This window comes from Micromonospora sp. NPDC049645 (assembly GCF_040675155.1).
Taxonomy (GTDB): Bacteria; Actinomycetota; Actinomycetes; order Mycobacteriales; family Micromonosporaceae; genus Micromonospora.
This window is the reverse complement of the sequence record NZ_JBFAOI010000011.1, coordinates 112,651-225,801: the sequence shown is the minus strand read 5'-3', so window position 1 is coordinate 225,801 and position 113,151 is coordinate 112,651. Positions and strand designations below refer to the sequence as shown.

107 protein-coding genes, 2 tRNA genes and 1 pseudogene (1 of these 110 only partly in view) are annotated in these 113,151 nt (G+C 71.7%); 78 read left to right on the top strand and 32 right to left on the bottom strand.

Going from position 1 to position 113,151, the window contains the following annotated elements; translation table 11 throughout:
• Window positions 1-215 precede the first annotated feature (215 nt).
• Window positions 216-2,951, top strand: a complete 2,736-nt coding sequence (gene ppdK / locus AB0J33_RS23880) for a pyruvate, phosphate dikinase (RefSeq protein ID WP_363616232.1) — start codon at window positions 216-218, stop codon at window positions 2,949-2,951.
• Between the two features lie 42 nt (window positions 2,952-2,993).
• Here the strand turns inward: ppdK and AB0J33_RS23875 are convergent, their stop codons facing one another.
• Window positions 2,994-3,494 carry a roadblock/LC7 domain-containing protein gene (locus AB0J33_RS23875; protein ID WP_363616231.1) on the bottom strand — a complete coding sequence of 167 codons (501 nt, stop codon included), beginning with the start codon at window positions 3,492-3,494 and terminating at the stop codon, window positions 2,994-2,996.
• A 252-nt stretch (window positions 3,495-3,746) separates the two neighbouring features.
• Here AB0J33_RS23875 and AB0J33_RS23870 point away from each other — a divergent pair, with 252 nt between their 5' ends.
• The 3 genes from AB0J33_RS23870 (at window position 3,747) to AB0J33_RS23860 (ending at window position 6,331) form a co-directional block, all read left to right on the top strand.
• Window positions 3,747-4,100, top strand: a complete 354-nt coding sequence (locus AB0J33_RS23870) for a VOC family protein (RefSeq protein ID WP_363616230.1) — start codon at window positions 3,747-3,749, stop codon at window positions 4,098-4,100.
• Between the two features lie 101 nt (window positions 4,101-4,201).
• Window positions 4,202-5,467, top strand: coding sequence for a deoxyguanosinetriphosphate triphosphohydrolase (locus AB0J33_RS23865; RefSeq protein WP_363616229.1), 1,266 nt, complete (start codon window positions 4,202-4,204; stop codon window positions 5,465-5,467).
• 15 nt (window positions 5,468-5,482) lie between these two features.
• Window positions 5,483-6,331, top strand: coding sequence for a siderophore-interacting protein (locus AB0J33_RS23860; protein ID WP_363616228.1), 849 nt, complete (start codon window positions 5,483-5,485; stop codon window positions 6,329-6,331).
• 7 nt (window positions 6,332-6,338) lie between these two features.
• Here the strand turns inward: AB0J33_RS23860 and AB0J33_RS23855 are convergent, their stop codons facing one another.
• On the bottom strand, window positions 6,339-7,490 hold the full coding sequence (locus AB0J33_RS23855; RefSeq protein ID WP_363616227.1) for a low temperature requirement protein A: 1,152 nt from the start codon (window positions 7,488-7,490) through the stop codon (window positions 6,339-6,341).
• Window positions 7,491-7,657: 167 nt separating this feature from the next.
• Between AB0J33_RS23855 and dnaG the strand changes: the two are divergent.
• From dnaG to AB0J33_RS23835, 4 genes and pseudogenes are all read left to right on the top strand, one after another.
• Window positions 7,658-9,560: pseudogene (dnaG, locus tag AB0J33_RS23850) on the top strand (DNA primase).
• Window positions 9,561-10,094 (top strand): hypothetical protein, encoded by a 534-nt coding sequence (locus AB0J33_RS23845; protein ID WP_363616226.1) that lies wholly within the window; start codon window positions 9,561-9,563, stop codon window positions 10,092-10,094.
• A 386-nt stretch (window positions 10,095-10,480) separates the two neighbouring features.
• On the top strand, window positions 10,481-11,413 hold the full coding sequence (locus tag AB0J33_RS23840; RefSeq protein WP_363616225.1) for an ABC transporter ATP-binding protein: 933 nt from the start codon (window positions 10,481-10,483) through the stop codon (window positions 11,411-11,413).
• Window positions 11,414-11,581: 168 nt separating this feature from the next.
• Complete coding sequence (locus AB0J33_RS23835) at window positions 11,582-12,121, top strand: hypothetical protein (RefSeq protein WP_363616224.1); 540 nt, start codon at window positions 11,582-11,584, stop codon at window positions 12,119-12,121.
• Between the two features lie 12 nt (window positions 12,122-12,133).
• Here the strand turns inward: AB0J33_RS23835 and AB0J33_RS23830 are convergent, their stop codons facing one another.
• Entirely contained in the window at window positions 12,134-12,340 is a 207-nt protein-coding gene (locus AB0J33_RS23830) for a flavin reductase (RefSeq protein WP_363616223.1), read from the bottom strand.
• 289 nt (window positions 12,341-12,629) lie between these two features.
• Here AB0J33_RS23830 and AB0J33_RS23825 point away from each other — a divergent pair, with 289 nt between their 5' ends.
• From AB0J33_RS23825 to AB0J33_RS23720, 22 genes are all read left to right on the top strand, one after another.
• Entirely contained in the window at window positions 12,630-13,418 is a 789-nt protein-coding gene (locus AB0J33_RS23825; RefSeq protein WP_363616222.1) for a helix-turn-helix transcriptional regulator, read from the top strand.
• A complete protein-coding gene (locus AB0J33_RS23820; RefSeq protein WP_363616221.1) occupies window positions 13,409-13,600 on the top strand; it encodes a DUF397 domain-containing protein in 192 nt (63 codons plus the stop codon). The genes AB0J33_RS23825 and AB0J33_RS23820 overlap by 10 nt, the downstream gene beginning before the upstream one ends.
• Before the next feature lie 422 nt (window positions 13,601-14,022).
• Window positions 14,023-14,811, top strand: coding sequence for an ABC transporter permease (locus AB0J33_RS23815; RefSeq protein WP_363616220.1), 789 nt, complete (start codon window positions 14,023-14,025; stop codon window positions 14,809-14,811).
• Between the two features lie 59 nt (window positions 14,812-14,870).
• Complete coding sequence (locus AB0J33_RS23810) at window positions 14,871-15,680, top strand: ABC transporter permease (RefSeq protein WP_363616219.1); 810 nt, start codon at window positions 14,871-14,873, stop codon at window positions 15,678-15,680.
• Window positions 15,681-15,744: 64 nt separating this feature from the next.
• A complete protein-coding gene (locus AB0J33_RS23805) occupies window positions 15,745-16,770 on the top strand; it encodes a YihY/virulence factor BrkB family protein (RefSeq protein ID WP_363616218.1) in 1,026 nt (341 codons plus the stop codon).
• 308 nt (window positions 16,771-17,078) lie between these two features.
• Entirely contained in the window at window positions 17,079-18,257 is a 1,179-nt protein-coding gene (locus AB0J33_RS23800; protein ID WP_363616217.1) for an ROK family protein, read from the top strand.
• Between the two features lie 133 nt (window positions 18,258-18,390).
• Entirely contained in the window at window positions 18,391-19,899 is a 1,509-nt protein-coding gene (locus AB0J33_RS23795; protein ID WP_363616238.1) for a sugar ABC transporter ATP-binding protein, read from the top strand.
• Complete coding sequence (locus AB0J33_RS23790) at window positions 19,896-21,023, top strand: ABC transporter permease (protein ID WP_363616216.1); 1,128 nt, start codon at window positions 19,896-19,898, stop codon at window positions 21,021-21,023. Before AB0J33_RS23795 ends, AB0J33_RS23790 begins: the two co-directional genes overlap by 4 nt.
• Window positions 21,024-21,120: 97 nt before the next feature.
• A complete protein-coding gene (locus tag AB0J33_RS23785; protein ID WP_363616215.1) occupies window positions 21,121-22,173 on the top strand; it encodes a substrate-binding domain-containing protein in 1,053 nt (350 codons plus the stop codon).
• Between the two features lie 21 nt (window positions 22,174-22,194).
• Window positions 22,195-23,403 (top strand): Gfo/Idh/MocA family oxidoreductase, encoded by a 1,209-nt coding sequence (locus AB0J33_RS23780; protein WP_363616214.1) that lies wholly within the window; start codon window positions 22,195-22,197, stop codon window positions 23,401-23,403.
• Window positions 23,404-24,049: 646 nt separating this feature from the next.
• Window positions 24,050-25,213 carry an inositol-3-phosphate synthase gene (locus AB0J33_RS23775; RefSeq protein ID WP_363616213.1) on the top strand — a complete coding sequence of 388 codons (1,164 nt, stop codon included), beginning with the start codon at window positions 24,050-24,052 and terminating at the stop codon, window positions 25,211-25,213.
• On the top strand, window positions 25,197-26,150 hold the full coding sequence (locus AB0J33_RS23770) for an SCO3242 family prenyltransferase (protein WP_363616212.1): 954 nt from the start codon (window positions 25,197-25,199) through the stop codon (window positions 26,148-26,150). The genes AB0J33_RS23775 and AB0J33_RS23770 overlap by 17 nt, the downstream gene beginning before the upstream one ends.
• Window positions 26,147-27,109 carry a sugar phosphate isomerase/epimerase family protein gene (locus AB0J33_RS23765; RefSeq protein WP_363616211.1) on the top strand — a complete coding sequence of 321 codons (963 nt, stop codon included), beginning with the start codon at window positions 26,147-26,149 and terminating at the stop codon, window positions 27,107-27,109. The genes AB0J33_RS23770 and AB0J33_RS23765 overlap by 4 nt, the downstream gene beginning before the upstream one ends.
• Before the next feature lie 52 nt (window positions 27,110-27,161).
• Window positions 27,162-27,770 (top strand): EboA domain-containing protein, encoded by a 609-nt coding sequence (locus AB0J33_RS23760; RefSeq protein ID WP_363616210.1) that lies wholly within the window; start codon window positions 27,162-27,164, stop codon window positions 27,768-27,770.
• A complete protein-coding gene (locus tag AB0J33_RS23755) occupies window positions 27,771-28,628 on the top strand; it encodes a TatD family hydrolase (RefSeq protein WP_363616209.1) in 858 nt (285 codons plus the stop codon). It begins immediately after the preceding gene.
• Entirely contained in the window at window positions 28,628-29,827 is a 1,200-nt protein-coding gene (gene eboE / locus AB0J33_RS23750; protein ID WP_363616208.1) for a metabolite traffic protein EboE, read from the top strand. Before AB0J33_RS23755 ends, eboE begins: the two co-directional genes overlap by 1 nt.
• The gene (locus tag AB0J33_RS23745) at window positions 29,824-31,242 is read left to right on the top strand and encodes a nucleotide pyrophosphatase/phosphodiesterase family protein (RefSeq protein WP_363616207.1); all 1,419 of its coding nucleotides are present in this window, start codon (window positions 29,824-29,826) and stop codon (window positions 31,240-31,242) included. The genes eboE and AB0J33_RS23745 overlap by 4 nt, the downstream gene beginning before the upstream one ends.
• Window positions 31,239-32,306: a polyprenyl synthetase family protein gene (locus tag AB0J33_RS23740; protein ID WP_363616206.1), complete on the top strand. Its 1,068-nt coding sequence runs from the start codon at window positions 31,239-31,241 to the stop codon at window positions 32,304-32,306. The genes AB0J33_RS23745 and AB0J33_RS23740 overlap by 4 nt, the downstream gene beginning before the upstream one ends.
• A 220-nt stretch (window positions 32,307-32,526) precedes the next feature.
• Window positions 32,527-35,385, top strand: coding sequence for a PQQ-dependent sugar dehydrogenase (locus AB0J33_RS23735; RefSeq protein ID WP_363616205.1), 2,859 nt, complete (start codon window positions 32,527-32,529; stop codon window positions 35,383-35,385).
• A gap of 76 nt (window positions 35,386-35,461) precedes the next feature.
• Window positions 35,462-37,573 carry a ThuA domain-containing protein gene (locus AB0J33_RS23730; protein ID WP_363616204.1) on the top strand — a complete coding sequence of 704 codons (2,112 nt, stop codon included), beginning with the start codon at window positions 35,462-35,464 and terminating at the stop codon, window positions 37,571-37,573.
• A 189-nt stretch (window positions 37,574-37,762) separates the two neighbouring features.
• The gene (locus tag AB0J33_RS23725) at window positions 37,763-38,266 is read left to right on the top strand and encodes an ATP-binding protein (RefSeq protein WP_363616203.1); all 504 of its coding nucleotides are present in this window, start codon (window positions 37,763-37,765) and stop codon (window positions 38,264-38,266) included.
• 211 nt (window positions 38,267-38,477) lie between these two features.
• Window positions 38,478-39,485, top strand: coding sequence for a sugar phosphate isomerase/epimerase family protein (locus AB0J33_RS23720; protein WP_030488695.1), 1,008 nt, complete (start codon window positions 38,478-38,480; stop codon window positions 39,483-39,485).
• A gap of 194 nt (window positions 39,486-39,679) precedes the next feature.
• Here the strand turns inward: AB0J33_RS23720 and AB0J33_RS23715 are convergent, their stop codons facing one another.
• Window positions 39,680-40,084 (bottom strand): hypothetical protein, encoded by a 405-nt coding sequence (locus tag AB0J33_RS23715; protein ID WP_363616202.1) that lies wholly within the window; start codon window positions 40,082-40,084, stop codon window positions 39,680-39,682.
• A 262-nt stretch (window positions 40,085-40,346) separates the two neighbouring features.
• Here AB0J33_RS23715 and AB0J33_RS23710 point away from each other — a divergent pair.
• Window positions 40,347-40,419: transfer RNA gene (locus AB0J33_RS23710), tRNA-Asn, on the top strand.
• A 340-nt stretch (window positions 40,420-40,759) separates the two neighbouring features.
• A complete protein-coding gene (locus tag AB0J33_RS23705; RefSeq protein ID WP_363616201.1) occupies window positions 40,760-42,877 on the top strand; it encodes an MMPL family transporter in 2,118 nt (705 codons plus the stop codon).
• 21 nt (window positions 42,878-42,898) lie between these two features.
• Here AB0J33_RS23705 and AB0J33_RS23700 read toward each other — a convergent pair whose 3' ends face one another.
• Window positions 42,899-44,059 (bottom strand): class I SAM-dependent methyltransferase, encoded by a 1,161-nt coding sequence (locus tag AB0J33_RS23700; protein ID WP_363616200.1) that lies wholly within the window; start codon window positions 44,057-44,059, stop codon window positions 42,899-42,901.
• A gap of 537 nt (window positions 44,060-44,596) precedes the next feature.
• Between AB0J33_RS23700 and lxmK the strand changes: the two genes are divergently transcribed.
• The 18 genes from lxmK to AB0J33_RS23610 all read left to right on the top strand — a co-directional run bounded on the left by lxmK (window position 44,597) and on the right by AB0J33_RS23610 (window position 62,462).
• A complete protein-coding gene (gene lxmK / locus AB0J33_RS23695; protein ID WP_363616199.1) occupies window positions 44,597-45,679 on the top strand; it encodes a class V lanthionine synthetase subunit LxmK in 1,083 nt (360 codons plus the stop codon).
• Window positions 45,676-46,635: a T3SS effector HopA1 family protein gene (locus AB0J33_RS23690; RefSeq protein WP_363616198.1), complete on the top strand. Its 960-nt coding sequence runs from the start codon at window positions 45,676-45,678 to the stop codon at window positions 46,633-46,635. Before lxmK ends, AB0J33_RS23690 begins: the two co-directional genes overlap by 4 nt.
• Before the next feature lie 102 nt (window positions 46,636-46,737).
• A complete protein-coding gene (locus tag AB0J33_RS23685; RefSeq protein WP_030330389.1) occupies window positions 46,738-46,920 on the top strand; it encodes a hypothetical protein in 183 nt (60 codons plus the stop codon).
• 71 nt (window positions 46,921-46,991) lie between these two features.
• A complete protein-coding gene (locus tag AB0J33_RS23680) occupies window positions 46,992-47,180 on the top strand; it encodes an LxmA leader domain family RiPP (RefSeq protein WP_363616197.1) in 189 nt (62 codons plus the stop codon).
• An 85-nt stretch (window positions 47,181-47,265) separates the two neighbouring features.
• Complete coding sequence (locus AB0J33_RS23675) at window positions 47,266-48,282, top strand: methyltransferase (RefSeq protein WP_363616196.1); 1,017 nt, start codon at window positions 47,266-47,268, stop codon at window positions 48,280-48,282.
• A gap of 24 nt (window positions 48,283-48,306) precedes the next feature.
• Window positions 48,307-50,076, top strand: a complete 1,770-nt coding sequence (locus AB0J33_RS23670; protein WP_363616195.1) for an ABC transporter ATP-binding protein — start codon at window positions 48,307-48,309, stop codon at window positions 50,074-50,076.
• Window positions 50,073-51,038, top strand: coding sequence for an LLM class flavin-dependent oxidoreductase (locus tag AB0J33_RS23665; protein WP_363616194.1), 966 nt, complete (start codon window positions 50,073-50,075; stop codon window positions 51,036-51,038). Before AB0J33_RS23670 ends, AB0J33_RS23665 begins: the two co-directional genes overlap by 4 nt.
• A complete protein-coding gene (locus AB0J33_RS23660) occupies window positions 51,035-51,670 on the top strand; it encodes a flavoprotein (RefSeq protein ID WP_363616193.1) in 636 nt (211 codons plus the stop codon). Before AB0J33_RS23665 ends, AB0J33_RS23660 begins: the two co-directional genes overlap by 4 nt.
• A complete protein-coding gene (locus AB0J33_RS23655; protein WP_363616192.1) occupies window positions 51,667-52,563 on the top strand; it encodes a hypothetical protein in 897 nt (298 codons plus the stop codon). Before AB0J33_RS23660 ends, AB0J33_RS23655 begins: the two co-directional genes overlap by 4 nt.
• 9 nt (window positions 52,564-52,572) lie before the next feature.
• Window positions 52,573-55,167: an insulinase family protein gene (locus AB0J33_RS23650; RefSeq protein WP_363616191.1), complete on the top strand. Its 2,595-nt coding sequence runs from the start codon at window positions 52,573-52,575 to the stop codon at window positions 55,165-55,167.
• Between the two features lie 10 nt (window positions 55,168-55,177).
• Window positions 55,178-55,654, top strand: a complete 477-nt coding sequence (locus tag AB0J33_RS23645) for a hypothetical protein (protein ID WP_363616190.1) — start codon at window positions 55,178-55,180, stop codon at window positions 55,652-55,654.
• Window positions 55,651-55,962, top strand: a complete 312-nt coding sequence (locus AB0J33_RS23640) for a transcriptional regulator (protein ID WP_363616189.1) — start codon at window positions 55,651-55,653, stop codon at window positions 55,960-55,962. The genes AB0J33_RS23645 and AB0J33_RS23640 overlap by 4 nt, the downstream gene beginning before the upstream one ends.
• Before the next feature lie 53 nt (window positions 55,963-56,015).
• Window positions 56,016-57,167 carry a nucleotide disphospho-sugar-binding domain-containing protein gene (locus AB0J33_RS23635; protein ID WP_363616188.1) on the top strand — a complete coding sequence of 384 codons (1,152 nt, stop codon included), beginning with the start codon at window positions 56,016-56,018 and terminating at the stop codon, window positions 57,165-57,167.
• Window positions 57,164-58,087 carry an ABC transporter ATP-binding protein gene (locus tag AB0J33_RS23630; protein WP_363616187.1) on the top strand — a complete coding sequence of 308 codons (924 nt, stop codon included), beginning with the start codon at window positions 57,164-57,166 and terminating at the stop codon, window positions 58,085-58,087. Before AB0J33_RS23635 ends, AB0J33_RS23630 begins: the two co-directional genes overlap by 4 nt.
• Entirely contained in the window at window positions 58,084-58,938 is an 855-nt protein-coding gene (locus AB0J33_RS23625) for an ABC transporter permease (RefSeq protein ID WP_363616186.1), read from the top strand. The genes AB0J33_RS23630 and AB0J33_RS23625 overlap by 4 nt, the downstream gene beginning before the upstream one ends.
• A 56-nt stretch (window positions 58,939-58,994) precedes the next feature.
• Entirely contained in the window at window positions 58,995-59,630 is a 636-nt protein-coding gene (locus AB0J33_RS23620) for a GPP34 family phosphoprotein (RefSeq protein ID WP_363616185.1), read from the top strand.
• A gap of 5 nt (window positions 59,631-59,635) precedes the next feature.
• A complete protein-coding gene (locus tag AB0J33_RS23615; protein WP_363616184.1) occupies window positions 59,636-60,847 on the top strand; it encodes a glycosyltransferase family 4 protein in 1,212 nt (403 codons plus the stop codon).
• A 319-nt stretch (window positions 60,848-61,166) separates the two neighbouring features.
• Window positions 61,167-62,462, top strand: coding sequence for a helix-turn-helix transcriptional regulator (locus tag AB0J33_RS23610; RefSeq protein ID WP_363616183.1), 1,296 nt, complete (start codon window positions 61,167-61,169; stop codon window positions 62,460-62,462).
• A gap of 122 nt (window positions 62,463-62,584) precedes the next feature.
• Here AB0J33_RS23610 and AB0J33_RS23605 read toward each other — a convergent pair whose 3' ends face one another.
• Window positions 62,585-62,791 carry a hypothetical protein gene (locus AB0J33_RS23605; protein WP_363616182.1) on the bottom strand — a complete coding sequence of 69 codons (207 nt, stop codon included), beginning with the start codon at window positions 62,789-62,791 and terminating at the stop codon, window positions 62,585-62,587.
• A gap of 282 nt (window positions 62,792-63,073) precedes the next feature.
• Between AB0J33_RS23605 and AB0J33_RS23600 the strand changes: the two genes are divergently transcribed.
• The 11 genes from AB0J33_RS23600 (at window position 63,074) to AB0J33_RS23550 (ending at window position 70,271) form a co-directional block, all read left to right on the top strand.
• Window positions 63,074-63,496 (top strand): hypothetical protein, encoded by a 423-nt coding sequence (locus tag AB0J33_RS23600; protein WP_363616181.1) that lies wholly within the window; start codon window positions 63,074-63,076, stop codon window positions 63,494-63,496.
• Window positions 63,497-63,884: 388 nt separating this feature from the next.
• Complete coding sequence (locus AB0J33_RS23595) at window positions 63,885-64,154, top strand: LysR family transcriptional regulator (protein WP_363616180.1); 270 nt, start codon at window positions 63,885-63,887, stop codon at window positions 64,152-64,154.
• A 179-nt stretch (window positions 64,155-64,333) separates the two neighbouring features.
• Entirely contained in the window at window positions 64,334-65,572 is a 1,239-nt protein-coding gene (locus AB0J33_RS23590; RefSeq protein ID WP_363616179.1) for an FAD-dependent oxidoreductase, read from the top strand.
• 121 nt (window positions 65,573-65,693) lie between these two features.
• Window positions 65,694-65,767: transfer RNA gene (locus AB0J33_RS23585), tRNA-Ile, on the top strand.
• A 113-nt stretch (window positions 65,768-65,880) separates the two neighbouring features.
• On the top strand, window positions 65,881-66,135 hold the full coding sequence (locus tag AB0J33_RS23580) for a hypothetical protein (protein WP_363616178.1): 255 nt from the start codon (window positions 65,881-65,883) through the stop codon (window positions 66,133-66,135).
• On the top strand, window positions 66,117-66,533 hold the full coding sequence (locus AB0J33_RS23575) for a type II toxin-antitoxin system VapC family toxin (RefSeq protein WP_363616177.1): 417 nt from the start codon (window positions 66,117-66,119) through the stop codon (window positions 66,531-66,533). The genes AB0J33_RS23580 and AB0J33_RS23575 overlap by 19 nt, the downstream gene beginning before the upstream one ends.
• Before the next feature lie 197 nt (window positions 66,534-66,730).
• The gene (locus AB0J33_RS23570) at window positions 66,731-67,183 is read left to right on the top strand and encodes a hypothetical protein (protein ID WP_363616176.1); all 453 of its coding nucleotides are present in this window, start codon (window positions 66,731-66,733) and stop codon (window positions 67,181-67,183) included.
• A gap of 787 nt (window positions 67,184-67,970) precedes the next feature.
• On the top strand, window positions 67,971-68,318 hold the full coding sequence (locus AB0J33_RS23565) for a PadR family transcriptional regulator (protein ID WP_363616175.1): 348 nt from the start codon (window positions 67,971-67,973) through the stop codon (window positions 68,316-68,318).
• Between the two features lie 2 nt (window positions 68,319-68,320).
• Complete coding sequence (locus AB0J33_RS23560; RefSeq protein WP_363616174.1) at window positions 68,321-68,701, top strand: DUF1048 domain-containing protein; 381 nt, start codon at window positions 68,321-68,323, stop codon at window positions 68,699-68,701.
• The gene (locus AB0J33_RS23555) at window positions 68,698-69,510 is read left to right on the top strand and encodes an ATP-binding cassette domain-containing protein (protein ID WP_363616173.1); all 813 of its coding nucleotides are present in this window, start codon (window positions 68,698-68,700) and stop codon (window positions 69,508-69,510) included. Before AB0J33_RS23560 ends, AB0J33_RS23555 begins: the two co-directional genes overlap by 4 nt.
• A complete protein-coding gene (locus AB0J33_RS23550) occupies window positions 69,507-70,271 on the top strand; it encodes an ABC transporter permease (RefSeq protein WP_363616172.1) in 765 nt (254 codons plus the stop codon). The genes AB0J33_RS23555 and AB0J33_RS23550 overlap by 4 nt, the downstream gene beginning before the upstream one ends.
• A 49-nt stretch (window positions 70,272-70,320) precedes the next feature.
• Here AB0J33_RS23550 and AB0J33_RS23545 read toward each other — a convergent pair whose 3' ends face one another.
• The 5 genes from AB0J33_RS23545 to AB0J33_RS23525 all read right to left on the bottom strand — a co-directional run bounded on the left by AB0J33_RS23545 (window position 70,321) and on the right by AB0J33_RS23525 (window position 74,324).
• Complete coding sequence (locus AB0J33_RS23545; RefSeq protein WP_363616171.1) at window positions 70,321-70,701, bottom strand: hypothetical protein; 381 nt, start codon at window positions 70,699-70,701, stop codon at window positions 70,321-70,323.
• Between the two features lie 380 nt (window positions 70,702-71,081).
• Window positions 71,082-71,702: a dihydrofolate reductase family protein gene (locus AB0J33_RS23540; protein ID WP_363616170.1), complete on the bottom strand. Its 621-nt coding sequence runs from the start codon at window positions 71,700-71,702 to the stop codon at window positions 71,082-71,084.
• 36 nt (window positions 71,703-71,738) lie between these two features.
• Complete coding sequence (locus AB0J33_RS23535; RefSeq protein ID WP_363616169.1) at window positions 71,739-72,323, bottom strand: hypothetical protein; 585 nt, start codon at window positions 72,321-72,323, stop codon at window positions 71,739-71,741.
• A gap of 90 nt (window positions 72,324-72,413) precedes the next feature.
• Window positions 72,414-73,385, bottom strand: a complete 972-nt coding sequence (locus AB0J33_RS23530; RefSeq protein ID WP_363616168.1) for a GlxA family transcriptional regulator — start codon at window positions 73,383-73,385, stop codon at window positions 72,414-72,416.
• A 57-nt stretch (window positions 73,386-73,442) separates the two neighbouring features.
• The gene (locus tag AB0J33_RS23525) at window positions 73,443-74,324 is read right to left on the bottom strand and encodes an AraC family transcriptional regulator (RefSeq protein WP_363616167.1); all 882 of its coding nucleotides are present in this window, start codon (window positions 74,322-74,324) and stop codon (window positions 73,443-73,445) included.
• A gap of 159 nt (window positions 74,325-74,483) precedes the next feature.
• On the opposite strand from AB0J33_RS23525, the gene AB0J33_RS23520 reads away from it, so the two are divergent.
• Window positions 74,484-75,491, top strand: coding sequence for an aldo/keto reductase (locus AB0J33_RS23520; RefSeq protein WP_363616166.1), 1,008 nt, complete (start codon window positions 74,484-74,486; stop codon window positions 75,489-75,491).
• Between the two features lie 98 nt (window positions 75,492-75,589).
• Here AB0J33_RS23520 and AB0J33_RS23515 read toward each other — a convergent pair whose 3' ends face one another.
• The 7 genes from AB0J33_RS23515 to AB0J33_RS23485 form a co-directional block, all read right to left on the bottom strand.
• The gene (locus tag AB0J33_RS23515) at window positions 75,590-76,411 is read right to left on the bottom strand and encodes an NAD(P)H-binding protein (protein WP_363616165.1); all 822 of its coding nucleotides are present in this window, start codon (window positions 76,409-76,411) and stop codon (window positions 75,590-75,592) included.
• A 157-nt stretch (window positions 76,412-76,568) separates the two neighbouring features.
• Window positions 76,569-77,756, bottom strand: coding sequence for an FAD-dependent oxidoreductase (locus AB0J33_RS23510; protein WP_363616164.1), 1,188 nt, complete (start codon window positions 77,754-77,756; stop codon window positions 76,569-76,571).
• A gap of 82 nt (window positions 77,757-77,838) precedes the next feature.
• The gene (locus AB0J33_RS23505) at window positions 77,839-78,783 is read right to left on the bottom strand and encodes an RNA polymerase sigma-70 factor (RefSeq protein ID WP_363616163.1); all 945 of its coding nucleotides are present in this window, start codon (window positions 78,781-78,783) and stop codon (window positions 77,839-77,841) included.
• 100 nt (window positions 78,784-78,883) lie between these two features.
• Window positions 78,884-80,119 carry an MFS transporter gene (locus AB0J33_RS23500; RefSeq protein WP_363616162.1) on the bottom strand — a complete coding sequence of 412 codons (1,236 nt, stop codon included), beginning with the start codon at window positions 80,117-80,119 and terminating at the stop codon, window positions 78,884-78,886.
• A 75-nt stretch (window positions 80,120-80,194) separates the two neighbouring features.
• Window positions 80,195-80,674, bottom strand: coding sequence for a hypothetical protein (locus AB0J33_RS23495; protein ID WP_363616161.1), 480 nt, complete (start codon window positions 80,672-80,674; stop codon window positions 80,195-80,197).
• Between the two features lie 9 nt (window positions 80,675-80,683).
• Window positions 80,684-81,151, bottom strand: coding sequence for a GNAT family N-acetyltransferase (locus AB0J33_RS23490; protein WP_363616160.1), 468 nt, complete (start codon window positions 81,149-81,151; stop codon window positions 80,684-80,686).
• 10 nt (window positions 81,152-81,161) lie between these two features.
• Entirely contained in the window at window positions 81,162-81,764 is a 603-nt protein-coding gene (locus AB0J33_RS23485; RefSeq protein ID WP_363616159.1) for a helix-turn-helix domain-containing protein, read from the bottom strand.
• 139 nt (window positions 81,765-81,903) lie between these two features.
• Here AB0J33_RS23485 and AB0J33_RS23480 point away from each other — a divergent pair, with 139 nt between their 5' ends.
• From AB0J33_RS23480 to AB0J33_RS23465, 4 genes are all read left to right on the top strand, one after another.
• Window positions 81,904-82,923 carry an aldo/keto reductase gene (locus AB0J33_RS23480; RefSeq protein ID WP_363616158.1) on the top strand — a complete coding sequence of 340 codons (1,020 nt, stop codon included), beginning with the start codon at window positions 81,904-81,906 and terminating at the stop codon, window positions 82,921-82,923.
• Between the two features lie 535 nt (window positions 82,924-83,458).
• A complete protein-coding gene (locus AB0J33_RS23475) occupies window positions 83,459-83,728 on the top strand; it encodes a hypothetical protein (protein ID WP_363616157.1) in 270 nt (89 codons plus the stop codon).
• A complete protein-coding gene (locus AB0J33_RS23470; RefSeq protein WP_363616156.1) occupies window positions 83,728-84,765 on the top strand; it encodes a hypothetical protein in 1,038 nt (345 codons plus the stop codon). The genes AB0J33_RS23475 and AB0J33_RS23470 overlap by 1 nt, the downstream gene beginning before the upstream one ends.
• Window positions 84,766-84,862: 97 nt before the next feature.
• Window positions 84,863-85,792: an LLM class F420-dependent oxidoreductase gene (locus tag AB0J33_RS23465; RefSeq protein WP_363616155.1), complete on the top strand. Its 930-nt coding sequence runs from the start codon at window positions 84,863-84,865 to the stop codon at window positions 85,790-85,792.
• Window positions 85,793-85,812: 20 nt separating this feature from the next.
• Here the strand turns inward: AB0J33_RS23465 and AB0J33_RS23460 are convergent, their stop codons facing one another.
• Entirely contained in the window at window positions 85,813-86,235 is a 423-nt protein-coding gene (locus AB0J33_RS23460) for a hypothetical protein (protein WP_363616154.1), read from the bottom strand.
• A gap of 101 nt (window positions 86,236-86,336) precedes the next feature.
• Between AB0J33_RS23460 and AB0J33_RS23455 the strand changes: the two genes are divergently transcribed.
• The 3 genes from AB0J33_RS23455 to AB0J33_RS23445 all read left to right on the top strand — a co-directional run bounded on the left by AB0J33_RS23455 (window position 86,337) and on the right by AB0J33_RS23445 (window position 89,428).
• Window positions 86,337-87,107, top strand: a complete 771-nt coding sequence (locus AB0J33_RS23455; protein WP_363616153.1) for a hypothetical protein — start codon at window positions 86,337-86,339, stop codon at window positions 87,105-87,107.
• Window positions 87,104-88,375, top strand: a complete 1,272-nt coding sequence (locus tag AB0J33_RS23450; RefSeq protein ID WP_363616152.1) for an FAD-binding protein — start codon at window positions 87,104-87,106, stop codon at window positions 88,373-88,375. The genes AB0J33_RS23455 and AB0J33_RS23450 overlap by 4 nt, the downstream gene beginning before the upstream one ends.
• 144 nt (window positions 88,376-88,519) lie before the next feature.
• Complete coding sequence (locus tag AB0J33_RS23445) at window positions 88,520-89,428, top strand: alpha/beta hydrolase (RefSeq protein ID WP_363616151.1); 909 nt, start codon at window positions 88,520-88,522, stop codon at window positions 89,426-89,428.
• A gap of 73 nt (window positions 89,429-89,501) precedes the next feature.
• Here AB0J33_RS23445 and AB0J33_RS23440 read toward each other — a convergent pair whose 3' ends face one another.
• The 3 genes from AB0J33_RS23440 to AB0J33_RS23430 all read right to left on the bottom strand — a co-directional run bounded on the left by AB0J33_RS23440 (window position 89,502) and on the right by AB0J33_RS23430 (window position 92,211).
• Window positions 89,502-90,641, bottom strand: coding sequence for a site-2 protease family protein (locus AB0J33_RS23440; RefSeq protein ID WP_363616150.1), 1,140 nt, complete (start codon window positions 90,639-90,641; stop codon window positions 89,502-89,504).
• A 58-nt stretch (window positions 90,642-90,699) separates the two neighbouring features.
• Window positions 90,700-91,140: a PIN domain nuclease gene (locus AB0J33_RS23435; protein ID WP_363616237.1), complete on the bottom strand. Its 441-nt coding sequence runs from the start codon at window positions 91,138-91,140 to the stop codon at window positions 90,700-90,702.
• Window positions 91,141-91,356: 216 nt separating this feature from the next.
• Window positions 91,357-92,211, bottom strand: coding sequence for an alpha/beta fold hydrolase (locus AB0J33_RS23430; RefSeq protein ID WP_363616149.1), 855 nt, complete (start codon window positions 92,209-92,211; stop codon window positions 91,357-91,359).
• Window positions 92,212-92,351: 140 nt separating this feature from the next.
• Here AB0J33_RS23430 and AB0J33_RS23425 point away from each other — a divergent pair, with 140 nt between their 5' ends.
• From AB0J33_RS23425 to AB0J33_RS23410, 4 genes are read left to right on the top strand one after another with little or no spacing between them, the layout of a single operon-like run.
• Window positions 92,352-93,251: an ABC transporter ATP-binding protein gene (locus AB0J33_RS23425; RefSeq protein ID WP_363616148.1), complete on the top strand. Its 900-nt coding sequence runs from the start codon at window positions 92,352-92,354 to the stop codon at window positions 93,249-93,251.
• A 1-nt stretch (window position 93,252) separates the two neighbouring features.
• Window positions 93,253-94,053, top strand: coding sequence for an ABC transporter permease (locus tag AB0J33_RS23420; protein WP_363616147.1), 801 nt, complete (start codon window positions 93,253-93,255; stop codon window positions 94,051-94,053).
• A gap of 27 nt (window positions 94,054-94,080) precedes the next feature.
• Window positions 94,081-95,211 carry a histidine kinase gene (locus AB0J33_RS23415; protein ID WP_363616146.1) on the top strand — a complete coding sequence of 377 codons (1,131 nt, stop codon included), beginning with the start codon at window positions 94,081-94,083 and terminating at the stop codon, window positions 95,209-95,211.
• Window positions 95,208-95,840 carry a response regulator transcription factor gene (locus tag AB0J33_RS23410; protein ID WP_363616145.1) on the top strand — a complete coding sequence of 211 codons (633 nt, stop codon included), beginning with the start codon at window positions 95,208-95,210 and terminating at the stop codon, window positions 95,838-95,840. The genes AB0J33_RS23415 and AB0J33_RS23410 overlap by 4 nt, the downstream gene beginning before the upstream one ends.
• A 23-nt stretch (window positions 95,841-95,863) precedes the next feature.
• On the opposite strand, the gene AB0J33_RS23405 is transcribed toward AB0J33_RS23410, so the two are convergent.
• Both AB0J33_RS23405 and AB0J33_RS23400 read right to left on the bottom strand, forming a co-directional pair.
• The gene (locus AB0J33_RS23405) at window positions 95,864-96,775 is read right to left on the bottom strand and encodes a L,D-transpeptidase (protein WP_363616144.1); all 912 of its coding nucleotides are present in this window, start codon (window positions 96,773-96,775) and stop codon (window positions 95,864-95,866) included.
• Between the two features lie 75 nt (window positions 96,776-96,850).
• Window positions 96,851-98,296, bottom strand: a complete 1,446-nt coding sequence (locus AB0J33_RS23400; RefSeq protein ID WP_363616143.1) for an alpha-amylase family glycosyl hydrolase — start codon at window positions 98,294-98,296, stop codon at window positions 96,851-96,853.
• A gap of 271 nt (window positions 98,297-98,567) precedes the next feature.
• Between AB0J33_RS23400 and AB0J33_RS23395 the strand changes: the two genes are divergently transcribed.
• Genes AB0J33_RS23395 through AB0J33_RS23380 form a run of 4 tightly spaced genes read left to right on the top strand, consistent with a single transcriptional unit; the run spans window position 98,568 to window position 103,233 of the window.
• Window positions 98,568-100,214, top strand: coding sequence for a hypothetical protein (locus AB0J33_RS23395; RefSeq protein WP_363616142.1), 1,647 nt, complete (start codon window positions 98,568-98,570; stop codon window positions 100,212-100,214).
• Window positions 100,214-101,677 (top strand): NADH-ubiquinone oxidoreductase-F iron-sulfur binding region domain-containing protein, encoded by a 1,464-nt coding sequence (locus AB0J33_RS23390; protein ID WP_363616141.1) that lies wholly within the window; start codon window positions 100,214-100,216, stop codon window positions 101,675-101,677. The genes AB0J33_RS23395 and AB0J33_RS23390 overlap by 1 nt, the downstream gene beginning before the upstream one ends.
• A gap of 30 nt (window positions 101,678-101,707) precedes the next feature.
• The gene (locus tag AB0J33_RS23385) at window positions 101,708-102,325 is read left to right on the top strand and encodes a thioredoxin-like domain-containing protein (RefSeq protein ID WP_363616140.1); all 618 of its coding nucleotides are present in this window, start codon (window positions 101,708-101,710) and stop codon (window positions 102,323-102,325) included.
• Window positions 102,322-103,233 carry a cytochrome c biogenesis protein CcdA gene (locus AB0J33_RS23380; RefSeq protein ID WP_363616139.1) on the top strand — a complete coding sequence of 304 codons (912 nt, stop codon included), beginning with the start codon at window positions 102,322-102,324 and terminating at the stop codon, window positions 103,231-103,233. Before AB0J33_RS23385 ends, AB0J33_RS23380 begins: the two co-directional genes overlap by 4 nt.
• A 115-nt stretch (window positions 103,234-103,348) precedes the next feature.
• On the opposite strand, the gene serS is transcribed toward AB0J33_RS23380, so the two are convergent.
• From serS to AB0J33_RS23355, 5 genes are all read right to left on the bottom strand, one after another.
• Window positions 103,349-104,632, bottom strand: coding sequence for a serine--tRNA ligase (serS, locus tag AB0J33_RS23375; protein WP_363616138.1), 1,284 nt, complete (start codon window positions 104,630-104,632; stop codon window positions 103,349-103,351).
• A gap of 96 nt (window positions 104,633-104,728) precedes the next feature.
• Window positions 104,729-105,811 carry a MerR family transcriptional regulator gene (locus AB0J33_RS23370; protein WP_363616137.1) on the bottom strand — a complete coding sequence of 361 codons (1,083 nt, stop codon included), beginning with the start codon at window positions 105,809-105,811 and terminating at the stop codon, window positions 104,729-104,731.
• Between the two features lie 25 nt (window positions 105,812-105,836).
• A complete protein-coding gene (locus AB0J33_RS23365) occupies window positions 105,837-107,018 on the bottom strand; it encodes a saccharopine dehydrogenase NADP-binding domain-containing protein (RefSeq protein ID WP_363616136.1) in 1,182 nt (393 codons plus the stop codon).
• A gap of 51 nt (window positions 107,019-107,069) precedes the next feature.
• On the bottom strand, window positions 107,070-108,218 hold the full coding sequence (locus tag AB0J33_RS23360) for an alcohol dehydrogenase catalytic domain-containing protein (RefSeq protein ID WP_363616135.1): 1,149 nt from the start codon (window positions 108,216-108,218) through the stop codon (window positions 107,070-107,072).
• On the bottom strand, window positions 108,215-108,718 hold the full coding sequence (locus AB0J33_RS23355; protein ID WP_363616134.1) for a hypothetical protein: 504 nt from the start codon (window positions 108,716-108,718) through the stop codon (window positions 108,215-108,217). Before AB0J33_RS23355 ends, AB0J33_RS23360 begins: the two co-directional genes overlap by 4 nt.
• Before the next feature lie 144 nt (window positions 108,719-108,862).
• Between AB0J33_RS23355 and AB0J33_RS23350 the strand changes: the two genes are divergently transcribed.
• Window positions 108,863-111,718, top strand: a complete 2,856-nt coding sequence (locus AB0J33_RS23350) for a LuxR C-terminal-related transcriptional regulator (protein ID WP_363616133.1) — start codon at window positions 108,863-108,865, stop codon at window positions 111,716-111,718.
• Between the two features lie 30 nt (window positions 111,719-111,748).
• On the opposite strand, the gene AB0J33_RS23345 is transcribed toward AB0J33_RS23350, so the two are convergent.
• The 3 genes from AB0J33_RS23345 to AB0J33_RS23335 all read right to left on the bottom strand — a co-directional run.
• A complete protein-coding gene (locus AB0J33_RS23345) occupies window positions 111,749-112,297 on the bottom strand; it encodes a thioredoxin domain-containing protein (protein WP_363616132.1) in 549 nt (182 codons plus the stop codon).
• The gene (locus AB0J33_RS23340) at window positions 112,294-112,791 is read right to left on the bottom strand and encodes a redoxin domain-containing protein (RefSeq protein ID WP_363616131.1); all 498 of its coding nucleotides are present in this window, start codon (window positions 112,789-112,791) and stop codon (window positions 112,294-112,296) included. Before AB0J33_RS23340 ends, AB0J33_RS23345 begins: the two co-directional genes overlap by 4 nt.
• Window positions 112,792-112,865: 74 nt before the next feature.
• On the bottom strand, window positions 112,866-113,151 hold the 3' portion of the coding sequence (locus AB0J33_RS23335) for a BON domain-containing protein (RefSeq protein WP_363616130.1). It continues 401 nt past the right edge of the window; the window shows 286 of its 687 coding nt (coding positions 402-687); the start codon falls outside the window, past its right edge; the stop codon is at window positions 112,866-112,868.

Here is a 113,151-nt window from a genome sequence, read left to right as displayed (position 1 = left end):
GTGCGCATGGAAGCGTTCCCAAAAACCGGTACGAACACGGATAGTCGTGATAGCTGTGCCAATTGTCACCGAACGGGCCCAGGTCGCTCGATGTTCGCTTAACCTTCGCCCACCGAACGGCGTCGACCCCGGGATTACCGGTGGTCCGTCCCGGGGAAGAAGAAAACTGAACCTTCGTTAAGTGTCAATCCGGCGCGTGTGTTGTGGAGGCTCTGGTGGCAGCGCAAGAGACCGTCGATCACAAGTACGTCTACGACTTCTCCGAAGGCAACAAGGATCTCAAGGACCTGCTCGGCGGCAAGGGGGCCAACCTCGCCGAGATGACCAACCTGGGCCTGCCCGTCCCGCCCGGCTTCACCATCACCACCGAGGCGTGCCAGGCGTACCTCGCGACGGGACGGGAACCGGACGGGCTGGCCGGTCAGATCGAGGCGCACCTGGAAGCGCTGGAACGCGCCATGGGCAAGAGCCTCGGCGATCCGCAGGACCCGTTGCTGGTCTCCGTCCGCTCCGGTGCCAAGTTCTCCATGCCCGGCATGATGGAGACAGTCCTCAACGTCGGTCTCAACGACCAGAGCGTGGAAGGACTCGCACGACAGGCGGGCGGCTCGGCCGGCAAGGCCGCCTCCGGCGGCGCAGACAGGTTCGCCTGGGACTCCTACCGCCGGCTCATCCAGATGTTCGGCAAGACCGTCTGCGAGGTGCCGGGCGAGGAGTTCGAGCACGCCCTCGACGAGGCCAAGAACGCCAAGGGCACCCACAACGACCTGGATCTGGACGCCGACGACCTGCGGGGGCTGGTCGACGCGTACAAGAAGATCTTCTTGAAGCACACCGGTCGGGAGTTCCCGCAGCAGCCGCGTGAACAGCTCGACCTGGCCATCCGCGCGGTCTTCGAGTCGTGGAACGCCGAACGCGCGGTGCTCTACCGCCGCCAGGAGCGCATCCCGGCCAGCCTCGGCACCGCGGTCAACGTGGTGACCATGGTCTTCGGCAACCTCGGCCCCGACTCCGGCACCGGGGTCGCGTTCACCCGTGACCCGGCCAGCGGCGCCCAGGGCATCTACGGCGACTACCTGGCCAACGCCCAGGGCGAGGACGTCGTCGCCGGCATCCGCAACACCGTGCCGCTGCAACAGTTGGAGCAGATGGACAAGTCCTCCTACGACGAGCTGCTGTCGATCATGGCCCGGCTGGAGGAGCACTACAAGGACCTCTGCGACATCGAGTTCACCATCGAACGCGGCAAGCTCTGGATGTTGCAGACCCGGGTCGGCAAGCGCACCGCCGCCGCCGCGTTCGTCATCGCCGGGCAACTCGTCGACGAGGGCCTGATCGACCTGGACGAGGCGCTGCACCGGGTCAACGGCGCGCAACTGGCCCAGCTGATGTTCCCCCGCTTCCAGCTCGACCACGACTTCCAGCCGGTCGCCAAGGGCATCGGTGCCTCGCCCGGCGCGGCGTCCGGCAAGGTGGTCTTCACCTCCGCGCGGGCCGTCGAGCTGGCCGCCGAGGGTGAGTCGGTGATCCTGGTGCGCCGGGAGACGAACCCGGACGACCTGAACGGCATGATCGCCGCGAAGGGCATCCTCACCTCGCGCGGCGGCAAGACCAGCCACGCCGCGGTGGTGGCGCGGGGGATGGGCAAGACCTGCGTCTCCGGCGCCGACGAGATCGAGGTGAACGTGCCGGCGAAGCGGTTCACCGTGGCCGGGCAGACCGTCACCGAGGGCGACGTGGTCTCCATCGACGGCACCACCGGCAAGGTCTACCTCGGCGAGGTGCCGGTGATGCCCTCCGAGGTCGTGCAGTACTTCGAGGGCAGCCTCGACCCCGAGCACATCGACAACGCGCTGGTTCGGGCCGTACACCGGATCATGACGCACGCCGACGGGAAGCGGCGGCTCGCGGTCCGCACGAACGCCGACACCGGTGCGGACGCCGCCCGAGCCCGGCGCTTCGGCGCCGAGGGCATCGGGTTGTGCCGCACCGAGCACATGTTCCTCGGCGATCGGCGGGAGCTGGTCGAGCGGCTGATCCTGGCGCGGGCCGAGGGGGAGCGGGAGGCGGCACTGGCGGCGTTGCTGCCGTTGCAGCGAGCCGACTTCGAAGCGATCTTCCGGGAGATGGACGGCCTGCCGGTCACCGTCCGGCTGATCGACCCGCCGTTGCACGAGTTCCTGCCGCCGCTGGAGCAGCTCGCCGTCAACGTGGCGGTCGCCCAGGAGCGCGGCGAGGACGTGGCCAAGGAGGAGGCGCTGCTGGCCGCCGTCCGGCGGATGCACGAGGAGAACCCGATGCTCGGGCTGCGAGGGGTACGCCTCGGCCTGGTCATCCCCGGTCTGTTCGCGATGCAGGTCCGGGCCATCGCCGAGGCGGCGGTCAGCTGCGCCCGCGACGGTGGCGTGGCGAAGCCGGAGATCATGGTGCCGCTGGTCGGGGCCGTGCAAGAGCTGGAGACGGTCCGCGCCGAAGCCGAGAAGATCATCGCCGAGGTGGTCGGGGACAGCGGGGTCGAGGTGCTGATCGGCACCATGATCGAGGTGCCCCGGGCGGCGCTGACCGCCGGGCAGATCGCCGAGGCGGCCGAGTTCTTCTCCTTCGGCACCAACGACCTGACCCAGATGGGCTGGGGCTTCTCCCGCGACGACGTCGAGGGCGCGTTCTTCTGGCGGTACCTGGAGCTGGGCATCTTCGGCATCTCGCCGTTCGAGTCGATCGACCGCGACGGCGTGGGCCGGCTGGTGCGGATCGCCGCCGAAGAGGGTCGGGCCGCCCGGCCCGGGCTGAAGCTCGGCATCTGCGGTGAGCACGGGGGTGACCCGGACTCGGTGCACTTCTTCCACGAGGTCGGCCTGGACTACGTGTCCTGCTCGCCGTTCCGGGTGCCGGTGGCGCGGCTGGAGGCCGGTCGGGCGGTCGTGGAGAGCGGTGGGTCGGACAGTCGCTGACGCACGCCGGCGGCGGTGCGGTCACCCGGCCGCCGCCGGCGCTCAGATCGGCGGACGACGCCAGGTGGGTCGGGACGAGCGGCGCAACTGCGCCGGCAGGGTCGCCATCGGGGTACGCGTGGCCAGCGGGGCGTGCGCGTCCGGAACGGCGGTCGCGCCGATGCCCCCGCCGCGAACGTCCAGCAACGAACCCGCCCGACGGGCCACGGCGCGTGCCTCCTCGTGCAACGCTCCCAGATCCTCCGGCGCCGACACGGTGACGAGGGTCAGCAGGGCGCTGCGCCCGGCCGGGTAGGTCACCACGCAGCCGGCGGTCGTGCACACCACCGACTCCCGGAACTCGCCGCGCCGGACGGTGTCGGCCACCCGGTGCCCCAGCCCGAAACTGGCCGCCGCGAGCGCGGCGAGATGGGTGGCGTCGGTGCTGGGTAAATCGCTGGAGATGAGCAGTCCGTCGGTGCCGGCCAGCACCGTGCCGGCGATGTCGGGTCGGCGCTGGCGCAGCCCGCGTAGCTCCGTTCCCATCACCGTGTCTGCGTCCACGAGCGTTACCCCCACCGGTCGGCTCTGCGTGTCAGTCGGCTGGTCACGTTCCGCGCTGGGAACGCTACCGGTGGCCACTTCCGGCCGCGAGCCCGTAACCCTCGGCGATCGGTTGACAACTGCGGGCCAATCGGTGGTTGTGTGCCCCTCATCGATGCGTCGCGGCCCGGTCGAGCGGCCGTACCGGGCGTAATCTTGGCTCGCTCGCCACACGGCCGATTGGGCACGGCGCCGAACGGGAAGGGTGACTGAATGACCAGCGTCTGGGAGAGCCTGACTGTCGACGCCCGCGATCCGGCCCGTCTGGCCCGTTGGTGGGCCGAGGCGCTCGGCTATCAGATCGTCACCGAGAAGCCGGGCGGCGTGGAGATCCGCCAGTCCCCGGACCAGCGACCCGCGCTCTTCTTCGGCCCGGTGGCCGAGGGCAAGGAGCGCAAGAATCGGCTGCACCTCGACCTGCGCCCGGCCAACCAGGAGGCCGAGGTCGAACGCCTGGTCGACATGGGCGCCCGGCACGTCGACATCGGTCAGGGCGACGTCGAGTGGACGGTGCTGGCGGACCCCGAGGGCAACGAGTTCTGCGTCCTGCGTGAGCGCGAGGAGTGAGCCGGTTTTGCGAGCCCCGCAGTCGCGAACAACAGCAGCCTTGTGAGCGCGAGGAGTGAGCCGGTTTTGCGAGCCCCGCAGTCGCGAACAGCGGCGGCTGCGTGAGGAGTGAGCCGGGGGCGGCGGACGCGCGGTTGGTCGAAGAGCCGCCCAAGGACACCGGGCACCGCCGGTCGCCGTACGAGCGCGACCGGGCCCGGGTGCTGCACTCGGCCGCGTTCCGCCGACTGGCCACCAAGACCCAGGTGCACACCGCCGGCACCGACGACTTCCTGCGTACGCGGCTGACGCACTCGCTGGAGGTGGCGCAGATCGCCCGGGAGATGGGTGCCCGGCTGGGCTGCGACCCGGACGTGGTGGACGTCGCGGGGCTGGCTCACGACCTGGGGCATCCGCCGTTCGGGCACAACGGCGAGGCGGCCCTGGACCTGCTCGCCACGCCGTGCGGTGGCTTCGAGGGCAACGCGCAGACGTTGCGGGTGTTGACCCGGCTGGAGGCGAAGGTGCTCGCCTCGGACGGCTCGTCCGCCGGGCTGAACCTGACCCGGGCGTCGCTCGACGCGATCGGCAAGTACCCCTGGCCGCGTCGGCCGGGGGAGCGCAAGTTCGGGGTGTACGCCGACGACGCAGCCGTCTTCGACTGGATCCGCGCCGGCGCGCCCGGTGACCGGCGCTGCCTGGAGGCCCAGGTGATGGACTGGGCCGACGACGTCGCGTACTCGGTGCACGACGTGGAGGACGGCATTCACGGCGGGTACGTCACCCTGCACCCGCTGCTCGGCGACGCCGACGAGCGCGCGGCGCTCTGCGCCGACGTGGCCGTCGCCTATTCCGGGGAGTCCGCGGACGACCTGGCCGAGGTGCTGGTGGATCTGCTGGCCGGCCCGCTGCTCGCCCCGCTCGTCGGGTACGACGGGAGTCATCGCGCGCAGGTCGCGTTGAAGGCCACCACCAGCGGGGTGACCGGGCTGTTCGTGGCCGCGGCGGTCGCTGCCACGGAGGAGCGTTTCGGTCCGGGCCCGCACCGTCGCTACGGCGCCGACCTGGTGGTGCCCCGACTGGTCCGGGCGCAGTGCGCCCTGCTCAAGGGCATCGCACTGCGGTACGTGATGCGTCGCAGCGGGTTCCGGGGCCGCTACGAGCGGCAGCGCACGATGCTGGCCGAGCTGGTCGCCGCGCTGGTCCGGCGCGCGCCGGAGGGGCTCGACCCGATCTTCGCGCCGCTGTGGCGGGGCGCACCGGACGACGCGGCCCGGCTGCGGGTGGTCATCGACCAGGTCGCTTCCCTCACCGACTCGGCGGCGGTGACCTGGCACACCCGGCTGGTCGGCGACGGTGCACCGCCGACCGATCACGCGTCAGCTTAGGCTAGCCTAACTGGTATGACGGAACGCTCCAGGAACGTCACCTCGGCCCGGGTGCTGCGCACCGAGCGGCCCACCCCGCATCTGATCCGGCTCGTCCTCGGTGGGGAGGAACTCACCGGCCTGCCGGTGGGCGAGTTCACCGACCACTACATCAAGGTGGTGTTCCCGCAGTCGGGTGTCGCGTACCCGCAGCCGTTGGATCTCGCCGCGATCCGGCGGGACCTGCCTCGGGAGCAGTGGCCCCGGCTGCGCGCGTACACGGTGCGGCGGTGGGACCCGCTGGCCGGGGAGTTGACCGTCGACGTGGTCCACCACGGCGACGAGGGTTTGGCCGGTCCGTGGGCCGCCGCGCTGCGCCCCGGCGATCCGGTGCACTTCGTCGGCCCCGGCGGGGCGTACGCCCCGAGCCCGGACGCGGACTGGCATCTGCTGGTCGGTGACGAGAGCGCCCTGCCGGCGATCGCCGCCGCGTGCGAGCGGCTGCCACTGGGTGCCCCGGCGCACGTCTTCGTGGAGATCGCCGACCCGGCGGACGAGCAGAAGCTGCTCAGCCCCGGTGCGATCGAGGTGACCTGGCTGCATCGCGGCGAACGCCCGGTGGGCGAGGCGCTGGTCGCGGCGGTGCGGGCGTTGGAGTTCCCGGCCGGCCGGGTGCACGCGTTCGTGCACGGCGAGGCCGCCTTCGTCCGGGACCTGCGCCGGCTGCTGCGCGGCGAGCGGGGCGTACCCCTCGATCGGCTCTCCATCTCCGGCTACTGGCGGCGTGGCATGGACGACGAGGGCTGGCGCTCCACCAAGGCCGACTGGAACCAGCAGGTGGTAGCCGAGGAGACGACCGTCCCGGAGGCTGCCGCGGCGGCCTGAGCGCCGCTCATCCCTCGAGCGTGTTCTCCTCCTGGCCGGCCCGGACGAGGCGCCGGCTGACCATGACGGCGTACCCGACGATGGCCAGGGCGAGTAGCGCCAGCATCAGCCTCGGTCGGTGCACCAGCGTGGTGACCAGGGTGATCGAGGCCACCGCGTAGGCGGCGATCGCCAACCGGGCGGCGCTCGGTCGCGCCCACAGCCAGTACAGGCCGAGCCCGCACGCCGTCCACACCACCATCGACGCGCCGAGCAGCAGCCGCAGCTCCAGCGGCAGCCGGGTCGCGTTGGCATCGACCAGCCGCACCACCTGCCCGAGCGCCCAACCGAGCAGCAGCAGCGAACCGCCGAGCGGAACGTGCAGGTAGCTGTACGCCTGTCCGCCGCGCAGCCGCCGCTGGGTCAGGCGGGTGGTGACGAAGGTGGTGTAGACCCACCAGACGGCGGCCGGGATCAGGAAGGCCAGCGCGGCGGTGAGGATCATGTGGGGCGGAGGGTGGTCCGGCACCGCGAAGAGCAGGCTGGCCAGGGCGCTACCCAGCACGATGATGGTGAACTGTCCGATCCGTTCCGGCAGGTGCCGGTTGTCCACCGGCCAGCGGTTGAGCCAGCGCAGACCGACCCAGGGGGTGGACAGTTCGATGACCATCGCGATGATCCACAGGACCGGGCGCAGCTCGGTGGGGGCGGTCAGCGACACCAGCCAGATCAGCCAGCCCGACCCGAAGCCGATCAGGTAGACCGTCGTCACCATCCGAGCCATCGGGCTGGTCGGACGGGCACGCAGGTAGAGCAGGAGCAGCACGCCCCGCACGATCAGGTACCCGATCGGCAGGAGCACGCTCTCCGGAACCTCGTCGACGCCGAGGGTCATCGCGCCCGCGCCGATCAACGCGATCAGCACCAGCACCCGGTGCAGCGCGTCGTCCGGGTCGAACCGGGTGTCGTAGTAGACCTGCCCGATCCAGGCCCACTGGATCACCACGAACAGCCCGATCACGGCCACCACGGCCGTCGGCGACGGGCTCGGTTCGTTACCCAGCCGCGCCACCACCGCCGCCAACGCGTACACGAAGATGAGGTCGAGGAACAGCTCCAGCCAGGTGGCGTGGCGGTGGCCGGCCTCGTCGGCCTGCGGGGTCAGTTCGCCTAGCCCCATCCGAGTGGCCAACCATCTCGGCAGGCGGGGGGCTCCGGTTCGTACCCTGCGCATCTGGTCATGGTCCCCGGGCGGGCCCGGCCCGCGGGCCGGAACCGCCCAGCCGACAGCGGTCGCCGCCACACCCGCGTCCCCCGGCCGGCGTGTCGTCGGTCCGGCAGGGCAGGATGTACGGCGAGGGGGTGGCGCATGGCTGGGCGGATCCGGGACGAGGACATCGCACTGGTCCGGGAACGCACCTCGATCGGGGATGTGATCTCCGAGACGGTCACCCTGAAGTCCGCCGGTGGCGGCAACCTCAAGGGGCTGTGCCCGTTCCACGACGAGAAGAGCCCGTCGTTCAACGTCTCTCCGGCCCGCAACGTCTGGTACTGCTTCGGCTGCGGGGCCGGCGGCGACGCGATCAAGTTCCTGATGGACGCCGACCACCTCAGCTTCGTGGAGTCGGTCGAGCGGCTGGCCGGCCGCGCCGGCATCCAGCTGCGCTACATCGAGGACGACAAGGGCACCCCGCGCCCCCGCCCGCAGCAGGGTCAGCGGCAGCGCCTGGTCGCCGCGCACGCCGCCGCGGTCGAGTTCTACCGGGCGCAACTCGGCACCGCCGGCGCCCGGCCGGCACGGGAGTTCCTCGCCCGACGGGGGTTCGACCGGGCCGCCGCCGAACGCTACGGCTGTGGCTTCGCGCCGGACGGGTGGGACCTGCTCACCAAGCACCTGCGCCAGCAGGGCTTCACCCACCAGGAGCTGGTCACGGCCGGGTTGTCCCGGGAGGCCCGCTCCGGCACCCTGATCGACCGGTTCCGCCGCCGGTTGCTCTGGCCGATCCGCGACCTCGCCGGTGACGTGATCGGTTTCGGCGCCCGCAAGCTCTTCGACGACGACGACGGCCCGAAGTACCTGAACACCCCCGAGACGCCGATCTACAAGAAGTCACACGTCCTCTACGGCATCGACCAGGCCAAGCGGGAGATCGCCAAGCAGGGTCGGGCGGTGATCGTCGAGGGTTACACCGACGTGATGGCCTGCCACCTCGCCGGGGTCACCACGGCGGTGGCGACCTGCGGCACCGCCTTCGCCGCGGACCACATCTCGGTCCTGCGGCGGCTGTTGTTCGACAGCGACGAGGTGGCCGGCGAGATCATCTTCACCTTCGACGGTGACGCCGCCGGGCAGAAGGCCGCGCTGCGCGCCTTCGAGGACGACCAGCGGTTCGTCGGGCGCACGTTCATCGCGGTCAGCCCGGACAACATGGACCCGTGCGATCTGCGGCTCGCCAAGGGCGACCTCGCGGTGCGTGATCTGGTCGCCCGCCGCGAGCCACTTGTCGACTTCGCGCTGCGGCACGTGATCGGCCGTTTCGACCTGGACACCGTCGACGGCCGGGTCGAGGCGATGCGGCACGCCGCGCCGCTGGTCGCGCGACTCAAGGACCGGGAAAAACGCCCCGAGTACGTCCGCAAGCTCGCCATGGACCTCGGCATGGAGATCGAGCCGGTGCAACGCGCGGTGCTCGCCGCCGCCAACACCCCACCATCGGGCAACCGCGACGCCGCCCCCGCCGCCCGGCCCACCTCGGCCCGCCCCGAGCCCGCAGTGGACAGCCCGCAGTCGATGGTCGAGCGGGAGGCGCTGAAACTCGCCCTCCAGCAGCCGGTCCTGGCCGGGCCGATGTTCGACGCGGTCGAAGCCACCGAATACCGCCACCCGGTGCACGTCGCGGTGCGTACGGCCATCACGGCGGCCGGCGGTGCCGCGTCGGCGACCGGCGGCGCGGTCTGGATCGAGTCGGTCCGCGACGCCTGCGACGACCTGGCGGCCGCCGCGCTGGTCGGTGAGTTGGCTGTCGAACCACTGCGGATCGACGGCGAAGCGGACCCGCGCTACGTGTCGATCACCATGGCCCGGGTGCAGTTCGGGTCGGTGACCGCCCGGGTCCGGGACCTCAAGTCACGCATCCAGCGGATCAACCCGGTCAACAACAAGGACGAGTACTTCGCCGCCTTCGGTGAGCTGCTCTCCCTGGAGCAGCACGCCCGAGCGCTGCGCGAGCAGGCCGCGGGAGGGCTCTAGATGGGACTGTTCAGCCGCAAACCGAAGCTGCCACCGGCCGACCGGCCGCCGCTGACCGCCGACGAGCGGGTGTTGGCGTGGGCCGCCGCCGGCAACGGCGAGGGCGACGGGGTGGTGGTCGCCACCAACCTCGGGTTGTGGCTGCCGGGTCGCGGGCACCGGCTCGGCTGGCACACCATCCTCAAGGCGGTCTGGTCCGGCCGAGAGTTGACCGTCACGCCCGCCGAGCCCGTCGTCGAACGGGACGGTTACACGATGGTCGCCGACGGCCCGGCCGAGACGTACCTGCTGCTCGACCCGGGGGAGCTGCCGCACCAGGTGCGAGCCCGGGTGACCCGCTCGGTCGCGTACACCGAGCACCAGCCGGTGCCCGGCGGCGCGGCACGGGTCGCGGCCCGGCGCGTCGCCGGGGTCGACGGTCTGACCTGGACGGTCCGACTCGACCCCGGCACCCCGGCGGACGACGAGGCCCTGCTCGCCGAGACCGACCGCCTGGTCGGCGTGGCCCGCGCCGCCACCGCCCCGCCCGACTAACCGCCCCGCCCGACTAACCGCCCCGCCCTCTCCCGCTCCCGGCCCTACCCCGGCCTGCCTCGGCCTGCCTCGCCCTGCCCCGGCCCGGCCCGCCCCGGCCCGCCCCGGCCCGGCCCGCCCCGGCCCGGCCCGCCCCGCCCCGGCCCGGCCCGCCCCGTCGATCATGGAGTTGTGGTGGGTGACAAAACATCTTGCTGGGGTGAAACCCGGCACCATAACTCCATGATCGACGGGCGAGGGAGTGGCTGGGGGCGATCTTGCACTTTTGGTGATGCCGGGTGGGTTCCGTCGTTGGTGGGGTGGGGGTGGGGGTGGGGTGGGGGGTTGGTGGCGCGGGCGGGGTATTTGCGTGGAGGGCTGTCGGACCCGGCGGTTAGGGTCGGGCGGTGACTTCGGGGCGACCAATGATTGAGGCTCGTGGGTTGGTGAAGCGGTTCGGCGACTTCACCGCCGTGGACGGCATCGATGTCGAGGTCCGCCCGGGTGAGGCGTTCGGCTTCCTCGGCCCCAACGGCGCGGGCAAGTCGTCCACCATGCGGATGGTCGGCTGCATCTCCCCGCCCAGCGGGGGTGAGCTGCGCATCCTCGACATGGATCCGGTGGCCGACGGGCCGGCGATCCGCGCGCGCCTCGGTGTGTGCCCGCAGTTGGACAATCTCGACCCGGAGCTGACCGTCCGGGAGAACCTGACCGTCTACGCGCGCTACTTCGGCATCTCCCGCCGGGCGGCCCGGGAGCGTGCCGCCGAGCTGCTCGACTTCGTCCAGCTCACCGAGCGGGCCGACAGCAAGGTCGAGCCGCTCTCCGGTGGGATGAAGCGCCGGTTGACCATCGCCCGCGCGCTGGTCAACGATCCGGAGATCGTGCTGCTCGACGAGCCGACCACCGGCCTCGACCCGCAGGCCCGGCACCTGGTGTGGGAGCGGCTGTTCCGGCTCAAGCAGCAGGGCGTCACGCTGGTGCTCACCACGCACTACATGGACGAGGCCGAGCAGCTCTGTGACCGGCTGGTGGTGATGGACGGCGGGCGGATCGTCGCGGAGGGCTCGCCCCGAGCGCTGATCGAGCAGCACTCGACCCGCGAGGTGGTCGAGCTGCGCTTCGCCGCCGAGTCGCAGGAGCCGTTCGCCGGCAAGCTCGACGGGCTGGGGGAGCGGGTCGAGGTGCTGCCCGACCGGATCCTGCTCTACGTGCCCGACGGCGACGCGGCGGTCGCCGAGGTCGCCGCGTTGGGGCTCCAGCCGGTCAACGTGCTGGTCCGCCGCAGCAGCCTGGAGGACGTCTTCCTGCACCTGACCGGCCGCACCCTGGTCGACTGACCGCCTCGGTCGCGACATTTCCGGCGGATCGTCCCGCGCTCGTCACAATCCACTCGGCTTCCTGAAAGTCGGGGTGACGCGGCGGGTCGGACAACCCGATTTCCTGAAAGCCGAGTCGATCAAGAAAGCTGGGTCGATCAAGCCGCCTTCGTACCTCAAGGGAGTTTCATGTCCGATCTGGTGACCGCCAACCGACGTCAGGCCGGGCTGACCGCTCTCTACCTGGGCATCTTCGCGATGGTTTGGTTCGGTGTGCCGGCGGCCGGGCAACCGCTGCGCGCCCTGCTCGTGGTGGGCAGCATCGTCGCGCTGCTCACCGCCGTCGCGGGCGGTGTGCTGTCGGCCCGGCTTCGGGGCGTCGGTAGTCCTCGGAACCGGGCCGCCGACCGCCCGTACCTGCTCATCGTCGTCGCCGAATTCGCCGCCGCCGGTCTGGGTGCCGCCGTGCTGATCGCCGCCGGCTGGTCCGAGTACGTCCCGGTGCTGGTCTGCCTGGTGGTCGGGCTGCACTTCTTCCCGCTCGCCCCGCTCCTGCGTGACCCGCTGCTGCGGCCGCTCGGGTTCGCCCTGTGCGCCGTGGCGGCGGCGGGGCTCGTCACCGGCCTCGCCTCGGCGGTCTCCGCCGGCCTGGTGGTTGGCGTCGGCGCGGGAGTGCTGCTGCTCGGTTACGCCGTACAGGCGCTGGTCCGCGGGTACCGACCGGCCTGACCCGATTACGGATCAACGGGCTCTGGCCCAGCTGAGGAAACGGTCGGTCAGCCCGTCGTGCCCGGCGAGGTCCCCGGCCGCCTCACAATGCAGACTGGCGAGGTAGACGAGCAGGCCGATCCGGTTCTCGCGGTACTCGCCGAGCAACGCCAGGCGGGCCGGCGAGCAGGGCCACGCGGCGCCGCAGACCCGGCAGCGCCAGGAAGGGCGGGCCGCCACATGTGGGCGGTACCGGGGCATCAGTGCCCGCCGCCGTCGCGAGTCGACCGGATGAGTCGCACGGGGGAACCTCCGTCGGGGTGGGGAGGGAGCGCCCCGGATCGGGGGTCACGGGGCGCTCCCGGCCTGGTTCCGCCCGCCGTCCGATCCCGTGAGCGGTTCCGCTGCGTGACAGTCTGCTGAAGGTCCGACTACGGTGGGAGGTTCCGCACGCCGACGACCAGGGCGTACGGCGAACGGCCCGGCACGGTACGAGGATGTACGGGGGTTGTCCGTGGAGAGTTCGTCCATGCTGGAGCACTTCGCCGAGGAGCTGCGGCTGGCTCGGGCCGCCGGTGGGATGTCCCAGGCGGCGCTGGCCGAGGCGTTGAGCTACTCCGGGGCGTTGGTCGCCAAGGTGGAGACGTCCGAGCGCCGGCCGAGTCTCGACTTCGCCCGCCGCTGTGATGCCGTGTTCAGGGCTGACGGTCGTTTCGAACGCATCCAGCGGCGGATCAGCCGCGAGGCCGTGGTGCCGTGGTTCCGCGACTGGGCCGGCATCGAGCAGGAGACCACCGCGCTGCGGTGGTTCGAGCCGCTCTACGTGCCGGGCCTGGTGCAGACCGAGGGTTACGCCCGCGCCATCCTGGCCGGCGCCGGGCTCTTCGCGGCGGACGAGGTCGAGCAGCAGGTGACCGCCCGGCTCGACCGGCAGGGCGTGCTCACCCGGGACCGGCCGCCGCTGCTCAGCCTGGTCGTCGACGAGTACGCGCTGCGCCGCCGCGTCGGCGGGCTGGAGGTGATGTGCGAGCAGTTGCGCCATCTGGTGAAGCTCGGCTCTGCCCTGCCCCGGGTCCGAATCCAGGTCGTACCCCTGTCCGCCGGTGCGTACGCTGGGCTCGATGGTCCCTTCGTGATCGCCACCGCAGCCACCGGTGAGGATGTCGTCTACCTGGACGGGCAGCGGCACGGGCAGGTGATCGACCGGTCCGAGTATGTGCGGCAGATGGTCGAGGTGTGGGAGTCGATCCGGGGTGAGGCACTATCGCAGCAGCAGTCCCTCGACCTGATCGCGGAAGTGGCGGAGACATGGAGCTGACCGGCGCCCGGTGGCGCAAGAGCACCCGCAGCAACGGCAGTGGCGGTGCCTGTGTGGAGGTTGCCGGCAATCTGCCCGGGCTGGTGGCCGTCCGTGACTCCAAGGACCCGACCGGTCCGGTGTTGGTCTTCACGCCCGAAGCCTGGCGCGCGTTCATGGAGTCCGACGCCGCCGGCCGGTAGACGGCGGCGGTGCGCCCGCCTGGCCCGCCCCGTCGATCCGCCGAGGAGCGGTATGCCTCACAGGCATAAATATGCCTCTGAGTCATACCGCCCAATGCCGCATCTGCCCCGACGAAGGTTGCCGACGGTGACCGGCTGGGTCACCCCGTCGGCCCACCGGGTCGGTGTCCGCAGCCGCAGCCGCAGCCGCAGCCGCAGCCGCAGCGCAGCCGGAGCCGGAGCCGCAGCGCAGCCGGAGCCGGAGCCGGAGCCGGCGAGCCTCGGCCCCGCGCACCGAGTCGACCCAACGAGCGGGAGCCGAGGGCGACCTCGGCGAAACCCGGGCGACACGTCGACCGGGTCGTCGTAGGGTGGCCGGCGTTCTGTCGTACCCGAAAGGTAGACAGGTCGTGGTGGCCGGCGCGGCGGGGCGGGGTGGTCTGGTGAGTGTGACGGGATCGGCGCGGTTCCCATGGGTGCCGGCGTGGGCGGTGTTCGAGCACTACCTGGTGGGTTTGCGGCGCACCTGGCGGGCCGGGGTGTTCTCCTCGTTCCTGCTGCCGGTGCTGACCGTCCTCGGCTTCGGGCTGGGTGTCGGCGCCTACATCGACCAGGGCGTCGGTGGGGTGCGTTACCTCGACTGGCTGGTCCCCGGGCTGATCGCCTCGACCGCGCTCCAGGTGACCGTCGGTGACTCCACCTGGCCGGTGTTCAGCAACTTCCAGTGGGTCAAGACCTACTTCGCGCAGGGCGCGTCGCCGCTGCGGGTGGCTGACATCGTGGCCGGGCACCTGGCCTTCGTGCTGTTCCGGGTGCTCCTCACGATCGTGGCGTTCCTGCTGGTCACCGGTGTGTTCGGGGCGTTGCGCTCGCCGTGGGCGGTGGCCACCCTGCCGGTGGTGGCGTTGCTCGGGCTGGCCGTCGCCGCACCGACCTTCGCGTACGCGGCGTCGGTGTCGAGCGACAGCTGGCTGGCCCTGCTGTTCCGGTTCGCGGTCATCCCGACGACGCTCTTCGCCGGGGTGTTCTTCCCGGTCGAGTCCCTGCCGGAGGCGCTGCGCTGGCTGGCGTACCTGACGCCGTTGTGGCACGCCGTGGACCTGTGCCGCGCGGCCACGCTCGGTGTCGCCCCGCAGTGGTCGATCGTCGGGCACCTGCTCTACCTGGGCGGCTGGGCGGTCGCCGGCTGGTTGTTGGCGCTGCGCGCGTTCCGCCGCAAGCTCGTCGTCTGAAGAGCAACTCGTCGTCTGACGAGCAACCCGTCGTCCGAACAGCAAGCAGAGAGGCTGTCGTGGTCACGCTGATCCTGCCCCGGCTGGTCGACGTCTCCGCCGCGTCCCGGCGTTCCGCGTCGGTGCTGGAGCGCAACGTCGCGGCGCTGAAGTCGGTCTACTGGCTGGTGCTGCTCTCCGGCTTCGTGGAGCCGCTGCTATACCTGCTCTCCATCGGGGTGGGCGTCGGGGCGCTGGTCGGCGACCTGCCGCTGCCCGACGGGCGGCTGGTCTCGTACGCCGCCTTCGTGGCCCCGGCGATGCTCGCCTCCTCGGCGATGACCGGTGCGCTGGCGGAGACCACGTTCAACTTCTTCGGCAAGATGAAGTACATGAAGCTGTACGACGGGGTGATCGCCACCCCGGTACGGCCGTTCGAGATCGCCGTGGGTGAGTTGGGTTGGGCGATGCTGCGGGGCAGCGCCTACTCGGCGGCGTTCCTCGCGGTGATGGTCGCACTGGATCTGACCAGCGTCGCCCGCGCGCTGACCGCCCTCCCGGCCGCGGTGCTGGTCGGGTTCGCGTTCGGGGCGCTCGGCATGGCGATCTCCACCTTCATGCGCAGTTGGCAGGATTTCGACCTGATGGGTTCCGCGCAGTTCACGCTCTTCCTCTTCTCCGGCACCTTCGTGCCGGCGCAGGCGTATCCGACAGTGCTGCACTGGCTCGTCGAGATCACCCCGCTGTACCGCTCGGTGCACCTGATCCGCGGCGTCACGCTGGGCAGCGGTGGCTGGCTCTGGCTGCTCGACGTGCTCTACCTGCTGGCGATGCTGGCGCTCGGCCTGCTGGTGGCCTCCCGTCGGATGGGCAGGTTGCTCTACAAGTAGGGGTTACTCGTGCCCGTCGGCGGGGCATGTCCGGAGGTGACACCGCCGACCAGGAGGAGGGGCGATGGCCTCCGACGAGTCTTCCGCCCAGCGGGAACGTGACCGTGATCGCGCCAATGGGCCGGTCGGGCCCGACGCCGGGCCGGACAGCCCCACCGACCTGCCCGGCAGTGGTTGGGCGGCGGCGCTGCGCCGGACGATCACCGAGTTCCAGGACGACAGCCTGACCGACTGGGCGGCGGCCCTGACCTACTACGGGGTGCTGTCGATCTTCCCTGGCGTGCTGGTGCTGATCTCTCTGCTCGGCCTGTTGGGTGAGAGCGCCACCCAGGGCGTCACGGACACCGTCAACCAGGCGGTGCCGGACGGCAGCATCCGGCAGATCATCACCGACGCGATCGGCACCGCGGATCGCAACGGTGGCCTCGCCAGCATCGCCGCGATCGTCGGTCTGGTGGCGGCGTTCTGGTCCGCCTCCGGTTACGTCGGCGCGTTCATGCGGGCCTCGAACACCATCTACGACGTGCCAGAGGGGCGGCCGATCTGGAAGACCCTGCCGATCCGCCTCGGCGTGACCGCGGTGATCGGGGTGCTGCTGCTGGCCAGCGCGGTGATCGTGGTCTTCACCGGTCGCCTCGCCGAGTCGGTCGGTGACGTGATCGGGGTCGGCTCGACGGCGGTCGCGGTGTGGGACGTCGCCAAGTGGCCGATGCTGCTGATCCTGGTCAGCCTGATGTTCGCGATCCTCTACTGGGCCTCGCCGAACGCCCGGCACGGCGGCTTCCGTTGGGTCAGCCCGGGGGGTGTGCTGGCCGTGGTGATCTGGCTGGTGATCTCCGGCCTGTTCGCCTTCTACGTGAGCAACTTCGGCTCCTACGACAAGACGTACGGGACGCTGGCCGGGGTGATCATCTTCTTGGTCTGGCTCTGGTTGAGCAACATCGCGATCCTGCTCGGCGCCGAGTTCGACGCGGAGTTGGAGCGGGGTCGCGCGATCTCGGCCGGCCACCCGGTCGACGACGAGCCCTACGTCGAGTTGCGCGACGATCGCAAGCTCCGCAAGAAGCGCAACTCCGCCGGCCGCCGCTGACGGGTCCGGCAGGGACCGTCCCGCCCGGCTCGGCCCGAAACCGCCCCCGGCTCAGCGCCAATCGCCCCGCCACCTCGGATCGGCTGGCGGGGCGATTTCGTGTCCGTCGATGGCACCGCGGGCAAGGGCGCGCGGGCAGCCGGTGATTCTTTCCTTGATCGACTAGTAGCTTTTGTTCTTTCGGACAAAAGTTGGTCTCGGAACGGTTGAAGCTCTGGACAGGCGGCGTGGAACGCTCCTACTGTGTCGGACACAACACATCGGCATTGCGTCGATGTGAACGATGCCAATTCAGAGGGGGGCTCCCGGTGCGGACGGTCGACCCCCTGCACGTGCGGCTCTTGCGGTTGCTCCGCGACGAGGGCGCCGTGTCCCGGGCCGAGCTGGGTGACCGGCTCCAGATGCCGCGTCCGCGCATGTTGGCCGAGCTGGATCGCCTGGTCGCGCTGGGTTACGTCGCCGAGGCGGGGCTCGCCGCGTCCCGGGGTGGGCGTCGCTCGACGCTGGTCGAGCTGAACCCGAAGCTCCGCTTCGCCGCCGTCGACCTCGGTGCCAGTTCGATGGACGTCGAGGTGGTCAACGGCCGCCTCGAACCGGTGGCCCACTACGCCGAGGTGGCCGACATCCGCAACGGCCCGAAGGTGACCCTGCAACGGGTCAACGAGCTGCTGCACAAGGCCCGGGTCGACGGCGCGTACGAGCGACTGGACGCGGTCGGCATCGGCGTGCCCGGCCCGGTCAGCTTCCGCGACGGCGTACCGGTCTCACCGCCGATCATGCCGGGCTGGGACCGGTACCCGGTGCGCGAGTTGCTCAGCCGGGAGCACGGCTGCCCGGCGGTGGTCGACAACGACGTCAACATCATGGCGATCGGCGAGCGGCACGGTGGGGTCGCGCACTCGGTGGACGACTTCCTCTTCGTGAAGATCGGCACCGGCATCGGGTGCGGCATCTACCTGACCGGCGAGGTCTACCGGGGCACCGACGGCTGTGCCGGCGACATCGGCCACATCCAGGTCGACTCGCACGGTCCGATGTGTTCCTGCGGCAACGTCGGCTGCCTGGAGGCGCTGTTCAGCGGCGCCGCGCTGGCCAAGGACGCCGCTGCCGCCGCCCGCAGCGGGGCGTCGCCGGCCCTGGCCGAGCGGCTGGCTCTGCGCGGTGTGGTGACCGCCCTGGACGTCGCCGAGGGCGCCGTCGAGGGCGACGTGACCTGCATCCAGTTGATCCGCGACGGCGGACGTCGGGTCGGCGGAGTGCTCGCCGGCCTGGTCAGCTTCACCAACCCGTCAATGATCGTGATCGGCGGTGGGCTGGCCCAGTTGGGGCACATCCTGCTGGCCGAGATCCGCAGTGTGGTCTACCGCCGGTCGCTGCCGCTGGCCACCGGCAACCTTCCCGTCGTCCTGTCCGAGCTGGGCGGTCGGGCCGGGGTCACCGGCGCGGCGGTGCTCGCGAGCGACGTCGCCTTCGGGGAAGCCGCATGAAACTGTTCGAGATTCCGTCGTGAGCGAGGAGGAGACTGTGGCCCTGCCCGAGGATGACCCCGCCACCGCGTCGGCCGAGGCCGTCGCCGAGGCGCCGCTGGTTGAGGCTCCCGCCGACACCGTCGCGGGCGAGGTGGTCCTGCGCCTCACCGATCTGGTCAAGACCTTCCCCGGCGTACGCGCGCTCGACGGCGTGCAACTGGAGGTCCGTGCCGGCGAGGTGCACTGCCTGCTCGGGCAGAACGGCGCCGGCAAGTCGACCCTGATCAAGGTGCTCGCCGGGGTGCACCAACCGGATTCCGGGCAGGTGGAGTGGCGCGGCGAGCCGGCCACGTTCGCCAACCCGCAGGCTGCCATGAGGGCCGGCATCGCCACGATCTACCAGGAGCTCGACCTCGTCGAGGACCTGTCGGTGGCGGAGAACGCGTTCCTCGGGCACGAGTACCGCCGCTTCGGGTTCGTCCGGCGCGGTCGGATGGCCCGGCACACCCGGCAGATCCTCGGCCGGCTCGGCCACGGCGAGATTCCGCCGGGACGGATGGTCCGGTCGCTGCCGGCGGCGGGTAAGCAGATCGTCAGCATGGCGCGGGCGCTGTCGCACGAGGCCCGACTGATCATCATGGACGAGCCGAGCGCGGTGCTGGCCCACGACGAGGTGGGCAACCTGTTCCGGATCATCCGGGAGCTGACCGCGCAGGGCATCGCCGTCATCTACATCTCGCACCGGCTCGAGGAGATCCGCGAGATCGGCGACCGGGTGACCGTACTCAAGGACGGCCGGACCACGGCGGCGAACCTGCCGGCGCGCGACACCCCGACCCGTGACCTGGTGAGCCGGATGACCGGCCGCACCATCGAGTATGTCTTCCCGGACCGGCCGACCGACGACTCCGAGGGTGCCGACCTGCTCCAGGTGCAGGGGTTGACCCGCGCGGGCGAGTTCGCCGACGTCTCGCTGAACGTGCGGGCCGGGGAGATCGTGGGCATCGCGGGGCTGGTCGGGTCCGGCCGGTCCGAGCTGCTGGAGACGATCTACGGCGCCCGCCTCGCCGAGACCGGCACGGTGCGGATGGACGGAAAGGTGCTGCGTCCCGGTGTCGGCGCGGCGGTGCGGGCCGGCATGGGAATGGCCCCGGAGGAACGCAAGAGCCAGGCGTTGCTGCTCGGGGAGCCGATCTACCGCAACGTCACGCTTGCCACCTTCGGCCGGTACGCGCGGCTCGGTTTCACCAACGCCGCGAAGGAACGCGCCGAGGCGGACCGGATCGCCGAGACCCTGGAGCTGCGGCCCCGGGACGTCGACCGGCCGGTACGCACGCTGTCCGGCGGCAACCAGCAGAAGGTGGTGGTCGGGCGGTGGCTGCTCGGTGGCACCAAGTTGCTGCTGCTCGACGAGCCGACCCGGGGCGTGGACGTGGGCGCCAGGGCCGAGCTCTACCAGGTCATCCGCGCATTGGCCGCGCAGGGCGTCGGGGTGCTGCTGGTCTCCAGCGAGGTGCCCGAGGTGCTGGGCCTGGCCGACCGGGTGCTGGTGATGCGGGAAGGGCGCGTCGTCCGCGAAGCCGCGGCCGGCGAACTCGACGAGAACACTGTGCTTGACCTCGTGATGGCGGGGTCCTTGATGGAAGGCGCACCGGCATGAGCGACGCGACTCCCACTCCTACCGCGACACCGGAGCGCCCGCAGCTTCCGGCGCAGTCGCCGCCGGTGGATCCGGCGGAGACGGCGGTGGCCAGTGACAAGGCGCAATCCACGGGCAAGCTTTCCTGGTGGCGGGGTGACGGTGGCGACGGCGCCAAACGCAACCTCGGTCTGATCGGGGTGCTGGCCGCGCTCATCGTGGTCGGCGCGGTCACCAAGCCCGACCTGTACGGCGACCCGAACTGGGTCTGGAACAACGTCCTGGCCATCCTCCAGTTGGCCTCGGTCGTCGGCGTGGTCACGGTCGGGATGACCTTCGTGATCATCGGTGGCGGCATCGACCTGTCGGTGGGCGCGATCGTCGCGCTGGCCGGGGTCTGGTGCACCACTGTCGCCACCCAGAGCTACGGCGCCGGCGGCATGATCTTCACCGCCCTGGTGGTCGGCATCTGCGTCGGCCTCGTCAACGGCGTGCTCATCTCGTACGGGCGGCTGGTCCCCTTCATCGCGACGCTCGCGATGCTGGTGGCCGCGCGCGGCCTCGCGGCATCGATCTCCAACAAGCAGACCCAGGTGTCGAGCAGCACCTTCATCAACGACATCGCGGCGCGCAAGGTGATCGGCATCCCGATCCTGGTCTACATCCTCGGCGCGGTCGTGCTGGCCGGGTGGGTCCTGCTCAACCGCACGACCTTCGGCCGGCGCACCATCGCCGTCGGTGGTAACCCGGAGGCGGCCCGGTTGGCGGGCATCAACGTCCGGCGGCACACCATGCTGCTCTACGCGCTCTCCGGTCTCTGCTGCGGCATCGCCGCCATCATGCTCACCTCGCAGGCCACCTCGGCGCAGGCGGCGATGGCCAACCTGTACGAGTTGGACGCGATCGCCGCGGCGATCATCGGTGGCACGTTGCTCAGCGGCGGTCGGGGCACGATCGTCGGCTCTCTGCTCGGCGTCATCATCTTCGCCACGATCACGAACCTCTTCGCCATCAACGGCCTCTCCATCGAGGCGCAGAACATGGTCAAGGGCGGCATCATCGTCGCCGCCGTCCTGATCCAGCAGTTCCAGTTCAAGTCCGTCACTCGGCTCCTCGCGCGGAACAGGGTCACCACCGCAACCTGACGCACCGCACCGTTGTCCTGGCGACGTCGAGACCTTCGACGGTGGCCGGGCCTCGCACACCCTCATCAAGTCAAATCCCGCTCCCAGGAGGTCGTTCATGACCCAGCACAGTCGCGACCTGTCGCGCCGCCGGTTGCTCTTCGGTGGAGCCGCAGTGGGCGCTGCCACCCTGCTCACCGCCTGCACCAGCAACGAGACCCCGGCCGCCAGCACCCAGACCAAGGCCGCCGGAAACACCGAAGGCAACAACGCCCCGGGCAAGAAGGTCGTCATCGGCTTCTCCGCCCCGGCCGCCGACCACGGTTGGATGGGCGCGATCCACGCCAACGCCAAGGCTCAGGCCGCGGCCTACTCGGACGTGGAGTTCAAGGAGGTCGACGGCGGGTCGAACTCCGAGGCCCAGCGTTCCACGCTCGGCACCCTGATCGCCCAGAAGCCGGACATCATCGTCGTGCTGCCGCACGACGGCAAGGAGGTCAACGCGGTTGCCCTCCAGGCGATGCAGGCGGGCATCCCGATCGTGAACCTCGACCGGGCCTTCCCCGACGCGCTGGCCTCGCGGCTGGTCATCAAGGGCGACAACTACGGCATGGGCGTCTCGGCCGGTCACTTCATCGGCAAGCAGCTCAAGGACAAGGGCGTCACCAACCCGGTCATCGGTGAGATCGCCGGTCTGGAGATCCCGCTGACCGTCGAGCGCAGCGCCGGCTTCGCCGCGGCCCTCGCGACGTACGGGTTCAAGGTGGGCAACCGCCGCTCCGCCGAGTTCACCTCGGACAGCGGTCAGCGTGAGGCGGCCCAGCTGCTCCAGGCGCTGCCGAAGATCGACGCGATCTGGAACCACGACGACGACCAGGGCATCGGTGTGCTCGCGGCCATCAAGCAGGCCAACCGGTCGGAGTTCTTCATGGTCGGCGGCGCGGGCTCCAAGCTCGCGATCGACGCGATCAAGGCCGACAACACCGTGCTGAAGGCCACGGTCACCTACAACCCGTCGATGGCCTCGTCGGCGGTCTCCCTCGCGCGGCTCATCGCGCAGGGTCGGGGCCTGGGCGACCTGACGGAGCTGCAGGTTCCCAAGGAAGTGACCCTGGCCTCGGAGACGATCACCAAGGAGAACGCGAGCAGCTACGACAAGCTCGGGTTCTGACATACCGGGGGGAGACCCACCTTGTCCACGACAGACAAAGAACTGCGGGTCGGCATGGTCGGCTACGCGTTCATGGGCGCCGCGCACTCGCAGGCGTGGCGCACCGTGAACCGCGTGTTCGACCTGCCGGCGCGGGCCCGGATGGCGCTGATCTGCGGCCGAGACACAGCGAAGGTGGCCGAGGCCGCCGACACGCTCGGTTGGGACGCGTACACCACGGACTGGCGTGACCTGATCAACCGGGACGACATCGACGTTGTCGACATCTGCACCCCGGGCGACAGTCACGCCGAGATCGCCCTCGCCGCGTTGGCCGCCGGCAAGCACGTCCTGTGCGAGAAGCCGTTGGCCAACTCGGTGGAGGAGGCACGGGCGATGACCGCCGCGGCGGACGTCGCCCGGGCCGCCGGTGTGCGGTCGATGTGCGGATTCAACTACCGCCGGGTCCCCGCGGTCACGATGATGCGCCAGTTGGTCGCCGACGGTCGGCTCGGGGTGATTCGACACGTCCGTGCGACGTACCTACAGGACTGGATCGTGGACCCGCAGTTCCCGCTGGTCTGGCGGTTGCAGAAGGACAGGGCGGGCTCCGGCGCGCTCGGTGACATCGGTGCGCACATCATCGACCTGACCCAGTTCGTCACGGGTCAGCGGATCAGCGGCGTCAGCGCGGTCACCGAGACCTTCGTCAAGGAGCGGCCGTTGCCGGCCGAGTCGAGCGGTCTGGCGGCCACGGTGGACGGCAGCACGGCGCCCACCGGGCTGGTCACCGTCGACGACGCCGCGGTCTTCGTGGCGCGGCTCGACGGTGGCGCCCTGGCCACGTACGAGGCGAGCCGGTTCGCCACCGGTCGTAAGAACGCGCTGCGTGTCGAGATCAACGGCTCGTTGGGCAGCGTGGTCTTCGACCTGGAGCGCCTCAACGAGCTGGAGTTCTACGACGCCACCCGACCCACCGCGGAGCAGGGCTTCAGCCGCATCCTGGTGACCGAGGGCGAGCACCCGTACATGTCGGCGTGGTGGCCCCCGGGTCACATCATCGGCTACGAGCACTCGTTCACGCACGAGATGCGCGACTTCATCGAGGCGGTCGCCACCGGTGTCGACCCGACTCCCTCGTTCGCCGACGCGTTGCAGGTCCAGCTGGTGCTGGACGCGGTGGCCCGCTCGGCGGAACTCGGCTCGTCCTGGGCCGAGGTGGAACCGACGCTGACCGCGGCGGCCGTCTGACCATCGACCATCCGCGACGGCGGTGATCGCACCGCCGTCGCCCGACCGGCTTTCCGAAGCCGACCGGCGAGGGACCAGCCACGGATTGCGCCCCGTGGCCGGGACAGAGGCCGGCAGCGGAGAGCGTGCAGCCGGGCCGTACGGCCCGGTGGCGCACGAGCAGGACGGTCGTCCGGTGCGACCGGACCGGGATTCCCCGGTCGCACCGGAGGACCGCCACCACCGGTAGACATTCCGGAGGACCTGATGACACCGCCCGCCGCCACCACCATCATCCGTACCGCATCCGCTCGCCGGTTCCCGGCGGGTCGTGGTGTGTTCGGTGCCCTGGTGGGCGCGGCGGCCTGAGACGCCCGGTCGGGGGCATGCCAACGCCCCGACCGGCGGATGCGGGGGAGGCAGGGTCGAGACGCCGACCCGACCCTGCCTACCAGCCCCGTCTGCTCGCACCCGTACCGGGAACCGGTCCGGCGTCGTCGCCGCCGACGCCGACGTCGGAAGCCGGTGCCGTTCCGGTGCGGGGCGGGCGGACGGGGCCCATCCACCCGGGATGTTTCCGAAACCGGGCCGTATCTTTCCGAAACATATTCTGATATTCCTATATTTAGCGGTACCGACGGTTCCTCGTGGACGGGGAAGGAGCACCATGCGAACAGGTGTCTGGCTGGTAGGAGCGCGCGGGTCCGTCGCGACCACCAGCATCGTCGGGGGGCTCGCGCTGCGGGCCGGCCTGGCCGGGCCGACCGGCTGCGTCACCGAGCTTCCTGACCTGCGCGGCCCAGCCCTGCCGGCCTTCGCCGACCTGGTCTTCGGCGGGCACGACGTGGCCACCACCCCGCTGTGCAAGCGCGCCGAGGCGCTGGCCGACGCCGGTGTCATCCCCTGGCGGCTGGTCGCCGCGCTCCGCGACGAGCTGGGCGTGGTCGAGCAGGAGCTGCGCCCCGCGCCGACCGGCGTCACCCAGGCGGACCGGGCCGCCGCCGTGGTCCGCGATCTCACCAGTTTCCGGGAGCGGCACGAACTGGACCGGGTGGTGGTGGTCAACGTCTCCGCCACCGAGCCGGCCCCGGAGCCGCACCCCGGGCACGCCGACCCGACCGCGCTGCGCGCCGCCCTCGACGGGCCGGACGAGGTGCTGCCGGTCAGCTCCCTGTACGCGTACGCGGCGGTGCTCGCCGGCTGCCCGTACGTCGACTTCACCCCGTCCACCGGGCTGCGGCTGCCGGCGCTCGCCGCGCTGGCCGAAGAGGCCCGACTGCCGTACGCCGGGCACGACGGCAAGACCGGGGAGACCCTGGTCAAGTCGGTGCTCGCGCCGATGTTCGCGATGCGCAACCTGGCCGTGGGCTCCTGGTCCGGGGTCAACCTGCTCGGCGGCGGCGACGGCGCCACCCTCGCCGACCCGGCGGCGAACGCCGCGAAGGTGCAGAGCAAGCAGCGGGTCCTCGGCGAGACGCTGGGCTACGTCCCGCAGGGCGGCACCCGCATCGAGTACGTCGAGGAGCTGGGCGACTTCAAGACCGCCTGGGATCTGATCACCTTCAGTGGTTTCCTCGGCACCGGCATGCGGATGGAGTTCACCTGGCACGGCTGCGACTCCGCGCTGGCCGCGCCGCTGGTGCTCGACCTGGCCCGGCTCACCGCCGCCGCGCACGCGGCCGGGCAGGTGGGGCCGCTGGCCGACCTCGGCTTCTTCTTCAAGGACCCGCTCGGCGCGCCCACCCACTCGCTGGGCGAGCAGTGGGCCCGGCTGACCGCCTTCGCCCGGCGACTACACGGCGGGGACGGTGCCCATGACAACGTTGGCTGATCTCGCCGAGCTGGTCCGGGCGCCGGCCGCGCTCTCGGTGCCCGGTGACGTGGTGGCCGGTGCGGCGGCGGCCGGCGCGTTGGGCCCGCGTACCCCCGCCCTGGCGGGCGCGTCGGTGCTGCTCTACTGGGCCGGCATGGCCGCCAACGACTGGGCCGACCGGCGCCTGGACGCGGTGGAACGGCCCGAGCGGCCGATCCCGAGCGGGCGGGTCACCCCGGCCGCCGCGGTCGGTCTCGCGGCGGGCCTCACCGCCGCCGGCGTGGGCCTGGCCGCCGCCGTGGGCGGTCGCCGCGCCGCCGCGCTCGCCGTGCCGCTGGCCGCCACCATCTGGGGGTACGACCTGATGGCCAAGAACACCGCCGCCGGTCCGGCCGTGATGGCCGCCTGCCGCGGGCTGGACGTGCTGCTCGGCGCGTCCGGCGGCCGGATGACCCGGGCGTTGCCGGCGGCGGCGACCGTCGCCGCGCACACCTGGACGGTCACCGCGTTGTCCCGCCGGGAGGTCACCGGCGCGGACGCCGCCCTGCCGAAGCGCACCCTGGCCGGCACCGCCCTGGTCGCCGCCAGCGCCGCCGTCGCCGTGCCGGGCGCCCGACGCGCAGCGGCCCGAGCGGTCGAGCGGACCGGTGTCACCGACCGGGCCGGGGCCGTCGACGGGGACGGTGGCCGCGTGAGGCGGTCGGCCGGGCTCGCGGCGGTGCTACCCGCCGTGCTTGCCGGCTGGTACGCCGCCCGGTACGGCGCGGCCCAGGCCGAGGTTGTCCGGGACCCGTCGGCCGGGCGGGTCCGCGCCGCCGTGGGCGCCGGGATCACCGGGTTGCCGGCCCTCCAGGGGGCCCTCACCGCGCGCGGCGGAGCAGGTCTGCTCGGGGTGGCCGTCGCGGCGGCGGCGCCGCTGGGTCGACGGCTGGCCCGGAAGGTCTCCCCGACATGACGGTTCCGGAGCCCCGACCGGCCGAGCCGGCCGCCGCCGACGCCACGACGCTGCGCCTCGGCTACGGCACCAACGGCTTCGCCAACCACCGTCTCGACGACGCGCTCGCCGTCATCGCCGATCTCGGCTACGTCGGGGTGGCGCTCACCCTCGACCACGATCACCTGGACCCGTTCGCGCCCGGGCTCACCCGCCGGGTCGCCGCGGTCGGTCGACGGTTGGAAGCGCTGGGCCTGGCGGTGGTCATCGAGACCGGGGCCCGCTACCTGCTCGACCCGTGGCAGAAGCACGCCCCGACGTTGTTGCACGACGACCCGACCCGGCGGGTCGAGTTCCTGCGCCGGGCCGTGCGGATCGGCGCCGACCTGGGCGCGGAGGCGGTGTCGTTCTGGGCCGGTGTGCGGCCCGAGGCGGTGTCACCGCAGTGTGCCTGGGACCGGCTGGTGGCCGGCTGCGCCACAGTGGTCGACGCGGCCGACGCGGCCGGCGTCACCCTCGGCTTCGAGCCGGAGCCGGGGATGCTGGTGCAGGACATCGCCGACTGGCGTCGGCTGTACGCCGCCCTCGGTGAGCCCGCCCGCTTCGGCCTCACCCTCGACATCGGGCACTGCCGCTGCCTGGAGCCCCGGCCGGTGCCGCAGTGCGTCGCCGAGGTGGCCGGACATTTGGTCAACGTGCAGATCGACGACATGCGTCGGGGCGTGCACGAGCACCTGGAGTTCGGCGTCGGCGAGATCGATTTTCCGCCGGTCCTGGCCGCGTTGGCGGCGGCGGGCTACCGGGGGCTGGTCGCGGTGGAGTTGCCCCGCGACTCACACGCCGCGCCCGCCGTGGCCGCCCGGTCGATCGAGTTCCTGCGTGCCGCCGCCGCGACGGCCGCCGACAACCACGCTGCCAGCACCCTTCGCTCTGCGTCCGTCGAGGCGACACCCGGGCAAGGGGTCCCGGCGCACAGGTAGGTGCAGAGCAGGGTGACGGGCGCGCCCGGAGCAGCAAGAGGGAGGAGACGGGATGACACCGGATTCACTACGGGCCGCGCTGGGAGGCGTACCCGATCCCGAATGGCTGGACACGGCGCTGCGCCGGGTCGCGGCCGAGCCCGCCGCGATCACCCGGCTCTTCCCCGCCGTCGGCCGACGGTGCGGTCGGGGCGCGCTGCCCGACGCCCCCGGCTGGACCGCCGACGACGCGGCCCGGGTGCTGCTGCTCACCAGCCTGCCCGCCGACCACGCGGCCTACGCGGAGCGCCTCTACCAGCACGGTGACGCGGCCGAACGACGCGCCGTGCTGCGCGCCCTGCCGCTGCTGCCGATCGGCGCGGCCGGGGTGCCGCTGCTGCACGACGCGATCCGCACCAACGACACCCGGTTGGTGGCCGCCGCGCTCGGCCCGTACGCGCGTCACCTCGACCCGGCCGCCTGGCGGCAGGCGGTGCTCAAGTGCGTGTTCAGCGGCGTCCCCCTCGTCGCCGTGGCCGACCTGGACACCAGGGCCGACGGTGAGCTGGCCGCGATGCTCGCCGCGCTGGCCGCCGAACGACACGCCGCCGGCCGGGAGCTGCCCGCCGACGCCACCGACCTGCTCGACCGGCTCACCGCCGCACTGCCCCGGGAGGCGTGAATGCGCATCTTCGACCCCCACATCCACATGACCTCACGCACCACCGACGACTACGAACGGATGGCCGCCGCCGGAGTGCGCGCGGTGGTCGAGCCCGCGTTCTGGCTGGGTCAGCCGCGCACCAGCGCCGCCTCGTTCACCGACTACTTCGACTCGCTGATCGGCTGGGAGCCGTTCCGGGCCGGGCAGTTCGGGGTGCGGCACTTCGCCACCATCGCGCTGAACCCCAAGGAGGCCAACGACCCGCGCTGCCGCCCGGTCCTCGACCTGCTGCGCCGCTACCTCGACAAGGACGCGGTGGTGGCGGTCGGCGAGATCGGGTACGACTCGATGACGCCCGAGGAGGACGAGGCGTTCGCGGCGCAGTTGGCCCTCGCGGTGGCGTACGAGCTGCCGGCGCTGGTGCACACCCCGCACCGGGACAAGGCGCGCGGCTGCGAGCGCACCCTCGCGGTGGTCGCCGAATCCGGCATCGACGCGGGTCGCGTGGTGGTCGACCACCTCAACGAGGTGACCGTCAAGCTGGTCCGGGACAGCGGCTGCTGGCTGGGCTTCTCCATCTACCCGGACACCAAGATGACCCCGCAGCGGATGGTGGAGCTGCTGCGGGAGTACGGCACCGAACGGATGCTGGTCAACTCGGCCGCCGACTGGGGGCGCTCCGACCCGCTGCTGACCAGGGCCACCGGCGAGGCGATGCTGCTGGCCGGGTTCAGCGACGACGACGTCGACAAGGTGCTGTGGCGAAACCCGGTGGAGTTCTACGGGCAGTCCGGGCGGCTCGACCTCAGCGACCTGGACGTCGCCGCCGCCGTGGACCCGCAGACCGGCAACTCGATCCTGCGCGGGGGCAGCTGATGCGGCTGCGACATGCCGGCGGCGACACCGTCCACCTCGGCTACTGCACGAACGTGCACCCCGCCGAGGACCTCGCCGGCATCCTCGGTCAACTGGACACCTACGCGGTGCCGGTCCGCGAGGCGCTCGGCAGCGACCTGCTCGGCCTCGGCCTGTGGCTGGCCGCCCCGGTCGCCGCCGAGCTGGCCGCCGACGCGACGCTGCGCCGCCGGTTGCGCACCGAGTTGGACGCGCGCGGGCTGGAGGTGGTCACCCTCAACGGCTTCCCGTACGCGGCGTTCCAGGCACCCGTGGTCAAGCAGGACGTGTACCACCCGGACTGGACCACCGAGCAGCGCCTGACGTACACCCTGGATTTGGCCCGGGTGCTCGCCGACCTGCTGCCCGACGACGCGGCCCGGGGCTCGATCTCCACCCTGCCGCTGGCCTGGCGGCAGCCGTGGGACGCCGACCGGGCCGACGCGGCCCGACGCCGGCTCGACCAGCTGGCCGCCGGCCTGGCCGAGGTGCAGCGGGACACCGGCCGCGAGGTGCGCGTCGCCTTCGAGCCGGAGCCCGGCTGTGTGGTGGAGAGCAGCGGCCAGGCAGCGGCACTGCTGTCCGGGATGGACACCGAACGGATGGGTGTCTGCCTCGACCTGGCCCACCTGGCGTGCGCCTGGGAGGAGCCGACCGAGGCGCTGGAACGGCTGCGTGCCGCCGGTCTGCCGGTGGTGAAGGTGCAGGTCTCCGCCGCCGTCGAGGCCGCCGACCCGGAGGGCGGGGCCGACGCGTTACGCCGCTGGGTGGAGCCGCGCTTCCTGCATCAGACCCGGGGCGCCGGTTGCGCCGGCCTGGGCGACCCGGCCGACCCGGCGTACGCGGCCGACGACCTGGACGAGGCGCTGGACCGGGCACTACCCGGCCCGTGGCGGGTGCACTACCACGTGCCCCTGCACGCCCCACCCGAGGAACCGCTCGGCTCGACCCTGCCGGTGCTGCGTGCGGCTCTGAGAGCGCTCTTCGACGGCCCGACCGCCGGCTGCGACCACCTCGACGTCGAGACGTACACCTGGGGGGTGCTGCCGGCCGCACGACGGCCCGGCACCGACGCGGAGCTGGCCGTCGGCATCGCCGCGGAACTGGCCTTCGCCCGAGATGAACTGGTCGGCCTGGGGCTGACCCCGGAGAACACCGTGACCGTGGGGGTGACGCGATGAGCCGGCGACTGGTGGTGCTCGACGTGGTGGGGCTGACGCCCCGACTACTGGCGCACATGCCTCGACTGCGGGGTGTCGCCGACGGCGGCTTCCGGGCCGAACTGGGCACCGTGCTGCCCGCGGTGACCTGCTCGGTGCAGTCCACCTTCCTCACCGGCGAGCCGCCCAGCGGGCACGGGATCGTCGGCAACGGCTGGTATTTCCGGGAGTTGGGGGAGGTGCTGCTGTGGCGGCAGCACAACGCGCTGGTCGGTGGGGAGAAGCTCTGGCAGGCGGCCCGTAAGGCCGAGCCCGACTACACCGTGGCCAACGTCTGCTGGTGGTACGCCATGGGCGCGGACGTCAACTGGACGGTCACCCCCCGCCCGGTCTACTACGCCGACGGGCGCAAGGAGCCGGACTGCTACACCGATCCGCCGGAGCTGCACGACGCGCTCACCGGGCGACTCGGCACGTTCCCGCTGTTCACCTACTGGGGGCCGACGGCCGGACTGCCGTCGTCGCGGTGGATCTGTCAGGCGGCCGAGCAGATCCTGGCCGACGTGTCGCCCGACCTGACCTTGGTCTACGTTCCGCACCTGGACTACGACCTGCAACGCTTCGGTCCCTCGTCGGCCGAGGCCGCCGCGGCGGCGGCGGAGCTGGACACGGTGCTCGGTCCGCTCCTGGACGCCGCACGGGCCCGGGACGCCACAGTGGTGGTGCTGTCGGAGTACGGCATCACCGACGTGTCCCGGCCGGTGGACGTCAACCGGCTGCTGCGCGCCGAGGGCCTGCTGCGGGTGCACACCCAGGCGGGCATGGAGTACCTCGACCCGTGGACGTCGAAGGCGTTCGCGGTCGCCGACCACCAGGTCGCGCACGTGTACGTCAAGGACCCGGCCGACGTGCCGGCGGTGGCGAAGCTCTGCGCCGGCCTGCCCGGGGTGGCCGAGGTGCTCGACGCCGACGGCAAGGCCGCACACGGGCTGGACCATCCGCGCGCCGGTGAGCTGGTGCTGGTGGCCGAGCCGGACGCCTGGTTCACCTACTACTACTGGCTGGACGACGCACGGGCGCCGGACTTCGCCCGGCTCGTGGAGATCCACCGCAAGCCGGGGTACGACCCGGCCGAGCTGTTCTTCGACCCGGCCAACCCGGGCGCCGCGAAGGCTCGTGCCGGGGTGGCGCTGGCCCGCAAGAAGCTCGGCATGCGCTACCTGATGAGCGCGGTCGGCCTGGACGCGGGCGCGCGGGCGGTACGCGGCTCACACGGACGGTTGCCGGACGACCCGGCCGACGCCCCGGTGCTGCTCTGCTCCGATCCGGCCGCGGCCCGGGACAGGATCGCGGCGACCGAGGTCAAGGCGTTGCTGCTGGAGCTGGCCGGGCTGAGCCGCGGTGGTACGGAGGACGGGTCGGGGGAGGGGGCATGACGGTCACCGTCGCGCCCACCGACGCCAGCGAGCTGCGGGCGCGCTTCGACGCCGAGCTGGCCGGGTTCCTCAGCCGACAGGGCCCGGACTGGCCGGACGGAGCGCCGCGTGGCGTGTTCACCGCGCTGCAACGGTTCGTGCTGGCCGGCGGCAAGCGGTTGCGACCGCTCTTCTGCTACTGGGGCTGGCGCGGGGCGGGGGCGGCCGACGGGACCCCGATCGTGGTGGCCGCCGCGGCGCTGGAGCTGTTCCACGCGTTCGCGCTGATCCACGACGACATCCTGGACGGCAGCGACCGCCGTCGTGGTGAGCCGTCGGTGCACCGGCTCTTCGCCGACCTGCACGCCCGCTCGTCGTGGCGCGGCGACCCCGAGGCGTACGGCCGCAACACCGCGCTGCTCTGCGGGGATCTCTGCGCCGCCTGGTCGGATCAGATGTTCCACGAGTGCGGTTTGAGCACCGATCAGGTGCACCGGGGGTACAGCGTGTTCGCGCTGATGCGGACCGAGGTGATCGCGGGGGAGTACCTGGACCTGGTCTCGGGGGTGGGGGACGGCTCGGTGGCCAGCGCGCTCACCGTGATCCGGATGAAGGCCGCCCGCTACACGGTCACCCGGCCGTTGCAGATCGGCGCGGCCCTGGCCGGCGCGGGGCCGGAGCTGATCGCCGCGCTGGGCGAGTTCGGTGACCCGCTGGGCGACGCGTTCCAGCTCCGCGACGACGTCCTGGGCGTGTTCGGCGATCCGGCGATCACCGGCAAGTCGGTCCTGGACGACCTGCGGGAGGGCAAGCCCACGGTGATGATGGCGCTGGCCCGCAGCGCCGCCGACCGGCCGCAGACGATTCGGCTGCGGGAGCTGTTCGGCAACCCGGCGTTGGACGCCGAGGGCGCGGCGGAGCTGCGCGACATCATCGAGTCGACCGGTGCTCGGGAGCGGATCGAGCAGATGATCCGGGTCCGCACCGAGGCCGCGCTCTCCGCTCTGCAGAGCGCGATGGTGGCCGACGAGGCCCGCGCGGCCCTGGTTGCGCTGGCCGGGCAGGCGATCGACCGACGCGCCTGACCGGCGACTTTCGATCAAATCGACAAAAGTTGATGCTGAACCGCCGGAAGGTATGGACACATCGACACGTGCGACTTAGTGTCGTGACCAACACGACAATGTTTCGTCGAGGTGAACCGGCGGCGCGGTAACCCATCGACCCCCACCACCACCGCTACGGCATCCGGCGCGACGGCGCGCGCCCGGCCTGGCAGTCACTCGTCAGGAAGGGACAGCACAAATGTCCATGAAGGACGCTCCCAAACATCGATCCCGACGATGGTTCTCCGCCGGATCAGCACTGCTGCTGGCGGTCGCCGCCGGCACGGTCACACTCGCCGCCAGCTCGGCCCCCGCCCAGGCGCACACGATCGTCGCCACCGACTTCCAGCAGGTCGAGCTGGCGCGCGGGGTGGCCGACATGGGTGAGCCGATGTCGCTGGCCGTGCTGCCGGACCGCTCGGTCCTGCACACCGCCCGCAACGGCACCCTGCGCCGCACCGACGCCAACGGCACCACCTCCGTGGTCGGCACGCTCGCGGTCTACAACCACGACGAGGAGGGGTTGCAGGGCGTCGGTGTCGACCCGGGCTTCGCCTCCAACCGCTACATCTACCTCTACTACGCCCCGCCGCTCTCCACCCCCAGCGGCGACGCGCCGGCCACCGGCACCGACTTCTCGGCCTGGAACGGGGTCAACCGCCTCTCCCGGTTCACCCTCAACTCCGACTTCACCATCAACCAGGCCAGCAAGGTCGACGTGCTCGACGTCCCGGCCAACCGCGGTCTGTGCTGCCACGTCGGCGGTGACATCGACTTCGACGCCGCCGGCAACCTGTACCTGTCCACCGGCGACGACACCAACCCGTTCGAGTCGTCCGGCTACTCACCGCTGGACGAGCGGACCAACCGCAACCCCGGCTACGACGCGCAGCGCAGCGCCGGCAACACCAACGACCTGCGCGGCAAGATCCTGCGGATCAAGGTGAACGCCAACGGCACGTACTCCATCCCGTCGGGCAACCTGTTCGCCCCCGGCACGGCCAAGACCCGGCCGGAGATCTACGCGATGGGGTTCCGCAACCCGTTCCGGATCAGCGTGGACAAGGCCACCGGCGTCGTCTACGTCGGCGACTACGGGCCGGACGCCGGCACCACCAGCTCGACCCGCGGGCCGTCCGGCCAGGTCGAGTTCAACCGGGTCGCCGCGCCGGGCAACTACGGCTGGCCGTACTGCACCGGCACCAACACCTCCACCGAGACGTACAACGAGTGGGACTTCGCCACCAACGCCAGCGGCGCGAAGTACAACTGCACCGGCGGGCCGACCAACAACTCGTTCCGCAACACCGGCCTGACCACCCTGCCGCCGGCCCAGCCGGCCTGGATCCGGTACGCCGGTGACGCCGGCACCCCGACCGAGTTCGGCGGCGGCTCCGAGTCGCCGATGGGTGGCCCGGTCTACCGGTACAACGCCTCGTCGACCTCCACCACCAAATTCCCGCAGTCCTTCGACGGGCAGTTCTTCGCCACCGAGTTCGGCCGAGGCTGGATCAAGCCGATCCACGTCAACTCCGACGGCTCCCGGGGCACCATCGACACCTTCCCCTGGGTCGGCAAGCAGGTGATGGACTCCGCGTTCGGCCCGGACGGCGCGTACTACGTGCTCGACTACGGCACCGGCTACTTCAACGGCGACGCCAACTCGGCGCTCTACCGCTTCGACTACGTCGGCGGCGGTAACCGGGCGCCCACCGCGAAGGCCAGCGCCAACCGCACCTCCGGTGCCGCCCCGCTCGCGGTGACCTTCTCCTCGGCCGGCTCGTCCGACCCCGAGGGCGGCACGTTGACGTACTCGTGGGCCTTCGGTGACGGGACCACCTCGACCGCCGCCAACCCGACGAAGACCTACAGCGCCAACGGCACCTACACCGCCACGCTGACGGTTCGGGACCCGCAGGGCGCCACCGGCAGCAGCAGTGTGCAGATCAGCGTCGGCAACACCGCGCCCACGGTGACCATCAACAACCCCGGCAACGGCCAACTGTTCAGCTTCGGCGACACGGTGCCGTTCAGCATCACGGTGACCGACCCCGAGGACGGCACGATCGACTGCGCGAAGGTCAAGATGACCTACGTGCTCGGGCACGACCAGCACGGGCACCAGATCACCTCACAGAACGGCTGCTCGGGCTCGATCACCATCCCGGTCGACGGTGAGCACGACGACGCGGCGAACATCTTCGCGATCTTCGACGCCGAGTACACCGACGCCGGTGGGCTGACCACGCACACCCAGCACACGCTGCCGCCGCGGCACCGGCAGGCCGAGTTCTACGGCACCTCGTCCGGGATCAACGTGTTCAGCAAGACCACGGCCGAGGGCGGCAAGACCGTCGGTGACATCAACAACGGTGACTGGATCGCGTTCCAGCCGTACCGGCTGGGCAACGTGACCTCGTTCAACGCCCGGGTCTCCTCCGGCGGCGCCGGCGGCACCCTCCAGGTCCGGGCCGGCTCGGCCACCGGCACCGTGCTCGGCTCGGCCACGGTCCCGGTGACCGGCGGCTGGGAAACGTTCACCACGGTCACCGGGACGATCAGCAGCCCGCCGACCGGCACCACGACGCTCTACCTGACCTTCGCCGGGTCGGGCACCGGGGCGCTCTACGACCTGGACGCCTTCAGCTTCGTCACCGGCACCTCGAGCGGTGGCGGGGCCGGGCCGATCAAGGGCCTCGGTGGCAAGTGCCTGGACGTGCGCAACGCCGCCACCGCCGACGGTACGCAGATCCAGATCTACACCTGCAACGGCAGCGCCGCGCAGACCTGGGCGGTCACCCCCAACTCCACGATCAAGTCGTTGGGCAAGTGCCTGGACGTCTCGGGTGGGGGCACCGCGGACGGCACCAAGATCCAGCTCTGGACCTGCAACGGGACGGCCGCGCAGAACTGGGCCGCACAGGCCGACGGCACCCTGCGCAGCCCGGCGTCCGGCAAGTGCCTGGACGTCTCCGGCAACAACTCCGCCGACAGCACGGTGGTCCACCTGTGGACCTGCGTCAGCGGTGCCGCCAACCAAAAGTGGACCCTGCCCTGAGCTGAGGAGGGGCCCCCTCGGCAGCGCCTAGTGTGGTTGCCGAGGGGCCCCTCCTAACCGCAATTAGGAGAGCGATATGCGCAGACGCCTGCGACCCGTCCTCGGTGCGGCCATGGCCGCACTCGCCGTCATCGCCTGCACCACCCCGGCCACCCCCGCCAGCGCCGCCGACGCCCCCTACGACGTGCTGGTCTTCTCCAAGACCGCCGGTTTCCGGCACGACGCGATTCCGGTCGGCATCCAGACCATCCGCGACCTGGGCGCGGCGAACAACTTCACCGTCACCGCGACCGAGGACGCCGCCGCGTTCACCACCAGCAACCTGGCCCAGTACGAGGCCGTCGTCTTCCTCAACACCACCGGCGACGTGCTCAACGCCACCCAGCAGACCGCCTTCGAGTCGTACATCGCCTCGGGACGCGGGTACGTCGGGGTGCACGCTGCGGCCGACACCGAGTACGACTGGCCGTTCTACGGCAACCTGGTGGGCGCGTGGTTCGCCTCGCACCCGGCCATCCAGCAGGCCAACATGAAGGTCGAGGACCGGGGCCACGCGGCGACCGGGCACCTGCCGCAGACCTGGACCCGCACCGACGAGTGGTACAACTACCGGACCAACCCGCGGTCGACCGCCCACGTGCTGGCCACGCTGGACGAGTCGTCGTACTCCGGCGGCGGGATGGGCGCCGACCACCCGCTGAGCTGGTGCAAGAGCTACAACGGTGGCCGGTCCTTCTACACCGGCGCGGGGCACACCCAGGCGTCGTACGCGGAGCCGGCGTTCCGGACCCACCTGCTCGGTGGCATCCGGTACGCCTCCGGTCGCAGCAAGGCCGACTGCCGGCCCGAGACCGGCTACAGCCCGCTGTTCAACGGCTCGACGACCGGCTGGTCGCAGGCCGGCCCGGGGAACTTCACCAACTCCGACGCCACCCTGACCTCGGTCGGCGGCATGGGTCTCTACTGGTACAGCGCCAAGCAGTTCACCAACTACTCGCTCAAGCTGGACTGGAAGCTGGCCGGTGACGACAACTCCGGCATCTTCATCGGGTTCCCGCCATCGAGTGACCCGTGGTCGGCGGTGGACAACGGTTACGAGATCCAGATCGATGCCACCGACGCGGTCGACCGCACCACCGGCGCGGTCTACACGTTCAAGTCCGCCGACATCGCGGCCCGCGACGCGGCGTTGAACGCGCCGGGGGAGTGGAACACGTACGAGCTGCTGGTCGAGGGTGAGCGGCTACAGATCTTCCTCAACGGAGTGAAGATCAACGACTTCACCAACACCAACCCGGTCCGATCGCTGGCCGGCCACATCGGCATCCAGAACCACGGCACCGGTGACGACGCCTTCTTCCGCAACATCCGGATCAAGGAGCTGGGCACCACGCCGCCGACCGGGAACACCACCGTCCAGGCGGAGACGTTCAGCTCGGCCAACGGTGTCTCCGCGTTCACCAAAGCGGGCGCCAACGGCGGGCAGACCATCGGCTACATCGACCCGGGCGACTGGGCCGCGTACAACGGGGTCAACCTGACCGGGGTCACCTCGTTCACCTCCCGGGTGGTCTCCGGCGGCGCGGGTGGCACCATCCAGGTACGCACCGGCTCGGCCGCCGGCCCGGTGCTCGGCTCGGTCGCGGTGCCCAACACCGGCAGCTGGACGACCTTCGCCAACGTCACCACGGCACTGTCCAACGTCCCGTCCGGCACCCAGAACCTCTACCTCACCTTCACCGGTAGCGGCACGGGGCTCTTCGACGTGGACGACTTCACCCTGGTCAAGGGGAGCGGTGGCACGAACGGGGTGGGCCCGATCAAGGGGCTGGCCGGTAAGTGCCTGGACGTGCGCAACGGCGGCACCGCCGACGGCACCCAGATCCAGATCTACACCTGCAACGGCAGCACGGCACAGACCTGGACCGTGACGCCGAACTCGACGATCAAGGCGCTCGGCAAGTGCCTGGACGTCTCCGGCAGCGGCACCGCCGACGGCACCAAGATCCAGCTCTGGACCTGCAACGGCAGTGGCGCGCAGAACTGGGCGGCCCAGTCCGACGGCACCCTGCGCAACCCGTCGTCGGGCAAGTGCCTGGACGTCTCCGGCAACAACTCCGCCGACAGCACCATCGTGCACCTCTGGACCTGCCTCAACGCGGCCAACCAGAAGTGGACGCTGCCCTAACCACCCCCCTGACGCGACGCCCCCCACCCCACCCCGCCCCCGCCCGCCCCCACTCCCGCCCCGTCGATCTTGCATTTTCTGTCGGGACTAATGCCACAAACCCGGCGTTTGGGCGACACAAAGCGCAAGATCGCGGGGATGGGGGGCGGCGGGGCGCGGCTCACAGCGGGCTGCCGTACCTTGACCTGTATGGGGCGGTTCGCGCAATGGCGTGAGATGGTGCTGGCGCGAGGCCATCAGCTGCGCGGTGCGGTGGGCCGGGCCGAGGAGCCCGAGGATCCGTCCGAGCCGACGCCCAGCCTGAACCGTCTCGACGCGCTCGTCGAGGGCTTCGCCGCCGGCCAGCCGGTGCGCTGGAGCATGGCCGGGCAACCCCGGCCGCTGCCCGGCCCGGTCGACGTGGTGGCTTACCGGATCATCGAGGAAGCGCTGGCCAACGCCTGCCGGCACGCCCCGGGCGCTCCGGTCGGGGTCCGGCTGCGCTACGACGCCGCGGGCATCACCATCGAGGTCCGCGACGAGGGCGCCGGTCCCGCGCCGTCGGGCGGCGGCACCCCGGCCACCGGTCGGGGTCTGCTCGGCGTACGCAGGCGTGCCGAACGGCTCGGCGGCACGTTCTCCGCCGGCCCACGCGCCGGTGGCGGCTTCACCGTCCGGGCTGTCCTGCCCGCGCCAGAGGAAATGGTCGGATGATCGGCCGACTGCGGGGCTTCCCCGATGGGGCACCGCGGAAATAGGCTGGGGGCGGCGACCGTGCTGGTGGCCGGTGACCCGGTGGGAGGCGCAACCCGCCGGGCCCAGGTGTGTTCCGCACCCACCGGTGACCGTCCCGGGCGCCGGCACGTCCGGTCACCCTCGCCCCGGTCCGCACATGGAATCCCCATCACATCAGGGGAGAAGGACAATGGCGCGACCCATCACGCTCTTCACCGGCCAGTGGGCCGATCTTCCGTTCGAGGAGGTCTGCCGGCTCGCCTCCGAGTGGGGCTACGACGGTCTGGAGATCGCCTGCTGGGGCGACCACTTCGAGGTCGACAAGGCGCTCGCCGACGACTCGTACGTCGAGCGCAAGCGGGAGACCCTCGCGAAGCACAACCTTGAGGTCTTCACGATCTCCAACCACCTGGTCGGTCAGGCGGTCTGCGACCACCCGATCGATGAGCGGCACCAGGACATCCTTCCCGGCCGCATCTGGGGCGACGGGGAGCCCGAGGGGGTTCGCCAGCGGGCCGCCGAGGAGATCAAGGACACCGCGCGGGCGGCGGCGAAGCTCGGGGTGAAGACGGTCGTCGGCTTCACCGGTTCGTCCATCTGGCACACCCTGGCGATGTTCCCGCCGGTGCCGCCGTCGATGATCGAGCGCGGCTACCAGGACTTCGCCGACCGGTGGAACCCGATCCTCGACGTGTTCGACGAGGTGGGGGTGCGGTTCGCGCACGAGGTGCACCCGAGTGAGATCGCGTACGACTACTGGACGACGAAGCGGACGCTGGAGGCGATCGGCAACCGGCCCGCGTTCGGACTGAACTGGGACCCGTCGCACTTCGTCTGGCAGGAGCTGGACCCGGTGAACTTCATCTTTGACTTCGCCGACCGGATCTACCACGTGGACTGCAAGGACGCGAAGGTGCGTACCGGGGATGGTCGGCGTGGCCGGCTCGCCTCGCACCTGCCCTGGGCCGACCTGCGTCGCGGGTGGGACTTCGTCTCCACCGGTCACGGCGACGTGCCGTGGGAGGACTGCTTCCGCGCGTTGAACGCGATCGGCTACACCGGCCCGATCTCGGTCGAGTGGGAGGACGCCGGGATGGACCGGCTGGTCGGCGCCCCGGAGGCGTTGCAGTTCGTCCGCCGGCTCGCCTTCGACGCGCCGAGCGCCGCCTTCGACGCGGCGTTCAGCAGCAAGGACTGACCGCGTCGCGGACAGACCCCGGGCCGGACTGACCGCATCGCGGACAGACCCCGAGCCGGACCTGACCGCGTCGCGGACAGACCCCGGGCCGGACACTGACCGCATGGCGGACAGACCCGGGCCGGACTGACCGCTTCGCGGACAGACCACGGGCCGGTCGCCCTGCGGCGACCGGCCCGTCAACGTGCGGTGGGTCAGAGCGTGCTGGCGTTCGTGCCCGAGCCGGACGGCTTGGTGCGGGGGTTGGTGGACGACGGCGACCCGGAGGTCGTGCCGACCGTGCTGGTGCCCGCCTTGGCACCCACGGTGGCGGGCGTGCCGGCGAACGCGTCGTCGGCGGCGGTCAACTCCTGCTTGCCGGTGCTGCCGTTGCCGGTGCCCAGCTTCTCGCCCAGTCTGGTCTGGCCGAGCTTGTCCTTGCCCTCGCTGTAGAGCTTGTTGGCCTGGGCCTGCGCGACCCCGGCCGCCTCCTGGACGGTCGGGTGGTCGAGCACCTTGCGGCCCCGGACCACGAGCTCTTCGTACTTTTCCCGGCCGGCACGGGCGCCCAGGACGAATCCCGCAGCCAGCCCGCCAAGAAACATGATCTTTCCGCGCATGGCGGCTCCTTCCGTACCTGACGCGCCGTCACCTCGGCGAGTTGCCCCGTCGGAAGGCGACCTGTTCGCGCCTGCGTCCTCTGTCCGCAGCTAACTACCCATCCTGCTCTCCGCTCAAGCATGCTTGTGCCGGGATGGCGATTTACCCGAATTGTCAATGCGACGGTGGGCGAGGAACCCACTGGACCGCCACCGGGGGATGTCCTGTACTCTTGTCCCGTCGCACGGCGTCGGGGAGATCCGGATGTCGGGCGGTGCACGATCCCCTGTAGCTCAATTGGCAGAGCAGCCGGCTGTTAACCGGCAGGTTATTGGTTCGAGTCCAATCGGGGGAGCTTCTCCACCCACCCACGCCCGTCAGCCCTCCCGGCCGACGGGCGTTTCCGCGTCCCCGGCCCCGCGTCCCCGCCCCCGCCCCCGCGCCCCGCTCCGCCCGCGCCCCTGCCCGCCCCACCCCGCCCGCCCCACCCCACCCCGCCCGCCGATCATGGAGTTGTGGTGCCGGGTTGCGGAGGGCTCGCACCTTTTGTGCACCACCACAACTCCATGATCGACGCCGGTGGGGTGGGGATGCCGGTTTTGGTCCGTTGCGACCTGCTCTCCCGGCAGGATGGTCGATGTCGACCGAGGCTCTGGCTGCGTCGATCGATGCGTCGGTCCTGGGGGTGAGTGCGGATGTCCGGACGAGGCGGCAAGGCCACCCTGATCGCGGTGGCGGTCGTGCTTGCCTGGTTGGTGATCGGCGGCGTGGCCGGCCCGTACGCGGGTCGACTCAGCGAGGTCGCCACCAACGACAACGCGGCCTTCCTGCCCACCGACGCCGAGGCCACCCGTGCCCAGGACCTCGCCGGTGAGTTCGTCGACCGGCAGACCATCCCGGCGCTGGTCGTCTACGAGCGACCCGCCGGGATCACCGACGCGGACCGGCAACGGGTGGCCGCCGACGCCGCCCGTTTCGCCCAGATCCCCGGCGTGGTCACCCCACTGCCGCCGCCCATCCCGAGCGAGGACGGCCAGGCGCTCCAGGTGGTCGTACCGGTGGACGACGCCGAGGGCGAGGAGATCGGCGCGGTCGTCGAGAAACTCCGCGACATCACCGGCGGTGACCGGGACGGCCTCACCGTGGACGTCTCCGGCCCGGCCGGCCTGCTCGCCGACCTGATCGAGGTCTTCGCCGCCATCGACGGACCGCTGCTGCTGGTCACCCTGGTCGTCGTGCTGATCATCCTGCTGATCGTCTACCGCAGCCCGGTCCTCTGGGTCTTTCCGCTGCTCGCCGCCGGGATGTCGTACGCCCTCGCCTCGGTCTTCGTCTACCTGCTCGCCGACGCGGACGTGGTCAAGCTCAACGGGCAGGCCCAGGGCATCCTCACCGTGCTGGTCTTCGGCGCCGGCACCGACTACGCGCTGCTGCTGATCGCCCGCTACCGGGAGGAGCTGCACCGGCACGAGCGCCCCTGGGGCGCCATGAAGACCGCCTGGAAGGGCGCGGCGCCGGCCATCATCGCCTCCGGCGGCACGGTCATCGTCAGCCTGCTCTGCCTGCTGCTGTCCAGCCTCAACTCCAACCGGGCGCTCGGCCCGGTCGCCGCCATCGGCATCGCCGCCACCCTGCTGGTGATGCTCACCTTCCTGCCCGCGCTGCTGGTGCTCGGCGGCCGGTGGGCGTTCTGGCCCCGACGGCCCCGCGCCGACCAGGCCGACCCACGGGCCGAACACGGCATCTGGAGCCGCGTGGCCGGCTTCGTAGCCCGGCACGCCCGCCCGATCTGGCTGAGTACCGCCGTCGTGCTGGCCCTGCTGACGCTCGGTCTCACCCAGCTCGGCGCCACGACCCTCGGCCAGTCCGACCTGTTCACCAAGCGCACCGACTCGGTCGACGGTCAGGAGGTGATCTCCCGGCACTACCCGGCCGGCACCGGCAGCCCGGCCACCATCTTCACCACCGAGCAGACCGCCCGGCAGGTCGCCCAGGTGGCGAAGGACGTGCCCGGCGTCGCCGACGTCCGCCCCCTCACCGCCGGACCGCAGACCGGCCCGCCCGAGGAGAACGCCGCCCCGAAGGTCGTCGACGGCCGGGTGCAGCTGGAGGCCACCCTGGCCGACCCACCCGACAGCGACGGGGCCGAGCGGACCATCCGTGAGCTGCGGGTGGCCGTACACCGGGTGCCCGACGCGGACGCGGTGGTCGGCGGCTTCACCGCGATCAACGTGGACACCTCGGACGCCGCGAAACGCGACCAGAACGTCATCATCCCGGTGGTGCTGCTGGTCATCGCGGTCATCCTGGCCCTGCTGCTGCGCGCGCTGCTCGCCCCGGTGCTGCTGATCGCCACCGTGCTGCTCAGCTTCGCGGCGACCCTCGGCCTCTGCGCGCTGCTGTTCCGGCACGTCTTCGACTTTCCCGGAGTGGACTCGTCGTTCCCGCTGTTCGCGTTCGTCTTCCTGGTCGCGCTGGGCATCGACTACAACATCTTCCTGACCAGCCGGGTCCGCGAGGAGTCGGTCAAGCGCGGCACCCGAGCCGGAGTGCTCGCCGGCCTCGCCGTCACCGGCGGCGTGATCACCTCCGCCGGCATCGTGCTCGCCGCGACCTTCTCCGCGCTCGCCGTGCTGCCGCTTGTGGTGCTCGTCGAGTTGGGCACGGCGGTCGCGATCGGGGTACTGATCGACACCATCATCGTCCGGTCGCTGCTGGTGCCGGCGCTCGCGTACGACATCGGGCCGAAGATCTGGTGGCCGGGCCGGTTGTCCCGGGCGAACGGTGAGCGGGAGGCGCGCGAGCGTGGCTGAGACCGTCCGCGCGCGCCGCGGTCAGTCCGGTACGGCGGCGCGCTGCCGCACCCCCCGCGGAATCCAGGACGGCGCTCCGCCGTCCAGATTGCGCTCCTTCTCGACGAACGCCAGGTTGTGGTAGAAGTGCACGCCCCCGATGTCCGGGTCGGTGAAGGCGGGCGCCCGCCCGATGATCTCCTCGTGGTGCAGGCCGTCGACGAGCGTCTTGAGGAACCCGAGGCTCGTCGCCGGGTCGTCGTAGGTCCCGGCCCGACCGCCGAAGGTCGGCCAGTACGACGTCTGGAGGTCCTCCATGACGTACAGGCCGCCGTCGCGCAGGACGGGGAAGAGGGACGCGAACGAGGCGAGCAGGTGGGCGCTGACGTGGCTGCCGTCGTCGATGACGATGTCCGGCCTGCCCATCACCTCCACGACCCGGGCCAGGTCGACGGGGGACGACTGGTCGCCCTGCAACACGGTGACCCGCTGGCCGGTGAGGTGCGACTTGTCGACGATGTCGAGCCCGTAGACGAGCGCCCGGGGAAAGTAGCGCCGCCACACCTCCAGCGACGCCCCGCCCCGGCGCTGGTCGCCGAACCCGCCCACCCCGATCTCCAGGATGGTCAGTGGCTGGTCGCGCAGCGGGCCGAAGTGCTGCTCGTACCGGCGGGGGTAGGTGTGGTGGCCCCACTTGTCGGAGCCGTAGCGGACGCAGAGCTCGGCCAGACCAACGTCGTACGGCCGGTCCAGCGCGTCCACGAGTCGACGGACCACGTCGTAGGCGGGCAGGGGGCGGTCGAACGCCGAGGGATCCTCCAGGTGCCCCCAGCGGACCACCCGGCTCGCGCTGGACTGCGCACCGCGGGGCCCGAACAGGCTGCGGATCACCTCGGTGAGGTCCTGGGTCAGTGACACGTCGGGCACCCCGACCGGCTCACCCTCCCGGGCGGGGAGGTGCGCCACCCCCGCCGACCCGACCTGGAGCCCGTACCGGATCGTCGCGTCGCCGTGCCGCAGCCCCACCTGGACGGCGACGTCGGGGCCCGCCGGTACGTCCGCCCGGTGCAGCAACTCGCCGACCACCGTGGCGGCGACGGCCTGCGCCCCGAGGTCGTCGATCACTGCCGTGATGCCGTCGGCGGTACCCCCGGCCGCGGAGATGAGTCTGCCGAGTCCCGCACGATCCACAGTCGTCTGCATGCGAAGATCGTAAATGTCTACCGCCCCGCTCCGGGGGTACGTGGGAGACCTCCCGAGATCGGGCCGCCGCTGGCGCCGGGCGGTCGCGCCGACCGGTAGACGCACCCTGACCAGCCATTTTGGCCATCCGGGTAGGCCGGTCCGGCTGCCTCGTCGCTGCGGTGCCGACGGATTGTCCAGTTGCGAAAGTTGGAACCCGGGAACGTCCGGTCCCGAACCCTTGCCGATCCGCTCTGAGCTGGGGTTTCGCCAGCCGACCGTCCGCCCTGGTCGTTGTGGCCAACCGGTACATCGGACAAAATGCCGCGGCCCGTAGAAACGAATTTAATACGGCCGAACATCGATGCCTTGCCGGGTCCTACCCGGTCGTGATTATCTTCAACCACACCGCTCGTCGGTGCGACAGAAAGACAGTCGGAAGGCAGGCGGATGACCGAGTCCGGCGCCTCGCCGGAATATTCAACTGAACGTTGGCTGCGCCTTGGCGTGCCCGTCCGAGAATTGTTGGAGGTGGCGACGGTGGTCACGAAACATGTGATGCCGATCGACTTGGACTCGGTCCCCGAGGTTGACGAAGTGCTGGTGGGCCTGGGTGTCGGCCCCTTCGTGCGGGACACCGTCTCTGCTCCGATCGGCCGTAACGACGCCTGGTCGGGAGTCACCGAAAGCGGTCGGGACGTTTTCGTCAAGCGCCTCACCGGGCAGGTTGAGGACACCAAGAACAGGATGCGCAGGCTGCTCGATTTCGAGGCTTACGCCGCGAAGGCCAATTTCGAGAATGTGCACTGGCCGCAATTTATCGGCAGTCATCCCGACCACCGGATCGTCGTCTTCGAACGGATCAACGACGCGGTGAACGGCGCCGCGCTGATGGTCGACGAGACCTTCAGCCTGGCGCACGCGCGGCAGGTCGGCCGGGCGATCGGCCACCTGCACGCGACCCCGCCACCGGAGGGCCTGGAACTCGACGAGTCACCGCCCGGGTTTCCGCCGGTCTCGTTCCTACAGGGCCTGCCGCTCTCGGTGTTCCTCAAGTCGAGTGCCGGCGAGATCGAGGCCTGGCGGCTGTTGCAGAACGACCCCGAGCTGATCGCCGCGGTGCAGCGCCTGCGCGACGCCGAGCGGGACGCACCCCGCGTTCCCTCGCACTGCGACCTGCGGGTGGATCAGTTCCTGGTCGCCGAGGATGGGTTGTTCCTCACCGACTGGGAGGAGTTCCGGCTGGCCGACCCGGCCCGTGACGTCGGCGCGTTCGCCGGCGAGTGGGTCTACCGGTCGGTGCTCGACCTGGTCACCAACCGGGGCGACGAGGCGTTCGTCGACACCGAGTTCACCCACGAGCTGGTCCTGCAACGTGGTGTCGAAAAGATGCGCCGACTGCTGCCCCTGGTGCACGAGTTCTGGCGGGCGTACACCGACGTCCGGCCGGACATCGACCCGGGCCTGGCGGTCCGCGCGACCGCCTTCGCCGGCTGGCACCTGCTGGACCGGCTGGTCGCCGGCGCCCTGTCCTCGTCGCGGCTGTCCGCCATCCAGCGTGCCGCCGCCGGCGTCGGCCGCGCCGCGCTGGTCAACCCCGAGAAGTTCGCCACCACCCTCGGCTTCGGAGGTGCCCGATGACGTTGCAAGCCCAACCCCTGGCCGGGGAACTGGCCCCCGCGATCCGGGACGCGGTCCGGCAGATCCGCGTCTCTCCGGACCGGACCACGGCCGTGATCGGTGGTCGCGAGGTCGTCGCCGACTACCCCCGCGAGTTGCGCCGGCTGCTCGCCGAATCGATCTACAACGTGCTGCACTCCGGCCAGCCGGACGGCAAGGTGCCGACCCGGCTGCGGGAGGACGCACTCGAGGAACGCTTCACCGCGGCCGTGCCGCACCGGCAGATCCAGGTCGGGGCGGTCGTCCGGTCCACCGTCCAGCGCGACGCCGCCGGACGCGGACGGATCCTCGTCGAACGTGAGGGCCTGCGGATCTGGGCGCCGATCGAAGCCATCACCACGACCGGGTACGCCCCGGGCGAGCCGGTGCGGTTGGCCGTACCGCCGTGGCGGGCCGCGTTGTCACCGGGCTTTTTCCTGGTCGACGGTTCCCGGCAACGGGACACCTCCCGGGGTGTCCTGCGGGTCTACCTCAACGTCCTCGACGTGGATCACGCGGTCGGGGCCTGGCGCGAGGTGCTCACCCTCCTCGAAGAACGCGAGGTGCCGTACCGGGCGAAGGTGCTTTCGGCCCGGGAGCTCTACCCGCGACGCGACGCGATCGTGGTCTACCTGGGCAGCGACTGGAAGCACGTCGCCGGCGACCTGGCCGAGCTGGCTCAGGGCCTGCGCGGCACCGGCCCCGAGACGTCGGTGTTCGTCGAGCGGATCGCCCCCGGCGTCGGCACGGCCTGGGAGCCGGTCGACGGCAAATCCGGCCGGCAGGGGTTGAGCTTCGGCCAGCACCGCGCCACCGTCCTGGCCGCCGCGCTGGTGGAGGCCGCCGACGACCTCCAGCGGGTCGACTCGCTGATCGTCTCGCGCTTCCGGGAGGCCGGCATCGACCCGACCAACCCGGCCCGCAACACCACCGTCTGAAACCGACCGAAAACGCATCGCCAAGACCTGAGCTCGCTTGCTGGGAGGGTCAACAGGGGCGTTCCCAGTTTGGAGCTCAGTGCTTCCCCGAAGGAGAGAGAAGTGAACACGGACATCACCAAGAGCGACAACATCATGGAGCTCGTGTCCAGCTACGAGACCTACCTCGAGGCGGACGACGACCTGGGTGTCTCCGCCGTCGCGGACGCCCCGGCGACCACCTGGTACTGCGCGAGCGCCGCGGTCAGCTTCCTCACCGCCGCCACCTACGAGGCGACCTGCTGACCAGCTCTTCCCCGATCCCGTCCGCGACCCCGCGGACGTCAGGTAACAGCACGCACACAGAGGAGAGGTAAGTGCAGGAGAAGGCGAACAACATCGAGGAGCTGCTGGCGGGCTACGAGACCTACAGCACCGCCGAGGAGATCGACCTCTCGGCTGTCTCGGACGCTCCCGCCACGACCCCCGGCTGCGCCATCGTCAGCGCCGGCGTCAGCTGGATGAGCGGCCAGGTGGTCTCGAAGACCATCGACGACGGCTGCTGAAACGAGTACCAGGTCCGGAGCGGCGGGCCGGAATCCCGCCGGCCCGCCGCTCGGACCTGACCGACCCCTAGCGAGGTGCACCGCGATGACCGAGATCCCGCCCTTCCAGCAACTGTTGACCATGACCGACCTTCTGGTCCCGGCCGCCGTCCGCGCGGCCGCCACGCTCGGCATCGCGGATCACATCGCGGCCGGCGCCACCACCGCTGCCGAGATCGCCCACCGCGCCGGCAGCGCCCCCGACGTGACCGGGACGCTGCTGCGCTACCTGGTCGAAATCAAGATCCTGGAGGGCGGCCCCGACGGGGAGTACGCCCTGACGCCGCTCGGCGACCCGCTGCGCTCCGACCATCCGCAGAGCGTGCGCCAGGTGCTCCGCAACGACGGCATGATCGGCAGCATCACGCTGAGCCTGCTGCGCCTCGACCACACGGTACGCACCGGCCGGCCGGGCTACGCCGCCGAGTTCGGCCGGGACTACTGGGACGCGGTGAACTCCGACCCGGCCTTCGTCGCCGAGTGGCGCGAGCAGGGCGAGGCCGCCGACCAGCTCGACAAGAAGGTGCTCCGCTGGGACGCCGGGAAGATCGTTTCCGAGTACGACTGGAGCGCCGTCGACAACTTCGTCGACGTCGGGGGTCACCTGGGCAGCCTGACCATGGCCCTGGCCCGGGCCCACCCGCACCTGCACGGCACCCTGCTCGACCTGCACAACGTGTCGGCGGAGGCCGGTCGACGCTTCGCGCGCAGCGACGTCGCGGACCGGGTGACGGCGGTGCAGGGCAGCTTCTTCGACCCGCTGCCGCCCGGCAAGGACGTGTACCTGCTCTCCGCGATCCTCGCGGACTGGTCCGACGACGAGGCGGTCCTCATCCTGAAGCGCTGCCGGGAGGCGGCCGGGGACACCGGCAGGGTGCTGGTCGCCGACATCGCCATGCCGGTCTCCGGCCCCGGCTCGGAGCTTCAGCTGCGGTCGATGATGCCGGCGCCGACGCGGACGGCCGAGGCCATCGAGCGGCTCGGCGCCGAGGCGGGCCTGCGGGTCTCCTGGCGCGGCCCCGCGACGGCGGTCCGGACCCTGATCGAGTTCACCGCTCACTAGCACAGCTGCCGAACGGAGAATCCCATGCGACACCATCCGCCGGAGGCGCGGCAACAAGCGGACCGGCCGCTGCGCATCCTGCGCGACCTGGCCACCGGGCACCCGGGCACGATGCTGCTGATCGGCCTGCTCGCCCTGGCGTCCACCGCCGGCACCCTGGCGCTGCCCTGGGCGGTCGGTCGGCTCATCGCCACGCTGGGCGATGGTGCGGTCGACCGCTGGACGGTCTGGCTGGTCGTCTTCGGGCTCGGCGCCGCGTTGGCCAACACGCTGGCCACCTTCCTGCTCTCCCGGCTGGGCCAGCGGATGATCTGCCGGCTGCGGGTTCGCACCATGGGCCACGCGCTGCGCCTGCCGCTCGCCGACGTACGGCGCGAGGGCAGCGGCAACCTGGTCACCCGGATCACCGCGGACACCTCGCGGGTCAAGAAGCTGATCGACGTCGGCCCGATCCAGCTCCCGATCGCCGGGCTCACCGCCATCGGCACGTTGGTGATCATGGGCTTCCTCGACTGGCTTCTGCTGGCCGTGACGGTGGGCGCGTTCGCGGTCGCCGGCGGCCTGATCACCCTGGTGGTGAAGCGGCTGCGGCGGAGTTACGTCGCGGTGCAGGAGTCCACCGGTTTCCTGGCCCAGCGGTTCGTCGCGGCCGTCGATGCGGTCAAGGTGATCAAGGCGTACCGGGCCGAGGAATCGGTGAGCGCGGACCTGGCCACCCACGCCGAGACCGTCGCCCGCCGCGAGATCGACGCCGCCCGGATGGAGGCCCTGATGACCCCGGTGGTCAACCTGGGCCAGCAGATCGCTCTGGTCGCGGTGATCACCGGCGGCGGCGCGCGGTTGGTCGCCGGCAGCCTGTCGCTTGCCGACTTCGTGGCGTTCCTGCTCTACCTGCTCCAGCTCACCGGCCCGTTCATGATGATCGCGGCGGGCGTCACGGCGCTGAAGATGGGCACGGTCGCCCGGGAACGGTTCACCGGCCTCTTCGAGAAGCCCCAGGAGTCGGGCGGCGAGACCGCGCAGCCGGTCACCGCCCCGGTCGGTCCGGTGCCGGCGGTGCAGTTCGACCACGTCGACTTCAGCTACGGCAGCACGCCGGTCCTGCGGGACGTCTCGTTCGAGGTGCCGGCCCGGGGACTGACCGCCATCGTCGGTCTCTCCGGAGCGGGGAAGACCACCGCGGTGGAGCTGATCCAACGCTTCGCCGACGTCACCTCGGGCAGCATCCGGGTGCAGGGCCGGGACACCCGGGACTGGCCGCTCGCCGACCTGCGCGGCCAGGTGGCCTACGTGGACCAGGCGGCGAGCACGGTGCAGGACACCGTGCGCCGCAACCTCACCCTGGGTCGTGGCGACGCGGCGTTCTCCGACGGGGAGCTGTTCGCGGTGCTGCACCGGGTCGGCCTGGCCGACGAGATCCGCCGCAAGCCGCAGGGCCTGGACACCGTCCTGGCCGGCGACGTGGATCTCTCCGGCGGTCAGCGCCAGCGGCTCGCCATCGCCCGGGCCATGCTGACCGACGCCCCACTGGTGCTCCTCGACGAACCGTCGTCGCACCTGGACAGCATCAACGAGCAGAAGCTCCGCGACCTGGTCGACGACCTGGCCGCCACCCGGGCCGTGCTGGTGGTGGCGCACCGGATCTCCACGATCCAGCACGCCGACCACGTGGTCATCCTCCAGGCCGGCGAGGTCGTCGGTCAGGGACCGCACGACGAGCTTCTGCGCAACTGCTCGAACTACACCGATCTGGTCCGTGGCCAGATGCTGGTCGGAACAGGAGCCCTGGCATGACGCACTACTCGATCATGATGCCGTTCGCGCCGCGCCGCCCCGAGCAACTGCTGCCGTTCGCCGCGCTCACCCAGTGGAGCGAGGCATCCTGCCTCTGGCAGGGGCAGGGCAACGTCGGCGACACCCACGTCAGCTTCTCGTACGCCGCGGCCAGCGGTTTCCGGGTCCCGATGGGCACCTCGGTCAACCTCATGCCGTTCCTGCACCCGTACGACGCCGCGCTGCGCGCCCAGACGCTGGCCGTGGCCACCGGGCACCGCGTGGTGGCCGGCTTCGGCCCCGGTGGCGCGTCGTTGCAGCGCGGCACGCTCGGTGCCCCGTACCGCAGCCAGCTCGGCGCGGTCCGCGAGTACGCGACGATCGTCCGGTCTCTGCTGGAGACCGGCAAGGTCAACCACAGGGGCGAGTTCTTCTCCTGCGGCATGGAGCTGGGCAGTTTCCCCCGCCCGCCCATCGAGATCGGGTTGGGCGTGCTGCGGCCCCGGATGGCGGAGCTGGCGGGTGAGGTCGCGGACGTGGCGATCACCTGGTTGACGCCGGCCTCGTACCTGCGGGACACGGTGGTTCCGGCGCTGCGCCGGGGTGCGGAGCGGGCCGGGCGGCCGATGCCGCGCCTGGTCGCGATCGTGCCGATGGCGTTGCGTGAGTCCGGCCGCGACCCGGTCGACCTCGCCCTGAACAGCAACTCCGGGCACATGCGGCTGCCGCACTACATCGACATGTTGAGCCGTTCGGGCATCGACGTGGACATGGCCGACGACCCGCGGGCCAGCGGCAAGGCCCTCGTCGAAGGTGGCGCCTTCCTCTACGGCGACCAGGAGGAGCTGACGCAGGGCATCAAGGAGTTCAGTGCCGCCGGCGCCGACGAGGTGGCGTTCAACCTGGCCGGGGTCTGCGTGACGTACGGGGCCAAGACCACCCTGCGGGAGTTGGAGACCATCCTCGGGAACGTGGCGCGATGAGCGCCGGGCCACCGCTGGAGTTCCTGGAGACGCCGGAGCTGGAGCTGAGGCGGCTGCTGCTGGTGGTCACCGGCTCGGCCGCGGCCAGCAACGTGCCGACCTGGCTGAACTGGCTCCGGGAGACCTACCCGCGGCTGGACGTGGCCGTGGTCGCCACTCCCAGCGCCCTGCGTTTCGTGACCCGGCAGGCGTTGAGCCTGCGGATCGACCACGAGGTGCTCGTCGACACCTGGGAGGACTGCGAGCGGGCCCGGCACGTCGAGCACGTCGAGTGGGCGGACGCCATGTTGGTCTACCCGGCGACGTTCCACTTCGTCGCCCGGCTCGCCCTCGGGCTCGCCGACAGCCCCGCGCTGCTGGCGATGCAGTGCACCTCCGCGCCGGTCGGCCTGTCGCCCGCGCTGCCACCGGGTGGCCTGGACAGCCCGGCGTTCCAGCGGCACTGGGCGACCCTGGCCGAGCGGCGCAACCTCGCCCTGATCCCTCCGCTGCCCGCGCGCAGCCTCACCACCGGCCGCGACGACGGCTGGGTGAGTCCGCCTCTGCCGGAGGCGTTGCGCAGGCTGGAGGCCCGCCGCCGCGAGCTGGCCGAGGTGGACGTGCCGGTCCTGACCGGGGGAGCGCCCGGATGACCGCGGCCACCCTGACCGCGCCGACCGGCCGGGACTTCGGCACCGGCCTGCTGGTCACCGCGGTACGCCCCGAGCCCGGTGGCGGGTACCGGTGGCGGCGCGCCCCCGGGCCGCTGGCGCCCGCGCCGTTCGCGCCGGCCGGCACCGGACCGCGTCGGCTCGGCGCCGCACGACCGGCCGCGACGGCGGTGCGCTGGGTCGTGGGCGAGCCGGACGACGACGGTCGGACCTATCACGTCCGGGGCGCGACCTCGGTGGCCGCCGCGCTGTTGGGCAACGGTCCCGAGCCGACGCTGGCGCCCCTGTTGCACGGGCTCGGCCAGGCGCTGCGCGAGCTGCACGAGCAACCGTTGCCGCCGGACGTCGCGGCGGGGGGAGCGCCGCGCGGGCTGGTCCGCTTCACCCGCTGGCTCGACGGGCGCTCACCGCACCCGCGCAGCGCGTACGCCGAATCCCTGCTGCGCTCCCGGCTCGGTGCCGCGGCCCTGGCCCGGGTGCGGGAGCACACCGCCCGGATCGCCGCCGCCGACGAGCGCGTCCTGTGCCACGGAGCACCCGGTCTGGGCTCGCTCATCCCGGCGGAGGGGGAGCAGGCGTGCGCCGACGCGCTCATCGGCGAGGACGTGTGCGGCGCCCCCTGGTTCTACGACCTCGGCTGGGTCCTCGGCGAGCTGGTCGAGTTGCAGTGGTACCTCGGCGGCGACCGGCCGGCGTGGCAACGGCTGACCAACGCGTTGCTCGACGGTTACGGCCGCGAACTCGACGACCGGTGGCGCGAGACGGTCGCGTTCCGGGTGCTGCTGCACGTGCACGACTACACCAGCTATGTCGGCTGGGAGCCGAAGGTCTTCGACAAATACACCGGATTCGCCCGGCACCTGCTGTCCCCCTGAGGAAAACCCATGACTGTCCCGGCTGGGCCACGACCCGCTCATCCGTTGCACCGGCGCACGCTGCCGAACGGCCTGCGCGTGGTGCTCCTGCCCGGCTGGCCGACTCCCCGCTCGGCGGTGAGCGTCCACTACGGCACCGGCTTCCGGGCCGAGTCGCCCGGTAGCGAGGGGATCGCCCACCTCGTCGAGCACCTGTTGTTCCGGGGCAGCGAGAGCCTGCCGGGCGGGCGGTTCTACGACGACCTGCATCCGCTCGGCGGCACGGCCAACGGCACCACGCACGCCGACTACACCGACTACTTCCAGGTGGTGCCGGCCGCGGCGCTGGAACAGGCGCTTTTCCGGGAGGCGGACCGGATGCGCGCGCCGCAGTTCACCGACGCCGAGTTGGCGAGCCAGCTCGTCGAGGTGGGCCGCGAGATCGAGAGCATGCGGGACAGCCGGCTGTACGGAAAACTGCCGTGGCCGGGCCTGCCCGAGGTGATGTTCCGGTCGTTCGCCAACGCCCACGACGGGTACGGCGACATCGGCAGGCTGCGGACGTTGACCGTGGACGACTGCGCCGCCTTCTTCGACGCGCACTACGTACCGGCGAACGCGGTTCTCACGATCGTGACCCCGCACCAACCGGCGGCGGTCTGGCCGCTGGTGGAGCGGCACTTCGCGAGCGTGCCCGCCCGGCCGGCGGACCCGCCGCCGTGGATCGCCGAGCCGGCGCCGCACCACGACCGTGAGGTCCGTCAGCGGGTCGCCGACGCGGAGCGGACCGCCCTGGCACTCGGCTACCGACTGCCCGACCCGCTGCGGGAGCTGCCGGACTACGTGGCGTGCATGGTGCTGGGGTGGATGACCAACCGGTGGCGGCATCCGCGTTCCGGCGTACGGGCCAGCGCCGGCTGCGGTTTCTTCGGGCCGCTGGACGCGCTGGCACCGGACGTGTTCGTGGTGACCGCCGTGCTGCCGGACGACGTGACCCCGGACGGCTTCGTCGGCGATCTGGCGGCCGAGTGGGCCCGCCTCGGCGATCCGGCGCGGGCCCGCCCCGGAGTTCGACGGGCGGTCGCCGAGCTGGCCGGGCAGCACCGCCGGCGGCATGCCCGGCTGGAGGAGCGCTGCCGGACCCTGGGCCGCTTCGAGTTGCTGTTCGGCCGGGCGGAGCTGGTCGACGACCTGCCCGGCCTGATCACGGACACTCCGGCCGAGCGGGTGTCCAGGGCCGCCGCGGCGCTGGCCGCCGCGCCGAGCGCGGTGCTCGTCGCCGGCCCGCACGGGGAGGACCACACCACCCGGAGGCCGGACCCCGCCGCGGACGGGACTTCCGACCGGCGTCCGGGCCGAGCCCGGCGCACCGCCGCGGAGCTGGGCTCCAGTGCGGTCGGACCACGGCCGATGCCCGCGCTGGGCGAGCCCGTCGCACCGGCGCTGACCGGGGCGCGGGAGATCAACCTCGCCAACGGCCTGCGGGTCGTCGCGGTTCCCGATCGCCGGGCCGAGCTGGTGGAGCTGCGGCTGCGGCTGCCGCTCGGTCCGGACGGCTGGCGTGATCCGTCGCGGGTCGCCGAGCTGCTGCGGGTTCTCGGCGCGCACACCGACGCGGCCCGGCGTGTCGCCGGCATCGGCGGTGAGTTGCAGCTGGCGCAGGACGGCCAGTGGGCGGACCTGAGCGCCTGGGCGCCGGTCGCGGTGTTGCCGGCGCTGCTCGGCGTGGTGGCCGACGTGCTGGCCCCCGGTCCGCTGCCCGAGTGGCGACCCCTGCCGCCGGCCCGGCCGACGCCGATCGCGCCCCAGCAGCGGATGGACGAGGCGCTGCGCCGACACTGGGCCGGTCGGACCGGGCGCCCACCGGCCGATCCGACCGAGCTGCGTCTGCGGGTGCTCCGTCCGCAGCACGCCACGCTGGTCCTGGTCGGCGCCGCCGACGCCGAGGTGCTTCTCGCCACGGCCGCTGACGCGCTGACCGGCTGGTCTGCCGGGCCCGGTGCCCAGCCGGTCACCTCGGACGATCCGGGGCCGCAGGTGCTGCTCCTGCGGGAGGCGGCCGGTGACACCGTCCATCTCACGCTCTCCGGCCGTGAGCCCGAGGTCGGGTCGACCGAGCCCGCCCGGTATCTGACCACCGCGCTGCTGGGCGGGCACACCACCGCCAGGCTGGCCGAGCGGTGTCGTCGCCTGGGCCACGCCGATGTCATGCTGGCGCGCCGCGACGTGCTGGCCGGGTACCGGCGGGCATCGGTACGACTGGCCGTGCCCCGGGACCGGATCGGCGAGGCGGTGGCGGGGGTCCGTGCGGAGATCGCCGCGCTGATCGCCGAGCCGCCGTCCGAGGACGAACTGGCGGTCGTGCGCCGGTACTGCTCGGCGCAGTTGCTGTCGGCCTTCGACTCGCCGGCGGGGTTGGCGGACGCGCTGCGGCACACCACGGCGGCGGGGCGCGGACTGGACTGGGTGGTGCGACGGCCGGAGCTGCTGCGTACGCCTCGACCGACGGACCTGTCCGCCGCCGCGCACGACCTCTTCGGCGCGCTGAGCCACACCGTCGTGCTGGGCGATCCGCCCGCCGACTTCTCGACGGATCGACTTGCCGTGATGGAAAGTCGAGCCTAGACTTTCCATCATGGAAACTGGAGGAACCATGAACCGGATAGGCCCGCAGGAAGCCCGCCAGGCACTGGCCCAGGTCGCCGGTGGCCGCGAGATCGTCGCCGGTCGGGCCGTCGCCCCGTGGTGGTACCACCTGGGTATCGGCCTGTCACTGCTGTGGGCGTTCGCGGCGGTCTCCATCGGCTGGGCGTGGATCCCGTACGGCGTGATCATCGGTCTGCTGGTCGGGCCGCTGCTGTTCAACCTCGCGGCCAACCACGTCACCGGCATCTCGCTGGACCGCTACCACGCGACCCCCGGCGCCCGCCGGATCAGCGTCCGTGCCGGCGCCGCGCTGCCCGTGCTGATCGTGCTCGGTCTCGCCCTCGAATGGGGCGCCGACCTGCGCGGCAGCATGGCGGTGTGCGGCGTCGTCATGCTCGTCATCACGATCGTCGCCGGCCGTCGCATCGACGCGGCGCTCGTGCGTGATCTGGGCCGGCGGGCATGAGGTCCGGCTTCGACGAGGTGATCCACCCGCTCAACCGACTACAGATCTGCGCCATGCTCAGCCGCGTCGAGTCGCTGTCGTTCGCGACCATCCGCGACGCCCTCGCGGTGAGCGACTCGGTGCTCAGCAAGCAGCTCAAAGTGTTGCAGGAAGCCGGTTACGTGACCCTGCGCAAGGAGTCATTCAATTCTCGAATCCACGCTTGGGTCGCGCTCACCCCGCTCGGTAGAACTGTCTTCACCGCGCACATGGCCGAGCTTCGCCGAGTCGCCGACAGCGTGGTGACCGACGACCGCCCCCGTCCGTAGCGACCTGATCGCGCGGCACCGGCGGCGGCCAACCTGGAAGAGGGGGAACGACCGTGGCGCCAGCCCACCCGCCGCCCGGAGCCCACATCGCCTTCATGTCCGTGCCGCTGCACGGCCACGTGAACCCCATGCTCGGCGTGGTGGCGGAACTCGTCGGCCGGGGGCACCGCGTCACCTTCGCCACCGCACCGGCCTTCGGTGCGCTGGTCGAGGAGGCGGGCGCCACCCTGGTGCCGTACACCTCGACCTTCCCGTCGCCCGGCGCGCCGGGCCGCGGTTGGCTCGCGACCGACGACGACGGTCGGCAGGCCGCCGCGGTCTTCGCCCGCGAGCGCGACGTCGCGCTGCCACAGGTCGCGGCGGCGTACGTCGGCGACCGCCCGGACCTGATCGTGTACGACACGGTCACCGCCCACGCGCCGCTGCTCGCGAGGCACTGGCGGGTGCCGGAGGTGCAGTTCTCGCCGACCCACGTCTTCTACCGGGGCAGCGAGGAGCAGATCGGCGCCCCCGTCCGGGTCGCTCCCGACGTCAAGCCGTGCGTGGTGGCGATGCCGCGATCGTTGCAGGTCAACGCCGCGCAGGTGGACGACGCGTACCTCTTCGTCGGCCCCGTGCCGTGGCGACGACGCACCGACGGCGACTGGACCGCCCCGCCGGGCCGCCCGGTGGCCCTGGTCTCGCTCGGCACCACGTACAACACCCGGCCCGGCGTCTTCGCCGAATGCGCGGCGGCGTTGGCCGGCGACGGCTGGCACGTGGTGATCGCCACCGGCGCCACCGTCGATCCGGCCACGCTGGGCGACCTGCCGGCCGGCGTCGAGGTCCACCGCTGGGTGCCGCAGGTGCGCGTGCTGGAACAGGCCGGCGTCTTCGTGACCGCCGGCGGCACCGGGAGTGTCCTCGAAGGGCTCACCCAGGGCGTACCGCTGGTGGTGGTCCCGCAGGGGGTCGAGCAGTTCGTGACCGCCGCCCGGGTCGAGGCCCTGGGCGTCGGCCGGGTCATCCCGCCCCGGGCCTTCGACGCGGCGGCCGTGCGCGACGCGGTACGGGCGGTCACCACCAGCCCCGAGGCCCGCGTACGGCTCGACGAACTGCGCGCCGAGATCGCCGCAGCCGGTGGTGCTCGCGCCGCCGCCGACCACATCGAACTGCACCTGCCCCGGGCCGGGGCGACCCCGATGGAGAAAGGACGCGCGGCATGACGACCACGGTCACCGCACCAGACCCGGTCCGGATCGCCCCGGCGGAGCCACCGCCCGTGGTGCGGGTGCGCGGGCTACAGATGAGCTACGGCGCCCAGCAGGTCCTCCGTGGCATCGACTTCACCATCACCCGTGGCCAGATCGTCGCCCTGCTCGGGCCCAACGGCGCGGGCAAGAGCACCACGATCGAGATCCTGGAGGGCTTCCGGCTCCGGTCCGCCGGGGAGGTCAGCGTGCTCGGCGTCGACCCCGCCCGTGGCGACGAGGCGTGGCGGGCCCGGCTCGGCATCGTCCTGCAGTCCTGGCGCGACCACGGCAAGTGGCGGGTCCGGGAGCTGCTCTGCCACTTCGGCTCCTTCTACCGGCCGTACGCCACCGACGGGGTGACCCGGCCGTGGGACGTCGACGAGCTACTGGCCGCCGTCGGGCTGACCGAGCAGGCCGACAAGCCGATCGCCGCGCTCTCCGGTGGGCAACGCCGCCGGCTCGACATCGCGGTCGGCATCGTCGGTCGGCCCGAGGTCCTCTTCCTGGACGAGCCCACGGTCGGCTTCGACCCACAGGCCCGGCAGGAGTTCCACGAGTTGCTCCGGACCCTGGCCGACGCCCGGATGACGATCCTGCTGACGACCCACGACCTGCACGAGGCCGAGAAACTCGCCGACCAGGTGCTCATCCTGACCGGCGGTCGGATCGCCGCCCGGGGGACCGTCGCCGAGCTGGCCCGTCAGTTCGGCGGGGAGGCCGAGGTGACCTGGACCAGCGGCGGCCGGACGCACAGCGCCCGTACCGCCGATGCCTCGACCTTCGTCCGGCAGCTGATCCAGGGTGGCGGAGAGGTCGAGGATCTGCGGGTGCACCGAACCGGTCTGGAGGAGATCTACCTGTCCATGGTGGCGGGCGAGGAGGCGAAGCGATGAACGTGACGGGCAACGCCGTACGGCAGGGATTGAGCCGTGGTGGCACCGAGCTGCGCCAGGTGCTCAGCAACGGCCAGGATCTCGGCAGCAACCTGGTGTGGCTGATCGGCCTGCTGGCACCGATCTACTTCCTGCGCGACAACATGCTCGCCGGCACCGACGTGTCGGTGGCAGCCTTCGTCCTGCCCAGCCTGCTCAGCATGTGCATCGGGTTCAACGGCCTGCTCAACCTGGCGCAGCAACTCGTCGTCGAACGCGAGGACGGGACGCTGCTGCGACTCAAGGCGCTGCCGCACGGCATGGTGTCGTACCTGATCGGCAAGGTGCTGCTGGTCGCCGGCATGGTCCTGGTCGCCTGGGTCGCGGTGCTCGGCACCGGTGCGCTGCTGGTCGACGGTCTGCACCTCGGCGAGGCCGGGCGGTGGCTCACCCTGCTCTGGCTGCTGCCGCTGGGCCTGCTGGCGATGCTGCCCCTCGGCGCGGTCTTCGGCTCGCTGATCGAGAGCCCGCGCAGCATCGGGCTGGTCATGCTGCCGGTCTTCGCCCTCGCCACCATCTCCGGCATCTTCCACCCGATCGCCGGCTTCCCGACCTGGTTGCAGGTCGTCGCGCAGGTCTTTCCCCTGTACTGGCTGGGGTTGGCGGCCCGGTCCGCGCTGCTGCCGGAGAGCGCCCTCGCCGCCGAGATCGGCGAGTCGTGGCGGCACTGGGAGACCGTGGCCGCGCTCGGCGGCTGGGCGGTGCTGGGCATGCTCGCCGCGCCGGTGGTGCTGCGCCTGATGGCCCGCCGCGAGTCGGGTTCCACGATGGCCGCCCGCCGCGACCGTGCCCTCAGCCGCCGCGCCGCCTGACCTGATCCACCCGTAGCTGTTCGATGTTCATCCGTTCCCACCCGAGGAGAGTGCTCATGTCCCGACTGGCCGAAGACCTTGTCCTGCTGCTGCTCGACGACGAGAGCGGGCGCAGCACCGTCGACCTGGGCCGCCGGTACCGCGCGGTCGGCAGTGCCGTGCTGCTCGACCTGGTGCGGGCCGGTCGCATCTCGATCCCCGCGTCGGACGACGCCCGGGAGGCGCGGGTGGTGGTCTCCGACGGCAGCCCGACCGGCGACCCCGCCCTGGACACCGCGCTGGCGAAGCTGGGGGAGAAGCCGACGAAGGTCGGCTGGGCCGCCGAGAACCTCGGTCACGACTGCTGGCAGCCGCTGCTCGAACTGCTCACCGCCGACGGCGCGATCCGGGTCGAGGAGAACCGGGTGCTCGGCCTGGTGAAGACCCGGCGCTTCCCGACCGCTGACGGTTCGCGGGAGCGGGAGATCCGGGCCGCGATCGAGGCCGCCCTCAACGGCGCCCAGCCCGACGAGGAGACCGCCGTGTTGATCACGATCCTGCACGGCATCGGCGCGGTCCCCGGTGCCCGGGACGAGGCGACCCGGGAGCGGGCCGCCGAGATCGCCCGGACCGGCTGGGCGTCCGGCCCGCTGCGGGACGCCTTCCACGGGCTGGACACGGCGCAGCTCCTGATCCTGTTCGCCGCGAGCTGACAGCCGTGTCACCCGCCGCCGACCTGGTCCTCGTCGTCGACCACCAGCTGCCGACGCCGGACCGCGACTCCGGTTCGCTGCGCCTGCAACGGGTCATCGACGAGCTGCTCGCCCTCGGGCGTCAGGTGCTGTTCTTTCCGCAGAACGCAAGGGCCGAGCGGCCGTACGCGGACCGGCTGCGCGCCGCCGGCGTCGGTGTCATCATCGACCGGCGGCAGCAGACCCGGTTCCTTGCCGACGAGGGGCACCGGATCGGCCTGGCGCTGCTCTGCCGCCCCGAGCCGGCGGTGCAGATGCTGGCGCGGGTGCGCGACGCCGCTCCGGGCTGCCTCGTCGCGTACGACACGGTCGACGTGCACTTTCGTCGACTCGATCGGCAGGCGGCGCTGGCCGCGGCGCAGGGCGGCCCGGACCGGTACGCGCTGCGGGCGCGGGCCGACAGCATGCGAGCGGTGGAGCTGCTGCTGACCCGTGAATGCGATGTGACGCTCGTGGTCTCCGACGAGGAGCGCCGACTGCTGGAGGAGTTGGTGCCCGACGCGTGGGTCGAGGTGCTGTCGAACATCCACCGGCCGCCACGCGTCAGGGTGGAGCGCGCGTCGACGCCGACAGTGCTCTTCGTCGGCAACTACCTGCACGAGCCGAACGTCGACGCGGCACGCTGGCTGTGTACCGAGATCATGCCGTTGGTCTGGGCCGAGATACCGGATGCGACGGTGGATCTGGTCGGTGACGCGGCTCCGCCCCCGGTCAGGGAACTGGCCGGTGACCGGGTCACCGTGCACGGCTGGGTGCCCGAGCTGGCACCGGTGTACCAGCGGGCCCGGGTGGCGGTCGCGCCGCTGCGCTACGGCGCCGGCGTGAAGGGCAAGGTGGGGGAGGCGATCGAGTACGGCGTCCCGGTGGTGGGCACGCCGATCGCCTTCGAGGGCATGGGCCTGGTGGCCGGCACCGATGTCCTGGGCGGGGAGACCGCCGCGGAGCTGGCCGGCCAACTGGTCCGGTTGCTCCGCGACGACGAGCTTGCCGCGCGCCTCGTCACAGCGGCCGGAGCAGGGCTGTCGGCCCGGTTCGACGCCCGGGTGGCCCGGACGGTCCTGGACCGGTTGCTGAGCCGCCCACCGGCTGGTGCCGCACCCCACCAGACGTCGAGGCAGGTCGTCGATTCGAAATCTTTAATAGCGACTTGTCGGACTGCGTCGGTTTCGGTGGGATAGAGGGAGCAGGCGAGACCCGCCCGGAGGTGCCCAGTCGGACCTGTCGGGCAGGTCGCCGGGACCAGTCATATGCCCGGAGGCATCGTTCTAGTCATCACCTCCAGGTCATGACGGGTCCCGGCCCCCGCGAGCACCTTCCCCCGGGGTTGCTCGCGGGGGCGTTCGCCGTCCCCGGACTCGTGCACCGGTATGGTCCCGACAGAATGTGGCGCGGACCATTCGGCGGACACGATAAGTCGGCGGACTCGGCGTATTCTGCTCCGTGGTCCGACACCGGGCCGCGTCAAATTGGATTAGGAAAGGCACACGAGGTAGTCGCATGGCCACGCAGATTGCGCAGCCCGACTTCGGGCGACGGTTGCGACGCCTCCGCACCGAACGCGGAATGTCCCAACGGGACCTTGCCGTCGGTGCGGTCAACCAGTCCTACATCTCGCTGCTCGAGTCCGGTACCCGGGTGCCGACCCTGGAGGTCGTCGCCCACCTGGTCGCTGTCCTCGGCGTACCGATGGCCGCCCTGATCGACGACGCCGACGCCGCCCCGGACCCCGCACCCGCCCCAGCGCCGCGACCGTCGCACGACGGCGTGCGACCGCCCCTGGAGGCCGCCCGGCTCGCGCAGGAACTGGTCACCAGCAGCGCGATCGAGCAGGGCGATCTGGTCCGCGCCGAGCAGGGTCTGACCAGCGCCTACCGTGCCGCCCGCGAGGCCGGTGCGGCGGCGGCCATGCTGAGCAACGGCCTGGCCCTGGAACGGATCCTGGAGCAGCGCAACGACCGGGCCGCCCGACACGCCCTGCTCGAGGAACTTGTCGAGGTCGCGGAGAAGACCGGCGTCCCGGAGGCGCTCGTGCGCGCCCGCATCGCGCTGATCGGCGCGGCCCGTGACGTGGGCCGCCTCGACGAGGCGTTCACCCACATCGAGCTCGCCGAGCAGGAGATCACCAGCACCGCGTTCGTGCGCGGCAGCGAGCACATTCGCCTGTACGCGGTGCACATCTCGGTGCTGAGCGACGCCGGCGGCGGGGCCGAGGTGATCCGGATCGTCGAGCGGATGATGGCGATGGCGCTGGAGCTGGACAGCCCCGCCATCACCGGTCGCGCGCACTGGGTGGCGAGTATCGCCATGGCGCGGATGGGCGAGGTCGAGCGGTCCCTGGAGCACCTGCGTTCGGCACGGGAGATGCTGGCGAACCCCACCACCTCCCTGCGGGACTGGGCGCGCTTCGCGGCGGCGGCGGTGTCCGCGCTGATGGACGCCGAAGCCGACCTGTCGGAGATCACCGCGCACATGGTCGCCGCCCGCGCGGCCATGTCCGCAGCCGATCTCGCCGCCGCACCGTCCGCGGCCGCCAGCCTGGAGGTCCGGTACGCGGTGGCCGTCGGCGAACCCGAGCGGGCTCTGGAGATCGCCAACGCGGTCGACGAGGCGGACCTGTCGGCCATCGAGCGGGTGCGTTTCGTCCTGGCGGTCGGCCGGGCCCAGCGCCGCTGCGGACGATCCGAGGAGGCCGCCGGCTCGTTGCGTCGGGCGGCCCAGCTCGCCGAGGCGGCTTCGGCGTACCGGCGGGCGGTGCAGATCTGGCGCGAGGTGGATGACGCCCCGGCGTCCTGAGGGGTCGCCGGCGAAGAAGCGGCGGGCACGTGCGGAAGCCCTCCACCACCGACGGGTGATGGAGGGCGCGAAGCCGGCCGCGGCTCCCTCGCTGCCGCGACCGGCTGATCGGGCGTCGTCGTTCACCAGGGCCAGTCGGCCGACGCCGGGGCCGCCAGCACCGGCGCGTCGGCGACCGCCACGATGCCGGTCTGGGACCTGTCGGTCGTGGTCTCGTCGGTCGGATCCGAGCCGGCGAACGCGATCGCGGCGAACGCGATCGCGGGCATCACCAGGCGGCGAACGAGGCGGGTGTCGTCAGTGGCGGCGGCTGCGGTGTGCTTCGTCATGCCTCTATGTCTAGTGGCTCGCACCGCACCGGGTGGAGTCTGGTTCGAATTTTTTGGAGCCAGGCTGATCGGAGGTGGCGCAGAGGTGCCCGCTGCCCTTAAAATCGCGCGCCGTCACGCCGGGGGTGACGGCTCTTTCAAGAGTTCGATATGGCGTTGCCTGCGCCGCCGCCCGATCGCTGAGATTGCTTCGGCGAGAGCACGGCAATGTGATCGGTAACCTGCCGCATCATTTCCGCCGGGCCGCTTCCCGAACCATCGATCGGCATTCGGAGGCAATTCATGTCCCTGTCAGGAAAAGTTCGCCGGGTGGTCACCGCGACCGTGCTGATGACTGCCGCCGCGGTCTCCGTCGCCGCGCCGGCTGTCGCCCGCCCGTCCGCCACCGCGTCGGTGCTGCCCCTGCCGTGGGAGGCGACCTATGGCGGCGCGACGGCGAGCGGCACCCAGACGGTCCAGCAGGACCCCCTCGGCGTCGGTCAGAAGCGCACGGTCAAGGGCATCATCAAGACCGGCACCGCCACCGGCTGCTTCCACGTCCAGATCCAGCACGCCGGTACGACCTGGGAGTCGCCTCTGACGTGCGCCGGTGAGAGCCCGCAGTCGTTCGTCACGACCTTCCAGACCTACCTGGTCGGACGGCCCTCCGCCACCGCCCGGCTGTGCGCGGGCACCGCGTGCGGCGCGCCGACGACGCTCTGGTGACCAGCTCCGGGGTGCGCCGCCGAGGCCCGCTGGTCGAGGTGGGGTGAGGGCGGTACCCGACGAGCCGCGACGACGAGGACCTCCGGTCCGAAGTGGGGCTTCCACTTTCGACGGAGGTCCTCGTCGTCGTTGCTCCGATGACCGATCGCCAACGCGGCCGTACCCGGATGCAGTCATCAACTATGACTGAGATTTCTCCTAGCGCATGACTTGGCCGGAGTCGCCTGAAGTTGGCTGTGTAGTTCCTGAAAGAAGGCTCTGACCGGGCGCGACGCGGCTGGGACTTCCACCGGACGGGTATTGACCGGCATGACCTAAGTCATTAACCTGATGACTGCCTGGTGATGACAAGCCAAGCGGTGTCGGTCGATATTCGGGGGGTATCACAGTGAACGAGCGCGAACTACAGGCCTTCGTCGCGGTAGCCGAGCACGGACGGATGGACATGGCAGCCCGCGCCCTGGGCTACTCGCAGCCCGCAGTCAGTTACCAGATCAAGTGCCTGGAGATGACCCTCGGCACGAAGCTGTTCGTCCGCACCTCCGCCGGCGTCACGCTGACCCGCTCCGGCGCGTTGATGCTGCCGTCCGTGCAGGCAGTCCTCACGCTCATGCGCGGCATCAAGGCCACGACCGCCGATCTGGAACTCGTCGGCTGACGTTCCTCCCGAACCCCGGGTCCTCGCAACTGCCGAGAACCCGGGGTTCGTCCGCGTTCAGGTAATGCTGGCGGCCCGTCGTAACCACCGAGGTCGGCGCGGCGGGTCCGCCTAGGATGAGGACATGAGCGCTGCGGCCGTCGGCATGCACGCCCCGGCGAGGATTCGGCGGGCGCGCGATGCCCGCTGAGGCCGACGTCGTCATCGTCGGCGGGGGCCTGGCCGGCCTCGCCGCAGCCCGCCGTCTGCACCGCGCCGGCGTGCCCTGGCGGCTGCTGGAGGCCAGTGGCCGACTCGGCGGCAGGGTCGCCACCGACGTCATCGACGGTTACCGGATAGACCGCGGCTTCCAGGTGCTCAACACCGCCTACCCCCGGCTCGGCACCGTGCTCGACATCGACAGCCTCGACCTCGGGTACTTCACCTCCGGTGTGCTCGTGCGCAAGGGCGACCACCTGCTGCGGTTGGTCAACCCGCTGCGCGAGCCGACCGGCGGGCCCGGCACCGCGCTCGCCGGGGTCGGCTCGCTGCTCGACCGGTTGCGCTTCGCCGCGCTCGCCACCGGTTGCGCCACGCTGCCCACGTCCCGGCTGCTCGCCGCGCCGGAGACCAGCACCGAGACGGCGCTACGTCGGGCCGGCCTCTCCGACGCGATCATCGAGGAGCTGCTGCGGCCGTTCCTGTCCGGCGTGTTCATCGACCGGGAGTTGGCCACCTCCAGTCGCGTGCTGGCGATGGTGCTGCGCTCCTTCGCCCGCGGCCGGATCGGCCTACCCGCCGAGGGGATGGCCGCGCTGCCCCGGGCCGTCGCCGACCCACTGCCGGACGACCTGCTCGACCTGGACACCCCGGTCGCGGAGGTCGCCCCCGGCCGGGTCCGCACCCAGGCCGGCGACCTCCGCTGCCGGGCCGTCATGGTCGCCGTCGACCCACCTGCCGCGTCCGCGCTGCTGCCGGCGCTGGCGACGGTACGCATGCACAGCTACACCACCTACTACCACAGCACTCCCGAGCCGCCGCTTACCGAACCGATCCTGCTCGTCGACGGCGACCGACGGGAACTCGTCGCCAACACGGTGGTGCTCAGCAACGCCGCCGCCACGTACGCGCCGGCCGGGCGGCACCTGATCGCCACGTCGGTGGTCGGCCCGACCGCCCCACCCGAACCGACCATCCGGGCCGAGGTGACCCGGCTGTACGGCCGTTCCACCGCCGACTGGACACACCTCACCACCGTGTCCGTCCCCGCGGCGCTCCCCGCCGCACCGCCGCCGCAGGGACGACTGCGCAAGCCCGTGGCGCTGGGGGAGGGCCTGTTCGTGGCCGGTGACCACCGGGACAGCCCATCGATCCAGGGCGCTCTCGCCAGCGGCTGGCGCGCCGCTGGCGCCGTCCTGGACGAGCTGCGCGCCGGCTGAATGCCGTACCCGAGCACGCTGTTATATTCCTGTAGCCCATCGTGCTCGTGCAGGCGTGGGCGCCGGCCGGCTCGATGCTGGCTGCTGATCGCCGAGCGGGATAAGATCCGGCGCGGTGTTCGGGGCGGTAGCTCAGCCGGTTAGAGCAGGGGACTCATAATCCCTCGGTCGCGGGTTCGAGTCCCGCCCGCCCCACGGACGTCTCTGACCTGCGATTCTTGGCTGCGCAACAGTAGTACGTCAGGCGAACAGCTGTCGAAGCCGAGTCTTTTCTGGCGAGTGAGTGATCCTGCATGCATAATGAATGCATGGTTGCTCTCCAGATTCGGGACGTGCCGGAAGAAGTACGAGACGCTCTGGCGGCGCAAGCCAAGGCGCGCGGGCAGTCACTTCAGGCGTACCTGCTGGATCTGGTGGAGACGCAGGCCCGGCGGCTGCGCAATACGGCCGCTCTCGATCGCTTTTCCGGCCGATCGGACGGTGCTCACTCCCTGCCGGGAGAGAGCGCGGCCGAGTTGAACGACCAGCGGGAGCAGCGCGGACCATGGGAAGGCGCCGCATGATCGTCGTGGACGCGTCGGTTCTGGCCGATGCCCTGGTCGATGATGGGTCGGTCGGTGACGCGGCGCGGGCGGAGCTGACCGGCGATCCGCACTGGGCTGCACCGAGCCATCTTCTGGTCGAGGCCATGTCGGTGATCAGAGGCAAGGTCCTCGGTGGGAAGCTGGGCCTTGCCCGGGCTCAGGAGGCAATCGACACCCTGCCCTCGTTGGTCATCGATGAGGTTGCCATCCCTACGCTGCTTGACCGGATGTGGCAGTTGCGGGGCAACGTCACCATGTACGACGCGGCTTACGTGGCGGCGGCGGAGTGGTTGGCCTGCCCGCTCGTGACCGGTGATGGTCGGCTCACCAAGGCCAGCGGCGTCCGTTGTGAGTTCCGACTGCTCGCGGTGTCCTGACGGGGGGACCGCCTGCAAGCGGATCACCGGCGATCGTCGCGGGGTGATACCTCCGGCCACCAGCCCTCTGTCTGGGTGGTGGCCCTAATGCCGGGTGCCTTCGGTCCGTGCCCGCAAACCCCTGAAGTGCTGCACCTGGCCCCGTCCACTGACGACTGCCCAACCAAGGCTATGACAGCGGCAGTTACCGTTCGGGTATGACTCAAACCCCTTGGTGGGGCGTGCCACTCCTGGCCGGCCTGTTCGCCATTGGCGGTGTAGTGGTATCCCAGGTTGTCACGATAGCTCTGGACCGCGTGAAGGTCAGAAGAGAAGACGCTCGGCGATGGCACGCGGAACGCCGGCAGGTTTACGTTGGTTACATCATGGCGCTTCAGCGCACGGGCCAGCAGTTTTATATTCACCGGGAGGGCAAGGAAAGAGCTGATGAATTGACCGTGGCCTTCGATGAGCTGATGTTCAAGGCGGAAGAGGTGGTTTTGATTGCGTCGGACGATGTTCGAGCGGTGGCAGGTAACTTGAGTAGCTGGTTCATTGGCGTATCGCATCTTCACGAGGAGGGTGATCTGGAGGAAGGCGAATTCGCATATTTTCACCAGCAGGTAGCGGCCTTCCGGACCGCTGTGAGGCGTGAACTTCAGATCAAGTAAGCCGAGGGCAGAGCCGGCGGTCAGGTGGGGTGTACGTTCTGACCCGAGATACTCGGTTAGTGAAAACCGAGTCTTGTCGCTCCGTCGGAACAAATTCTCTCCGCGAAAAATGCCCTACCGGTTGCTGGATGTGCACGGAGTCGGCCGTCCGGTAATCCTGGTCCTCCCACGATCGTTTAATGCGCTCGACTCCGGCCGCTTGATGACTGATTTGACCGCCGCCGCAACGATCAGCGTGTCCGGTCCGATCGGGCGTACTGTCGCGGCATTCGGTGATTACGTGGGGGCGGAACCCCTTTTCCAGAGCTGACAACCCCTCTGGCGTCGGTTAGCTGAGTAGCCAGCATCGACCGGGCCGGTGGCATGCGGCGGAGCCGCGATCGACTGACGCGCGCGGCGATCCGGAACCGACGCTGCCGTCAGCCAGTCGGCATCGTCGAAGACTCGGCGCATTGATCACGACCAGCATGCCGACGGCGCTTCCAGCACGCGGTCTACGACCGCACCCGGGATGCTGCGCTGTCCCCGCCGCTGACGACTGCTCCGGCCAACATCGTGCTCGGCTGCGGCGGCGTCTTCCTCATGCACCCGGAGCTGCTTGCTCCCTGGGACCCGGGCACCGTCGTGTCGACTGCTCTGAAGACGGTGGATCGCGAGGCCATCCGAGCGCGGAGTCCCGCCGAGTAGACCGTGCGGAGACCCTTGGTATTCAGCGTTGCTATCTAGCGGTACCTAGTGTTACGGTCTACCGGTACTCAGCGACGCTTGGTAGCGAGGGGGAGATGGCATGGCCAACCAGATGACAGAGATGCTCAAGGGCACTCTCGAAGGCATCGTTCTGGCGATCCTGGCCCGCAGGTCCGCGTACGGCTACGAGATCACCGCGTGGCTGCGCGACCGGGGCTTCTCGGACATCGCGGAAGGCACCATCTACGCGCTGCTCGTCCGTGTGGAGCAGCGCGGGTTCGTCGACGTGGAGAAGGTCCCCTCCGAAAAAGGGCCTCCACGGAAGGTCTATTCGCTCAACGCGAGGGGGCGAGAGCAACTCGCCGACTTCTGGAGGACGTGGAGCGTCCTCGCCGAACGCATCGAGCAACTCCACGACAACGACAATCAACGTAACCAGGGAGCATGAGCATGGCCGCGAAGTGGATCGAGACGATCGTCGGGTCGCTTGACCAGAAGAAGCAGTACAAGCAGCACATGGCCCGCATGGAGGCTCTGCCAGAGCCCTATCGCGGCGCGGCCAAGGCTCTTCAGCGGTACTTCCTGTACCAGGGAGGGATCGTCGATGGGGACACGCTCGTCACGATGCTCGGTGACTTCGTCGACCTCTGGGAGCGTGCGGCGGCCGACGGGACACCGGTCCGCGCGATCGTCGGTGACGACCCGGTCGAGTTCGCCGAGACGTTCGTGCAGGCGTACTCCGGTAGGCAGTGGATCGACAAGGAACGCGCTCGCCTCCGCGACGCGATCGACGCCGCCGCCGGCGACAACGGCGAGGAGAAGAGGGCATGACCACCACGACGCGTGAACCCGCGATCAGGGTGCGGGCCATCACCAAGTCCTACAAGGACCTGCACGTGCTGCGCGGCGTCGACTTCGGGGTGGCAGCGGGGAGCATCTTCGCTCTGCTCGGCTCGAACGGCGCCGGAAAGACCACGCTGGTACGGATCCTGTCGACGTTGCTGAAGGCGGACACCGGCACCGCGACCGTCAACGGCTTCGACGTAGCCTCGGCTCCGGGCGACGTACGCAAGTCGATCAGCCTGACCGGCCAGTTCGCCGCGGTCGACGGAGTGCTCACCGGGCGGGAGAACCTGATCCTGGTCGCGAAGCTCCGCCACCTGAAGAATCCGGGTGCGATCGCCGACGACATGCTCGCCCGTTTCTCGCTCACCGACGCCGGAAATCGCCGGGCGGCGACGTACTCGGGTGGCATGCGCCGACGGCTGGACATCGCGATGAGCCTTGTCGGCAATCCGCCGGTCGTGTTCCTCGACGAGCCGACCACCGGCCTCGACCCGCAGGCGCGCATCGAGGTCTGGCAGACGGTACGGCAACTCGCCAAGGATGGCACCACCATCCTGCTGACCACCCAGTACCTCGACGAGGCCGAGCAACTCGCCGACCGGATCGCGATCCTGCACAAGGGCACGATCATCCAGAACGGCACCCTCGCCGAGCTGAAGCAGCTCCTCCCGTCCGCCAAGGTCGAGTACGTCGAGAAGCAGCCGACCCTCGAGGACGTCTTCCTCGCCCTCGTCGGCGAAACCAGTGACACCGCCGACAAGGTGGCCGTGTCCGCAGGAGAGGAATCCCGATGACCACCCACGTCCTCAGCGACACCGGAACCCTCACCGGCCGCTCCCTGCGTCACATCATCCGCAGCCCGGACACCATCATCACCACGGCGGTCACCCCGGTCGCGCTGATGCTGCTCTTCGTGTACGTGCTGGGCGGAGCCATCAACACCGGATCCGACGAGTCGTACATCAACTACATGCTCCCCGGCATCCTGCTCATCACGATCGCATCCGGCATCGCCTACACGGCGTACCGCCTGTTCCTCGACATGCAGGGCGGCATCTTCGAGCGTTTCCAGTCGATGCCGATCCCACGGCCCTCGGTGCTCTGGGCGCATGTCCTGACCTCACTCGTCGCCAACCTGGCCTCGATCGTGATCGTCACAGGCGTTGCACTGATCATGGGTTTCCGCACCGGCGCGTCCGTAGCCGACTGGCTCGCCGTCGCCGGCATCCTGATCCTGTTCACCCTCGCCCTCACCTGGATCGCCGTGATAGCGGGCCTGTCCGCCAAGACCGTCGACGGTGCGAGCGCCTTCAGCTACCCGCTCATCTTCCTGCCCTTCATCAGCTCGGCGTTCGTCCCCACCGGCACGATGCCTGGCCCGGTCGCGTGGTTCGCCGAGAACCAGCCGGTGACGTCCATCGTGAATGCCCTCCGCGCGCTGTTCGCGCAGCAGCCCGTTGGCAACGACATCTGGATCGCCCTCGCCTGGTGCGCCGGCCTGCTCCTGGTCGCCTACGCCGCCGCGACAGCCATCTACCGCAAGAAGATCAGCTAGCTGATACGCACGAAGGCAGCGCCGCATCCGTTTGGATGCGGCGCTGTTGTCAGGAGTAGACCATCAGGCGGAAACCCATCGGCACTCGCTGATGACGAGGCAGGCCGAGCACCTCGTAGTCGACCGAGAGGCCGTCGGAGAAGACACCTCCTCCGCCGTCCATCGTCACGTTCGGCATCGTGATCGTGATGAAGACGGGCAGCTCCATCCCCGCCGCTAGCCTGATCGGGTGAAACGGGGTTGCCTCAGCCGGGTCGAATGTGACATCAGTGGCCACCTCGGGTTGGTTGACCGCCAGCTTCGCGACCTTGAACACCTGCTGATCGGCCGGATGGCGATTGATGCCAGTGATCGTCACGGGCCATGGACCGGGATTGCGGATGGACGCGCCGTACGTGACCTGTCGCCCCGGATCGAAAGCGAATCGCATCTCCGTCCTCGAGTTTTCCATGCGGGACTCGCCGTCAGCTCCGTGCCACCACGAGCTGCCGTGATCGAGGCGATGGCTCGTGGTACTCAGCAAATACCCGGCACACACTGTGATCGCCAACATCGCGGCGACCCGGAGTGTCCATCGACGTCGCGCTGGAGGCGTCCTCGGGGGCTGAGGCCGGGACGCGGCAGGTCGGCGGCGTGGTCTCCTGGTATCGGCGGCAGTGGCGGCGGGAGGATCGGTGACGGCCGGCACCGCGTTGCGGAGCGGCAGCGTCATGACAACGCACGCTACCGCGCACACTCGTCAGACGCTGGCCCCCGATTCAGCGCGGAAGCCTACGGCTGGTTCAGGGGAGGCAGGTGTCGGGTTCCGGGTCAGGGCAGCACGCGGTAGGTCACGTGCAGCACCGAACTCGCCGCCCGCGCCGTCACCTGTTCGAGGTTCAGCGGCGGGACGCCCTCGAACAGCCGCACGCCGGCACCGAGGGTGAACGGCACGATGTGCAGCCGCAACTCGTCGACCAGACCGGCGGCAAGGTACTGGTTGATGGTGGTCGCACCGCCGTGGATCGAGATATCGCCGTCGCCGGCCGCCGCGCGTGCCTGGGCGAGCGCCGACTCGATCCCGTCGGTGACGAAGTGGTAAGTGGTGCCGCCCTCCATCGGCTGCGGCTCCCGCGCGTGGTGTGTGAGCACGAACACCGGCGCGTGGAACGGCGGGTTGTCACCCCACCAGCCGTTCCACTGGCGATCCCAGGCGTCACGCACCGGGCCGAACATGTTGCGCCCCATGATCACCGCCGAGGCGGCATTGATCTGGTCGACCTCGGCCTGGTTCTCCTCAGCCTGGTCGAACATCCAGGCATGCAGTCCGCCGCCCCAGCCGTCACCACCGTCGTCACCGAACGGGCGTTCCTCGGTCTGGTTGAGCCCTGCCGAGAATCCGTCGACGGTGATCGTCTGGTTGACGATAACCTTGCCGCTTCGCGTGGTCATTGCGCACTCTCCATTGGCAATCGTGTGTGCGAGAAATCAGCCTACGGCCGCGATGATCAGTGCGATTCCCACGCCGACATCGACAACCGCGCAGAACAGCGCCCAGGAGCGGCTCACCACCAGGTTGACGTGATGGTGGTAGGCGTCCCAGACAGCATGGAAGAGGAAGCCGACGCCGGCCACGACGGCGCCCACTCGCGGTTGCGTCGCCGCGGTCAGCAGAGTGATCGCGCCGAAGGCCACCGTGCCGGCGGTCTGTACGGAGAACGTCCGCACCGGGATGAACCGACGCCGCGCCACCGCCCACACCCACAACGGCACCAGCAGCAGCGTCATCCCGACCGCCGGGTCGACCGGCAGCGAGAGCAGTCGTGCCAGCAGGTGCAGGCCGGTCACCACGACGCTCAGGACGACGAACGCCAGCCACGCGGTCCACGGCCGGCCGAGGGCGTACGCCATGAGGTAGATCCCGGCCATGGTGGCCACCGCCGGCCCGAACAGCTCGGCCCGCTCGTGCACCAGCGTGATCACGGTGACCGCGCCCGCAACGACGAGGAGTGCCACCGCGATGGGCCAGCGGTCGACCAGTCGGGGCCGGCGCGCTGGCAACTGTTGAGTCATGGCCACGATGCTGCCGGCGTCCCCGCCCTCGGCGCCGCTCGCGGATCGAACGTGTCCGAATCGCTGGGACGTGGGGCCGAAGCCGTGGCGTCAACCCGTGGGCGCCGCAGCCTGCGTCGTCCGGTAGCGGGAGGGCGGCACCCCGTACCGGTCGACGAACGCCTGCCGCAGCGACTCGGCGGAGCCGAACCCGCACCGTCGTGCCACGGCCCGCAACGGCAGCCCGGTCGAGGTGAGCAGGTGCGCGGCCGCCTCGGTGCGCACTCGGCGGACGTAGCGCCCCGGCGTCTGCCCGAGGTGTTCGACGAACAGTCGGGACAGGTGACGCTCGCTTACTCCGCTGAGCCGGGCCAACGCGGCCGTGCCCAGATCGTCGGCGAGGTGGCTCACGATGTGGTCGTTGATCCCGCGGACCATGTCGTCGTCGGTGGCTCGGCGGGTCAGGAACATGCTCATCTGGGCCTGCCCGCCGGGCCGTTGCAGGTACGCCACCGTGCCCATCGCCACGCCCCGGGCCAGCGCGGCCCCGTGATCCTCCTCGATGAACGCGAGGGTCAGGTCCAGTGCGCTCGTCACCCCACCCGAGGTGGCGACGTTGCCGTCCCGGACGTAGATCGGTTCGGCGTCGACCCGCACGTCGGGAAACCGCTCCGCCAGCCGGTCGGCGTACATCCAGTGCGTGGTCGCCCGCCGGCCGTCGAGCAGGCCCGCCTCGGCCAGCACGGTCGACCCGGTGCACACCGAGGCGACCCGTTGCGCCAGCGCGGCCAGCCGCCGGACGTGGCTGACGAGGTGCGGGCTCGCCGCGGCCCGCTCATGGCCCCGGCCGCCGGTCACCAGCAACGTGTGCACCGGCCCGGTGACCCGTTCCAGGCCTGCCTCGGCCGCCAGCCGCAACCCGGAGTCGCAGCTGATATCCCGCTGACCGGGGGTGGCCAGGACGACCCGGTACGGCGGCGCGGCGCCGATCCGGTTGGCGATGTCGAGACTGGACGTGACGCAGGCGATGTCGAGCAGTTCCGCCCCGTCGTACCCGACGACGAGGAACACCCGTTCGCGCATGGCACCAGCGTAGCTACCCCTAGGGGGTATGGGTAGCCGTCGACCGCGACCGCATCTTCACACGTCGGCGAGCTGCGCCGGATCGACCCGGGCAAGGCGGGCCGCGTCCTGTCCCGGCGGTAGTCCGAACAGTCGCCGGTATTCGCGGCTGAACTGCGACGCGCTCTCGTAGCCGACCGCGAACCCGACGGCCGCCACGTCACCGGGTGAGGCCAGCAGTCGAGCCCGTGCCTCTTGCAGCCGAATCAGCTTCTGGAACTGGATGGGTGTCATGGTCGTGACGGCCCGGAAATGGCGGTGCAGCGACGTCACGCTCATCCCGGCTGCCCGCGCCACGTCCTCGACGCGGAACAGGTCGGCGTGATGCTCGCGGATCCAGCGGATCGCCCGCTCGATCTGCGCGACGTTGCCGTCGCCCAGCCCGATCTGTCGGACCGTGCCACCCTGCTCGCTGGTCAGCAACCGCCAAACCAGCTCGCGTTCCACGCCCGCCCACAGCACGCGCTGGTCGTCGGGGCGGTCGAGCAGTCGCAGCAGCCGCACCACCACGTCGAGCACGTCGTCGCTCGCGGTGCTGACCGCTATGCCCGCCGCCGGCTCGCGTCGCGCCGACGGCGTTTCCAGCAGAAGCTCCGCGATCAGAGGCGGGCGCAGCGCGAGGCCCAGCACCAGGTACGGCACGGTGGGGCTGGCCTCGCTGACGTGGGCGATCACCGGCAGCTCCATCGACGCGACGAGGAACTGCCCAGCACCGTACGAGAAGACCCGTTCTCCCAGTATCGCGTACTTTGCGCCCTGTGCGACCAGAGCGAAGACCGGCGCGGACTGGGACGGCATCGGCTCGGTGGGCGAGTCGGTGCGGTGCAGGACGAGGCCGGCCGGTGCGGGTCGGCCAACATGGCGCAGCACCAAGTCACGGATCTCGGGCAGAGCGCTCATGGGCTCATCCTGCCGACTTTGGCAGGATCGGGCAACGCGCTGCCAGTTCTGATCTACCCGACCGAAGGCCCGCAGGTGTCCACTGGAGGCATGCCACTCGACAATTTCGTCACACTAGGCCGCTCCGGCCTGCGTATCAGTCCTTACACTCTGGGTGCGATGACCTTCGGCGAGGACCATGGCTGGGGTGCCTCGGTCGAGGAGTCCGAGGCCATGATCACCGAGTATCTGGAACGTGGCGGCAACTCCATCGACACCGCCAACATCTACACCAACGGGCACTCCGAGAAGATCATCGGCGACTACCTGGCCGCTCGGCCCGGTCTGCGCGACCGGATCGTCCTCGGTTCCAAGTTCTTCGGCAACCTGTTCGCCGGAGACCCCAACGGTGGCGGCGCCGGGCGCAAGGCCGTGGTCGCCCAGGCCGAGGAGTCGCTGCGCCGGCTGCGCACCGACTACCTGGACATCTACTGGCTGCACAACTGGGACCGTGGCGTCCCGGTCGAGGAGACGCTGCGGGCCCTCGACGACCTCGTCACGGCCGGCAAGATCCGGTACGTGGGTCTGTCCGATCTGCCCGCCTGGAAGGCGGCCGAGGCACAGGTCGTCGCGCACTTCCGTGGCTGGACGCCAGCGATCGGGATGCAGCTCGAATACTCGTTGCTCGAACGGACGGTCGAGGGCGAACTCATCCCGATGGCTGCCGAGCACGGCCTCGGGGTGCTGCCGTGGAGCCCGCTCAAGAGCGGCTGGCTATCCGGCAAGTTCGTCCGCGGAAACAACAAGGTGGACACGACGCGCACCGGCCTGGTGGGCAGTCCCGGAAAGCGTGACTGGCAGGTGATCGACGTACTCCACGAGGTCGCGAGCGACGCCGAGGTGACACCGGCGGCAGCGGCTCTGGCCTGGGTCGGTGCCCGACCGGGCGTGACCTCGGTGCTGATCGGGGCGCGACGCCTCGACCAACTCAAGACGAACCTGGCCGCGGTGGACGTACGGCTGTCGGCGGAGCAGACGGCACGACTCGACGAGGCGTCGACACCTGTGCTCAACTTCCCGGCCGACAACAATCGTTACCTCGCGCCGAGGCTCGCCTTCGCCGGCGCGAAGGTCGACGGCCAGCCGAGCCTCGTGTCGCCTGTCCTGGTCGACGGCGTCAGGTATTGAGCACCCTGCCGGGCCGACCAGACCGCTGTCCCGTCACGGCGGTGCGGGCCGGACCCCCTCGTGGTCAGGGTCGGGCCGTCGACCACGGCCCGACCCGCTCAGCCCTCGTCCAGCGCGTTCGCCACGGCCTGCCGAAGGGTCGCCGGTGGGCGGCCGAGCAGTCCTGCCAGGTCGTCGGTCTGCCGCTCCAGTGCCCCGGAGCGGGCCAGGCCCATCAGGAAGCCCATCGGCCCCGGCGTCTCATCGGTGGCCTCGCGGTAGTCGACCCTCCTGCCGGTGGTCTCGCTCAGCACCTCGGCGAGCTGCGGATATGTCCACCGGGGCCCCGTCAGGTCGTAACCACGACCCAGGTGCGCGTCGTCGGTCAGCACGGTCGCGGCGGCCGCCGCGAGGTCCGCGCGGAGTGCGGTGTTCAGTCCACGTCCACCGGTGCCACTGGTGAGCCTGCCGGACTCGACCGCGTCGCGAAGCCCCGCGTTGATGAACGCCTCGGTGTAGAACGGGTTCCGCAGCATCGCGTACCCGAGCCCACTGTCGATGATCGCCTGCTCGGTCGCGTGGTGGGCGGCGTTCATGCCCGCGCCGTCGCGGTCGGCGCCCAGGAAACTGGTGTAGGCGATGGCGCGTACCCGGTTGGCGCTGGCTGCCTCGATCGCGGCCAGATGCTGCCGGATCCGGCGGTCCGGAGCCAGTTCCGGCGAGGAGATCAGCAACAGTCGCTCCGCGCCCCGGAACGCCGACCTGAGACTCGCCGGGTCGTCGTAGTCGCCGTGCCGTACGGCAACACCGAGCGCGGCCAACTCGGCGCTGCGCGCGGGGTGGCGTACCGCGACGGCGATCCGGTCGGCGGGCAGCCGGGTCAGGAGCTGCCGGACGACGAGCCGGCCGAGCGTTCCGGACGCTGCGGAGACAATGATCATGCGACCCTCCTCGGGCGGAGTGCGGTTGATCTAGCGGCCGTCAGAAGACACCTGCTCACCGGATCGCGCCACCGATTTTCGGGCGTCCGCGCGGGTTTGGTACCGCGGCGGTCGGGACGCGAGGCGGAGCGGCAGCTCGGGGCTGGCGCACGTCAGGTCAGGACACGCGCGTGCGGATCGCCGACCGGGTCGGGACGACGCGGTGGCGGCGCACCGGGTACAGGATCGGGTGCGCGATGCTCCAGGCCGCGCCCGCGCAGACGAACTCCTTGTAGCGGGCGGCCAGACCTCCGGTGATCTGGGCCGGCCTGGCCCGGTCGTCGGCGGTCACGTACTGGATGATCCCGTCGCGGCGGCCGAGGCTGATGCACTGGTTGAAGTAGCGCAGCGGAGCCTTGGGGAACGTCGTCCGACCGCTCAGGCGCGCGGCGATGGCGTCGGCGGCCTGCCAGGCCATCGGGATGCCCGAGGCGCAGGACATCCGCAGCGGCTTGCCGCCCGGTCCTTCGGCGATCGCGGCGTCGCCCACCGCGTACACCTCGGGGTGTGAGACCGACCGCATGGTGGCGTCTACGACGATCTGCCCGGTGTCCGCGACGGCCAGGGTGGTGGCCGCGGCGATGGGGTGGACGGCGAAGCCGGTCGTCCACACGGTCACCTGCGCGAGGATCTCCCGACCGTCGCGGGTGAGCGCGCCGGTCGCCTCGACGCGTGCGATGTCGGTGTGCTCGTGCACGGTGATGCCGAGCCGGTCGCAGACGCCGCGCAGGTGTCGCTGCGCCTTGTCGTTGAGCCAGTCGCCGAGACCACCACGGGCGGCGAGCGCGACGTCGAGGTCAGGCCGGGCCTCGGCGATCTCGGTGACCGCTTCGAGGCCGGTGAGGCCCCCGCCGACGACGAGCACGGTCCCGCCGGCCGCGAGGTGGGCGAGGCGGTCGCGCAACCGCAGCGCCGAGGACCTGCCGGCGATGTCGTACGCGTGCTCGGCGACCCCCGGGACGCCATGCTCCGCGGCGGCGCTGCCAAGGGCGTAGACGAGCGTGTCGTACGCGATCTCGTCGGTGCCGTTGTCGTCGGCGAGCGCGACGGTCCGGCGGTCGGCGTCGACGGCGGTGACCCGCGCCAGTCGCACCTCGACGCCGGTGCCCGCGTAGATGTCCCTGAGCGGGCGGCGCTTGAGGTCCTGCCCGGTGGCGAGCTGGTGCATGCGCACCCGCTCGACGAAGTCGGCGTCGGCGTTGACGACGGTGATCTCGGTGTCGTCGCGGTGCAGCCGCTTGGCGAGGCGGCCGGCGGCGGTGGCGCCGGCGTAGCCGGCTCCGAGGACGACGATGCGGTGCTTCATGGTGGCACTCCTGTCTCGGTGGCGGTCGCTTCCTGAACCGGACAGCGCCCCGATTCCTGACAGGAGCCGGCTATGAGCTGGGTCACCAGACGTGCAGGGTGGGCTCCTCGTGCTCGGAGGCGGACCACTGGCGGGTGGCGCGGACGAGCTTGTCGGGGTTGACCTGGTTGTGGATGGCCGCGACACCGTCGGGCGTCACCTGAACGGACATGACGCCGATGACCCGGTCGTCGATCACGACCACCACCGCCGGGGCGCCGTTGACGGTGGCGATGTGCAGCGCGGGGCTGCCGCCGACCAGGTCCCGCTTGACGTCGGCGGGCCGGAACAGGCCCCGCATGAACTTCGCCACCGCCAGTGCGCCGACGATCGGCGCGGTCCGGGCCGGGATCTTGCCGCCGCCGTCACCGATGCTCGTCGCGTCGTCGGTCAACAGCTCGACCAGCCGCTGGATCTCGCCGTTGTTGGCCGCCGTGAGGAACTCCGCGACGATCTTCCGCGCCGTCGTCCGGTCCACCTCCGCCCGGGCCCGCTCCGCGGTGACGTGCTGCTTGGCACGCCGGTAGGTCTGCTGGCAGTTCGACTCGGTGATGCCGAGGATCTCGGCGATCTCACCGTGCGAGTAGCCGAACGCCTCCCGCAGCACGTACACCGCCCGTTCGTTGGGCGACAACCGCTCCAACAGGGTGAGCACCGCCACCGACACGGATTCGCGCTGCTCGGCGGTGTCGAGCGGACCGAGCATCCGGTCCCCGGCGAGGACCGGTTCGGGCAGCCACGTGCCCACGTAGGTCTCCCGCCGGGCCCGCGCCGAGGTCAGCTGGTTGAGGCACACGTTGGTGAGCACCTTCGTGAGCCACGCCTCGGGCGTCTCGACGTGCTCCCGGTCGGCGGCCTGCCAGCGCAGGAAGGTGTCCTGGACGGCGTCCTCGGCGTCGCTGGCCGAGCCCAGCAGGCGATAGGCGATCGCCTCCAGGCGACCCCTGGAGTGCTCGAACAGCTCGACCTCGTCCGGACTGAGCGGCATGACTCGATAGTCAACCACGCGCGCGAGCGGGCCGGCCGGTCGGCGGCGTACCCGACCGGGCTCGGGCGGAGGGCAGCGGCAGCCCACCCGGCGGCCCCGGTCACCGCGTTGCGGCACCATGCCCGGCGGTCCGCCGGGGCCGGTCACCGCGTTGCGGGATCGTGCCCGGTGGTCCGCCGGACGTCGCGCGGCATCGACGGACGATGGACGTGGCGGCCAGCACCGCTGTCAGGCAGATCGCGACGGCGGCGATGAGCGGTGGGCGGGCGCCGAGGTGGACGGCTGCGGAGCCGAGGGGGATCGCCACGACGAGCGGCCCGAACATCGCGGTGTTGGCCGTCGCGGAGACCCGGCCCAGCAGCGCCGACGGTGTGTGGGTCTGCACGGCGGTCACCGCCGCGACCAGGGTCCAGGGCAGGCCGACGCCGGCGATCACCGCCCCGGTGACCGTGGCCGGCCACCACGGCAGGCACCGCGCCAGGCACCCGAGCGCGAACAGCGCCGTCCCGGCGACCCCGACGGCCACGGATCCCCTCCCCGCGATGAGCCGCCCGACGATGAGGCCACCGAGAATGGAGCCGGCTCCCTGCGCGCTTGCCAGCACGCCCAGGAACGTCGTCGGCAGGCGCAGCTCGGTGACGACGGTCGCGTAGATCGCCGCGGTCGTGAAGCCGGACATGGCGATCGACACGGCGGCGAGCACGACCGGCAGACCGACCGCCCGCTGTCCGAACAGGATCGTCGAGCCGGTTCGCGGGCCGCGCCCGGTGCTCTGGTGGGTAGGTGTCCGGTTCAGGCGGAGCACCGCGTACAGGATGGCGACCAGGGCCGGCGTGACGGCGCTGAGGACGGCGACCGCGTGGCCGCCGCGCCACGTGTAGAGGCCGGCACCGGCCAGGGGGGCGACGAGTCTCATGCCCTCCTGTGCGCTGGAGCGCCACCCGTTGACGTCGCCGAGTTCCGCCGTCGTCAGCGCGGCCGGCAGCAGCGCCGTCTCGCCCGCGTCGATCAGCACGTAGCTGACGCCGTAGACGCACGAGACGGCGAAGATGAGCCAGGTCTGCCCCGGGCCCCGCACCGCGAGGAGGGCCAGCAGGGTGGCGGCCAACACGAGGTTGACGGCGATGACCAGGGGCCGCCGTGGCGCGCGGTCGAGCAGTCCGCCCAGCCAGGGGCCGGCGAGCACGGGGGCGTACGCGCAGAGCCCGGCGAGAGCGGCGAGGCTGGTGGAGCCGGTGAGGTCGAGGATCCAGATGCCGGCGACCAGGGACATCGTGCTGCTGCCGAGGCCGGACAGCAGGGAGATCACCACGAGCAGGCCCGCGTTGCGACGCATGAGCACTCCGAGTTGAGTCGAGGTGACTCACATCTTCAAGCTTGAGCTAGGCGGGAACAATACTGCGCTGCTGCGTCAACGGTCTGTTGACAGGCTGGCGGCGATCTCCGCGGCGGCGGTCCGGGCGGGCGCGGGCAATCGCTCGCCCGCCTCGGCGAGATCGGTGGTGAGGTGCAGGGCCAACGCGTACAGCGAGCCCGGGGCGGCATCCAGGGCGGCGTCAACCGTGCTCCGCACCAGTGCCGCGCGAGGAAAACGGCCATCCCACCGTTGGTCGGCGCCGATCCACCGACCCAGGTCGGCCACCGCCGCCCGCAGCGACGCGATCTGCGGGGGCAACCGGAGGTCGAGCTGCTGCCGCCGTGACCACCGCGCCGCCAGCAGCCGTTGTCGACGCTGCTCGGCGGCCTGCCGGCTGCCGAGACCGAGTGCTGTCGCGATCTGTGCCCAGGTGGCGCCCTCGTGCCGCGCCCGGTCGATGATCTCCAGCTCCTGCTCGTCCAGGCGGGCGCGGGCAGCGCGAACGTCCGTCAACCGAGCCAGCTCCGACGTCATCTGTCAACGTTACATTGACAGGATCTCCGCGCTGATCCTCCTCGGGGTGCGGACCATGAACACGTCCACCGGGTCCTCGGTCTCCAACGCGAAGCCGTGCCGCTCGTACAACCGCCGGGCCGGGCTGCCCCGCAACACGTTCAGCCGGACCAGCGTGCCGTCGCGGTCGCACCGCTCCAGCAGCCGGCGCAACACGGCCGTACCGATGCCACTGCCCTGAAGGCGCGGGGCCAGGTAGAAGTGCTCCAGCCAGTGGGCGTCCGCGTCGGGCCGCAGCGCCACGCAGCCGGCGAACGCGCCACCCACCTCGACCACCCAGGTGTACGCCGGCGCGAAGCCGTCCCGCAGGCGCTGCCGCACCCGCTGGTCGTCGTACCGCCCGAGCCGCTCCAGGTCGGCCCGCAGCACCACCGCCCGCAACTCGGCCACCGCCTCGACGTCGGCCATCGACGCCGGCCGCAACTCCCAGTCCGCCATGATCATTAAGTTATCGCGGCCCGGCGGGCGCACCGTGGCGCAGCCCGACGATGAGCAGCTCGACCAGGCGACGCGCGTCGTAGCGGGGTTCGCCGGCGCCGACGCAGAGGTTGCCGACACCGCGCAGCAGTTCGAAGGCGGTCACGTCGGGGCGGATCTCGCCGGCCGTGGCGGCGGCGTCGAGAAGTTGGGCGCAGACCGGCACCAGGCGGTCGAGGAAGTAGGCGTGCAGCGTCGCGAAGGCCGCGTCGTCGGACTGTAGTGCCTCGGCGAGGCCGTGCTTCGTGACCAGGAAGTCGACGAAGAGGTTGATCCACTGCGCGAGGGCGGCATGGGCTGTGCCGCTGTCGGCCAGCAGTGCCGGGCCGGCCTCCGCGCACGCCTCGACCTGGTGCCGGTAGACCGCGACGATGAGGTCGGCGCGGGTCGGGAAGTGGCGGTAGATCGTGCCCACACCGACGCCGGCCCGGGCGGCGATGTCGCGTACCGGCACGTCCACTCCCGAGGCGACGAAGGCCGAGGCGGCGGCGTCCAGCAGCGTCGCCTCGTTGCGCCGGGCGTCGGCCCGCTTCCGCGGGGTCGCCCGTCCCGATCCGCTGTCGATGTCGGCCACCGCTCCGTTACCCCCATCACTCGACTTGGTAAACGGAACGCTGTTCCGTATAGTTCTTAGCGGAACATGGTTCCACTTGCTTCAGGATGCCAGAGCGGGTGGGGCCGGCGCCACATCACCCTTCGATGGAGGAACAGACATGCGATACCGCACCCTGGGGCGCACCGGCGTCCAGGTCAGCACCCTCGTGCTCGGCGCGATGAACTTCGGCGAACTGGGGCACACCACCCAGGACGAGGCGACGGCGATCGTCGACGCCGCGCTGGAGGCCGGGATCAACCTGATCGACACCGCCGACAGGTACAGCCAGGGCGAGTCCGAGCGACTGGTGGGCAAGGCCATCGCCGGCCGTCGCGACGACGTCGTGCTGGCCACCAAGGCCGGTATGCCGATGAGCGACGAGCGCAACCAACGGGGCAGCTCGCGCCGCTGGCTGGTCACCGAGTTGGACAACAGCCTGCGCCGCCTCGGCGTCGACCACGTCGACCTCTACCAGATCCACCGGTGGGACCCCACCACCAGCGACGAGGAGACCCTGTCGGCGCTGACCGACCTGCAACGGGCGGGAAAGATCCGCTACTTCGGCTCCTCGACCTTCCCCGCGTATCGCCTCGTGCAGGCCGAGTGGGCCGCGCGGGAGCACCACCTGAGCCGCTACGTCACCGAGCAGCCCAGTTACTCGATCCTGCAACGCGGGATCGAGGCCCACGTCCTGCCCGTCACCGAGCAGTACGGGCTCGGCGTGCTCGCCTGGAGCCCGCTCGCCTCGGGCTGGCTGTCCGGTGCGGTGCGTGCCGGCCGGGAGATCACCACCAACCGTTCGACGCTCCTGCCCGACCGCTTCGACCTGACCATCCCGGCCAACCAGGCCCGGCTCGACGCCGTCGAGCGACTGGCCGTCGTCGCCGACGAGGCGGGTCTCACCCTGATCCAGCTGGCGCTCGGGTTCGTCACCGCGCACCCGGCCGTGACCAGCGCGATCATCGGCCCCCGCACCATGGAGCACCTGCGCACCCAGCTCGCCGCGGCGGACACCGTGCTCTCCGCCGATGTGCTCGACGCGATCGATGCGATCGTCGCACCGGGCGTCGACCTTGCCGCCCACGAGAAGTCCGACACCCCACCCGCCCTGCTCGACCCGGCACGGCGGCGTCGCTGAGCCCTCGGGCGCGGTGGTCGGCGCCACTGGTCTGGGACTACGCCGCGCGGGCCTGGGCGGTGCGGGGCAGCGCGCCCGGGTAGCCGTCGCGTCGGGCCCTGTCGGGGCCTTGCCGGGCCCTTGTCGCAAACCGGACAAGACGGTAAAGCCCCTGGTAGAGCACCCTTGGGGCAGGTGGAGGTAGACGGGTGGCGGGCCACATCCCGATCCTCCGGCCCGGCGGGGACAACATCGTCCGCATCGGCGCCGCCCTCACCCAGCCCGGCCTCGAAGCCGTGGCGGCCACGGCACAGCGGCCGTGCCGATCGCGCGTACGACAGGCCGCGGCTGCCACCGACACCCCTGCGGGCGCCCGCAGCGGTGCCTCCGCCCACCGGGACAAGGACGTCAGCACCGCCGGCAGTCAGGCGACGCCGCCGACCGGCCCTGCTGACGTCCCCGTGCCCCGCCGGCCTTTCGCACTGTGGACCCCGCCGGGTCCGGCGTCGCCCGACCGCGCGCCGAGCCCTGGCGACCGAGCCAGAAAGGGCCCGACATGGCCACTCCCACCGCGACCGCAGCCCTGAACGCATCCGTCTTCGCGCCGGGTGACCAGATGCTGCTGACCGTCACCTACTCGGACGCCGACACCAAACCGCTGACCGTCACCATCGTGGTCACCGACGCGCAGGGCAACAACAGCGCGCCGGTCAAGGTCACCGCGGTCATCGACCCGCTCACCGTGACCGTCTCCGACAACTCCGGGCGTACCTGGACCCGGGTTTCCGACAACGGCGCCGTGGCCGTGTACCGGTCGGTGGCGTGATGCCCCGGGTCACCGCCCAGGTCCGCGACGCCGCCGGCAACACCGCGACGGCCGCCGCCGACTACAGTCTGGGCCAACCCGTGCTCGGCGGTTACTACCTGTCCGGCGGCGCGGATCCGACCGCCGACATGGCCGGCGGCAACTTCCGGTCGCTCACCCAGTACCGCAGCCTCGCCGACGGCTACATCTTCCCCGGCTACAACCGGCCCTGGCTGGTCAACCTGGGCAAGGCCGGTGTGCAGATGAACATGGTGCTGGAGTTGAAGTACTACGGCGCTCCCACCTACGTGGCGCAGAGCTTCGCGGTGGACGGCACCAGCTACACCGTGCCGGCGCCGACGATGACCATCCAGCAGCGGCCCGGCACGACCTGGCCGAAGGCGTACGGGTACGGCCAGGTGGTCAAGGGGCAGTGTGACGGGTTGCTGGCCCGCGCGCTGGCCCAGTACCGGACGCTCGGCTTCGGGGTGAACATCCAGCTCGCCTCGGAGTTGGACACCGACCACGAGTTCGGCACCACCGAGGACGGCAAGACGTACGACTGGGCCGAGTCGGACGCCCGGGCGGTGCAGGCGATCAACTACATCCTCACCTGGTTCAAGGCCCGCACGCTGCCGGCCGGGACGACCTTCTCGGTCGGGCTCGGCGGCTTCGACCGGGCCTGCTTTCAGCGCACCCACCCGGAGTCGTTGATGTCCCGACTCGACTTCCTCCAGTGGAACGCCTACGCCACCAACGCCAGCCACACCGCGCTGGCCCGGTTCGGCCGCACCAAGGACTGGGCGGTGGCGGACCTGGGCCCGGTGGCGCTGTCCCGGCCCGTGATCATCGCCGAGTGGGGGGCCAGGTCGGCCGAGATCCCGAACCAGGCGGCGTGGATCGCCACCGTGCCGGCGGCGATCGCCCAGCTCAACGCCGCGGGTGGGCCACGGATCGCGCGTACCAACTACTTCAACTCCGGGTGGGGCACCCTGATACCGAAGGCGACCGGGTTGGCTGCGCTCCGCGAGGCGTACGCCAAGCGGCCGTACGTCTGACCAGGTTCCGGCGGCTCCGGGGCCCGGGGCCGTCCGGTCAGCCCGCAGTCTCCCGGTCCCGGCACGGGGTCTCCGATCGGCTCCCTATGCTCGGATCATGGAACTGCGGATCTTCACCGAACCTCAGCAGGGCGCCACCTACGACCAGTTGCTCGCCGTCGCCCGCTGCGCCGAGGACGCCGGCTACGGGGCGTTCTTCCGGTCCGACCACTATCTGATGATGGGTGACGTGACCGGTGAGCCCGGTCCCACCGACGCGTGGGTGACGCTCGCCGGCTTGGCCCGGGACACCAGTCGTATCCGGCTCGGCACGTTGATGACCGCCGCCACCTTCCGGCTGCCCGGTCCGCTGGCGATCACCGTCGCGCAGGTCGACCAGATGAGCGGCGGCCGGGTGGATCTGGGCATCGGCACCGGCTGGTACGCCCAGGAACACCGCGCGTACGGCATCCCGTTCCCGCCCCTGGCCGAGCGGTTCGACCGGCTGGAGGAGCAGCTCGCCGTCATCACCGGGCTGTGGTCCACGCCAGCGGGGGAGCGGTTCGACCACGACGGTCGGTACTACCCGGTGCGCGACTCGCCCGCCCTGCCGAAGCCGGTGCAGCAGCCGCGCCCACCGATCCTGCTCGGTGGGACGGGCCCGAAGCGCACCCCTCGGCTGGCCGCCCGCTACGCCGACGAGTTCAACATGCCGTTCGCCTCGGTGCCGGACACGGCGGCGCAGTTCGACCGGGTCCGCGCGGCCTGCGTCGAGGTCGGTCGGGACCCGGCCGGGATGGTCTGGTCCAACGCCCTGGTGCTCTGCTGCGGGCGCGACGACGCCGAGGTGGCCCGCCGGGCCGCCGCGATCGGCCGTGAACCGGACGAGCTGCGCGCCAACGGCCTGGCGGGAACGCCCGGCGAGGTGCTGGACACCATCGGCCGGTACGCGGAGGTCGGCAGCGAGCGGCTGTACCTGCAGGTGCTGGACCTCAGCGACCTGGAACACCTGGAGCTGGTCGCCAGCGAGGTGATGGCGAAGCTCTGAGTCGGCTGGGCGGTCGCCGGTCAGGCGCGGTGGGCGCCCGTGCCGGCCGCGTGCGGGTCGCCCAGCACGGTGTCCAACCGCCCGTCCCGGTCACTGTCCACATAGGTGATGTCCGGGATCCCGTCGCCGTCCACGTCGATCTGGACGATGTCGGCGACGCCGTCACCGTCGAAGTCGGTGACCACCTCCACCGAGCCGTCCAGGTGGCGGGTCACGATCGACTGTGCGCCGGGGGCGCGTGGCGGCGGGCCGGGCGCCGGCACCGGCGTCGGGGCGGGCGCGGGCGCCGGGGTGGGTCGAGGGCCGGGTGTGGGCGACGGGTGGCCCGGCAACCCGCCGGCCGGCGGTGCGCTGGCCTGTTCGATCCCGGTGCCGGTCGGGTCCAGCTCCTCCTCGGAGGGGAAGACGTCGCCGCGTGCGGCCGGATCACGGTAGCTGCTCATGGGCGTAGGGTTCCCCGACGATGACGAGAACAACCGTGCCCGATCGACCGGTGTCCCCGGTGCCCGCTTTCGCGGAAGATGCGGGGACCGACGCCACGGTCATGAACGGGGGTCCGAGCGTGGAACTGCGCCGGAGTCGGGGCGCCCGGGTGCTCGCCCTGGTCTGCGTACTCGGTGGAGTGCTCTTGTTGGTCTATCCCAGCGACGGCGCCCTGCTACGGACGATCGTCGCGGTGGGGGCGATCGCGCTCGGCGCGGTGGCACTGGTCAGCGCGCTGCGTCCGTTCCGGTTCGGGATCCACCCGGATGGGCTCACCATCCGGCGGCCCGGCCTGCGCCGGGTGATCCGGTGGACCGAGGTCGGCGCGCTGGTCCTCGACGAGCCGCCCCGGCGGGACGGCCGTCCGGAACCGCCGCGGCTGCTGCTCATTCCTGCGCCGGGTGTGCCGATTGAGCCGACGCCCGCCCGCCATCCGCTCGACGGCCGACCCGCCGTCGAGTTGCTCGTCCTCGACCAGGTTCGTGAGCAGCCCGAGCAGGTGTCCGCCGCGCTGACCCGCTACGCCGGAGGCCGTTTCGTCGACCTGCTCGCGCTGCGCCGCGCCGCCTTCGACGCCCCGGATCTCCCGGTCGGCCTGCGCGGCTACCAGATGGACCGGGTCGACCGGTTGATCCGACGCGGCCAGGACGCCCTGCTGTCCGGAGACGCGTCGACCCGGCAGGCGGCCCGGGGGGAGATCGAACGCGCGACCACGGCCGGTCTGCCGATCGCCCAGCGTGGCTACAGCACGTTCCAGACGGATACCGTTCTGGACGCCCTCGTCGCCGCGTTGGCCGACCACGACACCACCGATCGGGAGACCGCCACATGACCGCGCAGGGACCGCAGGCCGCGTCGACGACGGACGTTCCGCGCCGCAACTGGGCCGGCAACGTGCGGTACGCCGCGAAGGCGTTCCACCGACCCACCTCCGTCGACGAACTGCGCCGGCTGGTCGCCGGCAGCGACCGGATCCGGGCGGTGGGCAGCGGGCACTCCTTCAACCGTCTCGGCGACACCGACGGTGACCTGGTCAGCCTCGCCGGGCTGCCGCCGGTCGTCGAGGTGGACCCCGAGCGGCGGCAGGTCACCGTGAGTGGCGCGCTGCGCTACGGCGACATCGCCCGACAGCTGCACACCCGGGGGTACGCGCTGGGCAACCTCGCCTCGCTGCCGCACATCTCGGTGGCCGGCGCGGTGGCCACCGCCACCCACGGCTCCGGCCAGACCCACGGCAACCTGGCCAGCGCGGTCGCCGCCCTGGAGTTGGTCACCGCCGACGGCGAGCTGCTGCGGGTCGACCGCGACGCGGACACGTTCGCCGGAATGGTGGTCGGGCTCGGCGCGCTGGGCCTGGTCACCCGCGTCACCCTGGACGTCGTGCCGACCTTCGCGCTGCGCCAGTACGTGCGCCTCGACCTCGACCCGGTGGCACTGGACGAGGCGCTCGGCTCGGCGTACAGCGTGAGTGTCTTCACCGACTTCCGGACGCCCCGGCTGCGCGAGGTGTGGCGCAAACAGCTTGCGGATCAGCCGCCGCCCCCGGCGGACTGGCTCGGCACCGCCGCCGCCGACCAGCCCCGGCACCCGGTGCTCGGGATGCCGGCGGAGAACTGCACCCCGCAGCTCGGAGAGCCGGGCCCGTGGCACGAGCGGCTGCCGCACTTCAAGCTCGGTTTCACCCCGAGCAGCGGTGACGAGTTGCAGTCCGAGTACCACGTCGCGCGGTCGGCGGCGGCTGACGCGCTCGCCGCGCTGGACGACGTGGCGGACCGGATCGCCCCGGTGCTGCTGGTGTCCGAGCTGCGTACCGTGGCGGCGGACGAGCTGTGGCTCAGCCCGAACCACCGGCGGGACAGCTTCGTGCTGCACTTCACCTGGGTCGACGACAGCGCGGCGGTGCTGCCGGTGGTGGCCGCGGTGGAGGAGCGCCTGGCACCCTTCGCGCCCCGCCCGCACTGGGGCAAGGTCTTCGTCACCGACCCGGCCGAGCTGTCCACCCGCTACCCGCGCTACGCCGACTTCGCCGCGCTCCTGGCCGACCTGGACCCGACCGGGAAGTTCCGCACCGACGCCCTGGACCGCTACTTCCCCCGCTGACCCATCGCGTGCCATAGCGCGAACGGCATGGGTCGGGTGGGATTGGTGGGGGCGCGCAGCCAAGCAACAAACTGATTGTCGTCGATGTGTCGCATCGACCGGTTTCCGTCCCGGGACCGTCGGCTCCACCCCTCGGAGCGAGACATGCAGCCCCTACCCGCCATCACCCCCGACCCCGTCACCCGTCGCCCCCGCCGCGGTCTGGGGTGGGCACTCGCAGTGGCCGTGCTCGGCGCCGGACTGGGCGCCGCGCCGGCCGCCCATGCCGCCGCCAGCCCGTACGAGCGCGGCCCCGCCCCCACCGTGGCCAGCATCGAAGCCAGTCGGGGCGCGTTCGCCATCGCCCAGGGCACCGTCGCCGCCTCCAGCGTCAGCGGCTTCGGGGGCGGGACGATCTACTACCCGACCAGCACCGCCGAGGGCACCTTCGGGGCGGTGGCGATCTCACCCGGCTACACCGCCACCCAGTCCAGCGTGGCCTGGCTGGGGCCGCGCCTCGCCTCGCAGGGCTTCGTGGTGATCACGATCGACACGTTGTCCCGCTACGACCAACCGGCCAGCCGGGGCACGCAACTCCTCGCAGCCCTGGACTACCTCACCAACACCAGCGGCGTGCGTACCCGGATCGACCGCAACCGGCTCGCCGTCATGGGGCACTCGATGGGCGGCGGTGGCAGCCTCTCGGCGGCGAACTCACGACCGCAGTTGCAGGCCGCGATTCCGCTGACCGGCTGGCACACCGTCAAGAACTGGTCCGGCGTACGGGTGCCGACGCTGGTGGTCGGCGCGGAGAACGACTCGGTGGCGCCGGTCTCGTCGCACTCGGAGCCGTTCTACACCAGCCTGCCGTCCACGCTGGACAAGGCGTACCTGGAACTCAACAACGCCAGCCACTCCGCGCCCACCTCGACGAACGTGACGGTCGCCAAGTACAGCATCTCCTGGCTGAAGCGCTTCGTGGACGACGACACCCGCTACGACCAGTTCCTCTGCCCCGCACCCCCCGCCTCCACCACCATTCAGGAATACCGCGACACCTGCCCCCACGCCTGACCCCGCCCGCAACCTCGGTTGATCATGAAGTTATCGCCACTCGGCGTGGCGTGTCGGCGCAATAACTTCATGATCAACGGGAGGGGGTGGGGGTGCGGAGGGTGCTGCGTTGGACGGCGCGGCTGATGTCGCTGGGGGAGACGATCCCGGTCAGGCGGCCGTCGTCGGTCACCACCAGGGCTCGGCCGTCGGCGCACTCGGTGAGCCGGGGGAGCAGGTCGTTGAGCTGCTCACCGGGCTGGGCCAGGACCAGTTGGTCGGCCCGGCAGGCCACCTCGGCCAGTGTGGTCGACGCCCGCCGCTCGGGCGGTACGCCGCGCACCCGGTCGACGGTGACCAGGCCGGTCGGCCGGCCGTCCTCGGTCAGCGGCAGCGCCGAATGCCGGTACGCGAACAGGTAGTGGTCGACGAAGTCCGCGACCGTCATCTCCGCCGAGGCGGTCTGCGGCTGCGGAGTCATCACATCGCCCACCCGGATCCCGCGCAGCGCGGTGCCGGTGCGGGCCTGCCGCTCCTCCACCCCGGCGGCGCCGATCAGGAACCAGCCGATCAACGCCAGCCACAGCCCGCCGAAACCGACACCGGACAGGAACTGCCACAGCCCCAGGCCGATCAGCAGCACGCCCAGCACCCAGCCGGCCCGGGCCGCGACCACGGACGCCCGGGTCCGGTCACCGGTGACCTTCCAGACCGCGGCGCGCAGCAACCGACCACCGTCCAGGGGCGCGGCCGGCAACACGTTGAAGATGGCCAGCAGCACGTTGATCCCGGCCAACCAGGCCATCGCCCCGAACAGCAGCCCGCCCTGCCCGGCCAGCGCGAGCAGCGCCGCGATGGCGCCGAAGAACGCCCCGATCAGCAGGCTGACCAGTGGGCCGACGCCCGCGATCCGCAGCTCCGCGCCCGGGTCACGCGGCTCGCCCTTCAGTTCGGCAACCCCGCCGAACAGCCAGAGCGTGATGCCGTCCACGGTCAGCCCGTTGCGCTTGGCCACCACCGCGTGCGACACCTCGTGGGCGAGCAGGCCGACGAAGAAGACCACCGCCGCGGCCAGCCCGGCGATCGCGTACGCCACCGGCGAGCGGTCCGGGTACGAGCGGGGGAACTGGTTGGCCGCCAGCCCCCACGCGATCAACGCGAAGATGACCAGAACGCTCCAGTTGACGCCGACCGGCACCCCCGCGACCCGGCCAAGCCGGAAACTGGCCCTCATCTCACCGAGATACCCCGCCAGACCGTGGGCATGCCGAGAAGCGAGGGGCACCGCGTGATCAGTCGGCGGTGCCGGGTGGGACGACCCAGGCGCTGGGCTGCCCCGTGATCGCGCTGATGAAGTCGAAGTCTCCGTCGTAATGCAGGACGGTGACCCCGTGTCGCTCGGCCGTGGCGGCGATCAGCAGATCCGCCGTGGACAGGGCGCGGTGACCCCCCTTATGTAGGGCCTGAACCTGCACGTCGATCGCTCGATCCCAGACCTCGTCAGGCATTGACAACCATTGAAAACCACCCATCAGCCACCGAGCGCGCTGCGCATCTTTGACAGTCCGGGCGCTGTGAATGACTTCGATCTCGACAGCCCCGCAGACTGTGAGCAGCCCTCGGTCGGAAAGTTCACCAAGCACCGGAGCCACTCGCTGCTTTGGCCAGCGGGCGAGGGGTGCGGCACGCACCGATGACACCTCAGGCGAGCGTGACAGACAGCATGCAGCCATCGGCCGATGTGACGACGGTGAGGCGTTCATTTTCGCGCCCTCGAGGATGGCCAGGCACCGGGACGTAGGACCTGTCCTCGAACCGTGCACGGTACCGCTGGTCTCGCGTCGGGCGCATGTTACGCCGTCGACTCAGGCAGGTACCTCCCATGTCACCGAGGATGACCAGAATGTAGGCCACCATGGGCTGACACGGCGATGACCGACACTGAGTGGTCAGCGGCGGGGGGTTTCGCTGGCGATGGTCGCCTCCCGGGGCAGGGCCGCCGCGCGCAGCGCCCAGTCCAGCGCGTAGTCGGCGATCTCCTCCCAGCCGTCCTGCCCGACGGTGAAGTGTGATCGGCCGGGAAACTCCTCGTACGCGGTGAGCGCCCGGGACTTCTGGTAGAGCCCGGCGTTGGTGCGGACCACCGACGCCGGCACCACGTGGTCGGCCCCGCCGGCCATCAGCAGCAGCGGCGCCCGGTCGGTGCGCCCGACGTCGACCCGGGCGGGCGAGCGGGGGTCGAGGTTGGCGAACGCGCCCTCGAAGAACACCCGCCCGGCGCCGGGGACGGCGTAGCGCCGCCAGGCCCGGTCGGAGTCCTCGCGGCTCATCGTGTTGCCGAAGGTGAAGGCGAAGTCGTCCTCGGTGAACGGGACGGCCTTGCTGCGGTTGGCGGGGCTACGCAGAATCGGGAAGCCGGAGCGCAGCTGATTCAGCGGCACCTTGAGTACGCCCTTCACCGCTGCGGGGTGCACCCCCACCACCGCGGCGCCGAGACCCCGGTCGGCGAGGACCTGGGCGAACAGGCCGCCGAACGAGTGCCCCATGATGATCGGCGGTCGGGGCAGCGACCGGATGATCCGGTCGTAGTGCGCGACGATCGTGGCCATGCTCTGCTCGGCGATCGGGCTGGGGTCGTCGCGCAACTGCTCCACGGACCGGTCCATGCCGGGCCAGGCGGGGGCGATGACGTGCATGCCGCGCTCGGTGTACCGCTGGGCCCACCCCTCCCAGCTGCGCGACGTCATCCAGAGGCCGTGGATCAGCACGACAGTGTCGACCTTTTCCTGCGATGTGGCGCCCATTGCGTCCTCCCGGTGTCGCGGCTCCGGCCCGGCGGTTACCCGCTGTGCCGGCCCGGAATCCGGCGGCCTGACAAATGTCACGGCCGGGTCGTGACGACCGCTCCGGGCGTCGGGGTACGCGTCGCCGGAGCATCGTTGACATGACCAGTACGCATTCGGCTGTCGAGCTGGACGGCCTCTCCAAGAGCTTCGGCGCGGTCACCGCGGTCGACGGGTTGAGCCTGCGGGTGCAGCCCGGCGAGGTGGTGGCGTTCCTCGGCCCGAACGGCGCGGGCAAGACCACCACCATCGACATGCTGCTCGGGCTGGCCCGCCCGGACGCGGGCACCGTGCGCGTCCTCGGCGGCACCCCGGACGAGGCGGTGGCCCGGGGCCGGGTCGCCGCCGTACTCCAGACCGGCGGGCTGCTCAAGGACCTCACCGTGGGCGAGACGGTACGGATGACCGCGCACTTCTACCGGCACACCCGCCCCGCGGCGGAGGTGCTGGAGCGGGCCGGCGTCGCCGACATCGCCGACCGGGTGGTCGGGCGCTGCTCGGGCGGCCAGCAGCAACGGCTGCGTTTCGCGCTGGCCCTGCTGCCCGACCCGGACCTGATGGTGCTCGACGAGCCGACCACCGGTATGGACGTCGAGGGGCGGCGGGACTTCTGGCAGGCCCTGCGGCGCGACGCCCGGGGCGGCCGGACCGTCATCTTCGCCACCCACTACCTGGACGAGGCGGACGCGTACGCGGACCGGATCGTGTTGGTCCGGCAGGGGCGCATCGTCGCCGACGGCACCACGGCGGAGATCAAGAACCTGGCCGCCGGCCGTACCGTGCGGGCCACTCTGCCCGGCGCCGACCAGGCCGCGCTGGCCGCGCTGCCCGGCGTGGACGCCGTGGAGGTACGCGGGGACAGCGTGCTGGTGCGCACCGGCGACTCGGACGCGATCGCCCGGCACCTGCTGACCCGCACCGCCGCCCGGGACGTCGAGATCACCTCCCGGAACCTCGAGGACGCCTTCCTCGCCCTGACCACCGCGCAGACCGGAGCCTGAGATGACCACCTCCACCCCCACTCGCGCCGCTGTCACCGAGCCGGATCGTCGGCTGCCCGCCCTGGGCGCGTTCTCCCCGGCCGTCCTGCGCATCGAGTTGCGCCGGGTGCTGCGTAACCGCCGCACGCTCGCGTTCACGCTGATCATGCCGGGTGTCTTCTTCCTCATCTTCGGCCTGCCGCAGGGCGGGCAGAGCCTGGACAACGGTCGACCGGTGACCGCGTACGTCATGATCAGCCTGGCCGTGTACGCGGCGATGGTGGCCACCACCAGCGCGGGCGGCGCGGTCGCCACCGAGCGCGCGTTGGGCTGGAGCCGCCAGTTGCGGCTCACCCCGCTGCGCCCGGCCGCGTACGTGGCCACCAAGCTGCTCACCGCGATGACCCTCGGCCTGCTCGCGGTCGCCGTCGAATTCCTGGTGGGCGCCGCGGCCGGCGTCCGCATCCCGGCCGACGTCTGGCTGCTGTCCGGGCTGGCCGCCTGGATCGGTTCGCTGGTCTTCGCCGCCTTCGGTCTGTTCATCGGCTACCTGGTGCCGGCCGAGAACGTCATGCAGTTCATCGGCCCGATCCTGGCCGTGCTGGCCATGTTCGGTGGACTGTTCGTCCCGGTCGAGGTGCTGCCGGAAATCCTGCAACAGGTCGCGAAGTTCACCCCGGTGTACGGCATGGGCGTGCTGGCCCGCGCCCCACTCACCGGTGACGGGGTGAGCATGGCGGCGGTGGCGAACCTCGTCGTCTGGGCGCTGCTCTTCGGCGTCGGCGCGGCCCGGCTGTTCCGTCGGGACACCGCGCGGGTCTGACCCGCCGCGACCGCTAGCGTGAACTCGATGGACCTCTCGACCGGGCAGCCCTGGCCGGTGAGCCGCCACTGGCGGTTCACCGGGTGGCTGCTGGCCGCCGTCTGGCTGTTCTTCCTCAACGTGCCGATCGCCACCGCGCTGCACCAGCCGGAGCTGTGGCGCCGGATCCTCGGTGTGGCCGCCCTGGTCGCCTTCAGCCTCGGTTACGTGCTGCTGTTCCAGTGGGCCCGCAAGCTGCGCCAGTCGCTGCTGCCGATCCCGGCGGGTCGGGCGCGGGCCGGGCTGGCGCTGCTGCTCGCGGTGGGCCTGGCCAGTCTCCCGGGCACCGGTGGGGACTGGCTGGCCACCCTGGTCTACGTGGCGGCGGCCGCGGTGTTCCTGCTGCCGCCGTGGGAGGCGTTGGCCGCCGTGGTGCTCTGCGCCGTGACGCCCGCGCTCGCGTCCTGGCTGGTGCCGGGATGGGGGGCGGAAGGCGGCATCACCTTCGCGGTGCTGCTCGCCTCGTTCGCCATGTTCGGGGTCTCCCGGCTGGCCCAGCGCAACAGCGAACTCCGGGCCGCCCAGCAGGAGATCGGCCGGCTCGCGGTCGCCGAGGAGCGGGCCCGCGCCGCCCGGGACCTGCACGACATCCTCGGGCACTCGCTGACCGTGGTGGCGATCAAGGCGGAGCTGGCGGGACGCCTGATCGAGGTGGACCGGGAGCGGGCCGCCGCCGAGATCGCCGAGGTGGAGGCGCTGGCGCGGGCGGCGCTGGCCGACGTACGACAGACGGTCGGGGCGTACCGGGAGGTCACCCTCGCCGCGGAGCTGGCCGGCGCCCGCTCCGCGCTGGCCGCGGCGGGCATTTCGGCGGATCTGCCGGCGGAGGTGCCGGACCTGCCGGAGGAGTGGGACCAGTTGTTCGGCTGGGCGGTACGGGAAGGGGTGACCAACGTGGTCCGGCACAGCGGGGCGCGGTGCTGCGTCATCCGGGTGCACCCGGATCGGGTCGAGATCAGTGACGACGGCCGTGGTCCGTCCACTCCGGACGCGAACGGGCACGGGTTGGTCGGCCTGCGGGAACGGGCGCGGCGACTGGACGCGGTGGTGACAGTTGGTCGTCGGCCGGAGGGCGGCGGCTTTCTGCTGCGGGTACACGCGCCGGGGGAGGCCCGGTGAGCGGCGGGCCCGCACCGATCCGGCTGCTGCTCGCCGACGACCAGGCGCTGGTCCGGGGTGCGCTGGCCGCCCTGCTCTCGTTGGAAGAGGACCTGACCGTGGTCGCCGAGGTCGGCCGGGGCGACGAGGTGGTGCCCGAGGCTCGACGCAGCCTCCCCGACGTCGCCCTGCTGGATGTGGAGATGCCCGGCCTGGACGGTATCGCGGCGACCGCCGCGCTGCGGGTCGCGCTGCCGACCTGTCGGGTGCTGGTGGTGACGACCTTCGGCCGACCCGGCTACCTACGCCGGGCGATGGAGGCCGGTGCGAGCGGTTTCGTGGTCAAGGACACCCCGGCCCGGCAACTCGCCGACGCGGTCCGCCGGGTGCACGCCGGGCTGCGGGTGGTCGACCCGACGCTGGCCGCGGAGACGCTGGCTGCCGGGGTAAGCCCGCTGACCGAGCGGGAGACCGAGGTGTTGCGGATCGCCCGGGTCGGTGGCACGGTCGCCGATCTGGCGAGGGCGCTGCACCTGTCCGAGGGGACCGTACGCAACCACCTGTCGGCGGCGATCGGCAAGACCGGTGCGCGCAACCGGGCCGACGCGATCCGGGTCGCCGAGCAGAACGGTTGGCTGCTCGGCGAGTGACCGTCGGCCGTGGGTGCCGGCGCTCAGGCGGTCGGCGGTGGGGCCGCCAGTTGGTCGACCACGACGACGCTGCTGCCGGGGCGGACCTCGGCGAGCAGTTCCCGTTGGCCGCTGGGGGTCAGCCGGATACAGCCGTTCGTGGTGTTCTCGCCCAACTCGTCGTCGTTGTGCCAGGTGTGCACGCCGATGTGCGCGCCGCGCAGCCCGGACGGCACCGACTCGGGGTCGTCGGGCACCGAACCGAGGGCGTAGATGTCCACCCCGCCGTAGACCTCCTCCGGCGGTGGGGTGCGGCCCAGGATGAAGGTCCGCCCGAGGGGAGTCTCCTGCCCGGACTGGCCGAGGCTGACCTCCCAGGAGCGCACCGCCTTTCCGGCCCGGTACCAGGTGAGCCGGTGGACCTTGCGTTCCACCACGATCTGGTCGCGCAGCGGCACGGTCTCGAACCCACCGGGCGGCAGCCAGGCGAGTCGTCGGTTGGCCGAGGGCAGCAGGACGGCGGTCCAGCCGGCGCGCCGCTGCGCGATCGGCATGGTCAGCTCGACACCGCGGATGGTCGGTTCGAGGAAGGCCCTCGGACGACCGCCGGGGGCGTCGTAGGCGGCGATCCGCCTGGTCGGGTGTGCGCCGTCGGTCAGCGGTGCGACGTCCATGGTGGCCGGATCGGCGGGGAACCCTCCGGGCGCGGGGTCGTAGTCGACCACCGGCAGCCCGTCCGGGGCGGGCGCGGCCGGGGGGATCGACTCCTCCGGGCTCTGCTCCACGCTGCTAGGGGTCGGGTCGGCTGCCACCACGTTGCGGTCGTCGGGGGCCGTCGAACTCGGGGTGAGGGCCTGGCCGACCAGCAGCGCGGCCACCAGCAGTACGGGTACGACGACGGCGGCGGTCACCCAGACGCCGCGGCGGCGGTACGGAGTCTTTCGGTCAAACGGCACGAAACCACTCTATGGTGGCGGACGCTTCGGGGCCCCCGGTTCGGCGAGACCCGCCGGCCGGAGGCCCCGGTCGCATCAGATTCGCGCGCCGACGTGGATGGCCACGGCGTCGTGCGCCGGCACGTTGGCCGCGAACCAGCCGTTACCGTCCACCGTGATCACCGGTCCGCTGCACGTGCCGCCCGCGTACGTGCCGTGGATGACGTCGCAGTATCGGCCGGCGGGCAACCCGGTGTAGTAGGAGCGGCCGTTGACCGCGGCATCCTCGTCGTTGACGGTGATGAAGCCCTTGCCGCTGCGGCTGAACGCGATGTGGTTGTTGCCGTTGTCGTACCAGTTGGCCACGCCGGCGCCCTCGGTCGCGTTGCGGAAGCCGACCATGTTGGCGATCACCGGCCAGCGGTGTTCGCACTCCCAACCGGAGTAGCAGGTGGTGTCGAGCGTCTTGTTCGCGCCGTCCGACGGTGGGCCGGCGTCCCGGTTGCTGAAGGTGTAGCTGGACATGACGGTAGGCGAGCCGTACGGCCAGGCCAGCATGAAGGCGTTGGCGAGCGCGTAGATGCCCCGGTCCCGGTAGGTGAGCACCCCACCGGAGTCGCGCTGGGTGTCGTGGTTGTCGACGAACACCGAGGCCGGGCCGGTGGGCAGGTGTCCCCAGCCCTCGCCGAAGTTGCGCAGGTACGCCAGCCGTTCGGAGCGGAACACCCGGGCCAGGTCCTTGCCGTAGCGGAACTCGTGCACGTCGCCGTTGCCGGTGTACTCGGTCGGCTGGACCGGCTCGCCGGCGCCGTAGATGACCTCCTGCACCAGGTACGCCGAGCGGGACAGCTTGCCCCGGATGGCGGCGATGTCGGCGGCCGGCATGTGCTTGCTGGCGTCCAGCCGGAAGCCGTCGACACCCAGCGAGAGCAGGTCGTTGAGGTACGACGCGATCTTCGTGCGGACGTAGTCCGACTCGGTCTTCAGGTCGGAGAGGTTGACCAGCTCGCAGTTCTGCACCTCGTACCGGTCGTTGTAGTTGGCGATGTCGTCGCCACCGTTGCGTCCGCAGTGGTGGAAGTCCTGGGTCTGGTAGATCCCGGGATAGTCGTAGTGCGAGTACGACGAGCCGGCCCAGCCGGTGCCGCCGTTGTCCTGACCGGACATGTGGTTGATCACCGCGTCGACGATCACCTTGACCCCGGCCGCGTGGCAGGTGTTCACCATCGACTGGAACTGGGCCCGGGTGCCCTTGCGGGACTCGATCCGATAGCTGACCGGCTGGTACGCCAGCCACCACTGGTTGCCCCGCACGTGCTCCTGCGGGGGTGAGACCTGGACGTAGCCGTAGCCCTTCGGGCCGAGGGTGCTCTGGCACTCGCTGGCCACCGAGGGCCAGTTCCACTCGAAGAGCTGGACGATGACCTTCTTGCCGCCGGACGGGGCGGCGACGGCCGGGGGTGCCGTCACGGTGGCGGGGACGAGCAGGCTGGCGATCAGGCCGAGGGCGAGGAGCGCCGAGCCGCGTCGACGTCGGTGCATGGGGACTCCTGACGGGAGCGGGGGTGGTGGTGCGGTGGGGGAGCGCCGGGTTGTCGGCATCTTGCAACCCAGGCTGAAATTTGCTGAAAGGTTACAAGCGTGTTGCAGCGACTGTCAATGCATGGACATCCGTCACTGTCCGGGTCGCGGAATGGAGCGGCTACAACGCACGCTCGCGCCCCTCGGTTCGATTTCGGCCCAGAAATTTCCGGCGGCGAATGATCCGCGCGCCCTACCGGTCCGTACTGGATGGGGGAGTAGGGGTCGGCCGGTGGTACGCCGCCGCGAGACGATCGAGGAGCAGATGGCCCGGGCACAGCAGGACAAGAAGGCGGCGACCGTCCGGACCAGCGCCAGCAGTCGGGGGGTGCGCACCCGGTCGCGGTCCGCGACCGCCCTGCTGATCGCGTCGGTGCTCGCCGCGCTCTGGGCGGCGATCATGCTGACCGGCGCCGGTCAGACGGCGTACGCGTACGGCTTCTTCTTCACCGAGTTCTTCGCCGGGGTGATCTCCCTGGTCGCGTTGAGCCTCACCGTGATGCTCGGTCTGCTCGCCACCGACCGGCTGGTGCTGCGCATCTCGCACCGGGTGCTGATGCAGTCGGCGCACCGGGCCACCGGCGTGCTGGGCGTCGCCGGCCTCGGCTTCCACGTCCTCACCAAAATCGCGACCGGACGGGCGGCGGCGACCGACGCGCTGGTGCCGTTCGTCGGCGGCCGGGGCCTCTACGTCGGGCTCGGCACGGTGGCCGCGCTACTGATGGTCAGCGTGATCTGGACCGGCATCATCCGGGCCCGCTTCGCCGGCGTCGGTCCGAAGTGGCTGTGGCGCGCGCTGCACTCCACCGCGTACCTGGCCTGGCCGTTCGCCGTGCTGCACGGCCTCAACGCCGGCCGGGCCGCGAAGTCCTGGGTGGTGCTCAGCTACCTCGGCTGCATCCTGCTGGTGGTGCTGGCCCTGCTGGTCCGGTTCTCGGTCACCATCGGTCGGCGCAGCCGCGAACAGCACCAGGCCGCGGTCCGCAACGCGGTGATGGCCGGGCGGGCCGAGGAGGCGAAGACCGCCAGATCGCTGCTGACCGGGTTGGGTCGGGGCAGCAAGGCCGCAGACAAGCGTCCGACCTGGGCGGACACCACCACCGCCACCTGGGCCGCGCCGGCCGCGCGCCGCGACCCCGAACGGTTCACCGTGCCGGTGGTGCCCGAGCCCGGTTCCCTCGTCGAGTCGACCCGGCCGAGCCGCCGTCGGCGCGAGGAGGAGCCGGCCGCGCGCCGCGACACCGAACGGTCCGCGCGTAGCCGCCGGGCCGAGGAGACCACGACCAGCCGATCGGCTCGCCGCAGCGTGGAGGACACCGGCACCCGCCGACGCGACGAGGAGGAACTGGAGCCGGTGACCCGGCGGCGCGGCTCGCGTACCCGGGACGAGGGCGTTCCGACCGGGCGGCGACGCGCCGACGCGCCGGCCGCCGAGCGGTCCCGTCGCCGGTCCCGCAGCGAGGACGAGGACAGCCGGTATTCGGCCCCGCCGCTGCCGACGGCCGAGCCGGAGGAGCCGTGGGACAGCCCGCGCCGGTGGCAGGCCGCCGAGCCGATCTCCGCCGGCCCGGTCTCCGCCGAGCCGATCTCGGCCGGCCCGGTCTCCAGCAGCCCCATCTCGTCCGCGCCGCGCAGCGGCAGCGGCCGGCACAGCGCCGATGACGACCTGCCGGAGGAGCCGGACTACTGGCGTCCGCCGGCCCGGTACGTGCCGGACGAGGTCCCGCCGCCCATCGACGACGACACCCCGACTCTCGTCGACCTGGCGTCCCGGCGCGCGCGACGGGCGGCCGGCGAGGGCCGGTCCAAGCGCCGTAAGGCCAGCGCGGACGCCGTGGACGGCGCGTACTGGGCGGGGCTGCGGGGTGAGGCGAAGTGATGCGCACCGCCGTGCCACCGGTCGCCTGCGTGGGCGAGCCCCGGCTCACCGCCGGCTTCGCCGAGTACGGCCGCCTCGACCTGCTCGCCCACGAGGAGGTGCACGGACCGATCGGCCCGATGGAGCCGGCGCAGCTGCTCCGCCTCGCCGAGGGCATGCAGCTCAAGGGCAAGGGCGGGGCGGGCTTCCCGTTCGCCCGCAAACTGCGCGCCGTGCTGGAGTCCTGCGAGCGGCAGGACCTCGCCGCCGTGGTGGTGGTCAACGCCAGCGAGGGGGAGCCGGCCAGCTGGAAGGACAAGGTGCTGCTGACCCGTGCCCCGCACCTGATCCTGGACGGCGCCGCGCTGGCCGCGTACGCGCTGGACGCCGACGAGATCGTGATCGGTGTGGCGGACGACGGGGTCGGCCGGGACTCGCTGATGGAGGCCCTCGAAGAGCGCCGGATGCCGGTGCTGACGACCATCGTCACCGTGCCGCACCGGTTCATCTCCGGCGAGGGCGGCGCGCTGGTCAACGGCATCAACGGGCTGCCGCACATCCCGCCCGGGACCAAGAAGCGCTCCAGCGACTCCGGGGTCAGCGGCCTGCCCACCCTGCTGTCCAACGCCGAGACGTACGCGCAGCTCGCGGTCGGCGCGCGACTCGGCCCGTACGAGTACGCGGCGCTCGGCACCGACGACGAGCCGGGCACCGTGCTGCTCACCGTGACCGGCGCGGCGGGCCGGCCGGCCGTGGTGGAGTGCACCGCCGGCATGCCGTTGCGCGACGTCCTCGACCTGTGCGAGGTGCCGGACGTCCAGGGCATCCTGATGGGCGGCTACCACGGCAAGTGGATCACCCCGGAGGCGGCGGAGAAGGCCGAGGTCTCCCGCAAGGGCCTGGCCGCGGTGGGCGGCACCCTCGGCGCGGGCATCATCATCCCGCTCGGTGTCGACACCTGCCCGCTCGGCGAGGCCGCGCAGGTGGTGCGCTATCTGGCCGGCGAGTCCGCCGGGCAGTGCGGACCGTGCAAGATGGGCCTGCCCGACCTGGCCCGCGCGGTGGACCTGGCCGTCGCGGGCAGCCAACCGGCGGACGTGGTGCGCGCCGCCGCCGGAGAGGTGAAGGGCCGGGGGGCGTGCAGCCACCCCGACGGCACCGCCCGGTTCGCGCTCTCCGCGATCGAGGTCTTCGCCGAGGATCTGCGGCTGCACAGCACCGGCGACGGCTGCGGCCGACGGGTCAAGGGCGAGATGGGGTTGCCGGGCGCACCCGACAACAACCCGCAGAAGCTCACCCTGGACTGGTCGCGCTGCGACGGGCACGGCCTGTGCGCGCACGTCGTACCGGACTTCATCCGACTCGACGCGAACGGATATCCCGCCTTCCCGGCCACCCCCGTGCCGACCTGGCTGCGGGAGGGCGCGCTGAAGGCGGTCAAGGTGTGCCCGGAGCTGGCTCTCCGACTCGCCAAGGCCGAGTAGGACGGCTTCCTGACCAGAACGGAGAAGCGGATGCGGATCGGCATGGCGTGGACAGGGGCCGGGCAGCTGCGCCGCGCCGCCACCGCCGGGGCGCTCGTCGTGGCCCTGTTCGGTGCCGCCGCCTGCACCGGCACCGCGCCGGGCGGGCCCGCCGTCGCCGGATCGGCTCCGGCCTCGACCGGCTCCGCGCCCGCGCCGACCGAGCCGGCGACCGGGCCACCTGCCGCCGCCCCGGCGCAGGTCCCGGACGTGCTGCGCTTCACCGGGACCACCCTCGGCGGGGCCCCGTTCGACGCGGCGCGACTCGCCGGTAAGCCGGTGGTGCTGTGGTTCTGGGCGCCGTGGTGCGCCACCTGCGCCAGCCAGGCGTGGACGGTGGCCGAGATCGCGCCCCGCTACCGGGACACCGTGCCGATCGTCGGGGTCGCCGGGCTGGGCGAGCGGAAGGCGATGAAGGAGTTCGTCACCGAGTTCGACCTCGGCGCGACGCCGCAGATCGACGACAGCAAGGGCGCGCTCTGGAAGCGGTTCACGGTGACCGAACAGAGCATCTTCGTGATCATCGACCGGAGCGGCAAGGTCGTCCACCAGGGCTTCCTGGACGGTGAGGCGCTCACCGCCCGGGTCGCCGCGCTGGCCGGGGCGTGACCGCCGCACTGCTGCTCGCGCTGACCGCCGGCATGCTCGGCGCGGTCAACCCGTGCGGCTTCGCGTTGCTGCCCGCGTACCTGTCGCTGCTGGTCGCCGAAGGGTCGGACACCCGCGGCGCGGTCGGCCGCGCGCTCACCGCGGCGGCCGGGCTGACCCTCGGGTACGTGTTGGTGTTCGGCGCGTTCGGTCTGGCGCTCGCGCCGCTGGCCGGTTGGCTGCGACCCCGGCTGCCGTGGCTGACCGTGGTGCTCGGCGTGCTGCTGGTGGTGGCCGGCTGCTGGCTGCTCGCCGGCCGGCGGCTGCCCGTCCCCGGCTGGTCCGCCCGCGCGCCCCGGCTGACCCGGTCCTGGCCGTCGATGGCGCTGTTCGGCGCGGCGTACGCGCTGGCGTCGCTGGGCTGCGCCATCGCGCCGTTCCTGGCCATCGTGGTGACCAGCCTCCAGGTCGGCTCGACCGCGCAGGGGTTGGCGCTGTTCGGTGCGTACGCCATCGGGATGGGTCTGGTGGTCGCGGTCGCCGCGCTCGGCGTGGCGCTGCTGCGCGACGGCCTGGTGGCCCGGCTGCGCGTCGCGGGCGCGCTGGTGCCCCACCTCAGCGGCCTGGTGCTGCTGCTCGCCGGGAGCTACGTCGCCTGGTACGGCTGGTACGAGATACGACTCGCCGCCGGGCGGCGCGACGCGCTCCAGGACCCGATCATCCGAGCGGCGTCCCAGCTCCAACACACGGTGGCCGACGCCCTGGACGCCGTCGGCCCGACCCTGCTCCTGGCCGCCCTGGCCACTCTCCTGCTGACAGCGGCCCTCACCAGGTCCCGCACCCGTCCCCGCGATCGTGCCGTTCCAATCGGGACGGAAGCCGCGGAGCCCCGGCTTCCGGAGACCGGCACCGCGGGGTCGCCGGGGTGAGGAGCCCGCCAGGTCGATGTGCTGAGGAGCGGTATGCCTCAGAGGCATATTCATGACTCTGAGGCATACCGCGCACTGCCGCATCCGCCCCGACGGAGATGACCGAGGGTGACCGTCAGCGGGGGGTCAGGCGGTCGGTGCCCAGGCGGTCCTGGAGGACCTCGGGGATCAGGACGCTGCCGTCGGCCTGCTGGTACTGCTCCAGGATGGCCGGGAAGAGCCGGCTGGTGGCCAGCGCCGACCCGTTGAGGGTGTGCACGAAACGGGTCTGCTTGCCGCCCGGCTCGCGGTACCGGATGGCCGCCCGACGGGCCTGGTAGTCGCCGGCCCAGGAGACCGACGACACCTCCTTGTACTTGCCGGTGCTCGGCATCCACACCTCGATGTCGAGGGTCTTCTTCATCGAGGCGCTGGCGTCACCGGCCGAGAGCAGGGTGCGCTGGTAGTGCAGGCCCAGCCCCTCGACCAGGCTTTCGGCGTGGGCGAGCATCTCCTCCAGTGCCGCGTCGGCCTGCTCCGGAAGGGTGAACTGGAAGATCTCCACCTTGTTGAACTGGTGCCCCCGCACCGTGCCGCGCTCGTCGGAGTGCGAGCCGGCCGACTCCCGCCGGTAGCACGGGGTGTACGCGAACGCCTTCAGCGGCAGCTTCGGGGTCTCCAGGATCTCGTCCTGGTACGCGCCGAGGATCGCCGTCTCCGACGTGGGCAGCAGGAACTGACCACGCGGGGCGGACGCCGAGTCCAGGTGGTAGACGTCGTCGTAGAACTTGGGGAACTGCCCGGCGGCGAAACCGGCCGAATCCAGCAGCAGGTGCGGCGGGAGCAGGAACTCGTAACCGGCCCTGATGTGCTGGTCGACGAAGTAGTTGAGCAGCGCCCACTCCAGCCGGGCGCCGACCCCGGTGTAGATCCAGAAACCGGACCCGCCGAGCTTGACCCCACGCTCGTAGTCGACCAGGCCCAACGCGCGGCTCAGCTCCACGTGGTCGCGGACCTTCTCGATCGCCGGCGGCTCGCCGAAGGTCTTCACCACCCGGTTGGCTTCCTTGCCACCGGCCACGACGTCGTCGCTGGGCAGGTTGGGCAGCTCGCTCATCGCGTCGCGCAGCCGGGCCTGCACCTCGTCCAGCTGGGACTCCAGCTCGGCGAGCTGCTTACGCTCCGCCTCCGGAGCGGCGGCCTGCGGCTCCTCGCCGGCCCGCTTCGCCTGCGCGTACGCCCGCGCCTCGGCCTTGCGGCGCTGCCGCTCGGCGTCGATCTCCGTGATCAGGGCGCGGCGTTCCTGGTCGAGCCGCTGGATCTCGTCCAGCGCTCGGGTGACCTCGGCGGGATCCAGACGCTTCGCCAGCGCGGTCGCCACCGCCTCGCGATCCTTCCGGATCAACTCCATGTCGAGCATGCTGCTCCGTACGCCTCCGTCCGGGGTTCACTGGTGAACCATCAGATGTTACCGTCGCGCACGTTTCCACCCGGGGACGGGGAGCGCGAGGGATTTCTACAGCCGGATCGGCATGAGCACCGAGTAGGTGTCCGCGTCGTCCGGTCGGCGTAGGGCCAGCGGGGCGATCGGCCCGTCCAACTCCAGCACCAGTTGCGGTGCGCCGGCCGCGTTCAACGCGTCCAGCAGGTAGCCGCCGTCCACCCCGACCCGCAGCGCGTCGGCGCCCAGGTCGGCGGCCGGGAGCAGCCGCAGCCCGCCCTGGTCGTCGACGCCGAGCACGGTGACCGCCCGGGTCGTGCCGTCGTGGTGCAGGGCGACGGTGGGGGCCGCCGGGTCGGCCAGCGCGGCGCGCAGCGTGGCCACGTCCACCGGGATCCGCCGCGCCCTCGGCCGCTCACCGACGGACTTGCGCAGCAGCCGGTGGTAGTCCGGGAAGTCGTACGGCAGGGCGCTGCCGGTCAGCGTCCGCTCGGCCACCCGCACCCGCAGGTCCGCGCCCGCCACGGTCAGCCGTACCGGCCAGGTGTCGGCGGTGTCGAGCAGCGGCCGGAGCTGGTCGACGAGGGCCACCGGCACGAACGCCCGCACCGGCGGCCCGTCGACGTCGGCGTCGGCCCGAGCCAGCGCGAGCCGGTAACGGTCGGTGGCCACGAGCCGGACAGCGTCCGGCTCCACGTCGAACAGCACACCGGCGAGCATCGGCAGCTCCGGGTCGACACCGACGGCGAAACGCACCGCGTCGAGCGCGGCGGCCAGGGCGGCGGGGGAGAACAGGACCGTGGTGGTGGCCGGTGCGGCCGGGTCCACCAGGGCGCGGAGCCGGGCGACCTCGCGGCGGGCGTCGCTGAGCCCCTCGGCGAGCCGGCGCAGGTGCGCGTCGAGCAGCTGGTGCACGGCGGCCGGCTCGGCGCGCACCGCGGCGGCGATCTCCGGAACCGGCATGCCGATCCGGCGCAGCCCGGCCACCAGCCGGGCCGGGGCGATCTGCTCCTCGGTGTACCAGCGGTAGCCGGTCACCGGGTCGACCAGGGTCGGCTCCAGCACCCTCGCCGAGTCGTAGAAGCGCAGGGCGCTGACGGTCAGGCCGCTGGCCCGGGCCAGCTCGCCGATGCTGTGCAGGTCGCTCACCCGGGGCATCCTGCCCCCTCGACCCGCTTGAGGGTCAAGCCGAGGGCTCCAGCACCCGGAAGGTGAGGCCGGCCCGGACGAGCCGGTCGAGCAGCGCGTCACCCATGGCGGCGACGGGGGTGAGCTGGCCGGCGGTCGGCGGCAGTTCGTCGAACGCCAGGCACAGCGCCGACTCGGCGAGCATCTTCGCCGTCTCGTCGTAGCCGGGGTCGCCGCCGGCGACCTCGGTGACCACCCGCTGCCCACCGCCGGTGCCGACGAACCGGACCCGGAACCAGGACGACGCCCGCTGCTGTGCGGTGGGCCCCTGCCCGGACGCGAGCCGGCCGAGCAGCCAACGTCGGCTCGGCGGCAGTTTCACCAGCCCGATCAGCGCGCCGAGCCCGGCCGCGCCGGCCAGCACGGTGGGCAACCGCTTCACCGCGGCGAAGTGCCGGTAGCGGAAGTCCGGGCCGTACTCCGGGCGGGCCGCCGCCGACCGGCGGACCACCTGCGGGTCGATGGTCGGCAGCGGCACGGTCCAGATGCCCAGCTCCGCCGAGCGGGCCAACCGGCCGGGCACCGCCCGGACCCGACGGTCGGTGGGGCGCGGCTCGGCCGCCCGGCGGTCCCGGGCGGCCCGGCTGGCCTGCCCGGTGCGGGAGAACGCGGTGAGCGCCGAATGGTAGGTGCCGGCGGAGAACCGGCCGCCCGCGCGCACATAACCGTCCACGGTGATCGGCACGTCGGCGGGTAGCTGCTTGACGGTGAACCAGGCGCCCAGGTCGTGCGGGATCGAGTCGAACCCGCAGGCGTGCACCAGGCGGGCGCCGGTGCGGGTCGCCTCGGCGTGGTGACGCAGATACATGACGTCGACGAACTCCGGCTCACCGGTGATGTCCAGATAGTCGGTGCCGGACCGCGCGCACGCCGCGACCAGTGGCTCCCCGTGGTGGATGAACGGGCCGACCGTGCTGGCCACCACCCGGGCGCTGTCCGCCACCGCGCGCAGTGAGTCGGCGTCGGTCACGTCGGCGGTGAGCAGCGGCAGGTCGGCCAGCTCCAGGTCGATCGCGGCGAGCCGGTCGCGGACGGCGGCGAGGCGCTGCGGGTTGCGCCCGGCGAGCGCCCAACGCAGCCCGGCCGGCGCGTGTCGGGCCAGGTACTCGGCGGTCAGGCCGCCGGTGAACCCGGTCGCTCCGAAGAGCACCACGTCGTACGTTCGCTCGCCAGTCATTCCCGGAGTCTGCCATTCGTGGTCGCCGATCAGCGCCTCCCCGGTCGGGCGTCACGGGGTGAACACGGCCCGTACGCAGCCGTCGGCCCGGTCCCGGAACAGCGCGTACCCCTCGGGGCCCCGCGCCAACGGCAGGCGGTGGGTGGCCAGGTGTTCGGTCCGCAGCTCGTCGCGGGCCATCAGGTCCAGCAGCACCGGCACGTCCCGTAGATCCGGTCGACGGGCGCCGCGCAGGGTGAGCCGCCGCTCGGTCACCGCGCCCAACGGGAACGCGTCGACGAATCCGTCCGTCCCGCCGAGCACCACCACCACGCCGCTCTTGCGACACGCGTGCACGGCCTCCCGCAGCGCGTCCGGTCGGTCGGCGTGCTGGCCACCGAACCGGTCGACGAACGACCGGGCCGGCGGCGCGTTGACCGCCACCACGCACACGTCCGGGCCGCGCCCGCCGCTGCGGTCGCGCAACTCCGCCGCGACGTCGGTACGGCGGTAGTCCAGCGGTTCGGCGCCGAAGTGCCGCTCGGCCATCCGCAACCGCTCCTCGTGCCGGTCGACGACCAGCACCCGAGCGGCACCACGCAGTACCGCCGCTCGGGCGGTCAACTGGCCCACCGCCCCGGCACCCCAGATCGCCACCACGTCACCGGGTCGCACCGCGCCCAACTCCGCGGCCAACCAGCCGGTCGGCGCGGCGTCCGCGGCGAACACCGCCCGGTCGTCGTCGACCGCGTCCGGCACGGCGAACGCGCCCACGTCGGCGTAGGGCACCCGCACGTACTCGGCGTGCCCACCGGCGAAACCGCCCGCCGCCCGGGGCCGGCCGAAGCAACCGCCGTCCGAGCGGACCCAGTCGTGCTCGGCGCTGGCCGGGTCGGCATGGGCGTTGTCGCAGCAGGAGTGCAGGCCCTGGCGGCAGTACCAGCATCCGCCGCAGGCGACGCCCGCGCCGACGACCACCCGGTCTCCGGCGCGGTGGCGAAGGACACCGGGGCCGACCTCGACCACCTCGCCCAGGAACTCCGCGCCGAGCACGTCGCCGGCGCGCAGCAGCGGGTGCCGACCGGCCAGCAACGGCAGGTCACCGCCGCAGGTGACGCTGCGTCGAACCCGGACGATGGCGTCGCGCTCGTTGCGCAGCTCGGGGTCGGGGACCTCGCGTACCGCCACCTCACCGGCGGCCACCCAACACAGCGCCCTCACCCGTGAACCTCGGGACGATCCAGCGCGGAGCGGTCCGCGCGGAGCACCTCGCCGGCCTCCACCCGCTGCTTGACCTGGCGCAGGGTCCGGCGGACCAGCAGGCCCGGGTCGTCGCCGACCAGGTGCGCGGCCAACCCGGTGGGCGGGGTGACGCCGGCCCGTGGCCGGGCGGCGAGTTCGGTGCCCCGGTCGCCGGGCGCCGGTCGCACCCGCACCTCGACCGCCCCGTCCAGGAGGCGCAGCGGCTCGGGCCATTGGCCGTCGGGAAGCACCTGCTCCGGCGGCCGGTCGACGGTCACCACCTCCCACCGGGCGGGCGCGGCGAGTCCGCCGTCCGTGCCGCGCCGGCTCCGCGCGCCGTCCGTGCCGCGCCGGCTCCGCGCGCCGGAATCGCCGTCCGCGCCCGGCCAACCCCGCCGCCGGGGTACGCGCAGCAACCGCGCCGCCCCGGTCAGCACCGCGCCGCCGAGGGCGGGTCCCGCCCGCGCCAGCCGTCCCATCGGTACCACCTGTCCTCCCGGTCCACGTCCCCCGATCGTCGGTCGCGGCCGGGTGAAGCGCGCTCGCCCGGAAGGGGTGAACCGGCCCGCGCCGGGTAACCGCTCGCCGACCGGGGGCGGAACGCGTGGTGGGGGTGGGGCCGGGTGCCGGAACAGAATCGCGTACGGGTCGAGCCGGCACCGGGACCACCGCTGCTGGCATCCCGGCTGACCCCGGCCGTGCCGCCGGAGCCGATGGTGGCCCGACCCCGCCTGCTGCGCCGGCTGGACGAGGGCAGCGCGGGACCGGTCACCCTGCTGGCCGCCCCCGCCGGCTGGGGCAAGACCACCCTGCTCGCCTCCTGGGTGCGGCTGGGCGGCGCCCCGCCCGAGGCCGAGCCGGGCACGATCGTGCCGGACTCCGGCGACCTGTCCGTTCCGTCCGCCGCCGGTCCGGTCTCGACGTGGATGTCGGTGGAGGCCGGCGACGACTCCGACCGGCTCTGGGCGTACCTCGCGGCGGCGCTGCGGTCGGCGACCGGTTCGGCGCAGGACGGCCCGGTGCCGGACCGGCCGCCGCGCCCCGACCAGCTGGAGGCGTTGGCCGCGACGCTCGCCGCAGCGGACCGGCCGGTGCTGCTGATCCTGGACGACCTGCACCGGGTCGCCGAGCCGGCGGCGCTGACCGGTCTGGAGTTCCTGCTGCGACACGCCGAGCAGCGGCTCCGCCTGGTGATCGGCGCGCGGGCCGGGTTGCACCTGCCCCTGCACCGACTCCGCCTCGCCGGCGAGCTGACCGAGATCGGGCCGGACGAGCTGGCGTTCACCGACGACGAGGTGGCCGACCTGCTCACCGCGCACGGCTCGGTGCTGCCGGCCGCCGCCGTGCACCGGCTGCGCGAGCGCACCGGCGGCTGGCCGGCCGCGCTGCGCATCGCGGCTTTGGCGGTACGCGGACAGTCCGACCCGGAACGCTGGATCGGGCAGTTCGGCGGCGACCAGCCGGAGATCGCCGGATACCTGCACGAGGAGGTCCTCGCGACGCTCGACCCGGCCGAGGCGGACCTGCTGCGGCGTACCGCCCTCGTCGACACCGTCTGCGCCGACCTGGCCGAGGCGCTGACCGGGCGCGCCGACGCCGGGCAGGCGCTGGCCGACCTGGCCGGGACCGGGGGTCTGCTGCACCGGCAGGACACCCGGCCGCCCTGGTACCGGTGCGAGTCACTGCTCGCCGACCTGCTCCGTGCCGACCTGGCCCGGCTGCCCGCCGACGAGCTGCGTGGGCTGCACGGACGGGCCGCCGACTGGTACGCGGCCGACGGCCGACCCGCCGACGCCCTACGGCACGCCCTGGCCGCCGGCCGGTGGGCTCTGGCCGGCGACCTGTTCGTCGCGCACTGGCCGGAGCTGACCCGCTACGACAGCGACCCGGTGCACGCACCGGCACCCGCGCCGCCGCCGGCGGAGGTGATCCGCGCCGACCCGGAGGTGGCGTTGGCCTGCGCCGCCGAGCGGGCGTACGCCGGTGATCTGCCGGCCGCCACCGGTCACCTGCACGCCGCGGCCGAGCACGCCGCGGGCCTGCCGGTGCCGCGCCGGGACCGGTTCCTGCGGTTGATCACCGCGCTGGAGCTGACCGTGGCCCGGCTCGCCGACGACCGGGGGGAGGTCCGGGCCGCCGCCGCTCGACTGCTGCGGACCCGCCCGCCGCAGGCCACGCCGACCCGGGTTCCGACCAACGCGCCGGCCGGCGCGGCGAGTTCCGCGCCGACGGCCGGTGGCGGCGGCACCGCCGACGACCTGGACCTGCGGGCGTTCACCGGCACCGCGCTGGGGCTGGTCGAGTTGGCCGACGGCGCGCTGCCCACCGCCCGGTTCGTCCGTGCCCGGGCGACGGCTCGGGAGGCCGGACGACCCCGCACCGAGCTGGTCGACACCAGCCGCGCCGCGCTTCTGCTCGCGGTGCGCGGTGAGCTACGGGCGGCCGAGCAGGCGGCCCGCGACGCGCTCGGCACGCCCCCCTGTGCGGGCTGGTCCGGTCGACTCGACTGCGCCTACGCCTATCTGGCTCTCGCCGTGGTGGCGCTGCTGCGCGACCAGCCCGAGGAGGCCACCGCGAACCTCGCCCTCGCCCTATCGGCGCTCGGCGTCGCGGGCGGTCGGGCCGGCGACTCCGCGGCGGGGGACGACGTGCTAGCCGCCTGCGGCGAACCGGTGGCGGCGGTGGTCGCCGCGCTGTGCCGAGCCCAGCTGCACCGCGACGCCGGCGACCTGGCGGCCGGTCAACGGTTGCTCGTCCGGGCCCGGGAGGTGCTGGCCGATCGGCCGTCCGCGGCCGAGTTGACCGCCCTGGTGCGGGCCGCCGAGACCGAGTTGCGCGCCGAGCGGGGCGACCTGGACTCCGCCCGGGATCTGCTGGCCGGCGCCACCGACGAGGGGGCCGACCCGGTGCTCGCGGTGGCGTTGGCGAGGGTGCAGCTGCGGGCCGGCGACGCTGCCGCCGCCGAGCGCACCCTGCCGGACTGGCAGGCGCCCGGAGCCGCGGCCTGGCCGCTGCCGGTACGCCTGGACGCGGGTCTGCTGGACGCGGTGCTGGCCGAGCGCGCGGGGGACGGGCGTCGGGCCGGCCGGATCCTGGAGCAGCTGCTGGACCTGGCCGGCCCGCAGGGCTGCCGCCGGGTGTTCACCCGTGCCGAACCGCCGGTGCGGGACCTGCTGGCCGCCCACCTGGACGCCGGCACTGCGCACTTCGCACTGGTCAGTGACCTGGTGCGGGGCGCCGGGCAGAGCACCGCCGGCCCGGCCACCGGGGCGGCGGGCACGCTCGACGAGCCGCTCACCGAGCGGGAGCTGACCATCCTGCGCTACCTGCAGAGCATCCTGTCCAACGTGGAGATCGCCAGCGAGCTGTCCCTGTCGGTCAACACGGTGAAGACCCACGTCCGCAACATCTACCGCAAGCTCGACGCGACCCGCCGGCGCGAGGCGGTCCGGCGGGCGCGTGAGTTGCGGCTGATCTGAGGTACGGCCGACCTGAGCGGCAGCGGCGGGTCAGGCGTTGGCGGCGGCGTCCGCGGCTGCCAGCAGATCGGGCAGGTCGTACCCGCCGTCGTGCCGGACCCCGTTGACGAACAGGGTGGGGGTGCCGTTGACCCCGCTGCGGATGCCCCCGACGAAGTCCCGGCGCACCCGATCCGCGTGCGCACGGCTCTCCACCTCGGCGTTCAACTCGTCCGGCGGCAACCCGACCTGCTCGACACCGAGCGAGAGGTGCACCGGGTCGAGTTGGTCCTGGTGCTCGTAGAGCCAGTCGTGCATCTCCCAGAACCGGCCCCGCGCACCGGCGGCCTCGGCCGTCTCGGCGGCCCGTTCGGCGTACGGGTGCACGTTGGCGATCGGGAAGTAGCGGTAGACCAGCCGTACGGTGTCGGCCCGTTGCCGCAGCAACTCGTGCAGGTTCGGGTATGCGGCGCCGCAGAACTGGCACTGGAAGTCGCCGTACTCGACGATGGTCACCGCCGCGTCGGCCGGCCCCCGGATGTGGTCCTCGGTGGTCACCGGATCCCGCAGTCGGGCGGTGACCTGCAGTGGCGTACTCATCCGGCCATCACCTTCCGGTCGGCGGCGAGTTGGTCCAGCGCGTCGAAGATGCCGTCGGCGCCGGGGTTGACCTCGGGCGGCGACAGGTAGCTCCAGGCCACCGTTCCCGTCGGGTCGAGGACCACCAGCGCGCGGGCCGCTTCTCCCCGTGGCAGGTACGCGCCGTAGCGGCGAGCCACCTCACCCTTGGGCTCGAAGTCGGCCAGCAGGGGGAACTCGATGCCCTGGCTCTCGGCGAACGCCCGGTGTGACCAGATGCTGTCCACCGAGATGCCGAGCACCGCCGCCTGGTACTGGGCGAAGACGGGTGCCGCCGACTGGTAGAGCGCCATCTGGTCACCGCAGACGGGGCTCCAGTCGGCGGGGTAGAAGGCGAGCACGACCGGCCGGCCACGGAACTGCTCAGGCCCGAGCAGAGCCCCGTCCGGGGTGGCCGGCAGGGTGAAACCGGGCGCCGCGCGTCCCGGTTGGATCAGCCCGTTCGGATCACTCATGCCGCCAGCCTGCTCCCGGGGTGGGTGAGGCGACCTCACCCACCCCGGGTGGTTCCGCGCTCGTTCCCGCTCGCTCAGCGCAGCACCGGGGCGACCGCGATGTGGTTCTGCACCTCCCGGATGCCCGGCGCGGACCAGGCCACCTGCTCCACCTCGGCCCGCTCGGGCATCGAGTGCACCAACCCGGCGAGTATCGCGGTGTCGCCGTGCACCCGGACGCTGATCCGTTCGGCCTCGGTCGCTCCGGCCCGGGCGAGGGCGTCGACGATCCGATCGGCCAGATTGCGACCGTCCGGCGGGGAGGCCGGCCGGACGATGATGCCGTTGCTCACCCCGCGTACGCCGGTCAGCCGGGCGACC

Coding starts and splice junctions, on each gene's coding strand:
- AB0J33_RS23600 (WP_363616181.1), top strand. CDS start 63,074: ATGTCCCTGTCAGGAAAAGTTCGCCGGGTGGTCACCGCGACCGTGCTG.
- AB0J33_RS23450 (WP_363616152.1), top strand. CDS start 87,104: ATGACCGCGCAGGGACCGCAGGCCGCGTCGACGACGGACGTTCCGCGC.
- AB0J33_RS23835 (WP_363616224.1), top strand. CDS start 11,582: ATGTCCGATCTGGTGACCGCCAACCGACGTCAGGCCGGGCTGACCGCT.
- AB0J33_RS23765 (WP_363616211.1), top strand. CDS start 26,147: ATGACGGTTCCGGAGCCCCGACCGGCCGAGCCGGCCGCCGCCGACGCC.
- AB0J33_RS23730 (WP_363616204.1), top strand. CDS start 35,462: ATGCGCAGACGCCTGCGACCCGTCCTCGGTGCGGCCATGGCCGCACTC.
- AB0J33_RS23550 (WP_363616172.1), top strand. CDS start 69,507: ATGACCACCCACGTCCTCAGCGACACCGGAACCCTCACCGGCCGCTCC.
- AB0J33_RS23570 (WP_363616176.1), top strand. CDS start 66,731: ATGACTCAAACCCCTTGGTGGGGCGTGCCACTCCTGGCCGGCCTGTTC.
- AB0J33_RS23650 (WP_363616191.1), top strand. CDS start 52,573: ATGACTGTCCCGGCTGGGCCACGACCCGCTCATCCGTTGCACCGGCGC.
- serS (WP_363616138.1), bottom strand. CDS start 104,632: ATGCTCGACATGGAGTTGATCCGGAAGGATCGCGAGGCGGTGGCGACC.
- AB0J33_RS23370 (WP_363616137.1), bottom strand. CDS start 105,811: ATGCCCCGGGTGAGCGACCTGCACAGCATCGGCGAGCTGGCCCGGGCC.
- AB0J33_RS23640 (WP_363616189.1), top strand. CDS start 55,651: ATGAGGTCCGGCTTCGACGAGGTGATCCACCCGCTCAACCGACTACAG.
- AB0J33_RS23775 (WP_363616213.1), top strand. CDS start 24,050: ATGCGAACAGGTGTCTGGCTGGTAGGAGCGCGCGGGTCCGTCGCGACC.
- AB0J33_RS23355 (WP_363616134.1), bottom strand. CDS start 108,718: ATGGGACGGCTGGCGCGGGCGGGACCCGCCCTCGGCGGCGCGGTGCTG.
- AB0J33_RS23690 (WP_363616198.1), top strand. CDS start 45,676: ATGACGTTGCAAGCCCAACCCCTGGCCGGGGAACTGGCCCCCGCGATC.
- AB0J33_RS23625 (WP_363616186.1), top strand. CDS start 58,084: ATGAACGTGACGGGCAACGCCGTACGGCAGGGATTGAGCCGTGGTGGC.
- AB0J33_RS23565 (WP_363616175.1), top strand. CDS start 67,971: ATGGCCAACCAGATGACAGAGATGCTCAAGGGCACTCTCGAAGGCATC.
- AB0J33_RS23340 (WP_363616131.1), bottom strand. CDS start 112,791: ATGAGTGATCCGAACGGGCTGATCCAACCGGGACGCGCGGCGCCCGGT.
- AB0J33_RS23660 (WP_363616193.1), top strand. CDS start 51,035: ATGAGCGCCGGGCCACCGCTGGAGTTCCTGGAGACGCCGGAGCTGGAG.
- AB0J33_RS23525 (WP_363616167.1), bottom strand. CDS start 74,324: ATGAGCGCTCTGCCCGAGATCCGTGACTTGGTGCTGCGCCATGTTGGC.
- AB0J33_RS23745 (WP_363616207.1), top strand. CDS start 29,824: ATGAGCCGGCGACTGGTGGTGCTCGACGTGGTGGGGCTGACGCCCCGA.
- AB0J33_RS23545 (WP_363616171.1), bottom strand. CDS start 70,701: ATGCGATTCGCTTTCGATCCGGGGCGACAGGTCACGTACGGCGCGTCC.
- AB0J33_RS23365 (WP_363616136.1), bottom strand. CDS start 107,018: ATGACTGGCGAGCGAACGTACGACGTGGTGCTCTTCGGAGCGACCGGG.
- lxmK (WP_363616199.1), top strand. CDS start 44,597: ATGCCGATCGACTTGGACTCGGTCCCCGAGGTTGACGAAGTGCTGGTG.
- AB0J33_RS23425 (WP_363616148.1), top strand. CDS start 92,352: ATGACCAGTACGCATTCGGCTGTCGAGCTGGACGGCCTCTCCAAGAGC.
- AB0J33_RS23670 (WP_363616195.1), top strand. CDS start 48,307: ATGCGACACCATCCGCCGGAGGCGCGGCAACAAGCGGACCGGCCGCTG.
- AB0J33_RS23845 (WP_363616226.1), top strand. CDS start 9,561: ATGGGACTGTTCAGCCGCAAACCGAAGCTGCCACCGGCCGACCGGCCG.
- AB0J33_RS23515 (WP_363616165.1), bottom strand. CDS start 76,411: ATGATCATTGTCTCCGCAGCGTCCGGAACGCTCGGCCGGCTCGTCGTC.
- AB0J33_RS23665 (WP_363616194.1), top strand. CDS start 50,073: ATGACGCACTACTCGATCATGATGCCGTTCGCGCCGCGCCGCCCCGAG.
- AB0J33_RS23490 (WP_363616160.1), bottom strand. CDS start 81,151: ATGGCGGACTGGGAGTTGCGGCCGGCGTCGATGGCCGACGTCGAGGCG.
- AB0J33_RS23735 (WP_363616205.1), top strand. CDS start 32,527: ATGTCCATGAAGGACGCTCCCAAACATCGATCCCGACGATGGTTCTCC.
- AB0J33_RS23715 (WP_363616202.1), bottom strand. CDS start 40,084: ATGCGCGGAAAGATCATGTTTCTTGGCGGGCTGGCTGCGGGATTCGTC.
- AB0J33_RS23610 (WP_363616183.1), top strand. CDS start 61,167: ATGGCCACGCAGATTGCGCAGCCCGACTTCGGGCGACGGTTGCGACGC.
- AB0J33_RS23620 (WP_363616185.1), top strand. CDS start 58,995: ATGTCCCGACTGGCCGAAGACCTTGTCCTGCTGCTGCTCGACGACGAG.
- AB0J33_RS23770 (WP_363616212.1), top strand. CDS start 25,197: ATGACAACGTTGGCTGATCTCGCCGAGCTGGTCCGGGCGCCGGCCGCG.
- AB0J33_RS23645 (WP_363616190.1), top strand. CDS start 55,178: ATGGAAACTGGAGGAACCATGAACCGGATAGGCCCGCAGGAAGCCCGC.
- AB0J33_RS23440 (WP_363616150.1), bottom strand. CDS start 90,641: ATGAGGGCCAGTTTCCGGCTTGGCCGGGTCGCGGGGGTGCCGGTCGGC.
- AB0J33_RS23345 (WP_363616132.1), bottom strand. CDS start 112,297: ATGAGTACGCCACTGCAGGTCACCGCCCGACTGCGGGATCCGGTGACC.
- AB0J33_RS23755 (WP_363616209.1), top strand. CDS start 27,771: ATGCGCATCTTCGACCCCCACATCCACATGACCTCACGCACCACCGAC.
- AB0J33_RS23805 (WP_363616218.1), top strand. CDS start 15,745: ATGGCCTCCGACGAGTCTTCCGCCCAGCGGGAACGTGACCGTGATCGC.
- AB0J33_RS23470 (WP_363616156.1), top strand. CDS start 83,728: ATGCCCCGGGTCACCGCCCAGGTCCGCGACGCCGCCGGCAACACCGCG.
- AB0J33_RS23540 (WP_363616170.1), bottom strand. CDS start 71,702: ATGACCACGCGAAGCGGCAAGGTTATCGTCAACCAGACGATCACCGTC.
- AB0J33_RS23655 (WP_363616192.1), top strand. CDS start 51,667: ATGACCGCGGCCACCCTGACCGCGCCGACCGGCCGGGACTTCGGCACC.
- AB0J33_RS23500 (WP_363616162.1), bottom strand. CDS start 80,119: ATGCGTCGCAACGCGGGCCTGCTCGTGGTGATCTCCCTGCTGTCCGGC.
- AB0J33_RS23675 (WP_363616196.1), top strand. CDS start 47,266: ATGACCGAGATCCCGCCCTTCCAGCAACTGTTGACCATGACCGACCTT.
- AB0J33_RS23435 (WP_363616237.1), bottom strand. CDS start 91,140: ATGGCTGCATGCTGTCTGTCACGCTCGCCTGAGGTGTCATCGGTGCGT.
- AB0J33_RS23530 (WP_363616168.1), bottom strand. CDS start 73,385: ATGCGCGAACGGGTGTTCCTCGTCGTCGGGTACGACGGGGCGGAACTG.
- AB0J33_RS23420 (WP_363616147.1), top strand. CDS start 93,253: ATGACCACCTCCACCCCCACTCGCGCCGCTGTCACCGAGCCGGATCGT.
- AB0J33_RS23580 (WP_363616178.1), top strand. CDS start 65,881: ATGGTTGCTCTCCAGATTCGGGACGTGCCGGAAGAAGTACGAGACGCT.
- AB0J33_RS23430 (WP_363616149.1), bottom strand. CDS start 92,211: ATGGGCGCCACATCGCAGGAAAAGGTCGACACTGTCGTGCTGATCCAC.
- AB0J33_RS23855 (WP_363616227.1), bottom strand. CDS start 7,490: ATGGGGCTAGGCGAACTGACCCCGCAGGCCGACGAGGCCGGCCACCGC.
- AB0J33_RS23790 (WP_363616216.1), top strand. CDS start 19,896: ATGAGCGACGCGACTCCCACTCCTACCGCGACACCGGAGCGCCCGCAG.
- AB0J33_RS23820 (WP_363616221.1), top strand. CDS start 13,409: ATGGAGCTGACCGGCGCCCGGTGGCGCAAGAGCACCCGCAGCAACGGC.
- AB0J33_RS23605 (WP_363616182.1), bottom strand. CDS start 62,791: ATGACGAAGCACACCGCAGCCGCCGCCACTGACGACACCCGCCTCGTT.
- AB0J33_RS23495 (WP_363616161.1), bottom strand. CDS start 80,674: ATGACGTCGGAGCTGGCTCGGTTGACGGACGTTCGCGCTGCCCGCGCC.
- eboE (WP_363616208.1), top strand. CDS start 28,628: ATGCGGCTGCGACATGCCGGCGGCGACACCGTCCACCTCGGCTACTGC.
- AB0J33_RS23825 (WP_363616222.1), top strand. CDS start 12,630: ATGCTGGAGCACTTCGCCGAGGAGCTGCGGCTGGCTCGGGCCGCCGGT.
- AB0J33_RS23555 (WP_363616173.1), top strand. CDS start 68,698: ATGACCACCACGACGCGTGAACCCGCGATCAGGGTGCGGGCCATCACC.
- AB0J33_RS23475 (WP_363616157.1), top strand. CDS start 83,459: ATGGCCACTCCCACCGCGACCGCAGCCCTGAACGCATCCGTCTTCGCG.
- AB0J33_RS23465 (WP_363616155.1), top strand. CDS start 84,863: ATGGAACTGCGGATCTTCACCGAACCTCAGCAGGGCGCCACCTACGAC.
- AB0J33_RS23740 (WP_363616206.1), top strand. CDS start 31,239: ATGACGGTCACCGTCGCGCCCACCGACGCCAGCGAGCTGCGGGCGCGC.
- AB0J33_RS23455 (WP_363616153.1), top strand. CDS start 86,337: ATGAACGGGGGTCCGAGCGTGGAACTGCGCCGGAGTCGGGGCGCCCGG.
- AB0J33_RS23480 (WP_363616158.1), top strand. CDS start 81,904: ATGCGATACCGCACCCTGGGGCGCACCGGCGTCCAGGTCAGCACCCTC.
- AB0J33_RS23760 (WP_363616210.1), top strand. CDS start 27,162: ATGACACCGGATTCACTACGGGCCGCGCTGGGAGGCGTACCCGATCCC.
- AB0J33_RS23520 (WP_363616166.1), top strand. CDS start 74,484: ATGACCTTCGGCGAGGACCATGGCTGGGGTGCCTCGGTCGAGGAGTCC.
- AB0J33_RS23390 (WP_363616141.1), top strand. CDS start 100,214: ATGCGCACCGCCGTGCCACCGGTCGCCTGCGTGGGCGAGCCCCGGCTC.
- AB0J33_RS23700 (WP_363616200.1), bottom strand. CDS start 44,059: ATGCAGACGACTGTGGATCGTGCGGGACTCGGCAGACTCATCTCCGCG.
- AB0J33_RS23725 (WP_363616203.1), top strand. CDS start 37,763: ATGGGGCGGTTCGCGCAATGGCGTGAGATGGTGCTGGCGCGAGGCCAT.
- AB0J33_RS23705 (WP_363616201.1), top strand. CDS start 40,760: ATGTCCGGACGAGGCGGCAAGGCCACCCTGATCGCGGTGGCGGTCGTG.
- AB0J33_RS23400 (WP_363616143.1), bottom strand. CDS start 98,296: ATGCACCGACGTCGACGCGGCTCGGCGCTCCTCGCCCTCGGCCTGATC.
- AB0J33_RS23510 (WP_363616164.1), bottom strand. CDS start 77,756: ATGAAGCACCGCATCGTCGTCCTCGGAGCCGGCTACGCCGGCGCCACC.
- AB0J33_RS23385 (WP_363616140.1), top strand. CDS start 101,708: ATGCGGATCGGCATGGCGTGGACAGGGGCCGGGCAGCTGCGCCGCGCC.
- AB0J33_RS23575 (WP_363616177.1), top strand. CDS start 66,117: ATGGGAAGGCGCCGCATGATCGTCGTGGACGCGTCGGTTCTGGCCGAT.
- AB0J33_RS23785 (WP_363616215.1), top strand. CDS start 21,121: ATGACCCAGCACAGTCGCGACCTGTCGCGCCGCCGGTTGCTCTTCGGT.
- AB0J33_RS23460 (WP_363616154.1), bottom strand. CDS start 86,235: ATGAGCAGCTACCGTGATCCGGCCGCACGCGGCGACGTCTTCCCCTCC.
- AB0J33_RS23630 (WP_363616187.1), top strand. CDS start 57,164: ATGACGACCACGGTCACCGCACCAGACCCGGTCCGGATCGCCCCGGCG.
- AB0J33_RS23415 (WP_363616146.1), top strand. CDS start 94,081: ATGGACCTCTCGACCGGGCAGCCCTGGCCGGTGAGCCGCCACTGGCGG.
- AB0J33_RS23720 (WP_030488695.1), top strand. CDS start 38,478: ATGGCGCGACCCATCACGCTCTTCACCGGCCAGTGGGCCGATCTTCCG.
- AB0J33_RS23870 (WP_363616230.1), top strand. CDS start 3,747: ATGACCAGCGTCTGGGAGAGCCTGACTGTCGACGCCCGCGATCCGGCC.
- AB0J33_RS23860 (WP_363616228.1), top strand. CDS start 5,483: ATGACGGAACGCTCCAGGAACGTCACCTCGGCCCGGGTGCTGCGCACC.
- AB0J33_RS23590 (WP_363616179.1), top strand. CDS start 64,334: ATGCCCGCTGAGGCCGACGTCGTCATCGTCGGCGGGGGCCTGGCCGGC.
- AB0J33_RS23535 (WP_363616169.1), bottom strand. CDS start 72,323: ATGACTCAACAGTTGCCAGCGCGCCGGCCCCGACTGGTCGACCGCTGG.
- AB0J33_RS23560 (WP_363616174.1), top strand. CDS start 68,321: ATGGCCGCGAAGTGGATCGAGACGATCGTCGGGTCGCTTGACCAGAAG.
- AB0J33_RS23505 (WP_363616163.1), bottom strand. CDS start 78,783: ATGCCGCTCAGTCCGGACGAGGTCGAGCTGTTCGAGCACTCCAGGGGT.
- AB0J33_RS23445 (WP_363616151.1), top strand. CDS start 88,520: ATGCAGCCCCTACCCGCCATCACCCCCGACCCCGTCACCCGTCGCCCC.